Annotated in this window: 120 protein-coding genes, 5 tRNA genes and 5 pseudogenes; 80 read left to right on the plus strand and 50 right to left on the minus strand. The window is 62.2% G+C overall.

The features are described from left to right. Positions 1-83 precede the first annotated feature (83 nt). The 10 genes and pseudogenes from DIE17_RS03530 to DIE17_RS03575 all read right to left on the minus strand — a co-directional run bounded on the left by DIE17_RS03530 (position 84) and on the right by DIE17_RS03575 (position 8,082). Positions 84-1,331 (minus strand): ROK family transcriptional regulator, encoded by a 1,248-nt coding sequence (locus tag DIE17_RS03530; protein ID WP_124522267.1) that lies wholly within the window; start codon positions 1,329-1,331, stop codon positions 84-86. Between the two features lie 558 nt (positions 1,332-1,889). Next, a tRNA-Leu gene (locus tag DIE17_RS03535) sits at positions 1,890-1,976 on the minus strand. Between the two features lie 407 nt (positions 1,977-2,383). Then, a tRNA-Leu gene (locus DIE17_RS03540) sits at positions 2,384-2,470 on the minus strand. Positions 2,471-2,580: 110 nt separating this feature from the next. Continuing rightward, positions 2,581-3,288: pseudogene (locus tag DIE17_RS03545) on the minus strand (ABC transporter substrate-binding protein); the annotation flags it as partial. Between the two features lie 153 nt (positions 3,289-3,441). Beyond that, positions 3,442-3,891, minus strand: coding sequence for a hypothetical protein (locus tag DIE17_RS03550; protein WP_124572954.1), 450 nt, complete (start codon positions 3,889-3,891; stop codon positions 3,442-3,444). A gap of 163 nt (positions 3,892-4,054) precedes the next feature. Then, positions 4,055-4,204, minus strand: coding sequence for a PAAR domain-containing protein (locus DIE17_RS37710; RefSeq protein ID WP_260426219.1), 150 nt, complete (start codon positions 4,202-4,204; stop codon positions 4,055-4,057). A 202-nt stretch (positions 4,205-4,406) separates the two neighbouring features. After that, entirely contained in the window at positions 4,407-4,643 is a 237-nt protein-coding gene (locus DIE17_RS03560) for a hypothetical protein (RefSeq protein ID WP_124646022.1), read from the minus strand. 53 nt (positions 4,644-4,696) lie between these two features. Beyond that, positions 4,697-4,888 (minus strand): hypothetical protein, encoded by a 192-nt coding sequence (locus tag DIE17_RS03565; RefSeq protein ID WP_124572958.1) that lies wholly within the window; start codon positions 4,886-4,888, stop codon positions 4,697-4,699. Positions 4,889-4,914: 26 nt separating this feature from the next. Then, the gene (locus DIE17_RS03570) at positions 4,915-5,568 is read right to left on the minus strand and encodes a hypothetical protein (protein WP_124572959.1); all 654 of its coding nucleotides are present in this window, start codon (positions 5,566-5,568) and stop codon (positions 4,915-4,917) included. Positions 5,569-5,577: 9 nt separating this feature from the next. Continuing rightward, the gene (locus DIE17_RS03575) at positions 5,578-8,082 is read right to left on the minus strand and encodes an RHS repeat-associated core domain-containing protein (protein WP_124572961.1); all 2,505 of its coding nucleotides are present in this window, start codon (positions 8,080-8,082) and stop codon (positions 5,578-5,580) included. A gap of 117 nt (positions 8,083-8,199) precedes the next feature. On the opposite strand from DIE17_RS03575, the gene DIE17_RS03580 reads away from it, so the two are divergent. The 4 genes and pseudogenes from DIE17_RS03580 to qatA all read left to right on the plus strand — a co-directional run. Then, complete coding sequence (locus DIE17_RS03580) at positions 8,200-8,505, plus strand: hypothetical protein (protein ID WP_124572963.1); 306 nt, start codon at positions 8,200-8,202, stop codon at positions 8,503-8,505. Positions 8,506-8,664: 159 nt separating this feature from the next. After that, positions 8,665-9,240, plus strand: a complete 576-nt coding sequence (locus tag DIE17_RS03585; RefSeq protein WP_124572965.1) for a hypothetical protein — start codon at positions 8,665-8,667, stop codon at positions 9,238-9,240. A gap of 79 nt (positions 9,241-9,319) precedes the next feature. Further along, complete coding sequence (locus tag DIE17_RS03590) at positions 9,320-9,580, plus strand: PAAR domain-containing protein (RefSeq protein WP_124572967.1); 261 nt, start codon at positions 9,320-9,322, stop codon at positions 9,578-9,580. A 219-nt stretch (positions 9,581-9,799) separates the two neighbouring features. Further along, a pseudogene (gene qatA / locus DIE17_RS38380) lies at positions 9,800-11,221 on the plus strand (Qat anti-phage system ATPase QatA); the annotation flags it as partial. Positions 11,222-11,364: 143 nt separating this feature from the next. Here the strand turns inward: qatA and DIE17_RS03600 are convergent. Continuing rightward, a tRNA-Leu gene (locus tag DIE17_RS03600) sits at positions 11,365-11,451 on the minus strand. Positions 11,452-11,700: 249 nt separating this feature from the next. Between DIE17_RS03600 and rnr the strand changes: the two genes are divergently transcribed. From rnr to DIE17_RS03630, 6 genes are all read left to right on the plus strand, one after another. Next, positions 11,701-14,175 (plus strand): ribonuclease R, encoded by a 2,475-nt coding sequence (gene rnr, locus DIE17_RS03605; protein WP_124522243.1) that lies wholly within the window; start codon positions 11,701-11,703, stop codon positions 14,173-14,175. Positions 14,176-14,326: 151 nt separating this feature from the next. Next, positions 14,327-15,070, plus strand: coding sequence for a 23S rRNA (guanosine(2251)-2'-O)-methyltransferase RlmB (gene rlmB, locus DIE17_RS03610; RefSeq protein ID WP_044845081.1), 744 nt, complete (start codon positions 14,327-14,329; stop codon positions 15,068-15,070). A gap of 104 nt (positions 15,071-15,174) precedes the next feature. After that, positions 15,175-16,047, plus strand: coding sequence for an N-acetylmuramoyl-L-alanine amidase (locus tag DIE17_RS03615; RefSeq protein WP_124485695.1), 873 nt, complete (start codon positions 15,175-15,177; stop codon positions 16,045-16,047). A 115-nt stretch (positions 16,048-16,162) separates the two neighbouring features. After that, a complete protein-coding gene (rpiA, locus tag DIE17_RS03620) occupies positions 16,163-16,855 on the plus strand; it encodes a ribose-5-phosphate isomerase RpiA (RefSeq protein ID WP_044845079.1) in 693 nt (230 codons plus the stop codon). A 284-nt stretch (positions 16,856-17,139) separates the two neighbouring features. After that, the gene (locus DIE17_RS03625; RefSeq protein ID WP_044845078.1) at positions 17,140-17,856 is read left to right on the plus strand and encodes a FadR/GntR family transcriptional regulator; all 717 of its coding nucleotides are present in this window, start codon (positions 17,140-17,142) and stop codon (positions 17,854-17,856) included. 101 nt (positions 17,857-17,957) lie between these two features. Then, positions 17,958-18,944, plus strand: a complete 987-nt coding sequence (locus DIE17_RS03630) for a Gfo/Idh/MocA family protein (protein ID WP_124485693.1) — start codon at positions 17,958-17,960, stop codon at positions 18,942-18,944. Between the two features lie 55 nt (positions 18,945-18,999). On the opposite strand, the gene DIE17_RS03635 is transcribed toward DIE17_RS03630, so the two are convergent. The 7 genes from DIE17_RS03635 to DIE17_RS03665 all read right to left on the minus strand — a co-directional run bounded on the left by DIE17_RS03635 (position 19,000) and on the right by DIE17_RS03665 (position 24,359). Beyond that, positions 19,000-19,692, minus strand: coding sequence for an amino acid ABC transporter permease (locus DIE17_RS03635; RefSeq protein ID WP_044845076.1), 693 nt, complete (start codon positions 19,690-19,692; stop codon positions 19,000-19,002). 122 nt (positions 19,693-19,814) lie between these two features. Next, positions 19,815-20,606 carry a cystine ABC transporter substrate-binding protein gene (locus DIE17_RS03640; RefSeq protein WP_124485692.1) on the minus strand — a complete coding sequence of 264 codons (792 nt, stop codon included), beginning with the start codon at positions 20,604-20,606 and terminating at the stop codon, positions 19,815-19,817. 102 nt (positions 20,607-20,708) lie between these two features. Next, positions 20,709-21,746 (minus strand): quinone-dependent dihydroorotate dehydrogenase, encoded by a 1,038-nt coding sequence (locus tag DIE17_RS03645; RefSeq protein WP_124485691.1) that lies wholly within the window; start codon positions 21,744-21,746, stop codon positions 20,709-20,711. Between the two features lie 178 nt (positions 21,747-21,924). Continuing rightward, a complete protein-coding gene (locus tag DIE17_RS03650) occupies positions 21,925-22,755 on the minus strand; it encodes an arginyltransferase (protein WP_124522241.1) in 831 nt (276 codons plus the stop codon). Between the two features lie 33 nt (positions 22,756-22,788). Continuing rightward, positions 22,789-23,553 carry a leucyl/phenylalanyl-tRNA--protein transferase gene (gene aat / locus DIE17_RS03655; protein ID WP_124485690.1) on the minus strand — a complete coding sequence of 255 codons (765 nt, stop codon included), beginning with the start codon at positions 23,551-23,553 and terminating at the stop codon, positions 22,789-22,791. Positions 23,554-23,564: 11 nt separating this feature from the next. Then, positions 23,565-24,110 carry an NUDIX hydrolase gene (locus DIE17_RS03660; RefSeq protein WP_040144100.1) on the minus strand — a complete coding sequence of 182 codons (546 nt, stop codon included), beginning with the start codon at positions 24,108-24,110 and terminating at the stop codon, positions 23,565-23,567. A gap of 172 nt (positions 24,111-24,282) precedes the next feature. After that, positions 24,283-24,359, minus strand: a tRNA-Met gene (locus DIE17_RS03665). Between the two features lie 216 nt (positions 24,360-24,575). On the opposite strand from DIE17_RS03665, the gene DIE17_RS03670 reads away from it, so the two are divergent. The 3 genes from DIE17_RS03670 to DIE17_RS03680 are packed head-to-tail and all read left to right on the plus strand — an operon-like array spanning position 24,576 to position 26,595. Further along, positions 24,576-25,073 carry a heme-degrading domain-containing protein gene (locus tag DIE17_RS03670; RefSeq protein WP_124522239.1) on the plus strand — a complete coding sequence of 166 codons (498 nt, stop codon included), beginning with the start codon at positions 24,576-24,578 and terminating at the stop codon, positions 25,071-25,073. A 3-nt stretch (positions 25,074-25,076) separates the two neighbouring features. Further along, on the plus strand, positions 25,077-25,415 hold the full coding sequence (locus DIE17_RS03675) for a DMT family transporter (protein WP_044845070.1): 339 nt from the start codon (positions 25,077-25,079) through the stop codon (positions 25,413-25,415). Between the two features lie 31 nt (positions 25,416-25,446). Then, the gene (locus DIE17_RS03680; protein WP_124522237.1) at positions 25,447-26,595 is read left to right on the plus strand and encodes an enoyl-CoA hydratase/isomerase family protein; all 1,149 of its coding nucleotides are present in this window, start codon (positions 25,447-25,449) and stop codon (positions 26,593-26,595) included. Between the two features lie 117 nt (positions 26,596-26,712). On the opposite strand, the gene DIE17_RS03685 is transcribed toward DIE17_RS03680, so the two are convergent. Continuing rightward, positions 26,713-27,141, minus strand: coding sequence for a hypothetical protein (locus DIE17_RS03685; protein ID WP_044845068.1), 429 nt, complete (start codon positions 27,139-27,141; stop codon positions 26,713-26,715). 341 nt (positions 27,142-27,482) lie between these two features. Between DIE17_RS03685 and ssuD the strand changes: the two genes are divergently transcribed. The 8 genes from ssuD to DIE17_RS03725 all read left to right on the plus strand — a co-directional run bounded on the left by ssuD (position 27,483) and on the right by DIE17_RS03725 (position 32,595). After that, positions 27,483-28,640, plus strand: coding sequence for an FMNH2-dependent alkanesulfonate monooxygenase (ssuD, locus tag DIE17_RS03690; RefSeq protein WP_124522235.1), 1,158 nt, complete (start codon positions 27,483-27,485; stop codon positions 28,638-28,640). A 16-nt stretch (positions 28,641-28,656) separates the two neighbouring features. Next, complete coding sequence (gene ssuC / locus DIE17_RS03695; RefSeq protein ID WP_124522233.1) at positions 28,657-29,469, plus strand: aliphatic sulfonate ABC transporter permease SsuC; 813 nt, start codon at positions 28,657-28,659, stop codon at positions 29,467-29,469. Next, positions 29,466-30,425 carry an ATP-binding cassette domain-containing protein gene (locus DIE17_RS03700; RefSeq protein WP_124522225.1) on the plus strand — a complete coding sequence of 320 codons (960 nt, stop codon included), beginning with the start codon at positions 29,466-29,468 and terminating at the stop codon, positions 30,423-30,425. Before ssuC ends, DIE17_RS03700 begins: the two co-directional genes overlap by 4 nt. A gap of 57 nt (positions 30,426-30,482) precedes the next feature. Further along, a complete protein-coding gene (locus tag DIE17_RS03705; protein WP_006400187.1) occupies positions 30,483-30,698 on the plus strand; it encodes a molybdopterin-binding protein in 216 nt (71 codons plus the stop codon). A 141-nt stretch (positions 30,699-30,839) separates the two neighbouring features. Next, on the plus strand, positions 30,840-31,037 hold the full coding sequence (locus DIE17_RS03710; RefSeq protein ID WP_044845064.1) for a hypothetical protein: 198 nt from the start codon (positions 30,840-30,842) through the stop codon (positions 31,035-31,037). Between the two features lie 55 nt (positions 31,038-31,092). Next, entirely contained in the window at positions 31,093-31,347 is a 255-nt protein-coding gene (locus DIE17_RS03715; protein ID WP_124485687.1) for a hypothetical protein, read from the plus strand. Positions 31,348-31,473: 126 nt separating this feature from the next. Then, the gene (gene dusA, locus DIE17_RS03720) at positions 31,474-32,460 is read left to right on the plus strand and encodes a tRNA dihydrouridine(20/20a) synthase DusA (protein WP_044845062.1); all 987 of its coding nucleotides are present in this window, start codon (positions 31,474-31,476) and stop codon (positions 32,458-32,460) included. A 59-nt stretch (positions 32,461-32,519) separates the two neighbouring features. Beyond that, positions 32,520-32,595, plus strand: a tRNA-His gene (locus tag DIE17_RS03725). 25 nt (positions 32,596-32,620) lie between these two features. Here the strand turns inward: DIE17_RS03725 and DIE17_RS03730 are convergent. Both DIE17_RS03730 and DIE17_RS03735 read right to left on the minus strand, forming a co-directional pair. Continuing rightward, a complete protein-coding gene (locus tag DIE17_RS03730) occupies positions 32,621-33,799 on the minus strand; it encodes a site-specific integrase (protein ID WP_124920692.1) in 1,179 nt (392 codons plus the stop codon). Continuing rightward, the gene (locus DIE17_RS03735; RefSeq protein WP_124920693.1) at positions 33,775-33,984 is read right to left on the minus strand and encodes an excisionase; all 210 of its coding nucleotides are present in this window, start codon (positions 33,982-33,984) and stop codon (positions 33,775-33,777) included. Before DIE17_RS03735 ends, DIE17_RS03730 begins: the two co-directional genes overlap by 25 nt. A gap of 36 nt (positions 33,985-34,020) precedes the next feature. Here DIE17_RS03735 and DIE17_RS03740 point away from each other — a divergent pair, with 36 nt between their 5' ends. Next, positions 34,021-34,230: a hypothetical protein gene (locus DIE17_RS03740; RefSeq protein WP_124920694.1), complete on the plus strand. Its 210-nt coding sequence runs from the start codon at positions 34,021-34,023 to the stop codon at positions 34,228-34,230. On the opposite strand, the gene DIE17_RS03745 is transcribed toward DIE17_RS03740, so the two are convergent. Then, the gene (locus tag DIE17_RS03745; protein ID WP_124920695.1) at positions 34,214-34,855 is read right to left on the minus strand and encodes a hypothetical protein; all 642 of its coding nucleotides are present in this window, start codon (positions 34,853-34,855) and stop codon (positions 34,214-34,216) included. The genes DIE17_RS03740 and DIE17_RS03745 overlap by 17 nt on opposite strands. A gap of 35 nt (positions 34,856-34,890) precedes the next feature. Between DIE17_RS03745 and DIE17_RS03750 the strand changes: the two genes are divergently transcribed. Then, positions 34,891-35,133, plus strand: a complete 243-nt coding sequence (locus DIE17_RS03750; protein ID WP_124920696.1) for a hypothetical protein — start codon at positions 34,891-34,893, stop codon at positions 35,131-35,133. Positions 35,134-35,144: 11 nt separating this feature from the next. Here DIE17_RS03750 and DIE17_RS03755 read toward each other — a convergent pair whose 3' ends face one another. Then, positions 35,145-35,528, minus strand: a complete 384-nt coding sequence (locus tag DIE17_RS03755; protein WP_260439198.1) for a DUF4031 domain-containing protein — start codon at positions 35,526-35,528, stop codon at positions 35,145-35,147. A gap of 270 nt (positions 35,529-35,798) precedes the next feature. On the opposite strand from DIE17_RS03755, the gene DIE17_RS03760 reads away from it, so the two are divergent. Both DIE17_RS03760 and DIE17_RS03765 read left to right on the plus strand, forming a co-directional pair. Then, positions 35,799-36,449, plus strand: coding sequence for a hypothetical protein (locus tag DIE17_RS03760; protein WP_124920697.1), 651 nt, complete (start codon positions 35,799-35,801; stop codon positions 36,447-36,449). Positions 36,450-36,599: 150 nt separating this feature from the next. Beyond that, entirely contained in the window at positions 36,600-37,187 is a 588-nt protein-coding gene (locus tag DIE17_RS03765; protein WP_124920698.1) for a hypothetical protein, read from the plus strand. A gap of 550 nt (positions 37,188-37,737) precedes the next feature. On the opposite strand, the gene DIE17_RS37260 is transcribed toward DIE17_RS03765, so the two are convergent. From DIE17_RS37260 to DIE17_RS37270, 8 genes are all read right to left on the minus strand, one after another. Then, complete coding sequence (locus DIE17_RS37260; RefSeq protein WP_185735357.1) at positions 37,738-37,914, minus strand: hypothetical protein; 177 nt, start codon at positions 37,912-37,914, stop codon at positions 37,738-37,740. Positions 37,915-37,940: 26 nt separating this feature from the next. Beyond that, a complete protein-coding gene (locus DIE17_RS03775) occupies positions 37,941-38,234 on the minus strand; it encodes a hypothetical protein (RefSeq protein WP_124920700.1) in 294 nt (97 codons plus the stop codon). A 90-nt stretch (positions 38,235-38,324) separates the two neighbouring features. Then, positions 38,325-39,119, minus strand: coding sequence for a DNA adenine methylase (locus DIE17_RS03780; RefSeq protein ID WP_124920701.1), 795 nt, complete (start codon positions 39,117-39,119; stop codon positions 38,325-38,327). Between the two features lie 296 nt (positions 39,120-39,415). Next, entirely contained in the window at positions 39,416-39,571 is a 156-nt protein-coding gene (locus tag DIE17_RS37265) for a hypothetical protein (RefSeq protein WP_185735358.1), read from the minus strand. A gap of 28 nt (positions 39,572-39,599) precedes the next feature. Continuing rightward, a complete protein-coding gene (locus tag DIE17_RS03785) occupies positions 39,600-39,788 on the minus strand; it encodes a hypothetical protein (protein WP_124920702.1) in 189 nt (62 codons plus the stop codon). A 1,067-nt stretch (positions 39,789-40,855) separates the two neighbouring features. Continuing rightward, positions 40,856-41,497 carry a hypothetical protein gene (locus tag DIE17_RS37190; RefSeq protein ID WP_148095662.1) on the minus strand — a complete coding sequence of 214 codons (642 nt, stop codon included), beginning with the start codon at positions 41,495-41,497 and terminating at the stop codon, positions 40,856-40,858. A gap of 912 nt (positions 41,498-42,409) precedes the next feature. Continuing rightward, entirely contained in the window at positions 42,410-42,865 is a 456-nt protein-coding gene (locus DIE17_RS03800) for a hypothetical protein (RefSeq protein WP_124920705.1), read from the minus strand. A gap of 472 nt (positions 42,866-43,337) precedes the next feature. After that, positions 43,338-43,823: a hypothetical protein gene (locus tag DIE17_RS37270; protein ID WP_185735359.1), complete on the minus strand. Its 486-nt coding sequence runs from the start codon at positions 43,821-43,823 to the stop codon at positions 43,338-43,340. A 161-nt stretch (positions 43,824-43,984) separates the two neighbouring features. On the opposite strand from DIE17_RS37270, the gene DIE17_RS03815 reads away from it, so the two are divergent. The 11 genes from DIE17_RS03815 to DIE17_RS03865 all read left to right on the plus strand — a co-directional run bounded on the left by DIE17_RS03815 (position 43,985) and on the right by DIE17_RS03865 (position 49,354). Next, entirely contained in the window at positions 43,985-44,284 is a 300-nt protein-coding gene (locus DIE17_RS03815) for a DNA-binding protein (protein ID WP_080405456.1), read from the plus strand. Between the two features lie 82 nt (positions 44,285-44,366). Beyond that, complete coding sequence (locus DIE17_RS03820) at positions 44,367-44,624, plus strand: hypothetical protein (protein ID WP_124920708.1); 258 nt, start codon at positions 44,367-44,369, stop codon at positions 44,622-44,624. A 10-nt stretch (positions 44,625-44,634) separates the two neighbouring features. Beyond that, positions 44,635-45,480 carry a ParB N-terminal domain-containing protein gene (locus DIE17_RS03825; protein WP_124920709.1) on the plus strand — a complete coding sequence of 282 codons (846 nt, stop codon included), beginning with the start codon at positions 44,635-44,637 and terminating at the stop codon, positions 45,478-45,480. A 63-nt stretch (positions 45,481-45,543) separates the two neighbouring features. Then, positions 45,544-45,894 carry a hypothetical protein gene (locus DIE17_RS03830; protein ID WP_124920710.1) on the plus strand — a complete coding sequence of 117 codons (351 nt, stop codon included), beginning with the start codon at positions 45,544-45,546 and terminating at the stop codon, positions 45,892-45,894. A 37-nt stretch (positions 45,895-45,931) separates the two neighbouring features. Further along, positions 45,932-46,972: a helix-turn-helix domain-containing protein gene (locus tag DIE17_RS03835; protein WP_260439199.1), complete on the plus strand. Its 1,041-nt coding sequence runs from the start codon at positions 45,932-45,934 to the stop codon at positions 46,970-46,972. Further along, a complete protein-coding gene (locus DIE17_RS03840; protein ID WP_124920711.1) occupies positions 46,969-47,532 on the plus strand; it encodes a hypothetical protein in 564 nt (187 codons plus the stop codon). Before DIE17_RS03835 ends, DIE17_RS03840 begins: the two co-directional genes overlap by 4 nt. Continuing rightward, positions 47,532-47,864, plus strand: coding sequence for a hypothetical protein (locus DIE17_RS03845; protein ID WP_124920712.1), 333 nt, complete (start codon positions 47,532-47,534; stop codon positions 47,862-47,864). Before DIE17_RS03840 ends, DIE17_RS03845 begins: the two co-directional genes overlap by 1 nt. Beyond that, complete coding sequence (locus tag DIE17_RS03850; RefSeq protein WP_124920713.1) at positions 47,861-48,304, plus strand: nuclease domain-containing protein; 444 nt, start codon at positions 47,861-47,863, stop codon at positions 48,302-48,304. The genes DIE17_RS03845 and DIE17_RS03850 overlap by 4 nt, the downstream gene beginning before the upstream one ends. 62 nt (positions 48,305-48,366) lie before the next feature. Beyond that, positions 48,367-48,639, plus strand: a complete 273-nt coding sequence (locus tag DIE17_RS03855) for a hypothetical protein (RefSeq protein ID WP_260439200.1) — start codon at positions 48,367-48,369, stop codon at positions 48,637-48,639. Next, complete coding sequence (locus tag DIE17_RS03860) at positions 48,636-48,884, plus strand: phage portal protein (RefSeq protein ID WP_124920715.1); 249 nt, start codon at positions 48,636-48,638, stop codon at positions 48,882-48,884. Before DIE17_RS03855 ends, DIE17_RS03860 begins: the two co-directional genes overlap by 4 nt. Before the next feature lie 44 nt (positions 48,885-48,928). Continuing rightward, complete coding sequence (locus DIE17_RS03865) at positions 48,929-49,354, plus strand: hypothetical protein (RefSeq protein ID WP_124920716.1); 426 nt, start codon at positions 48,929-48,931, stop codon at positions 49,352-49,354. Between the two features lie 293 nt (positions 49,355-49,647). Here DIE17_RS03865 and DIE17_RS03870 read toward each other — a convergent pair whose 3' ends face one another. Then, positions 49,648-50,604 (minus strand): hypothetical protein, encoded by a 957-nt coding sequence (locus tag DIE17_RS03870; RefSeq protein WP_124920717.1) that lies wholly within the window; start codon positions 50,602-50,604, stop codon positions 49,648-49,650. Then, positions 50,597-52,093 (minus strand): AAA family ATPase, encoded by a 1,497-nt coding sequence (locus tag DIE17_RS03875; protein ID WP_185735360.1) that lies wholly within the window; start codon positions 52,091-52,093, stop codon positions 50,597-50,599. Before DIE17_RS03875 ends, DIE17_RS03870 begins: the two co-directional genes overlap by 8 nt. A 415-nt stretch (positions 52,094-52,508) precedes the next feature. Between DIE17_RS03875 and DIE17_RS03880 the strand changes: the two genes are divergently transcribed. The 28 genes and pseudogenes from DIE17_RS03880 (at position 52,509) to DIE17_RS04015 (ending at position 79,722) form a co-directional block, all read left to right on the plus strand. After that, the gene (locus DIE17_RS03880) at positions 52,509-52,850 is read left to right on the plus strand and encodes an HNH endonuclease (protein WP_260439201.1); all 342 of its coding nucleotides are present in this window, start codon (positions 52,509-52,511) and stop codon (positions 52,848-52,850) included. Between the two features lie 151 nt (positions 52,851-53,001). Beyond that, a complete protein-coding gene (locus DIE17_RS03885) occupies positions 53,002-53,487 on the plus strand; it encodes a phage terminase small subunit P27 family (protein ID WP_014899205.1) in 486 nt (161 codons plus the stop codon). A gap of 9 nt (positions 53,488-53,496) precedes the next feature. Next, complete coding sequence (locus tag DIE17_RS03890; RefSeq protein ID WP_124920720.1) at positions 53,497-55,209, plus strand: terminase large subunit; 1,713 nt, start codon at positions 53,497-53,499, stop codon at positions 55,207-55,209. Next, entirely contained in the window at positions 55,206-55,391 is a 186-nt protein-coding gene (locus DIE17_RS03895; RefSeq protein WP_014899207.1) for a hypothetical protein, read from the plus strand. The genes DIE17_RS03890 and DIE17_RS03895 overlap by 4 nt, the downstream gene beginning before the upstream one ends. Positions 55,392-55,395: 4 nt before the next feature. Then, positions 55,396-56,655, plus strand: coding sequence for a phage portal protein (locus DIE17_RS03900; RefSeq protein ID WP_124920721.1), 1,260 nt, complete (start codon positions 55,396-55,398; stop codon positions 56,653-56,655). Then, positions 56,652-57,620 carry a S49 family peptidase gene (locus tag DIE17_RS03905; RefSeq protein ID WP_124920722.1) on the plus strand — a complete coding sequence of 323 codons (969 nt, stop codon included), beginning with the start codon at positions 56,652-56,654 and terminating at the stop codon, positions 57,618-57,620. The genes DIE17_RS03900 and DIE17_RS03905 overlap by 4 nt, the downstream gene beginning before the upstream one ends. Before the next feature lie 103 nt (positions 57,621-57,723). Further along, positions 57,724-59,031, plus strand: a complete 1,308-nt coding sequence (locus tag DIE17_RS03910; protein ID WP_124920723.1) for a phage major capsid protein — start codon at positions 57,724-57,726, stop codon at positions 59,029-59,031. A gap of 59 nt (positions 59,032-59,090) precedes the next feature. Continuing rightward, the gene (locus DIE17_RS03915; protein ID WP_124905173.1) at positions 59,091-59,273 is read left to right on the plus strand and encodes a hypothetical protein; all 183 of its coding nucleotides are present in this window, start codon (positions 59,091-59,093) and stop codon (positions 59,271-59,273) included. Positions 59,274-59,279: 6 nt separating this feature from the next. After that, positions 59,280-59,846: a hypothetical protein gene (locus DIE17_RS03920; protein ID WP_124920724.1), complete on the plus strand. Its 567-nt coding sequence runs from the start codon at positions 59,280-59,282 to the stop codon at positions 59,844-59,846. Next, a complete protein-coding gene (locus DIE17_RS03925) occupies positions 59,846-60,172 on the plus strand; it encodes a phage head closure protein (RefSeq protein ID WP_124920725.1) in 327 nt (108 codons plus the stop codon). The genes DIE17_RS03920 and DIE17_RS03925 overlap by 1 nt, the downstream gene beginning before the upstream one ends. Next, positions 60,165-60,587 carry an HK97-gp10 family putative phage morphogenesis protein gene (locus DIE17_RS03930; RefSeq protein ID WP_124920726.1) on the plus strand — a complete coding sequence of 141 codons (423 nt, stop codon included), beginning with the start codon at positions 60,165-60,167 and terminating at the stop codon, positions 60,585-60,587. The genes DIE17_RS03925 and DIE17_RS03930 overlap by 8 nt, the downstream gene beginning before the upstream one ends. Then, complete coding sequence (locus DIE17_RS03935; RefSeq protein WP_124920727.1) at positions 60,584-60,928, plus strand: DUF3168 domain-containing protein; 345 nt, start codon at positions 60,584-60,586, stop codon at positions 60,926-60,928. Before DIE17_RS03930 ends, DIE17_RS03935 begins: the two co-directional genes overlap by 4 nt. A gap of 57 nt (positions 60,929-60,985) precedes the next feature. After that, on the plus strand, positions 60,986-61,441 hold the full coding sequence (locus tag DIE17_RS03940; RefSeq protein WP_124920728.1) for a phage tail tube protein: 456 nt from the start codon (positions 60,986-60,988) through the stop codon (positions 61,439-61,441). A 30-nt stretch (positions 61,442-61,471) separates the two neighbouring features. Continuing rightward, positions 61,472-61,936, plus strand: a complete 465-nt coding sequence (locus tag DIE17_RS03945; RefSeq protein WP_124920729.1) for a phage tail assembly chaperone — start codon at positions 61,472-61,474, stop codon at positions 61,934-61,936. Further along, positions 61,933-62,214 (plus strand): DUF4035 domain-containing protein, encoded by a 282-nt coding sequence (locus DIE17_RS03950; RefSeq protein WP_124920730.1) that lies wholly within the window; start codon positions 61,933-61,935, stop codon positions 62,212-62,214. Before DIE17_RS03945 ends, DIE17_RS03950 begins: the two co-directional genes overlap by 4 nt. A gap of 13 nt (positions 62,215-62,227) precedes the next feature. Beyond that, the gene (locus DIE17_RS03955) at positions 62,228-66,328 is read left to right on the plus strand and encodes a phage tail tape measure protein (RefSeq protein ID WP_124920731.1); all 4,101 of its coding nucleotides are present in this window, start codon (positions 62,228-62,230) and stop codon (positions 66,326-66,328) included. Then, a complete protein-coding gene (locus DIE17_RS03960; RefSeq protein WP_124920732.1) occupies positions 66,328-66,666 on the plus strand; it encodes a phage tail protein in 339 nt (112 codons plus the stop codon). The genes DIE17_RS03955 and DIE17_RS03960 overlap by 1 nt, the downstream gene beginning before the upstream one ends. Positions 66,667-66,674: 8 nt before the next feature. Further along, complete coding sequence (locus DIE17_RS03965; RefSeq protein ID WP_124920733.1) at positions 66,675-67,826, plus strand: hypothetical protein; 1,152 nt, start codon at positions 66,675-66,677, stop codon at positions 67,824-67,826. Beyond that, positions 67,823-68,506, plus strand: a complete 684-nt coding sequence (locus tag DIE17_RS03970; protein WP_124920734.1) for a phage minor tail protein L — start codon at positions 67,823-67,825, stop codon at positions 68,504-68,506. Before DIE17_RS03965 ends, DIE17_RS03970 begins: the two co-directional genes overlap by 4 nt. Before the next feature lie 49 nt (positions 68,507-68,555). Further along, positions 68,556-69,308 carry a C40 family peptidase gene (locus DIE17_RS03975; RefSeq protein WP_124920735.1) on the plus strand — a complete coding sequence of 251 codons (753 nt, stop codon included), beginning with the start codon at positions 68,556-68,558 and terminating at the stop codon, positions 69,306-69,308. Further along, positions 69,305-69,868 carry a tail assembly protein gene (locus tag DIE17_RS03980; protein ID WP_124920736.1) on the plus strand — a complete coding sequence of 188 codons (564 nt, stop codon included), beginning with the start codon at positions 69,305-69,307 and terminating at the stop codon, positions 69,866-69,868. Before DIE17_RS03975 ends, DIE17_RS03980 begins: the two co-directional genes overlap by 4 nt. Further along, a pseudogene (locus DIE17_RS38290) lies at positions 69,865-72,435 on the plus strand (host specificity protein J); the annotation flags it as partial. The gene DIE17_RS03980 and the pseudogene DIE17_RS38290, both read left to right, overlap by 4 nt. A 4,302-nt stretch (positions 72,436-76,737) precedes the next feature. Then, positions 76,738-77,475, plus strand: a pseudogene (locus DIE17_RS38295) (DUF1983 domain-containing protein); the annotation flags it as partial. Continuing rightward, positions 77,475-77,783 carry a hypothetical protein gene (locus tag DIE17_RS37845; protein WP_260439204.1) on the plus strand — a complete coding sequence of 103 codons (309 nt, stop codon included), beginning with the start codon at positions 77,475-77,477 and terminating at the stop codon, positions 77,781-77,783. The pseudogene DIE17_RS38295 and the gene DIE17_RS37845, both read left to right, overlap by 1 nt. Then, positions 77,783-78,499 (plus strand): hypothetical protein, encoded by a 717-nt coding sequence (locus DIE17_RS04000; RefSeq protein ID WP_124920738.1) that lies wholly within the window; start codon positions 77,783-77,785, stop codon positions 78,497-78,499. Before DIE17_RS37845 ends, DIE17_RS04000 begins: the two co-directional genes overlap by 1 nt. Before the next feature lie 41 nt (positions 78,500-78,540). Further along, a complete protein-coding gene (locus DIE17_RS04005; protein ID WP_124920750.1) occupies positions 78,541-78,753 on the plus strand; it encodes an HP1 family phage holin in 213 nt (70 codons plus the stop codon). Further along, complete coding sequence (locus tag DIE17_RS04010; RefSeq protein ID WP_124920739.1) at positions 78,746-79,243, plus strand: lysozyme; 498 nt, start codon at positions 78,746-78,748, stop codon at positions 79,241-79,243. The genes DIE17_RS04005 and DIE17_RS04010 overlap by 8 nt, the downstream gene beginning before the upstream one ends. Then, positions 79,240-79,722 carry a DUF2514 family protein gene (locus DIE17_RS04015; protein WP_124920740.1) on the plus strand — a complete coding sequence of 161 codons (483 nt, stop codon included), beginning with the start codon at positions 79,240-79,242 and terminating at the stop codon, positions 79,720-79,722. The genes DIE17_RS04010 and DIE17_RS04015 overlap by 4 nt, the downstream gene beginning before the upstream one ends. Before the next feature lie 196 nt (positions 79,723-79,918). Here the strand turns inward: DIE17_RS04015 and DIE17_RS04020 are convergent, their stop codons facing one another. From DIE17_RS04020 to DIE17_RS37850, 5 genes are all read right to left on the minus strand, one after another. After that, entirely contained in the window at positions 79,919-81,181 is a 1,263-nt protein-coding gene (locus tag DIE17_RS04020; RefSeq protein ID WP_185735361.1) for a radical SAM/SPASM domain-containing protein, read from the minus strand. Positions 81,182-81,276: 95 nt separating this feature from the next. After that, positions 81,277-82,218 carry a radical SAM protein gene (locus DIE17_RS04025; protein ID WP_260439206.1) on the minus strand — a complete coding sequence of 314 codons (942 nt, stop codon included), beginning with the start codon at positions 82,216-82,218 and terminating at the stop codon, positions 81,277-81,279. Then, positions 82,218-83,198, minus strand: coding sequence for a hypothetical protein (locus DIE17_RS04030; protein WP_124920743.1), 981 nt, complete (start codon positions 83,196-83,198; stop codon positions 82,218-82,220). The genes DIE17_RS04025 and DIE17_RS04030 overlap by 1 nt, the downstream gene beginning before the upstream one ends. Before the next feature lie 45 nt (positions 83,199-83,243). Beyond that, complete coding sequence (locus DIE17_RS04035; protein ID WP_124920744.1) at positions 83,244-83,693, minus strand: hypothetical protein; 450 nt, start codon at positions 83,691-83,693, stop codon at positions 83,244-83,246. A gap of 390 nt (positions 83,694-84,083) precedes the next feature. Continuing rightward, a complete protein-coding gene (locus tag DIE17_RS37850; RefSeq protein WP_260439205.1) occupies positions 84,084-84,539 on the minus strand; it encodes a hypothetical protein in 456 nt (151 codons plus the stop codon). A gap of 82 nt (positions 84,540-84,621) precedes the next feature. Between DIE17_RS37850 and DIE17_RS04045 the strand changes: the two are divergent. From DIE17_RS04045 to DIE17_RS04060, 4 genes and pseudogenes are all read left to right on the plus strand, one after another. Further along, positions 84,622-85,318 (plus strand): annotated as a pseudogene (locus tag DIE17_RS04045) (SOS response-associated peptidase family protein). A gap of 370 nt (positions 85,319-85,688) precedes the next feature. Further along, a complete protein-coding gene (locus DIE17_RS04050) occupies positions 85,689-86,633 on the plus strand; it encodes a hypothetical protein (RefSeq protein ID WP_124920745.1) in 945 nt (314 codons plus the stop codon). Positions 86,634-86,650: 17 nt separating this feature from the next. After that, on the plus strand, positions 86,651-87,526 hold the full coding sequence (locus DIE17_RS04055; RefSeq protein WP_124920746.1) for a hypothetical protein: 876 nt from the start codon (positions 86,651-86,653) through the stop codon (positions 87,524-87,526). Positions 87,527-88,387: 861 nt separating this feature from the next. Beyond that, entirely contained in the window at positions 88,388-88,948 is a 561-nt protein-coding gene (locus DIE17_RS04060; RefSeq protein ID WP_124485553.1) for a GNAT family N-acetyltransferase, read from the plus strand. 19 nt (positions 88,949-88,967) lie between these two features. On the opposite strand, the gene DIE17_RS04065 is transcribed toward DIE17_RS04060, so the two are convergent. Then, entirely contained in the window at positions 88,968-89,432 is a 465-nt protein-coding gene (locus DIE17_RS04065; protein WP_044845051.1) for a plasmid fertility inhibition factor family protein, read from the minus strand. A 338-nt stretch (positions 89,433-89,770) separates the two neighbouring features. Between DIE17_RS04065 and DIE17_RS04070 the strand changes: the two genes are divergently transcribed. Both DIE17_RS04070 and DIE17_RS04075 read left to right on the plus strand, forming a co-directional pair. Continuing rightward, on the plus strand, positions 89,771-90,187 hold the full coding sequence (locus DIE17_RS04070) for a hypothetical protein (RefSeq protein ID WP_124522223.1): 417 nt from the start codon (positions 89,771-89,773) through the stop codon (positions 90,185-90,187). 199 nt (positions 90,188-90,386) lie between these two features. Next, complete coding sequence (locus DIE17_RS04075) at positions 90,387-91,007, plus strand: hypothetical protein (protein WP_185500320.1); 621 nt, start codon at positions 90,387-90,389, stop codon at positions 91,005-91,007. 418 nt (positions 91,008-91,425) lie between these two features. On the opposite strand, the gene DIE17_RS04080 is transcribed toward DIE17_RS04075, so the two are convergent. Continuing rightward, on the minus strand, positions 91,426-92,169 hold the full coding sequence (locus DIE17_RS04080) for a DUF695 domain-containing protein (protein ID WP_044845048.1): 744 nt from the start codon (positions 92,167-92,169) through the stop codon (positions 91,426-91,428). 201 nt (positions 92,170-92,370) lie between these two features. Here DIE17_RS04080 and DIE17_RS04085 point away from each other — a divergent pair, with 201 nt between their 5' ends. The 3 genes from DIE17_RS04085 (at position 92,371) to DIE17_RS04095 (ending at position 94,067) form a co-directional block, all read left to right on the plus strand. Then, a complete protein-coding gene (locus DIE17_RS04085) occupies positions 92,371-92,679 on the plus strand; it encodes a phosphatidylserine/phosphatidylglycerophosphate/cardiolipin synthase (RefSeq protein WP_124522221.1) in 309 nt (102 codons plus the stop codon). Between the two features lie 261 nt (positions 92,680-92,940). Continuing rightward, the gene (locus tag DIE17_RS04090; RefSeq protein WP_124522219.1) at positions 92,941-93,414 is read left to right on the plus strand and encodes a VOC family protein; all 474 of its coding nucleotides are present in this window, start codon (positions 92,941-92,943) and stop codon (positions 93,412-93,414) included. A 434-nt stretch (positions 93,415-93,848) separates the two neighbouring features. Beyond that, complete coding sequence (locus DIE17_RS04095; protein WP_124485550.1) at positions 93,849-94,067, plus strand: hypothetical protein; 219 nt, start codon at positions 93,849-93,851, stop codon at positions 94,065-94,067. Positions 94,068-94,245: 178 nt separating this feature from the next. On the opposite strand, the gene DIE17_RS04100 is transcribed toward DIE17_RS04095, so the two are convergent. Continuing rightward, positions 94,246-94,869, minus strand: a complete 624-nt coding sequence (locus DIE17_RS04100) for a phospholipase D family protein (protein ID WP_124522217.1) — start codon at positions 94,867-94,869, stop codon at positions 94,246-94,248. A gap of 418 nt (positions 94,870-95,287) precedes the next feature. After that, positions 95,288-95,770, minus strand: a complete 483-nt coding sequence (locus tag DIE17_RS04105; protein ID WP_044845044.1) for a helix-turn-helix domain-containing protein — start codon at positions 95,768-95,770, stop codon at positions 95,288-95,290. Between the two features lie 169 nt (positions 95,771-95,939). Here DIE17_RS04105 and DIE17_RS04110 point away from each other — a divergent pair, with 169 nt between their 5' ends. Next, complete coding sequence (locus DIE17_RS04110) at positions 95,940-96,377, plus strand: PaaI family thioesterase (RefSeq protein ID WP_124485548.1); 438 nt, start codon at positions 95,940-95,942, stop codon at positions 96,375-96,377. A 198-nt stretch (positions 96,378-96,575) separates the two neighbouring features. Next, the gene (locus tag DIE17_RS04115) at positions 96,576-97,628 is read left to right on the plus strand and encodes an NADP(H)-dependent aldo-keto reductase (RefSeq protein ID WP_044845042.1); all 1,053 of its coding nucleotides are present in this window, start codon (positions 96,576-96,578) and stop codon (positions 97,626-97,628) included. 60 nt (positions 97,629-97,688) lie between these two features. Here DIE17_RS04115 and DIE17_RS04120 read toward each other — a convergent pair whose 3' ends face one another. Continuing rightward, positions 97,689-98,975: an MFS transporter gene (locus DIE17_RS04120; RefSeq protein WP_124572973.1), complete on the minus strand. Its 1,287-nt coding sequence runs from the start codon at positions 98,973-98,975 to the stop codon at positions 97,689-97,691. Between the two features lie 35 nt (positions 98,976-99,010). Further along, complete coding sequence (locus DIE17_RS04125; protein WP_124522213.1) at positions 99,011-100,432, minus strand: M20 family metallopeptidase; 1,422 nt, start codon at positions 100,430-100,432, stop codon at positions 99,011-99,013. 164 nt (positions 100,433-100,596) lie between these two features. On the opposite strand from DIE17_RS04125, the gene DIE17_RS04130 reads away from it, so the two are divergent. From DIE17_RS04130 to DIE17_RS04145, 4 genes are all read left to right on the plus strand, one after another. Next, positions 100,597-101,550 carry a LysR family transcriptional regulator gene (locus tag DIE17_RS04130; protein WP_124485544.1) on the plus strand — a complete coding sequence of 318 codons (954 nt, stop codon included), beginning with the start codon at positions 100,597-100,599 and terminating at the stop codon, positions 101,548-101,550. Between the two features lie 64 nt (positions 101,551-101,614). Beyond that, a complete protein-coding gene (gene mnmH, locus DIE17_RS04135; RefSeq protein WP_124522211.1) occupies positions 101,615-102,742 on the plus strand; it encodes a tRNA 2-selenouridine(34) synthase MnmH in 1,128 nt (375 codons plus the stop codon). Then, complete coding sequence (locus tag DIE17_RS04140) at positions 102,739-103,797, plus strand: permease (RefSeq protein ID WP_044843616.1); 1,059 nt, start codon at positions 102,739-102,741, stop codon at positions 103,795-103,797. The genes mnmH and DIE17_RS04140 overlap by 4 nt, the downstream gene beginning before the upstream one ends. 224 nt (positions 103,798-104,021) lie before the next feature. Further along, positions 104,022-104,444, plus strand: coding sequence for a hypothetical protein (locus DIE17_RS04145; RefSeq protein ID WP_044843615.1), 423 nt, complete (start codon positions 104,022-104,024; stop codon positions 104,442-104,444). 50 nt (positions 104,445-104,494) lie between these two features. On the opposite strand, the gene DIE17_RS04150 is transcribed toward DIE17_RS04145, so the two are convergent. The 3 genes from DIE17_RS04150 to DIE17_RS37275 form a co-directional block, all read right to left on the minus strand. Beyond that, positions 104,495-105,328, minus strand: a complete 834-nt coding sequence (locus DIE17_RS04150; RefSeq protein WP_044843614.1) for an ABC transporter permease — start codon at positions 105,326-105,328, stop codon at positions 104,495-104,497. Between the two features lie 6 nt (positions 105,329-105,334). Beyond that, positions 105,335-106,249: a nodulation factor ABC transporter ATP-binding protein NodI gene (gene nodI / locus DIE17_RS04155; protein WP_044843613.1), complete on the minus strand. Its 915-nt coding sequence runs from the start codon at positions 106,247-106,249 to the stop codon at positions 105,335-105,337. Positions 106,250-106,413: 164 nt separating this feature from the next. Next, positions 106,414-106,578, minus strand: coding sequence for a hypothetical protein (locus DIE17_RS37275; RefSeq protein WP_185500322.1), 165 nt, complete (start codon positions 106,576-106,578; stop codon positions 106,414-106,416). Between DIE17_RS37275 and DIE17_RS04160 the strand changes: the two genes are divergently transcribed. Next, positions 106,577-107,074 (plus strand): universal stress protein, encoded by a 498-nt coding sequence (locus DIE17_RS04160; RefSeq protein ID WP_044843612.1) that lies wholly within the window; start codon positions 106,577-106,579, stop codon positions 107,072-107,074. The two genes, DIE17_RS37275 and DIE17_RS04160, sit on opposite strands and share 2 nt — an antisense overlap. A 95-nt stretch (positions 107,075-107,169) precedes the next feature. Here the strand turns inward: DIE17_RS04160 and DIE17_RS04165 are convergent, their stop codons facing one another. The 3 genes from DIE17_RS04165 to lexA are packed head-to-tail and all read right to left on the minus strand — an operon-like array spanning position 107,170 to position 108,904. Continuing rightward, on the minus strand, positions 107,170-107,862 hold the full coding sequence (locus DIE17_RS04165; RefSeq protein WP_124485541.1) for a DUF2939 domain-containing protein: 693 nt from the start codon (positions 107,860-107,862) through the stop codon (positions 107,170-107,172). 29 nt (positions 107,863-107,891) lie between these two features. Further along, the gene (locus tag DIE17_RS04170) at positions 107,892-108,230 is read right to left on the minus strand and encodes a hypothetical protein (protein WP_044843610.1); all 339 of its coding nucleotides are present in this window, start codon (positions 108,228-108,230) and stop codon (positions 107,892-107,894) included. A 26-nt stretch (positions 108,231-108,256) separates the two neighbouring features. Next, entirely contained in the window at positions 108,257-108,904 is a 648-nt protein-coding gene (gene lexA / locus DIE17_RS04175) for a transcriptional repressor LexA (RefSeq protein ID WP_006754655.1), read from the minus strand. Between the last annotated feature and the right edge of the window lie 66 nt (positions 108,905-108,970).

The raw sequence follows: 108,970 nt of genomic DNA on the forward strand, positions 1-108,970 counted from the left end.
CGGTCAGGCTGACGTTGTCGAGCGCGCGCACGGCCGGGAAGGTCTTGCTGATGCCGCGCATCTCGAGCAGCGGCCGGGGGGACTCAGAACGCGACATGGTTGACCTCCTGCGATTCGGTGCGGGCGCCCTTGAGGATGCCGGCCCGTGGAGAGAAGTTGAAGAACATCGGCAGCGTCGCGGCACCGATCGCACCGGCGTCGGCGCCGAACGAGCCGCGCACGAGCGTCGGCGTGCCGCGCGCTTCCGGCGCGGTGGCGACGAGCGCCGCGCGCAGGCGGGTCGTCACCGCATCGAGCAGGCCGGCGTCGGTATCGGCGTCGAGTACGACCACCGGCGCATCGACGACGCACAGCACCGCACGCAATGCCGGCGCGAGCGCGTCGACACAGTCGTCGATCCATTCGTCGACCGCCGGCAGGCCACGCGCGATGCAGGCCTCGAGATCGGCGCGGTTCTCGACCGTCTCGCCGCAATGGCGCAGATGACGCACGAGCGCGTGCAGCGATGCGCGGGCGAGCAGGATGTCCCACGGGCCGCGGGGCGGCGGCGCGGACGCCAGCCGGCTCGGCGGAACCGGAATCACGGCGATGTCGCCGGCATTGCCGGTCACGCCGCGCAGGCAGTCGCCGTCGATCGCGATGCCGCCGCCGATCGCGGGACCGATGAACAGGTACACGAAATCGTCGCACTGCCGGCCGTACCCGTAGAACAGTTCGGCGATCGCGGCCGCGTTGCCGTCGTTTTCGCCGAACACGGGCAGCGACAGCGTGCGCCCGAGGTCGCTCGCGAAGTCGACGTCTTCCCACGCGCGGAACGTGTCGGGTGCGAGGCCGAGTTCGCGCATCCACGCGCCGAGGTTGTACGGCTGGGCGACGCCGACGCCCGTCAGGCGCGCGCGCTCATGCGTGGGGAGCAGGTCCTGCATCGCATCGATGTCGCGCCGCACGATGTCGAGCACGTCGGCGGGCGGGGGGAGCAGGCAGTCGTGGGAGCGGCGGCCGAGCACGTCGCCCGCGAAATTGACGAGCGCCGTCTCGATGCGCATCCGGTCGAGGTGGACGCCGATGCCGAACGCGCCGCGCGGATCGAGGCGGATCAGCGACGCCGGCTGGCCGCGCTGGCCCTCGGTGCGGCCGGCGGATTCGATCAGCTTCGCGTCGGCGAGCGACGCGATGATGCCGCCGACAGCCGCGCTCGTCATGTTCGCGAGACGCGCGAGGTCGGCCTTCGACGCGCTGCCCACGCGGCGCAGCGTCTTCAGCAGCAGGCGCTCGTTGTAACGGCGCACGTTGGCCGAATTGCTGCCCTGGCCGAAGTGCGGGCTTCGCATGGCGTCTCCTTCCATGTTGCGTCGAACGTCGACGCATTAAATAAATCATGTTGATTTATTTAACCGCGTGAGCGGTAGCATGTCAGCCTAGGGAAATCCCGGTTTTGTTCCGGGATGAAGGCGGGGCCCGGGTTGCCGGGGCGGGCGGCCGCCGCGTCGTGCAGCGGGGCCGGCGATGTCGAATTCGCGCGATGGATCGCGGCCGGCGCGCACGCTCGACGGACCGCCGGCCGGACTGACTCGCCGCGCAGGCCGGGGCGATTTGTCCTGATGCGCAGGTGGCGAAGGAAAGATGGCGCGTCATGCGCGTCACCGGGACGGTATGGGGCGCGGCGTGAACCTGGTATCGATTCGGCGCCGGAAATAAAAAAAGGCCGGCTGAAAGCCGACCTTTTTAGAAAACAGATGGTGCCCAGGAGAGGACTCGGTCACACGAGCGCGACCCCGGCTGCGCTTGCAAGCGCAGCCTTTCGAGTCCTCGCGCAAAGCGCGCAGGCGCTTTGCTTCCTGGGCCTGAAAAAGAAAAAGGCCGGCAGAAGCCGACCTTTTTTAAATAAGTGGTGCCCAGGAGAGGACTCGAACCTCCACGATGTTGCCACCGCTAGGACCTGAACCTAGTGCGTCTACCAATTCCGCCACCTGGGCACGTTTCGCTTGCTGCGATGCGAAGACCGCTATTCTAGCGCGTCTGAAGGATCTGTCAACAGAATTTGAGGTTACGAACGAAAATAATTTGCCGGCCTGCTTGCGATGCGAGAGGGGAGCGTGCGCGGAAACGATCGGAGTGTTCGTCGATGCGTCGTGATGGTCAGGTGCGACCATCGTGCCACGGCGAGCGTATCGATTCGGCGCCGGAAATAAAAAAAGGCCGGCTGAAAGCCGACCTTTTTAGAAAACAGATGGTGCCCAGGAGAGGACTCGGTCACACGAGCGCGACCCCGGCTGCGCTTGCAAGCGCAGCCTTTCGAGTCCTCGCGCAAAGCGCGCAGGCGCTTTGCTTCCTGGGCCTGAAAAAGAAAAAGGCCGGCAGAAGCCGACCTTTTTTAAATAAGTGGTGCCCAGGAGAGGACTCGAACCTCCACGATGTTGCCACCGCTAGGACCTGAACCTAGTGCGTCTACCAATTCCGCCACCTGGGCACGTTTCGCTTGCTGCGATGCGAAGACCGCTATTCTAGCGTGTCTGGAGCATCTGTCAACACAATTTTTCGATGGCGATCAAAATTATCGCGCGTTGCAGGTTCCGGGCATCAGGCGCCGATCGGCTCAGCACGCTTTGCCGCGAAATTCCAGCGCAGCGCTTCACCCGTGTCGACGCGGGCGGGCAGCAAACCGGCCGCGAGGAACGTATCGGCGATCTTCTGCTGCTCACCGAAGTTCTGCGTGGCCACGGTGCGCACGAGATAGCTGCGTCGTGCGTTCGCGCGCTCGATCGTCTTCGCGTCGAGTCCCCAGATCGGGGCGAGGGTATTGGCGGCCTCCTGCTGATGTTCGCGCAGCCAGGTGCCGGCTTGCGACAACTGGTCGAACACGATCTGGATGACGTCGGGGCGCGCGGCGGCAAAGCTGCTCGACGCCAGGTAATAGCGTTGGTACGACGCAAGCCCGTCGCCGTCGGCCAGAATCCGCACGTCGGGACTCGCGTCGACCGATGCGACATACGGATCCCACGTGATCCATGCATCGACGCTGCCGCGCTCGAACGCCGCGCGGCCGTCGGCCGGCGTCAGGTAGTGGATTGCGGCGTCGGCGGGGGTGAGCTTTGCGCGTGCGAGTGCGGCAAGCAGCAGGTAGTGGCTGCCGGCTGCTTTCGTGACGGCGATGCGCTTGCCCTTGAGATCGGCGAGCGTGCGCAGCGCGCTGTCGCGCTTGACGATGATGGCCTGCGCTTTCGGTGACGGCGCTTCCTGCGCGACGTATACGAAGCGCGCATGCGCGGCCTGTGCGAAGACGGGAAGCCGTGCATGACCGCGCCGCTGTGGTCAGTCATATCGCCTTCGTAGACGATGTCTTGCATATCCACTCCTACGTGATTTGGCCACTCTTCGCCAACACAGCACCGACTCACCGCTCTCCCTGCGGGCATCAATCCGACCTCATTCTCGTTCGATTCATTCCCGTAGTTCCGCTTCGAAAAACACTCTGAATCTCTGACAAAGTGTTGGCTCAATGTCTAAGAGCACCGAGAAAAACAACTCCAGCATGTCAGGCACTTCATACTCATCTCCCTCTTCAGGCTTTTCTTCATACAGGCAGCAAACAACCGCCCGCAGAAAGCTCTTCTTCTGACCCGCCACCTCAGCGTCGTGCAACTGCCAAGTCTCAACTCTCTTCCGAAGAAGCTCCGCACTAGAACACTTCTTGGCTTGAAAACGCAAAGGAAACTCAAGCGTCTCATTCGCCCATTTCAAGAAGTCGCCATCAAATACCTTTCTCTCATGGAGCTCACTCGCAACATTTTGGAGAAACCTAGAAAAATAATCGACAGACTTTCCAAACGAGACATCATCTAGATCCACCTGATCTTCAAGCAAGTCCAACTGAATCGCATCTTCTCTCATTTTTTGTGCTTTATCCCTAACGTATCAAGTACAGGGGCGCATGACGAGCATGCGGGCTTATATTCACCGGTCGGACCGAAAACAGCTGACTCAGCCCCCGAGGTTACCTTTTTAAGCGCATCAACACTTAACTCCAGTTTGATCAGGAATACGAAATACAAAATCAACCCACACTGCCCTGCGAGCCACTGGCGATCAGGCTGGCGCCGCAGGCGGTCTTCATGTTGTGCAGCGCCACCGGCACGCCGCCAATGTCGTAGTTGGGGCTGCCCTCGGCGATGGGGAAAACGCCCCTGCACTTCGGGCAGCTCACCAGGGCCCCAGGCCGGCGATCTTCCGGCCGTTGAGGTCGGTGTCGGTAAAGCCCTGCATGACCATGCCGCCGTGATAGGTCATGTCGCCTTCGCGAACGATGTCTTGCATATCCACTCCCACTTGATTTGGCCGTGCTGAGCCAATCAGCACGGCATCGGCTTACCGCTCTCCATGCGGAAGTGAACCCGACTCCGTTCTTGTCAAGGAATGGGATGATTTGAGAAAACTACCACTTCACCATCGGGATAGCTTCCTTCCCAACCACACGGAATACCACCATCAAGGTAAATCCGTTCAATCTGCCTCCACAACGGATGAACCTCTCCGTAGGCGTAGCAGTGAAGTAATCTTGAAACATCACCCTCCATATTATTAATCAATGGAGATTCATTTACTCCAGAGTAATTTTTCCCATGCCTTTGATCGAGCACCTCCATAATTTTATTTTCGATGCTGCGCGGCATATCTGGCCAAGCAGGAGTAATAGACTCTAAAATTGCCTGCCAATCCGGAAATTTATCTCCAGAATCAGCAGTAGAGTACTCGACCGCCGCAAAGCATCAAAAATAACTTTTTTACCAGTAGCGACACCTTTTTTATATGGCCCATCAAAGAAAATTGGCCTCTTCACATAATCAAGGATCGGCTTCGCATCTTTCTCGACGCCATTCCATGCCTTCATAACCAACTCCCTCTAACGCGTCATCGCTACCTGTTCTTTTCCCACATCACGCTCGGGCCTGATGTGATTTTATTTAATTCTCCAGCATCATCATAGTGAAACTCCCAACGAGCTTCAGAACCAGTCCGATTCGAAGCCCCACGTGCAGCTACTGGGCGATCAGACAAATATTCGTAGAGAAACGCAAAGCACGCGCCTCCCTCTCCAACGCCCATGTACAGCTTAGAATCTTTTCCTAAATTGATAAATCGACGCATACCGATCACTCTGGAACTGCGCCTTTCCAGCCGGTGCATGCTCTTGCACGAAATGCTCAGAATGGTGACTCCCCCTTCCTCGGTCATATTAAAGAAATCAGCGTCGAGCGCTTGAATGCTTGGCTCACCAGGCATTACAGTAACCAAGTGCTGCCCCCCCAGAAAGCCGGCGCAATATTTACCTAGCCATCGAGCTTCATCGACGTCTTTGTATTTCCTCTTAACAAGCTTTGGAGAAGGAAACCCTCCTCGCTCAGCTTCGTAAGGGGCAGGCGAGAAATAGTCACCGGTCGAAAATCTCCATTCATCAATGGTGGAGGCCACCCTCAAATACTCGTCATACCAATCCAGTTTTGGCTGCCCCTCAAATTCACAATGAAGAGCTCCAAGCTGATTTTTAATTAATGACTCTTGCAAAAGCATCTCTTTATCCTAATCACAACAGCAATCAAACGTCGCCTTCCAAGATCCTGACTCTAGGCGTCGACCTAAATCCTTCAGTGCGTTCTCTACGTTTCCTCCACGCTTTTCAACGCCTTTAAGCACTTGATAAATCAGTTTATCGTTAAGTGCACTGTGAACATGTCGACCAGCATGATAGTTGCCATTGCTTGCAGCGCCTGCCCGTCCGGGGTGGCCTGGTGCTGCCACTTGAGTGTTACTCGCCCCCCATAAAACTGCCCCGTTTGAAGCGGAGTCAATACCGATGTCACTGCGTTCAAGAATCTCACGAGATTTCTGAACATGGCTGTTGGGCATTCCTTTCCGACAGTTTTCCTGAACAATGTGGTGCGGAGTCTGGCCAGGGAGCACAGGTCGACCAGCGCGCTCAAGATTCGTCTTGAGCTTCGCAGCAGTCAATCCCAACGGGTCTAGATACTCATTCGGATTCGGACCAAACTCGTAAACGTTAATCCCACCCGCATACCCAATCGGATCCCTGCCAACAAACCGCCCCACCTCCGGATCGTAGTACCGATACCGGTTGTAGTGCAGCCCGGTTTCGTGGTCATGGTACTGTCCCTGAAAGCGGATGGGGTTGGCGACGGATGCCTTGCCCGATGCCTTGCGGATCGCCTCCTGCGCGACACCCCAGGCACGATACTCGGCAGCCCACGCAATCTCGCTGTGCTCGTCCGTCAACTCCTGCGGCGTGCCCAGGTGGTCGCACTGGTACCAGGCCAGGCTGTCGATGGCCGGCGCTGGCGGTGGCGGTAGCCACAGCGGGTCTTCATCCTGCCGGTAGTAATCGCCGTACTCCGGCTGGTCGAGCAGTTCGATAGCATCCTGCCGCACCGCCTGCGCCACCGGCACGAAACTGCCCGGCTCGTACACATAGTGCGTGGTGCGCGCGCCGAAGCCATCCTCGTCGGCGATATTGCTCTCCCACGCCAGCGTGTCGCCGTCCCACCCGTACAGCGTGAAGCCGCATTGCAGCTCGCGGTTGCGCTTGACGCGCTTGACGCGCTCGGCGCGGTTCCAGTGCGGGCCGGCTTCCCTTCGCTCCTCGTAGTGGGCCTTGCTGTGTTTCGTCAGGCGCCGGCCGAGGGCGTCGTAGCTGTAGTCGGCCTGCAGGCGCTCGTCTTCGTAGTGCGTGATGCGCTGGCCATCGACGGCGCGCGCCAGCTTGCCGGTGGTTTCCTCGTACACGTAGCGGGTAGTCGCGCCGTCAAAGCCAGTTTCCGCTAGCAGGCGGCCCATCGGATCGTAGTGGAACTCCGCGTCGCGGCCGTTCTCGTTGCGCAGCGCGGTGAGCTGGCCGAGCTTGTCCCACTGGTAGCGCAGGCGCTGGCCGGCCGCGTCCACCCGGCTGGCGAGCAGCCCGGCCTCGGTATAGTCCCATTCGGTGCGCCGGCCCAGCGCGTCGACGTGGGCCAGCAGGCGCCCTTCGGCGTCGCGCTCGAAGTGCTCTTCGCTGTTGTCCGGGTGGCGGATGGCGGCAAGCTGGCCGGCCTCGTAACGATAGCGCGTGACCTGTCCCGCCGCGTCGGTGAACTGCACGAGCTGGCCGCGCTCGTCGTAGGCCCAGGCACTGGCCTTGGCGGAACAATCCACGTAGCGCGTGAGCTGGCCGTTGGCGTTGTACTCGAGCTGCTTGGTCTTGCCGCTGGCATCGGTGATGCCGATGGGCAAGCCCATCGGGTTGTAGGCGTATTCGGTCTTGTTGCCCAGCGGGTCGATGGCCTCAATCAGCCGGCCGCGCGTGTCGTAGTCGCGCAGCCAGAGACCGCGCTCGGCGTCGCTGATCTTGATGAGCTGGTCTTTCGTGTCCCACGCGTAGTGCACCACCGTGCCATCGGCGCGGATGTGCTCCAGCAGGTTGCCGTTCTCGTCGTAGGCGTAGCGGTCGTCGCTGCCATCGGTGTGGATGTGGTGCACCACGTTCTTGGCGGCGTCGCGGAACAGCCATTCCTGCCGTTGGTCGGGGTGGATGACGCGGTAGGTGTAGCCGAGGCTGTCGTAGTAGTGCCAGGTCTCCTGGCCATGCGCATCGGTGACGTAAGTGAGGCGGATGTTCTCGTCCCACTCCAGGCGCACCTCGAAGCTGCCGTCGTCGGCCCACTCGTGCACGGCGCGCGCATCGGGGCCTTCGCCCTGCCACTCGAGATTCATGCCGCGGCCGGTGCGGTCGGTGTAGCGGGTGATCAGGTGGTGCTGGTAGGCGTAGGTCCAGACGGCGGCGTTCTCGTCCTGGGCCAGCGTGAGGTCGCCCGCCTCGTCGTAGCGGTACAGGCTCAGCCGGCGCTCGGGGGCATCCTCGCCCAGCAGCCACAGGCCGGTGATGCGGCCGGCCTCGTCCACCTGGGTACCCAGATGGGTGTGCGGCTGGCCCGGGTCGTCCTGGTAGGTGACGAGATGGGAGAGCACCACGCGCTCGCCCACGCGGTGGTCGTAGCCCAGCAGCAGGCCCGCGCCGCCGCGCAGTTCGACCTGCACGAGCAGGAAGCGATCGCCGTGGCGCTGGTAGGTTTTCCCAACCAGATCTCAACGGCCGAATCACCAAGAACGGGGCCAAACCTGCTCCCGTTCTTGGAGACCTGACAGAAGAACGCCATGGAGTTTTTGAAATCACTCGTCGCCAATCTCGTGTTTGTCGCGTTGGCCTTTCTGTTCCTTCGATGGCTCTACGGAAGGATACGCGACCACTTTACTGAGGACAGACGGGTCGCCGAACGCACCTTGACGCTGGCGCAGTACCTGCACAAGTACCCGAAGTGCAGGACACCGCGCGGCATTCAATGCACCGTCTGCCGGTCGATGAGCATCAGGAACTGGGGCCTCAAGGGAAGTGATGATCCGCGTCGCATCTTCATCTGCAACCACTGCAACACGAGGCTTTACCGTACCGATAATTGGTGAAAGAGGAGGGTGGTGCGGGCGTCAACGTACTCACTCACGATTCAAGAATAGATGCCCCACGAATGGGGCAGGCATTACTCCCGACGTGGGCGACGGTGGGCGGGGCGAATGCCGGCGAACCGTTTGCGTTGCATCGGGGCAGTGCCACGGGGGAAACCAGTGCGTACAAGAATTTTCTACCGCCTGCTTACGGCGGGGTTTGCGGCCGCAGTGTCGGTCGCTTCGGCCGGGGCGGGCCTATGGGCGGCTTGGGCAACCCACCAGAGCTATACCAGCAACAAGTTGCTGTATCGCCCGTATGCGATCACGACGCAATACTTCGACGACACGAGCCGGAAGTACGGCATTTACTTGTCGAACGCGGGGCTCGGCCCGGCGATCATCAAGAGCATGACGGTCACGGTGGGCGGCAGGAGATACACCGGCCTGGGCCCCAGCATTTGGCCGCAGTTCCGTGCTGATCTGGGGCTGAGCGCAACGGGATGCTTCAGGACGGGGTGGCCTGTTCAAGACAGCGTCGTGAAGGCGGGTGAGGAGATACCTCTTTTCACGGTGTCGGGGCTGGCAAATCTGGCGTGCCAGGCACAGATGATGAAACTGCTCGCCGACAACAGCATCGTTATCGAGATCGAGTATGCGTCGCTGTACGGCGACAAATTCTCGGCCTCGGGAGATATGCGCCTGAACGACGATACGGCGCGTCAATTGGCCGAGCAGTTCAAGCATTACCAGTGAGGCGCTGGGCATTTTGGTTTCCAGTGTCGCGGGTCCATGCCGTGCCGCCTTGGCACGGCCAAATCAAATGGGAGTTGCTATGCAAGACATCGTTCGCGAAGGCGACACGACAGACCACGGCGGCATGGTCATGCAGGGCTTTGACAATACCGATCTCAACGGCCGGAAGATTGCCGGCCTGGGGCACCCGGTGAGCTGCCCGAAGTGCAAGGGCGTTTTCCCCATCGCCGAGGGCAGCTCCAACTACGACATTGGCGGCGTGCCGGTGGCGCTGCACAACATGAAGACTGCCTGCGGCGCCAGCCTGATCGCCAGTGGCTCGCAGGGCAGCGTGGGGTGAGACGTATTTTGTTATTCGGTCTCGCTTTGTCCAGAACGGGATCAAGAAAACCTCGATGCGATGATCGATGAGATGCGGGGCAGCAGAAATAAGTGCAGGAATTGATCCCGCCCATTCTTATAGCAATCGGGTGGATGGCTTTGCCGGGCGTCGTTGTTGAGTCAGATATTCGACTGGCGAAGAATGGTAGCAGTGCATGCCGGCTTAGGAGGGAACCGCATGTTTTTGAATGATCAAGAAACGGCGACCGATCTGCTGTATTACGAAGCGATCGCCAAGACGGTTGTAAAGTTAATCGGGAGAACCTCGAAAGCGCCGATCACCATCGCGGTGCATGGAGATTGGGGGGCTGGAAAATCCAGTGTGCTGAAGATGTTGGAGGCCTCGTTCAAGGACGACCAACGCACGTTGTGCCTCTGGTTTAATGGCTGGACTTTCGAAGGATTCGAAGACGCCAAGACGGTCGTTATAGAGACGATCGTTGACGAGTTGCGCCGAGCAAGACCCACGAGTACGAAGGTAGCCGATGCGGCGAAGAAGGTTCTCAAGCGCGTTGACTGGCTCAAGCTTGCCCGAAAAACCGGCGGATTCGCTCTGACGGCTTTTACAGGGATCCCCACGCTGGATCAACTCAAGGGGGTCTATGACTTGGCTGCTGGCTTCCTGAGCAAGCCGCAGGAGCATGTTTCTTCCGAGGATATCAAGAGCTTCGCGAAAGGAGCGGGTGATTTTCTCAAGGATGCGGAGTCTGTCTCGGACCACCTGCCCGAACATATTCACGCATTCCGCAACGAGTTCAAGGAATTGCTCGATGCCGCCGACATCGACAAGCTGGTGGTCATTGTGGACGATCTTGACCGCTGCCTGCCGAAGACGGCGATAGCCACGTTGGAAGCCATCCGGCTGTTCCTCTTCGTCGAGCGGACAGCGTTCGTCGTCGGCGCAGACGAGATGATGATCGAGTACGCGGTGCGCGAGCACTTCCCCGATCTACCTCAAAGCGTGGGGCCGGTAACCTACGCCCGCAACTATCTGGAGAAGCTGATCCAGGTTCCGTTTCGCATTCCCGCGCTGGGTGTAGCCGAAACGCGCGTGTACGTGACGTTGCTACTGGCCGAGAATGCACTGGGAGCGGAGAGCGAGCCCTTCCAGGCGTTGTTGAAGGCGGCTCGCGAGGATATGCGGCGGCCGTGGAAGAGCCGTGGTCTGGATAGGAAGACGGTCGAGGATGCCATGCAGGGCTCGGTACCGCCTGAAGTTGACCAGGCGTTGGTGATCAGTGCGCATGTGACCAAGATCCTCAGCGAGGGTACGCGTGGCAATCCGCGGCAGATCAAGCGCTTTCTGAACTCCCTGATGCTCCGTCATGCCATCGCCGACGAGCGAGGGTTTGGCAGCGAGATTCAGCGGCCGATCTTGGCGAAGATCATGCTCGCCGAGCGCTTCTATCCCGACTTCTACGAGCAGATCGCTCGTCTGACTGCCGCGCATCCAGATGGAAAGCCCGAGGCACTTGTCCAATTCGAGGCGCGAGTGCGCGCGGCGGCAGAGGCGGAGAAAGCGGATAGCGATGAGGACTCTCGGCTTGGCCGCCTAGGATCTGTAGGGCTGTCAGTGCCATCTGAGTACATCTCCTTACATCGAACTTTCAATGTACTCAAAAATGTACTCGTTTGCAGGTGGCTTAGGGTGGAACTCAAAAGACGTCAGAAGACAAAAAAGCCCGCAGTGGCGGGCTTTTCCGAGGATCAGAAGACTTTGTTGGAAGTCTCTGGAAGTGTAAGTGGTGCCCAGGAGAGGACTCGAACCTCCACGATGTTGCCACCGCTAGGACCTGAACCTAGTGCGTCTACCAATTCCGCCACCTGGGCACGTTTTGCAGTAGCTGCTTGCTGCAAAGAAGCGAAATTATAGCGCCCCAATTAATCGTGTCAACACTTTTTTGCGATGCACCGCAAACCGGTCGCCGCGGCGCCTGCACGCGGCATTCGCGTCATTTGGCGACACAGGCGGGTGATAGAATGATCCGCCGCCGTCACTATAGAACTGTCTGACGGACACTTCTATGTTGATGCCGTGCACCATCAGTCAACGCAACGAGAACAATCATCGACAAACCCTTGAGCAAATATCCGTACCCCATTCCGAGCCGTGAAGAAATTCTCGGCGTGCTGCGTACGAGCGACGCGCCGCTGGCAGCCAACGACATCGCCGAAGCGCTGTCGATCAAGCGTCAGGAGCGCGAGGGGTTCTTCCGGCGTGTCGCCGCGATGGAACGCGACGGCCAGATCCGCCTCGACAAGCGCGGCCACTACCAGCTCACCCATCCGTCGAACTTCGTTGCCGGCCGCGTGCAGGGCCATCGCGACGGCTACGGGTTCGTGATCCGCGACGACGGCCAGGACGACCTGTTCCTGCCGAACGGCGAAATGCAGAAGGTCATGCACAACGACCGCGTGCTCGCGCGGATCGTCGGCTACGATCGCCGCGGCCGGCCGGAAGGGCACGTCGTCGAAGTCACCGAGCGCGCGAACAAGCGCGTGATCGGCCGCCTGCTCAACGAGAACGGCGCGCTGATCGTCGCCCCCGAAGACAAGCGCATCGGCCACGACATCCTGATCACGCAGAACGTGAAGAAGGCGAAGGTCGGGCAGGTCGTCGTCGTCGAACTGACCGACTTCCCGAGCCGTCATTCGCAACCGCTCGGCCGCGTCGTCGAAGTGCTCGGCGACATCGACGATCCGGGCATGGAAATCGAGATCGCCGTTCGCAAGTACGGCGTGCCGCACGAATTCAGCCAGCCGGCGCTCGACGAAGCCGCCGCGCTGCCGGACAAGGTCCGGCCGACCGACCTGCGCTTCCGCGTCGACCTGCGCGACGTGCCGCTCGTGACGATCGACGGCGAGGATGCCCGTGACTTCGACGATGCCGTCTACTGCGAGCCGACCAAGGTCGGCCGCGGCGACGGCTTCCGCCTGATCGTCGCGATCGCCGACGTGTCGCACTACGTGCAGCCGGGCAGCGGGCTCGATGCCGACGCGCTCGAGCGCAGTACGTCGGTCTACTTCCCGCGCCGCGTGATCCCGATGCTGCCGGAGAAGCTGTCGAACGGCCTCTGTTCGCTGAACCCGCAGGTCGATCGCTGCGTGCTCGCATGCGACATGGTGATTACCGCGCGCGGCGAGATCAAGGCGTACCAGTTCTATCCGGCCGTGATCCATTCGGCCGCGCGCCTCACGTACACCGAAGTCGCGGCCGTGCTGTCGAACACGAAGGGGCCGGAGGCCGCGCGCCGCGCGGACCTGCTGCCGCACCTGCAGGATCTGTACGGCGTCTACAAGGCGCTGTTCGCCGCACGCCAGAAGCGCGGCGCGATCGACTTCGACACGACCGAGACCTACATCGTCTGCAACTCGCAAGGCAAGATCGAGCAGATCGTCCCGCGTCAGCGCAACGATGCGCACAAGCTGATCGAGGAATGCATGCTGGCCGCGAACGTGTGCGCGGCCGATTTCCTGAAGCGCCACAAGCACCCGGGCCTGTACCGCGTGCACGCGGGGCCGACGCCGGAGAAGCTCGAGAACCTGCGCGCGTTCCTGCGCGGCATGGGCCTCTCGCTCGGCGGCGGCGACAAGCCGCATGCGAGCGACTACGCGGCGCTGATGGCGCAGATCCGCGACCGGCCCGACGCGCAGATGCTGCAGCCGATGCTGCTGCGCTCGATGCAGCAGGCCGTCTACAGCCCGGACAACATCGGTCACTTCGGTCTCGCATACGAGGCGTACGCGCACTTCACGAGCCCGATCCGCCGCTATCCCGACCTGCTCACGCACCGCGCGATCTACGCGATCCTGTCCGGCAAGAAGTACGTGCCGAAGGCGCCGGACGGCTTCGAGCTGAACACCGCGCTGTCGCCGCGCGCCCGCGCGATGCAGCAGGCCGACGACGAAGCACGCGGCCGTTCGCGCTCGAACACGGCGATCTGGGAAGAACTCGGCCTGCACTGCTCGGCGAACGAGCGCCGTGCCGACGAAGCGTCGCGCGACGTCGAGGCCTGGCTCAAGTGCTACTTCATGCGCGACAAGCTCGGCGAGGAGTACGGCGGGATGGTGAACGGCGTCACGTCGTTCGGCATCTTCGTGCAGCTCGATACGCTGTTCATCGAGGGGCTCGTGCACGTCACGGAACTCGGCTCGGACTACTTCCAGTACGACGAGATCAAGAACGAGCTGCGCGGCGAGCGCACGGGCATCCGTTATCGCCTGTCGGATCGCGTACGCGTGCAGGTGAGCCGCGTCGATCTCGACGCGCGCAAGATCGACTTCCGCCTCGTGCGCGACACGCCGGTGAAGGCGCCGCGTCCGGCACCGGCGCCGGCTGTCGCCGGCAACGGTAACGGTAACGGTAACGATCGCGGCGGCCCGCGCGTGCGCGCGTTGCCGCCGGTGGAGGACGCCGCGCCGCGCCGCAAGAAGGCGGCCAGCGCGCCGACCGTCGCGGTGAAGGAGGCGCGCGCCGCGCGTGCCGCGAAGAAGAAGGGCGGCGCGGCGGCGAAGACGGCCGCGAAGAAGGTGCACGCCCGCAAGAAGTATTGAGCGTTCGGGGCGGCGCACGCGCACGCCCTTGCAGTATCGAGAGACGCCGCGCTTGACCGGTCACCGGCCGGCAACGCGGCGCTTTCCTTTTCCATGGATCGCGGCTGCGCACGTCGCGCGGCCGCACGTTTGATCGAAGGTTGTTCCAGTCATGTCTCGTCTGAAGGTTCTTTACGGTTTTCATGCGGTGACCGCACGTTTGCGGCACGATGCGTCGACGGTTGCGGAGGTGCTGTACGACCAGACGCGCCGCGACCGCCGCATGCAGGACTTCCTGCACGCCGCGAAGGAAGCGGGCGTGCGGCTGATTGCGGCCGATGAAACCCGCCTGTGGGGCCTCGCGCATACCGAGCGCCACCAGGGCGTCGTGGCGCGCGTCGAGGATGTTCCGCTCGCACAGAACCTGTCCGAGCTGCTCGACGGCATCCAGGGCCCGGCGCTGCTGCTGGTACTCGACGGCGTCACCGATCCGCACAACCTCGGCGCATGCCTGCGTGTCGCCGATTCGGCCGGCGCGCATGCGGTGATCGCGCCGCGCGACCGCGCGGTCGGCCTGAACGCGACCGCGGCGAAGGTCGCGAGTGGCGCGGCCGACACGGTGCCGTACATCACGGTCACGAACCTCGCCCGCGCGCTGCGCGAGCTGAAGGACGCGGGCGTGTGGGTCATCGGTACGTCGGACGAGGCGTCGGGCACGCTGTACGACACGAAGCTCGACGGTCCCGTCGCCATCGTGATGGGTGCGGAAGGCGAAGGCATGCGCCGGCTCACGCGCGACACCTGCGACGAAGTGATGAGCATCCCGATGGCCGGCAGCGTGGAAAGCCTGAACGTGTCGGTCGCGAGCGGCGTGTGCCTGTATGAAGCGGTGCGGCAGCGGCGCGTGAAGGGCTGATACACGGGCTGACGCGCGCGGTCTCGCGCGCTGCGCGGGCCGTCACGACCCGCACGACGCGTGCCGCGACTGCGCGCGGCACGCGCCTCCCGGAACTCGCGAACATGACCCTGTTTCGCCTCGGCGCATCGTGCGCCATCCTCGGCCTGCTGGCCGCCTGCACGTCGCCGTCACTGGTCGGGCGCGGCACTTACTACGCCGACACGAGCTTGCACGCACGCGGCGCCGATTCGCGGATCCGCTTTCTCGTGATGCATTACACCGAAAGCGACGAAGCGAAATCGCTGCGCACGCTGACGGGCGATTCGGTCAGCGCGCACTACGTGGTGCCGCCGCAACCGCGCATCGAACGCAGGATGCCGGTGGTCTACCAGCTCGTGCCCGAATCGGAACGCGCATGGCAGGCGGGCATCAGCGAATGGCAGGGCACGACCGAGCTCAACGCAGCGTCGATCGGCATCGAGAACGTGAATCGCGGCCCGCTCGATCCGCAAAACCGCACGTGGCAGCCGTATCCGCCCGAACAGGTCGATGCGCTGATCCGTCTGTCGAAAGATGTCGTCGCGCGCTACCGGATTCCGCCGACGCGCGTGGTCGGGCACAGCGACATCGCGCCGCAACGCAAGATCGATCCGGGGCCGCTGTTCCCGTGGCATGCGCTCGCGCAAGCCGGTGTCGGCGCGTGGCCGGACGATGCGACCGTGGCCGCCCGGCTCGGCGGCCGCGATCCGCACGCGCTCGTCGACGTGCGCGAACTGCAGCTGAAGCTCGCGCGCTACGGCTACGACGTGCCGGCCGACGGCGTGCTCGACACCCGCACGCGACGCGTATTCGCGGCGTTCCAGATGCATTTCCGGCCGGTCGACTATGCGGGCAATCCGGACGCCGAAACCGATGCGATCGCACAGGCGCTGCTCGACAAGTATTTCTCCGCCACGCCGCCGGCGGGCGACGCATCCGCCACCGGCGCGCCGTGATCGCCGGCGTGCCCGGCGCTGATCGCAGCGCCGGCACCCCACCGAAAATGCCCGGGTCGTCTCCCGAGTCCGGTAAACTGGCGGTTTTCCGCAATCCCGCTGTATTCCCACCCCCATGACTCAAGACGAACTCAAACGCCTGGTCGGCCAGGCGGCCGCCGATTATGTGATCCAGAACGTGCCGGAAGGCGCCGTGATCGGCGTCGGCACCGGCTCGACCGCCAACTGCTTCATCGACGCGCTCGCGGCCGTCAAGTCGCGCTATCGCGGCGCCGTGTCGAGCTCCATCGCGACCACCGAACGCCTGAAATCGCACGGCATCAAGGTGTTCGACCTGAACGAGGTCGAATCGCTGCAGGTGTACGTCGACGGTGCCGACGAGATCGACGCAAGCGGTGCAATGATCAAGGGCGGCGGTGGCGCATTGACGCGCGAAAAGATCGTCGCGTCGGTGGCCGATACCTTCGTCTGCATCGCGGACGGCAGCAAGCGCGTGCCGGTGCTCGGCGCATTTCCGCTGCCGATCGAGGTCGTGCCGATGGCACGCACGGCGATCGGCCGGCGCGTGACCGCGCTGGGCGGCGTGCCGGTGCTGCGCGTGACGAAGGACGGCGCGCCGTACATCACCGACAACGGCAACGAGATCATCGACGTCAAGGGGCTGCAAATCACCGATCCGCGCGGTTTCGAGGCGCAGGTCAACGCATGGCCGGGCGTCGTGACGGTCGGCCTGTTCGCCGCGCGCGGCGCGAATCTGTGCCTGCTCGGCACGGCAAACGGCGTTGAAACGATCGTTTATCCCGATTAATCGAAACTGAATGAGAAGCAGTCCGTAATGGCATCCGGATGCCGTAATGGATTGCATGTTCAAAGTTCGTGGAAAGCCCGGCCCGGCAAGCGCAGCGCGCTTTCCGGGCTTTTTTTGAAGCCTTATAAATCAACCGCATCAAAAAGAGGGATAACCCTGTCAGGTGTTTACCAGATAGCGAAATATCCCCGAACTCATCAACTTATAGATCATAAGAACAGTCGTAACCAGGGCCGGCGGAACTGCGGAGCAGGTGTTCGCAAATCGACGCACGGGGAGGTGTCATGGAGCAGGGCAAAGACCGGTCACTGGTCGCCAAAGTGATGGATGGGCTTGTCGCAGGTATCGTCGAGGACAAGTACGGCGGCATTCTGCCGCCGCAGGATGTGCTGTCGAAAGAGTTCGACGTGAGTCGCACGGTGATGCGCGAAGCATTGTCGATGTTGCTCGCGCGCGACATGCTCGACGTGCGTCCGAAAGTCGGTACGCGCGTTCGGCCGATGCGCGACTGGCGCATGATCGATGAAGACGTGGTGAGCTGGCGGTTTCGTGCGAAGCCGGATCCGCAGTTCATGCGCGACGTCATCGAATTCCGGATGCTGATCGAACCGCGCGCGACCGCACAGGCGGCGGTCCGTGCGACGGCGGCCGACATCGCGGGCATCCGCGAGGCGTTCGAAGCGTTCAAGGTGTTGCAACCGGGCGACCCCGGTTATGACACGGCGGACGAGCTGCTGCACACGCGAATCGTCCAGGCGAGCGGCAACCAGTTTTTCCAGCAGATGGCGGCGATCGTGCGCGGCGCTGTGCGGCTCGTGAATCCGCGCGTCGCGCAGAAGGACGGTGCGCACGACATCGCGGTGAAGGCGCATGCGCGCGTCGTCGATGCGATCGAACGCCGCGATCCGCGCGAAGCCGAGGCGGCGTCGCTTGCCCTGATCGATTTCAGCGCCGACGAGATCTCGCGCGATTTCTCCGTCGACGTGCCCGTGCGCGCCTGAATCGGCGCGGGTCGCTTATCCCTGTGCCGGCGAGCCGTTTATCATGACGGCCGGCCGGCAGCGTGCCGGCCACCGTCATACGACCGACACGGAAGATCCGGATGAACGAATTCGACAACCGCCCGGTGCGCTTCGGCATCGTCGGCGCAGGCAGCATCGCACGCCGTTTCGCGCAAAGCCTCGCGCACGTGCCGGGTGCCACGCTCGCCGGCGTGTGGGCCCGCCGCGCCGATGCGGCAACCGCTTTCTGCGACAGCTGCGGCGGCAAGCCTGCCGCCAGCCTCGACGCGCTCCTCGCGAGCGACATCGACGCGATCTATATCGCGACCCTCCACGACAGTCACGCGCACTACGCGCAAGCGGCGCTCGCCGCCGGCAAGGCCGTGCTGTGCGAAAAACCCGCGACGCTGAACGCGACGCAGCTCGATGCCGTGCTGGATGCGGCACGCACGGCCGGCCGGCTCTTCATGGAAGCGATGAAGCCGCCGTTCTTTCCGTTGTATCGTCGGTTGCGCGCGCATCTGCATGACGATCCGATCGGCGAGATCAGGCTCGTGCGCGCGGGCTGCGCGTCGTCGTCGGTGCCGGACGATCATTCCGTCTATCGGCTCGACCGCGCCGGCGGCGCGCTGCTCGACATCGGGATCTACGAAGCGTTTCTCGCGGTCGACTGGCTCGGCGCGGCAGTCGACGTGCAGACGCTCGGCCGCATCGGCGCGACGGGTGTCGACGTGTTCGCGAGCCTGAACAGCCGTCACGCGAACGGCGGCATTGCGCAGCTCTTTTGCGGGCTCGACGTGATGGGACGCGGCGATGCGCTGATCGCTGCAGCAGGCGGGCACGTGACGATTCACGAAAAGTGGTGGAACCCCGCGCGGGCGACGATCCGCTATGCGGACGGGCGCACGGTCGAACTCGACGCGCCGGTCGACGGCGGCGGCCTGAACTACGAGACCGCGCATTTCTGCGACCTGCTGCGCGCGGGCGAACTCGAGAGCCCGATCATGACGCACGACCATTCGCGGCGCATGATCGCGATGACCGATGCCGCACGCGCGGCGCTCGGCGTGCGCTATTCGGGCGAGTAGGCGGGAAGGCGGGGGCCGGGCGCGCATCCGCGGCCCGGCGCGAGAGGCGACATGCTCAGTGCCGCGCGGGCAGCGACAGGCGCTTTTCGTACCAGCGCTGGACCCATTCGAGGATCTGGCACAGCACCCAGTAGATCGCGGCGGCGGCCAGGTACAGCGGCAACGGCTGGTAGGTCGCCGCGATCACTTCCTGCGCGCTGCGCAGCAGTTCGGTCACGGTGATGACGGACACGAGCGACGTGTCCTTGATCAGGCTGATCAGGCTGTTCGACAGGCTCGGCACCGCGATGCGCAGCGCCTGCGGGCCGATCACGTAGCGCAGCGTCTGCCCCCACGACAGCCCGAGGCTGTAGGCGGCCAGCCATTGGCCGCGCGCGATTCCGTTGATCGCACCGCGCATGCTTTCGGACATGTAAGCGGCGACATTCGCGGAGAGCGCGATCACGCCGGCCGGTGTCGGGTCGAGCGAGATGCCGAGGCTCGGCAGTCCGTAATAGATGACGAAGATCTGCACGAGCAGCGGCGTGCCGCGCATCAGGCTCACGTAGGCGCGTGCGAGCCCCGCGAGCGCGTTGACCCAGATGCGTTCGAAGCCGTCGAGCGGTTCGCTTTGCCGGATGCCCATCATCGCGAGCACGACGGCGCCGAGCAGGCCGAACACCATCGACAGCACGGCGAACTTGACGGTCAGTACGGCACCCTGGGCGAGCACCGGCAGCGATTGGACGAGCAGGGACGTTGTCGACATGGAATACGAATCGAATGCGTGCGCGAAAGCGCAATCATAAACCGGACCGATAAAACAAAGGGCGGCATCGCTTCGGATGCCGCCCTTTCCGGCCCGCCGTCAGGCGGGAAGCAGAGGCGTGCTTACTTGACCGGCTTCGTCACGTCGATGCCGAACCACTTGTCCGAGATCTTTGTGAACGTGCCGTCGGCCTCGAGTTGCGCCATCGCGTCGTCGATCGCCTTCTGGAACTTCGGGTTGCCCTTCTTGAACGGGATCCCCGACGGATTCGCCGAGCCGACGTTCGCGCCCGGGCGCAGCGGCAGTTGCGAGTTCTTCGTCAGGTACGCGAGCATCAGGCGGTCGTTGAGCGCTGCATCGAGACGGCCGGCCGCGAGGTCGCGCAGGTACTCGGGCGCGCCCGGGTAGGTCTTCACGTCGATGCCGGGCACCGACTTCGCCATGTCCATATAGTTCGTGCCGAGCGCGACGCCGAGCTTCTTGCCCTTCAGGTCGTCGAGCGACTTGAACTGGCGCGTGTCGTCCTTGCGCTGGATCAACTGGGCGGACGAATACGTGTACGCGGGCGAGAAGTCGAGCGTTTCCTTGCGCTTGTCGGTGATGCCGACCTGGTTGGCGATCACGTCGAACTTGCCGGCCTGCAGGCCCGCGATGATGCCGCTCCATTCGGTCGTGACGAACTCGGCCTTCACGCCGAGCTTCGCGGCGACGGCATTCGCGATGTCGACGTCGAAGCCGACGAGTTCGCCTTGCGGGTTCTTCGAGTTGAACGGCGGGAACGTGCCTTCGAGGCCGACGCGCAGCGTGCCGCGTTGTTTCACCTGGTCGAGGAGGTCGGCCGCCTGCGCGGCGGCGGCGAACGACGTGCCGATCAGGCCGGCGACCAGCAGCTTCTTCAGCAGCGAAATTTTCATCGTGTGAGCTTCCTTGCCCCAGCGGGGCGCTTGATTCTGACTGTGGGGTCGATCATAGCAAAAATACAATCGACCATTAAATATCGTTTGTTTATGGCTATATTACACGGCGCGGTCACGCGCGATCGCCTTCACGCACTCGGCGACGAGCGCGGGGCCGCGATAGATGAAGCCCGTGTACAGCTGGACGAGCGACGCGCCGGCCGCGAGCTTCGCGCGCGCGTCCTCGCCCGAGAAGATGCCGCCGACGCCGATGATCGGCACCGCGCTGCCGACTTCGGCATGCAGTTTGCGGATCACTTCGTTGGACGCATCGAACACCGGACGGCCCGACAGGCCGCCGGCTTCGTCGGCGTGCGGCAGGCCCTGCACGGCCGCACGCGACAGCGTCGTGTTGGTGGCGATGACCGCCTCGATCTTGTGGCGCAGCAGCGTGTCGGCGATTTCCTTGACCTGTTCGTCGTCGAGATCGGGCGCGATCTTCAGCGCGAGCGGCACGAGCTTGCCGTGCAGGTCGGCGAGGCGTTGCTGCTTGTCCTTCAGCGCCGCGAGCAGCGCGTCGAGTTCGCCCGCGCCCTGCAGCTGGCGCAGGTTCTTCGTGTTCGGCGACGAAATGTTGATCGTCACGTAGCTTGCGAACGGATACACGCGCTCGAGGCAGTAGAGATAGTCTTCCGCGGCGCGTTCGATCGGCGTGTCGGCGTTCTTGCCGATGTTCAGGCCGAGGATGCCGCGATAGCGGGCCGCCTGGACGTTCTTCACGAACTGATCGACGCCGTGGTTGTTGAAGCCCATCCGGTTGATCAGCGCTTCCGCCTGCGGCAGGCGGAACATCCGCGGGCGCGGATTGCCCGGCTGCGGGCGCGGCGTGACCGTGCCGACCTCGATGAAGCCGAAGCCGAGCGCCGCGAGGCCGTCGATGGCCGCGCCGTCCTTGTCGAGGCCGGCGGCGAGGCCGACCGGGTTGCGGAACGTGAGTCCCATCACGGTGCGCGGCGCATCGGGCACGCGGGCCGACAGCGCGCAGGCGAGGCCCGTGCGGCCGGCCGCGCCGAGCGCGCGCAGCGTGAGGTGGTGAGCGTCTTCCGCATCCATCTTGAACAGGGATGCGCGGGCCAGCGGATAGAGGGAACTGAACACGGGAATTGGGCGGACGGCCGGAATGAATGACAACCCGCTATTTTACCGGGAGTTGCGCGGCAAGGGCGGGCTTCGCTTCGCATGCGCGGCCGGTGGCACCGCTTGTGCCGCGCGGCAACGCGTGCAAGGGCCGCAGGGTGCCCGTTGCAGGCGCGCCGCCGCGCCGCGGGATGGCCCGTCAGCCCGACCCGGAATGTCCGCCCGGCAGCGGTGCGCGGGCAAGTGCCGCGTCGACCGGCGGCAGGTCGACACGATCCGGATCGAGTATTTTCCAGCGGCCGTCGAGCAACCCTTCGAGCGGATGGAAATTGGCTTTGTAGGCCATCTTCGGGCTCTCGCGGATCCAGTAGCCGAGATACACGTACGGCAGGCCGAGGCTCTTCGCCTGCTCGATCTGCCACAGGATGTTGTACGTGCCGTAGCTCGTATGCTGCTCGTCCGGCTCGAAGAACGTATAGACCGACGACAGTCCGTCGCCGAGGATGTCGATCATGCTGACCATGCGCAGCTTGCCGGGCTCGCCGCCCGGCGCGTCGAGGTCGCGGAATTCGACGAGGCGCGAATTGATCCGGCTCTGCAGCAGGAACTGCTCGTACTGGTCGCGGCTGTCGCGATCCATGCCGCCGCCCGCGTGGCGCGCCGACTGGTAGCGCATGTAGAGCGCGTAGTGCTCCTCGTCGTAGTGCAGCGGCGAGACCGTCGCGACGAGCGCGCGGTGCCGCTTCCACATCCGGCGCTGGGTGCGCGACGGCGTGAACGCGCCGACCGGCACGCGCACCGGCACGCAGGCACGGCAGCCGTCGCAGTACGGGCGATAGGTGAACACGCCCGAGCGCCGGAAGCCGGCCTTCACGAGCTCGGTATAGATGTCGGAATTGATCAGGTGGCTCGGCGTCGCGACTTGCGAGCGCGCGACGCGGCCGTCCAGATAGCTGCACGGATAGGGCGCCGTTGCATAGAATTGCAGCGCCGAAAGCGGTGAAAGCGGCAGCTCAGTCGGGTGAGTCATGGGCAGCTCTCGATGCAGGGAGGGAGTGCCGCGCTAGCGCTCGATCCCGGAGGGGGCGGCCGGTTCGGCAGGGCTCGTCAGCATGGCGAGCACACGCTTGTCGAACTGCCACGGAATCGGCGGTTCGGCTACCGCGCGGCGCACGTGAGCGACAAAGGCCTTGCGTGCGATCTCGCGGCCACCGAGCGACGCTAGATGCGACGTATTCTGCTGGCAGTCTATCATCTCCAGCCCCTGCTCGCGAAGGTGGGCGACGAGTGTCGCCAGCGCGATCTTCGACGCATCGGTGACATCCGCATACATCGATTCGCCGAAAAACATCCGCCCGAACGCGACGCCGTAGAGGCCGCCCACGCGTCGCCCGTCGTGCCACGCCTCGATGCTGTGCGCGTTGCCGGAACGGTAGAGCGACGAATACGCGTCGATGATCTCGGCCGTGATCCAGGTACCGCGCTGCCCGCGGCGCGGCGCTTGCGCGCACGCGCGCATCACGCCCGGAAAGTCATGGTCGACGCGCACTTCCCACGCGGAGTCGCGCAGCACGCGCTTGAGCGTCTTGCGCAGCGACGGGGACACCTTGAATTCGGCCGGCGCGAGGATCATCCGCGGGTCGGGGCTCCACCACAGCACGGGCTGGCCGTCCGAATACCACGGGAAGATGCCGCGCAGGTAGGCCTCGATCAGGCGGGACGGCAGCAGGTCGGCGCTCGCGGCGAGCAGCCCCGGCGCGCCGGTCGCGGAGCCGAGCGCGCGTTCGACGGGCGGGAATGGATCGTCCGGGCCGAGCCAGGGGACCATGGGGCGCGGGCTCAGCCGTTGCGCAGCGAGCGGAAGATATCGCCGGTATGGACGCCGTAGTCGCCGGCGGCGCGATCGGCGAAGAAGAAACGCAGCGTCTGGCTGACGGTCGGGAACGCGATCTCGTCCCACGGAATGTCGGCTTCGTCGAACAGCTTGACTTCGAGGCTTTCCTCGCCGGCCTCGTAAGCCGGATCGACGAGCCGCGCCAGATAGAACAGATGGACCTGGTGCACGTGCGGCACGTTGAGCAGCGTGAACAGGTTCTGAACCTCGACGCGTGCGCCGGCTTCCTCGAGCGTTTCGCGCGCGGCGGCCTCGGCCGTCGTCTCGCCCATTTCCATGAAGCCTGCCGGCAGCGTCCAGAAACCGTAGCGCGGTTCGATCGCACGGCGGCACAGCAGCACCTGATCGCCCCAGACCGGCACCGTGCCGACCACGTTGCGCGGATTCTGGTAATGGATCGTGCCGCAGTGATCGCAAATGAAGCGCTCGCGGTTGTCGCCCGGAGGAATGCGCGCGATGACTTCGTGACCGCAGACGGAGCAGAATTTCATGTCGAGTGGAAGGGACGAGGTGATGCGAGTGTATCACCGGGGCGGGGCATTCTCGAACGCGAGCGCATGTGCGCGGCGTGCGGCGCGAAGCGCAACGTGCGAGGCGCGCAATCGCGCGCCGGAAAACAAAAAGCCCGGCGTGGAGCCGGGCTTTTTGCATGAATCGGGACGTTGGTTGCGGGGGTAGGATTTGAACCTACGACCTTCGGGTTATGAGCCCGACGAGCTGCCAGACTGCTCCACCCCGCGTCCGTCGAAGAAATGAATTATATGGGCTAACCCGAATGCTTGCAAGCACTTTCTGACAATCGCGTTTCAGTCGCCGGCGGGACGCCGGCAGGGCCGGTACGGCAGGCGCGTGCGCTAGAATCGAGCGGTTTGCTTGTGTCGTTCACGCCTGCAGCGGAGAGTCGCGCGCGATCGCGTCGGTGCCGTTGCAACACTCACTACAGCATCGACGGATTCATGGACATCGCTCACGATCTGCAATCGATCGGCGCGCAGGAACAGGCGCTCGTGTTTCCCCATTTCGACCCGGCTCGTGCCTGGGCGCTCGGCAACCGGATGCATGCGCTCGCGACGTCGCGCGGCCATGCGATCGCGATCGACATAGTCACGTTCGGCCAGCCGCTGTTCTATGCGGCGCTCGCCGGCGCGACGCCCGACAACGCCGACTGGGTACGCCGCAAGCGCAACGTCGTCGCGCACTTCCGCCGCAGTTCGTATGCGGTCGGCCTGCGCATGCAGCAGGCCGGCGCCACGCTCGCCGACAAGCACGGGCTGCCGATCTCCGACTATTCGCCGCACGGCGGCGCGTTTCCGCTGACCGTCGCGGGGGCCGGCGTGATCGGCTCGATCACCGCATCGGGGCTGCCGCAGCGCGCGGATCACGAGTTCGTCGTCGAAGCCCTGTGCGCCGAGCTCGGGCAGGACTATGCCGTGCTGGCACTTGCAAGGAGCTGAGCGATGCAGATTCCGGGTTACGCATGGCTCGCGATCGCGATCGTCGCGGAAGTGGTCGGCACGTCCGCGCTGCGCGCGGCGGACGGCTTCACGCGCTTCTGGCCGTCGGCGCTCGTCGTGGCCGGTTACGGCATCGCGTTCTACTGTCTGTCGCTCACGCTGCGCACGATGCCCGTCGGCATCATCTATGCGGTGTGGTCGGGGGCCGGCATCGTGCTGATCACGCTCGTCGCGATGCTGCTCTATCGCCAGGTGCCGGACCTGCCGGCCGTGATCGGCCTCGGGCTGATCGTCTCGGGCGTCGTGGTGCTGAACCTGTTCTCGAAGATGCAGGCGCACTGAGCGTGCGCCCGCGATACGCCGGATGGCTCACATGACCGATTCCACTGCCGCTTCCGCCGAAGCCGCCCAGCCCGACGTGCGCGCGTATGTCGCGAACCGCATCGGCTATCTCGAACTGAACCGGCCGAAGGCGCTGAATGCGCTGTCGGTGGGGATGATCCGACTGATGCAGCAGGCGCTCGATGCATGGCGCGACGACGCGGAGGTGACGGCCGTCGTCGTGCACAGCCCGCATCCGCGCGCGTTCTGCGCGGGCGGCGACGTGCGCTTCTTCCACGCTGCGTGGCAGCGCGGCGATCGCGATGCGGTCGACACGTTCTTCATCGAGGAATACACGCTCAACCATACGATGTTCACCTATCCGAAACCGTACATCGCGTTGATGCACGGCGTCGTGATGGGCGGCGGCATGGGCATTTCGCAGGCGGCGCGACATACGGGCGGCCTGCGTGTGGTCACCGATTCGACGAAGATGGCGATGCCCGAAACGCGCATCGGGCTGTTCCCGGACGTCGGGATGAGCTGGTTCCTCGCGCGCACGCCGGGCGCGCTCGGCCGCTATCTCGCGGTGACCGGCGCGACGCTCGACGCGGCCGGCGCACTGTATGCGCAGCTCGCCGACGTATACCTGCCTGACGCCGCGCTGCCGGCGCTGCTCGATACGCTGCACGGCGCGCGGATCGACAGCGGCGCGCAGGCCGTCGCGTGCGTGGCCGACGCAGCTGCCGCGCACAAGGTCGTGCCGACGCCCGACACGTCGGCGCTGGCCGACGCGCGCGCCGGGATCGACCGGCATTTCGCGCAGCCCGATATCGGCGCGATCCTGGCGTCGCTCGACGCCGAGCAGGATTGCGCGGCCATCGACGGATGGGTCGAGAAGGCGACCCACGCGATGCGCAGCCAGTTGTCGCCGCTGTCGATGGCCGTGTCGCTCGAAGTCGTCGAGCGCGCGCGCGGCGCGACGATGGCCGATTGCCTGCGGCGCGATCTCGACCTCACGCGTTCGACGTTCGCGCACGGCGACGTGATCGAAGGCGTGCGCGCGCTGATCGTCGACAAGGATCAACAGCCGGTCTGGCGTTTCAAGTCGACGGCCGATATCGACCGGGCCGACGTGCTCGCGATGTTCGACAGCCCGTGGACGCCTGACACGCATCCGCTGCGCAACCTGAAGGACTGACGCGCGCGGTATCGAAGCGAAAAGCAAAAAGGCCGCTTGCATGTGCAGGCGGCCTTTCCGTTTGCGGATGCCGATCCGGCTCGGCGACAGGGCCGGGGCCTCGCCGCAAGCCGTGCGTTATTCGTCGCCGGCGTCGTCCGACATGAACGCGCGCATGAACACCAGCGCACCGAAACCCCACACCGCGTTTGCCGCGAAACCGGCGGCGAGCACCGGCATCATGTTGCCCGACGGCCAGATCCCGCGCAGCGGATCGATCGCGAACACGCGGGCGGCCGTCAGCACGATGCCGCCGAACACCAGCGCGCCGATCCACGGCGCTTCGCGCTCCGGCGACACGCGCAGCAGCCACGCCATCGGGATCGCGCAGCACGCGCTGATCAGCGCGTTCGCGACAAATTCAGGAATGCCGAGCGGCGCGAAAGGTTGCGTGGAGAATCCGGCTGCGGCGATCAGGTCGGCCGTATGCAGGAGCGCGAGCGTCGCTTCGCGAAAGAAGAGGGCGGCCAGGAAGCCGGACAGGAACGGCAGGATGACTTTCTGCATCGGTGAGCGTATTGCAGGCGCGGCCGGCCGGGGCCGTCCGCGCGAAGTTGTTCGGATAGGTGCGTCATTATAGGGCCCGGCCGATGCGATATTCGCTGGAGCGTCGCGCTAATCACGAAAGCGGAAAACCTAAGCTCAAAAAAATCGTTCCAAAGCCCTGCACCGATCCATAGACTGATTTCCCAGAAACAGCCGTGCAATCGCGTACTCGTCCGCGGCACGGCCTGACCGGCGAGCCATCCCGATTCGAATGCACACCATGCATGCGTCGCTGATTCGCGACGCGAGCAGGGCTTCGTTTTATCCAGATTCCGGCAAGGACAGTCAAGCAGGAGCAGCAGATGAATGTTTTCTGGTTTATTCCCACGCACGGCGACAGCCGTTATCTCGGCACCGCCGAAGGCGCGCGCGCCGCGGATTACGATTATTTCAAGCAGATCGCCGTCGCGGCCGACACGCTCGGCTACGAAGGCGTGCTGCTGCCGACCGGCCGTTCCTGCGAGGATGCGTGGGTCGTTGCGTCGAGCCTGATTCCGGCGACGCAGCGTCTGAAGTTCCTGGTCGCCGTGCGTCCCGGCATCGCATCGCCCGGTTTCGCGGCGCGGATGGCCGCGACGTTCGACCGCCTGTCGGGCGGCCGCCTGCTGATCAACGTCGTGACGGGCGGCGACGCCGCCGAACTCGAAGGCGACGGGCTGTTCGCGGATCACGATACGCGCTACGAGATCACCGACGACTTCCTGAACATCTGGCGCGGACTGCTGTCCGCCTCGCACGATAACGGCGGCTTCGACTACATCGGCAAGCACCTTCAGTCGAAGGGCGGCAAGGCGCTGTATCCGCCCGTGCAGCGCCCGCATCCGCCGCTGTGGTTCGGCGGATCGTCGCCGGCCGCGCACGCGATCGCCGCGGATCACATCGACACCTACCTGACCTGGGGCGAGCCGCCCGAGGCCGTCGCGAAGAAGATCGCAGACATCCGCGCCCGCGCCGAGGCGCGTGGCCGCAAGATCAAGTTCGGCATCCGCCTGCACGTGATCGTGCGCGAGACCGAGGACGAGGCGTGGCGCGATGCCGACCGCCTGATCAGCCGTCTCGACGACGAGACGATCGCCCGCGCGCAGCAGGCATTCGCGAACATGGATTCGGAAGGCCAGCGCCGGATGGCCGCGCTGCACGGTGGCAAGCGCGGCGGCCGCGAGGCGCTCGAGGTGTATCCGAACCTGTGGGCCGGTGTCGGTCTCGTGCGCGGCGGCGCGGGTACCGCGCTCGTCGGCAACCCCGAGCAGGTCGCGGAACGCATGCGCGAATACGCGGATCTCGGCATCGAGACGTTCATCCTGTCCGGCTATCCGCACCTCGAGGAGTCGTACCGCTTCGCCGAGCTCGTGTTCCCGCTGATCAAGGGCAAGGGCGCGGCGCGTCCGTCCGGCCCGCTGTCAGGGCCGTTCGGCGAGATCGTCGGCAACAACTATCTGCCGAAGGCGAGCCAGAGCTGAACGAAGGAGGCCTGCAATGACAACGAAAACGTCGACGACGGGCGCCGCCGTGGCCGCCCGCGCCTGGCGCGGCATCGCGCCGTGGCTCGTGCCGCTCGCGCTGCTGGCCGTATGGGAGGTCGGCGCGCGCGTCGGCTGGCTGTCGACCCGCGTGCTGCCTGAGCCGCTGGCGGTCGTGCGTGCCGCGTGGTCGCTCGTGACGTCGGGCGAGATGTGGGCGAACGTGAAGGTCAGTACCTGGCGCGCGCTGTTCGGCTTCGCGATCGGCGGCGGCGTGGGTCTCGCGCTCGGGCTCGCAACCGGCCTGTCGAAAGCGGCGGAGGTCGCGCTCGATTCGACGATCCAGATGATCCGCAACATCCCCGCGCTCGCGATGATTCCGCTCGTGATCCTGTGGTTCGGCATCGACGAGAAGGCGAAGCTGTTCCTTGTTTCGCTTGGCGTGTTCTTCCCGGTTTACATCAACACGTATCACGGGATCCGCTCGGTCGACGCGAACCTGATCGAGATGGCGAAGAGCTATGGCGTGCGCGGCTTCGCGCTGTATCGCGACGTGATCCTGCCCGGCGCATTGCCGTCGATTCTCGTCGGCGTGCGCTTCGCGCTCGGGCTGATGTGGGTGATGCTGATCGTCGCGGAAACGATCTCCGCGCAATCGGGCATCGGCTACATGACGATGAACGCGCGCGAATTCCTGCAAACCGATGTGGTGGTGGTCGGCATCCTGCTGTATGCGGTGCTCGGCAAGCTGGCCGATGTGCTGGCGAAATGGATCGAGCGCGTGACGCTGCGCTGGCACCCCGCTTATCAATCAGGAGCAAAGGCATGAATGCGACGACTTCGGCGGCCGCCTACGGCCCGCTCGCCGGCGCAGACCTCGAGGCCGAACTGGTACAGGCGCGCGTGACGGACGACGACGCACGCGATGCGGCGATCGTCGATCGGGACGGCGGTGCATCCGTCGTTCCGCTCGCGCGGCGGCGCGCGGGCAGCCCGGCAGCCGACGACGCGGTGACGCTGTCGGGCGTCAGCAAGCGCTTCGGCACGCGCACCGTGCTCGACAACGTCGAACTCGGCATCGCGCGCGGCAGCTTCGTCGCGATCGTCGGCCGCAGCGGCTGCGGAAAATCCACGCTGCTGCGTCTCGTCGCGGGGCTCGAGGCGCCGAGCAGCGGTGCGCTCGTGACGCGCGGCGAGGGTGGCGGCACGCTCGACACCCGGATCATGTACCAGGATGCGCGACTGCTGCCGTGGAAGACCGTGCTGCAGAACGTGATGCTGGGCCTGGGCCGCGGGGCACGCGATCAGGCGCGCGCGGTGCTCGACGAAGTCGGGCTGCTCGAGCGCGCGAATGACTGGCCCGCCCAGCTGTCGGGCGGCCAGCGGCAGCGCGTCGCGCTCGCCCGCGCGCTCGTGCACCGGCCACAATTGCTGCTGCTCGACGAGCCGCTCGGTGCGCTCGACGCGCTGACCCGCATCGAGATGCATGCGCTGATCGAGCGCTTGTGGCGCGAGCATCGGTTCACCGCGCTGCTCGTCACGCACGACGTGCAGGAAGCCGTCGCGCTCGGCGACCGGATCCTGTTGATCGAGCAAGGGCGTGTCGCCCTCGATCAGTCCGTTCCGCTCGACCGGCCGCGTGCGCGCGCGTCGGCCGCATTCGCGGCGCTGGAAGACCGTGTGCTGCAACGCGTACTCGCCGGCGGGCCGGGCGGGGGCGAGCAGGGTGCGGTGCCTGAGGTGGAGCACGTACGACCGGTCGGGCAGATTCGCTGGGCCGTTTAAATCCGGGCGGCACCGGCCGCCCGTTCTCAGACTTTTTTCTTCGGAGCGATCAACCCGATGAGCATCACTGCAATTAACGTGCGTAACCAGTTCAAAGGCAAGGTGAAGGAGATCATTCGCGGGCCCGTGGTGTCCGAGGTCGACGTCGAGACGCCGTTCGGCATCGTCACGTCGGTGATCACGACGCGCTCGGTCGACGAACTCGAACTGAAGGTCGGCGCGGAAGTCGTCGCGCTCGTGAAATCCACCGAGGTGTCGATCGCGCGCCTTTGAGCGCGTTTCCGGTGCAGGGCGCCGCGGGCGGGCCGTCTGGCCGTCCGCGGCGCCCCTGTTTCATGGTCGAGCGTTTGCCTCGGTATTCGGCGTCAGGACGAAGTGCTAGGATGGAACGACACCGACGCCGGAGGCCAACGCATGACCCCCATCCTTTCTCCCGAAGCCATCGTGGCGCTGAAGTGGATCGACCAGTTCGGCGACAGCCGGCCGGTCCCTGCCGCGTTCGACGACGTCGTCTATGCGTTGCTGAACGAAGGGCTGATCTACCAGGCGGCGGCCGACCGTGTCGACCTGACCGCCGATGGCAAATCCGTTTTGTCCAACGAATACGATTGAGCACACGGCGCCGGCCGCCGCGGCGGCCTGGCGCCGTGTCGCCACGGAGCGAGCGATGGAACCGAGAGGCAGCGATCTCGGCGATTTCAGCGAGCCGTACCGCGGCTACGAGATCGAGGTGAAGACCGAGCAGGTGTGGGACGGCGAGCATGCGCACTACCGCGTGCTGCAGGGTTCGGCCGTGCGGATCGACTGGCGGCTCGTGAAAGTCGACGGGATGCTGCTGACCGAACGGCGCGTGATCGAGCGCGTGCTCGACGAGGCGCGGCGGGCCGTCGACGTCGAACTGGGCGATGGCGGGCCGGTCTAGTCAGGCTGCCGGGCCGGCTTGGTCGCGTTGCGGTAAAATGTCGGGTTGTTTCCCGCGCCGCTTGCTGCCCCGAATTCCATGTCCGTACCGTCCTCGCTTCCTCCCCGCCGCGTTTCCGTGGCCCCGATGCTCGACTGGACCGACCGTCATTGCCGGTCGTTCCATCGCACGCTGACGCGCGACACGTGGCTGTATACGGAAATGATCACGACGGGCGCGCTGCTGTTCGGCGACGCCCAGCGGCATCTCGCGTTCACGCCGAACGAATCGCCGGTCGCGCTGCAACTGGGCGGCAGCGAACGGGACGATCTCGCGCGCGCCGCGAAACTCGGCGAGCAGTGGGGCTACGACGAGATCAACCTGAATTGCGGCTGCCCGTCCGAGCGCGTGCAGCGCGGTGCGTTCGGCGCGTGCCTGATGAACGAGCCGCAACTCGTTGCCGACTGCGTGAAGGCGATGCGCGATGCGGTGTCGGTGCCGGTCACGGTCAAGCACCGGATCGGTGTCGACGCGGTCGAGGATTATGCGTTCGTGCGGGACTTCGTCGGCACGGTGGCGGAGGCCGGCTGCGAAACGTTCGTGGTGCACGCGCGCAATGCGATCCTGAAGGGGCTCTCGCCGAAGGAGAACCGCGAGATCCCGCCGCTCAAGTACGACTATGCGTATCAGCTGAAGCGCGATTTCCCGTCGCTGGAGATCGTGATCAACGGCGGGATCAAGACGCTCGACGAAGTCGCGCAGCATCTCGAGCACGTGGACGGCGTGATGCTCGGCCGCGAGGCTTATCACAACCCGTATGTGCTCGCGGGTGTCGATGCGCGCTTCTACGGGTCGACTGCGGCGGTGCCGACGCGCGAAGAGGCCGAGGCGAAACTGATCGAATACTGCGCGGCGGAACTGAAGCGCGGCACGTATCTCGGCGCGATCGTGCGGCATGCTCTCGGGCTCTATCGTGGCGTCGCGGGTGCGCGCGGCTGGCGTCGTGTGCTGTCCGACAACAAGAAGCTCGCGCGCGGCGATCTGGCCGTGTTCGACGAGGCGCGCACGCATCTGAACGATGCCGAAGAAATTTTTGAAAAAAATGCTTTGCAAGACGGAAAAGTCTTCGTATAATCTTGTTCTTCGCTGCTGAACACGAAACGAAACAGCGAAGAAACAAAGCAGTATCAGTGGTGGCTGTAGCTCAGTTGGTAGAGTCCAGGATTGTGATTCCTGTTGTCGTGGGTTCGAGTCCCATCAGCCACCCCACCGAATGCATTAACAAAACAGGCGCTTAGGCGCCTGTTTTGTTTTGCGGGGGACAACTCGGGGACAATAACGTCGATTCGAGCCTCGCCATCTCTAGAGCGTTCTGCTCGCCATCCATCCATTTTGCGTACGTCGTCAGGAACATCTCGATGCTGTGCCCGAGCTGTTTCGCACAAAAGGCTGGGGTCATTCCTGCCATCAGCATCGCCGTCGCGTAGCTATGCCGCATGTTGTACGGCCGGCGGTATCGAATTCCGAGCCGCTTCAGAATCGGCGTCCAGAAGCTTCGCCGGAATGCGCGCTCGTCCTCCCATCGGGTGCTGTACCGCGGATCATGAAAGATCGCGGCGCCAGCGATCTGGGTGAATGAGCGCTGACGTGTCAATGCGGCTAGGGCACGGCTGTTCAGGCGAACCGTGCGGGCGACTGCTGTCTTGGTTCGATCCTTGTGCTCGCCGCGGACTAGCGCTTCGGCGACCAGGATGGTCCCGTTCTGCAAATCCACATTTAGCCACTGCAGGCCAAATATCTCCGACGTCCGAAGGCCGGTCCAGAACCAGAATTCGATGAGGTTGTGGACCTGTCCGGGATAGGCGCGCTCGGCCTCATCGATGATTTTTTCAGACTCGTCGCGGGGAAACGGATCGGGCGGGGGCTTTTGGTGTTTCGCACGAGGCACATTTGCCGCGGGATTGTCGGTCAACACATTGTCGGACACGGCCAAGTCAAGCGCCTTTCTCATCACCGACACGTAATTGTTGACCGTTTTGCCGCTCAGGTCAGGCCGGCCCGCAATCGCAGTCAATAGGTGGCTCAACTTCAATCTGCGGAGGGGAGTCGGTCCGAGCGGATTCTGATTTTTATCGCACGCAGCGGCTTTCCAGAAGCGGATGGCGCTCTCGTATCCGTCTTTCGTCGACGATTCGATTCGCTGGGCGGCGAGCCAGGTGTCGAGCCAGCCGCCGATAGTTAGCGTGCTGGGTGCTCCAGAGGTCGGAAAGTACTCGACCAAACTGAAGGTTCCGAGTCTGATTCGATCGACGATCTCGGCGATCAGGCGGTGGGCGTACTTGACGTTTGCTGGAGTGGGCGGCATCGGTTTGCCGTTCAGCATCAGTGTTTGCCGCTCCCGTTTGCCTTCGAGCGTGAAGTTTAGTCGGATGGAGGCCGCGCGGATTTCTACGCCGCCGCTTGTTCTACCCATTGTTGATACCCCTTGATGGAAATGAAGATTCCGCCGTCAGGCGAGCGCCGGTATTCGCGGCCTTCGAGCCACTTTCCGTCCTCGATCTTTCGGCGGATGGCTTTCTCGGTCAGGCCGGTGATCACCGCGGCGAGCGCCACGGTGACGTAGGGGGCCGGTGCAATCAGAGTAGGTGAGTCGATCATGCTACGATCCCTCTGTCTCAAATAGGCGTTGAACCAATGCAGACGAAATTTGTGATGCGCGGTTATGAGATGAACTGCGAACCGCGCGAGACGAAGGACGGCAAATACGCCGCCCAGGTAGAGGTAACGAAGTTGGGATTCAGCCGGGAGGTTGCGTTCCGGATGCTCGGCGAGTTCGACACAGAGGCCGAAGCAGTCGCGTATGCGAAGCAGTTTTCGGAAGAGCGGCTCAGCCGATATGCCTGAATTCCACAACCCACACCCAGGGGTTTGCATCCCAGCCGTGGCCGCGCGTGGCGTTCAGGCCGTCCCACAAGCAGCGGAATAGGCCGCGCGCGTTCAGCGTCTCGTCGGCGTTCGGCACGTGGCGCAGGAAATCGACGCCCTCGGCTTCGGCGTCAGCATCGCTGATGCTCTGCAGACGCTCCGCCCGCACGCCGGTGATCTCGAGCGTGATGCGCGAGGCAAAACGCGGCATGTGAATGGACGGGTGCCATTTGCCATCGATCGACGATCCATGCGTGGGGCTGGCCGCATAGGCGAATGGGCCGTCCTCGTCGCGCTTGGATCCGATGGCGTTCTTCTCCCAGTTCCACGTCTCGCGCACCCACAGCCGATCGCCCGGCTTTCCCTGCGGGCAGGGAAGCTGATGGCACTCTTCGTTGCCGCGCAGCGTCCACCAGAACCCCGTGTTCGGGTCTTCGAAACCCCAGCATGAAGGGTCGTTCCAGTCCGGATCGTCCTTCGGACCGCCACCGATGAAGTCGATGCAGCTGCGCTTCGGAATGGCGATGCGACGCGTCTGTGTCTTCCGGCCGTCTAGGATGGCGCGCACCATCGGGCCGCTGAAAAAAATAGGGCGTTCGGTCATGCTAGGATTCCTCGTGCTTGCAACGGGAGACAACCATGCGACAGATCGAAACCGGCCCGCGTCAGGTGATGGAATACGATCACAAAGGGCAGTTGATTCATGTGGTCACTGCATACGAGATCCGTACCGATAGCTGGCCGTTTCACGTTTATGTCGGGCCGCGTGTGGACCAGTTGCGAAAGGTTGGCGGCATTGGCGAGTCGGCATCGAGGAACGAAGCATTCGAGCTGGGCTTCGTGGTCGGTCGACTGTTCATCGACGACCCGACCCCGGACTAGCTGGCGGCGAGTCATACGGCACCTCGTGGGAATTCGTCGTGCGTGCGGCCGTCTGCGGCTGCCGGCGTGGTGGGGCGCGCCTCGCGCCGGGCCGCGATGAACTGCTCGAGCCATTCGACAGCGTCGCCTGGCGCGCCGAGCGCGCCCGTCACGCGGCGCCGTTTGTTCATCGCACCGCACTCGCGGTAGGTGATCGGTATCGCGCCGGCTGCGATCGCGGCGGCGCGCTTGCTGATTGCGATGTCGAAGTGCTCGTCGCACGTACCTGCGTGCTGGATCCACTTCGGGTTGACGCCGATCGCGCGCACCATTGCGAGCAGCTCGTCGGTCGTGTCGCCGATGAGATGCGACATCTTCATCCGGCCGAACTGGCCGACCGGGTATTCGCGACTCAACTTCTCGATCTCGGCAGGCGTCCAGAAGCGACGCCTGCCGCGTTGTCGATCCCGGTCTGCGCTTGGTCATCGCATCCTCAAATCAGAAAAGAAGCGGGCGCCACGAAGGACACCCGCAAAGTGCTACTGCCAGAAGAACAACGAAAAGAGCGGGCGCTATACAAGCCGCCCACAAGAAAAAGCCGCGCATCCGAGGCAACGGAATTTGCGCGGCTTGGGGGATTAGTTCGCGTGCTAGGATTTGCGCCGAGAATTCAAATTTAAGACGCTATGAAAAACTGGAAGACGGTCCTTTCGATATTGATTGGCATTGTTGCTGTCATACTGGTCTCGGTGTCCGGCGCTACGTCGGTCGGCACGAGGCCGTACGACCCATCGTTGATGGCAAGTTGGATGCAAGCAATTGGATCGGTCGCCGCGATCATCGGTGCATACTGGGTTGCTGAGCGTCAAGGCAGAGCGGGACGGCTACTCGCGATGGAAATGGACAAAATTGCTCAGCGGCGACAGTACGAGGCATATCGAGCCATCGTGGAAAATGGTTCCAAACGCGCTTGCGATCTAAAGGAGCTGGCTGTTGGGGCGAAGGCGGATGTCTTTGCCATCTATTGGCAGAATACGGAACGGGTTTACGGAGACGCCATAAGCGCACTCACGGAAATCCCTCTTCATAGTCTTGGCTCGTATAAGGCCGTCAATGCGGTCGTCGGAATGAAAGATGCATTGATTGCTTTGCGTGAGGTTGTTCGTGGATTCGTCGAACCCTTGATGTCCCCGAATCCTCAACTGGACGAGGCTGAATTCAGAAGTGCGGTCCAGTGGCTTGCGAATAATGTCGATTACTATCGTTCGTTGTTTGGTGTGGCAGTAGATCCAGATCAAAATTATGTTGGAGAGAGCGAGAGAGCTCATTTCAATTGAGTTTGTCTGATTTTTAAAAAAAATCGATAGAGGCGAGGGTGTAGTACACGTCGAACACCAGAGAAAGCATGCAATCGGGGTAGCCGAATTTGCATGCTTTAGCGGTGTGGCGGTCGTGCTACGATTCGAACCAAAACAATCGGGGGTGCGATGGAGAAATTGATTTACCGATACGTTGCCGTAGTTGCTGCCGCAATGATCGGTGTGGCAGGCTTCGACGTGGTTCCATGGACAAACCTTAAAACATCGGATTGGGCTGCATGGGTCCAGGCAGTTGGCTCGGTTGCTGGCATATTCATCGCAGTCTGGTTGCCTGCGAAGGCCCGTCGTGCAGAATCGGCCGACGCAGCTGACAGCGATCTTCAGCGGTTGCAACTCCTCGCGCAACAGGCGTTCCAGTTCGTACAGAATCTCCGTTCGCAAATGCGGAGAAATCAATACAGTCAGCCCACATTTGATGACGTTGCGTTCGAGCATATTCGGCGCGGGCTCGCGGATCTGGCAACGCATCGGCTCAGCCCGGAAAACATGGCCCGGGCTTTCAAGGTCGCGGATTTGCTCGGGGAACTTTATGAATTCATGACCATTATGAATAAGCCTGGCAGCGATCCAGTGAACTGGAAAGAGGACTCACATTTCTTCCAAAGCCTCTCCGTTTCGATCATGCGTCTTAAGAAAGATATCGAAGACGATATGACGGTGCGTGGTTTGAGTGTGCCGGACTGGCTTGCGCTTTAAGTCAGTGGTGTTCGCAAGTGTCCGTCGGGTGATGCGGAGAATCCGGAGCTAGTATGTAATCGATCGTAAATCGGAGCGAGATACTATTTTCTTGCGATGTAATCTCTGTAGCATGAGACTCGTAAGGCACGTTGTTACGTGCGTCGCTCGGCCGGTGCGCGCTCGACTCGCGGAGAATGCGGTTGCAATAGCGCTTGAATACTGAGGAAGACAAAGATCGCGAGAGCTGGGCCGATCCAGACTTTCACCAAGGCCACGTGAGAACCCCCGCACGATACGCAACACAGAGGAACCAGACGCAACCGATAGCGACGCCGCAAGCCATTGCGACCGCGCCTCCCTTGGCGACATACCCATGCAGCTCGTTGCAGGAAGCGAGCAGGGCGTTATCGCTCAGCGCTCGCGTCCCAAGCGAACGTTTGTTTTGCGGTAATACAGGCTGAAGGCTGTTCATTGGTCCCTCGAGATTCTTGGTTGCTCTCATCAGTGCGCGCCGTACGCGCAGAGAACCGGGCGACAGTGTTGCATGGTCGCCCATCCTTTCGACCTGTTACGCGAGCGCGCTTTCGGCCCACCAGCACTCCATCGCGCGACCATCCGCGGACCGGTAGCGAATCAGGTAGCTGTTTTCGCTGGAAGCGTATTCAGCGCGGCCGACGACTTCTCCGCTTTCGCCGCTGGCAGCGATCGTTGCGGAACTACCGATTGCATATTTGAAACTGGCCATGTTTTTCTCCAGGTGGTTGACTTCTGTTACAGAATGGCGGTCATCGTTTTGCTACCGTCGCCGTGATCGAGTCGAAGCATCAGCGGCGTCCCGACAAACAGTTCAGGCCGAAGTACGCGCAGCGCATTGCTGAAATTGACCGGTGATTCGAAGCCGTTACCAAGCAGTGCGGTCGTGACCGCGAGTTCGGGATCGTCTTCGCCGGGCGCGAAGAACGACGCGAGAACCGGAATCTTGTGTTCCTTGCAGATCGCGATGATCTGCGTCATGAGCGGCGAAATCTGCTCGTCGTAAATCTGTTCCTTGGTGACGGCTGTCATCGTGGGTTCCTCAAGGGATAGTCATTCGAGGTCGGTTTCTGCGGGTGCGTCGCGGGCCGGAAAGAAGCGTGTTCGAACGCTGCAGGTGGGCTAGAACAGGCCATCCATTACCCCAGGCGTCCAGTTCGTGATCACCAGCTCGCCGCTTGTATCCGGCCGGCCGTGGCGATTGGCGACGGAATAGCGAATGTCGAGCTCGAGCATGTGGAAACCATCAAAGGCGCGGCGAATGTCCGGATGTTCGTTGATCGAGACCATGACCTTGCCGCGCGCTTCGCGCATCAGCGCCGCCATTGCCTCGTATTCTTCGAAGCCGAAGGGAACGCCGTATCCCTCTGTTTGCCAGTACGGCGGATCGAGGTAGATGAACGTATGCGGTCGGTCATACCGCTCGACGCACTCCCGCCAAGGAAGGTTTTCGACGTGCGTACCCGCGAGGCGTAGGTGTGCCGCCGAAAGCTGCTCTTCGATCCGCAGCAGGTTGACCGATGGTGCGGTCGTGGCGGTGCCGAACGTCTGCCCTGAGACCTTCCCGCCAAACGCGTGATGCTGAAGGTAGAAAAAACGGGCAGCCCGTTGAATGTCGGTCAAGGTCTCGGGTCGCGTCATCTGCTGCCACTTGAAGACTTGCCGGCTGCTGATCGCCCACTTGAACTGACGAACGAACTCCTCCAGATGGTTTTGCACAACGCGGTAGAGGTTGACCAGTTCGCCGTTGACGTCGTTGATGACCTCGACGGGGGCCGGTACTGGTCGCAGGAAGTAGAGTGCAGCGCCACCGCAGAACGCTTCGACATAGCATTCGTGCGGAGGGAAAAGCGGAATCAGCTTGTCGGCAAGGCGGCGTTTGCCGCCGAGCCAAGGAATGATTGGTGTTGGTTGCATCTATTGGCCAATTGAGTCCATCCGTGATAGCCTTCGTCCGCCTCTGCAGGGGTGACGTGGCCTTGCCGGATTCGCAGTGTGCACTGCGGGTGCGGGGCGTGCCGGGTGCTCGAACACCATGCACGTCGCCGCGTCCTTTCCTACTGTTGCTGGTCGATCCCGACCTGCCTTACTGATGCGTCACTATTCGCGGCCAATTCTTCTCCTGCAACGGAAGCGATTGGTTAGGGCGCGATATCGGCGATTTCTTCAAGTCTCAGGCCGAGCAATTCCGCAGCGCGAGTCGGCGCGACGTCTTAATCACGCTGGGCGCCGATCATCACTTTGTCGCTCCCGTGATCTCGGTCCTGTCCGAGAATGACGCCCGGCATCAGTCCGGTGTCTTCCATCAGCGTGCCAGCGACGCGTAGCAGCGTTCCGAGCTCTTCGAAGGCGGGTTTTGCGATGAGCATGATCTTTCTCCTGTAGCGGGAGGGGTGGTCAGGCGCGCTGGCAGGCCATGTCGCGACCGATGCGGTTCAACTCGGCGATTGCGTCGTCGCGGGTGATCTCGAAGCACTCGATACGGCGCGCCATTTGTCGGCGCTCTGCGCGAGTCATCCACATTTGCGCGTCCTCGCTGATTGCGTCGAACAGCGTGTCGGACGTTTCTCTCTGTTGGCGATCCATCGTCGTCCCCCTTCGTATTGCGTTGGTCAGTGCTCTCGCTTCCGGCTGGCTCGCTGACCGAGATCAAACGCGGCAACGGCCAGTAGAGCAGAGGCGAAAACGCCAAGACCAACGCCGATAAGAAGTGTCGTAATAATTCGTTATCCGAAATATATTGAGGCCGTCCGGATTTCTGGCGGCCCGACCGCGCTCAAGGAATGGCACTGAAGGTCAATGCGATTCGATCAGGGTAGTCGCACAGCACTCAGGGAGGGCGCCTCGGTTCCACCACGAGGAGACCGTATGCAATTACGGGCTATTTAGAGCCGCCGCGCCGGCTTGAGGCGCCCTCACTGAAAGCTGCTGCATCACTCGCGCGCCCGGCTACTCCCGACTGTGCCGGCTCCGGGCCGCGCGAGGTTTGTGCCGATTACGACGCCATCGGACAAGTGTTGCTGGCTGTCTTGCATCAGGTTCGTTCGGCACGCAGCGGCATTCCGCTTTGTCCGTCCTGACTCACGACGCAGATCGCGCCGGCCTGTCGCTTGCGTGAGCACGCTCGGCTTACCTTCGATTGTTAGAGAGCGATCCGCCTGGGGCGGTGGCGCAGCGGTCTGTGCTGCGTTGGGATGAATCTTGAGATATATAAGACCCACTGTCAAGACTTTTATGTCCTATTGTGGGACTCAAGAGTCTTGCTCGTTACTGGAATCGCGGAAGGGGCGGGCGCGTGGACGCAAAAATGCCCGCAGAACGCGGGCCTCGCTGGTGGCATGCGAATCGTAGTACGCCGAGAATTCCTGGCCGCGGGAGCGCATACCTACTCTTCATACTGGCCCCCCGATTAGTGGCTCGATAGGATAAATTTGTAATAATTGAAATTGTATCCGGGGGGATGATCCAACTACGACGCGGCTGTGGTCGTCCGGCCAATGAATGTTCAGGGAAGGGTTCCGCCTGGGCTGATGCTGCGTGCGCCGGGTTTGCTGGCTGGCTCTCGGAGCACCGGATCGCCTCGATGACGACGAGATCGCGCTGCTGACGTCAAATGAAAAGCCCCGCAATGGGCGGGGCTCGTTCGACAGAGGTCACTTTTTCGGTGGGGCGGGCGGTGTGTTCTGGCCCTGCTGAAATGCCGAAATCGCGGTCTGTTCAATCATAATGTTTGACGACTGTGTCGCAAAGTAGGCGGCGATCACCGTTCCAACCACCGCGATGACAACAGTCAGCGCTGCAAGCCACATATTGGCTTTCAGGGTGGACGCGCTTTCCGCCGCCTGAGTCGACCTGCTTGCCAACATCTCGATGCGCTTGTCGCGCTCCTCCATACGTCTGTCGCGCTCCTCCATCGTGGCAGAGACGCGCTTGTCACGCTCTTCAGCTTGTGCGATGAACGCGTCAATGCGTCCTTCAATTTTCGCGACGCGCGCATCCATTCGAGCCTCAATAGCTTCGAGGCGCGCTTGAAATTCTTCCCGCGATGGTGTGTTCATCTCTGTATCGTAGCGCACATCGCTAGTTATCGGCTCGCCCTGCGCAACCCCGTTGGCGACTTTCTGGGGGGCCTCAAGATAGTTTGTAAACCTCTGTCGCATGTCTTCGACGGTGGTTGTGGGTCGACCTCCGCCGGTAATCGAACTCCCGTACGGACTCATGTCGTCGGATTTGCTGTGATCCATTGTTGTACCACCGTGTACGGGAACAGAAAAACCATGCTGCAATTTGCGCATCGAGCCGTGACCAACGGATAAGGAGCGCCGGAGAGCATGTTGTCCATGATTGGGCCATGTGGACCGACCTTCATCGGATACGCGATGATGCTCGCGACTAGGCCAGGTTGCGGTGGGAGATCTACGGTCCAGCCGTTATTGCCGCAACATGGGCAGCCCATCTTGCGGAAACTAGTGAGATATCGCACAACATCGTCGCCGGTCAAGAAGGGCGGCGGCGTTGATTCTTGAGGGTTCCCCGTCGAGTCCGTCATTTTTTCTCTCGTCACAAGTCTGCGAGTTCGAAATTCAATGCTGCAGAACACGCCATTATATAAGTAGTCTGCTGCCGGTATTTACAAATGATGCCCGGTTGAAAGCTTTCCGTTTCCTTGGCAAACTACTGTACATGCATACAGTGTTCTAAGTAGGTAAGCGGGGGCTAGGGTGGAGCAAGAATCAAAAGAGGCAGACCAAATTTGGGGGTGCGCCAAGGCGTTTTCGGCGCGAACGTGCAAAACGCCGCATGGTTGCGCGGGGTTATACGGGGTCATTTCTAACTGGGGGCAGACGGGCACACTTGGTCTGAAACGGGGCCGCGGCGTCAAGGTCGGGGCCGCGATCGTTCAACGCACCAAGGGGGTATCTTGAAAAGCAATTGTGCAGTTTCGACTGGGAGTGCGGCGCGAGGGCTGCGATGCAAGCCGGGGGATCTGGCTAGGATCAAGGAGGCTTGGAATCCGGCCCTAATTGGCAGAGTCGTGCTCGTTAAGGCCGCCCACTCGGAAACCGAGTGGGTAGTCACGCTGCTCGGAGAGCCGGGTGTGACGCTCACGAAAAGCAGAAAGAGGATCGTTGCCAGCAACTGCGCGTTGGCCTACGACGCGGCACTGGAGCCTATTCGAGCCATTGAACCGGATGGTATGAACCGGGCTATGGTTGCAGATGAGGGTGATCCCCGTCGCCCCTAGTGGGGGCCGAAAACGCGATGGTTGCAACTAGCGACTTAATTGATTTGAACACCGCGGGTGAAAGGCCGGCCGCGTCCGCATTCGCGATCACGTCGATGAGAGCCAGCGCTTCAGGGCTCAAGTTTTCTGATGATGAGGGCATGGCGGGTTGCTGGCGAGGCACCGAGCCTGCCGTGCCGCGCTCGAGAAGGGCAACCGCGCTTTTCCCGACAGTTTTGGCGATGATGTCGACCGTGGAAAGCTGAACATCTTTGTCGCCAGAGCGAACGCGATTCACTGTTCTGGCAAAACTCTCAGCGCTTTCAACCAAGCCGAGGGTGTGCGCCCGCTGCGCGAGATCTCGCCCACTGGCAAATTTTCTCCCGTCCCCGATAAGCTCATCGACGGCGATTCTTAAATTTTCGCGTAGGTCACTCATGTCCCAGAGAGTAGTGAGTTATTCGAGACTTATGTGTCTTGTTTGTTGGGACAAATAAGTCTATTATTTGGGCCATGAACGAACTCACCCCCATCCGATCATGGCTTTGTGAGCAGCGCGGGCATTGGACCCAAATCGCCGTAGGTACCGGACTTAGCTCGAAGACCCTGCAACGGATCGCACGAGGAGAAGTGGCCTCGGTGAGTTTGCGCACTTATGTCGCACTGCGTGACGCGATGCTTGCTCAACAAAAGGAGATCGCATGAAGCGCCTGTACGCACGTCTGGTCTGTCGGCAAGGCCGGAGCACGGTTGCGAGAAGGCAGGAGGCGCCGTGATGGATCTTCCTTTCGATGCCATCCTGTTCGCAAACGGACATGTGGTCATTGAGTCGTCAACGAAGGTATCCGAATTCTGGGTCGAGCTCGGTCCACAGGTTGGTTGGGGGAGATTCGAGCGCTTGGCCGGCTCCCTCACGAACCGAGGTGAAGCGCCGTTTGTACTGCGTGAAGTGCGCCCGGCGCGTGAGATAGCGCCAAGTCCAGTAGTTTCATCGTTAGGTGTTTTGTGGCGTCGGCAGGCAGCGATCGAAGCGCATCAACGAATCGAGGCTTATCGGCGGCAGGTATATCGGATTCCATGATCTTCGTCTCGATCAGCGATTTGATGGTGTCTTCGTGAAGCTTGATCGTCACTACACCAAGGATCGCTGACAGGCCGCCATCTTCAGCAAGGAAGTCCATTCCGTCTTTCGTGATGCGCGAGGGGCGGTACGAGACCGAGGTGTCGGCATTGAGTTGTGCGGACTCAGTGATAAGCCCGTGTTCTGCCAGGTAATAGAGATTTGCCGCGCGAACTTCCTCGGAAACGTCACCGACGAGTTCGGCATGGCCGAAGTGCGGGTATATCTCGGCGAGTGCGGTTAAGACTTGTCTTTGAAAGTCGCGGTCAAGGTCCATGGGGGTTCCCCGTATCGGAATGGTTGTGTGAGAACTGCCAATTCTACAGATAGGGCCGGAACCCTCACCTTATTGCTGTCTGCATCGAGATTCGATGCTTGAAGTTTAGAAAGTTCGACCTTCAAGGTCATTCAATCAGTTTTGAACGGAGTTGAGTTGCTATGAGCACGATTGAGGTCATCCGGAGACCAAGCATTGAGCGGGCGTTCCGGGAAGCGCTGAGCGATCCGCGCAGCCGTGGGCCGGTGGCGGATGCGCTCGGCTGGGACGATTCGCAGGTGAGCCGATTCCTGTCGGGGAACCTCGGCGTTCCGATCAACAAAATCGACGCTGGCCTGAATGCGCTCGAGTTGCGTGTTGTCTCGCGGGAGTACCTGGATGGGTTGTCGACGATGAGCAAGGTTGGTGTGAACTGCCACTGCGCGCGGGAAGGCTTCGGGGAGTGTGGCGGCCGGTGGTGATGTAAGCAACGGGCCCAGGCAAAAGCGTTTTCGAAGGAGAGTGTTTCTGTCTTGGTTTAGCACTCCTACATGGAGATAAGAATTGAGTACCGATATTCGAACGGCTCCTCAGAGCACTGAGGGATACCTGCGGCGCGTAGCAGCGGAAGATCGAATCAAGTTCTACGGCGTGTCGGAAGGTATGCGGGCGGCTTTGCTCCAGTCGCTCTCGCAGTCGAATCCCGCCGACGAGGTGAAGCGCATAGTGCGCGACGCCAGCCAACACCCGACGTATCCGCGCAAGTGTCTGTCGTGCGGCGCGTCCGAATCTCTCGACGGCTCCGTGCCGTGCGGTCACTGAGGATCCACAAATGGCAAAGAACTCCATTGACGCCTACGGCGCCGCCGGTAAGAGCAACGTGCTTTTCTTCGATCCGGACACGTTGACGCTCGTCACCGACCCGAATCATCCGCTGTTCGATCGGCGCGCACTGCTGCCGTATGACGAAGCGATGGTGCGCAATATCCGCCATCGAGGCGTGCTCGAAACGATCCTGGTCCACAAGGATCCGGAGACCGGCGAGGTGATCGTCGTCGACGGTCGACGTCGCGTGATTGCCGCGCGCGAGGCGAACCGCCGGCTCAGGGATGAAGGCCTGCCGCCGATCATGGTGCCGGCTCTGCCGAAGCGCGGGAAGCAGGCGGAGTTGGCTGGGATGATGGTGGCGACGAACGAGCATCGCGAACACGACAGCCCGATCAACCGCGCCGAGAAGATGCAGCGCCTGCGTGATCTCGGCTACGACGACGAGCAGATTGCCGCGGAGTTTCGCATCGAGCCTCCGACTGTCGTGGCGTCGCTGCGGCTGCTGGACTGCACGGCGGCCGTGCGCGATGCGCTCGAAGCCGACCAGATCACGGTGTCGCACGCCTTAAAGCTCGCGAAGCTGCCGCCGGAGAAACAGCGCGAGAAGGTGCGGGCCGTTGTCGCCGCCGCAGAGGGCAAGGAAGGGCATGAGAAGGCGCGCGCTCAGAAGGCAGCACTGACCGGCGACGCAGTCCCGCGCATGCGAACCCGCAAGCAAATCGCAGCTGAGTTGGACAAGGCAGAGGGCGCGCGTGCTGAAGCCCTGCGGTGGGTGCTCGGCATGGAGAGTGACGCTGCTGCTGCCGATGGTGCCGATCCCCGCCAAATGTCGATCGCTGAGACGGCATGAGCGTGACGATGACATTGGATCGATTGATGCAAAATTGTCTCTCCCAAACTCCGGAGGCGAGTAATGGTATCGAGAGAAGCCATCATCAAAGCTATCGAAGCGCACGAATCGGCCCGTTGTCGCTTCGTGCTCGAGTATCCCGGGCCCAATGGCTGCGCGAGCGCGCAGCTGACGCCCGAAGTCATTGCCGACGCAATCCTGAGTCTGATCAATCTCCCGGCTCGAGTTTCGGGACTCTCACCCGACGAGTATGCCGAGTGGGTAGAGCTGAACGGACGGGTCCGATGTGCGGGACATACTGCTCGAAAGACTCAGTGCCGAAACACGGTGTCGGGGCCGCTGTACGCGAATCCGATCGAGTGGAAGAAGGTGAAGGATTCTCAGCCGTACTGCTCGACGCACGGTGGCGCGTAGGTAGTGCCGTCGCCTCTTGGTATTCGGGAGGTGACGAGTGAGCGCGAAGCTGTCCGGAATGGTGTTCGACCGCTATCCAGTGGGTGGCGGCGAGATGCTGCTTGCGCTCAAGCTCGCCGATAACGCCCACGATGATGGGACACACATCTTCCCGAGCGTGGGGACGATGGCCGAAAAAACTCGGCAGTCGGTTCGAGCAGTCCAATATCAGTTGCGCCGGATGCAGGAATCGGGATGGCTGATGCTCGTACGGCCGGCCCGCGGTGGCCGCAATGGCACCGGCTACCCGGCAGAGTACCGCATCAATCCTGACTGGATAAACGGTGCAGAAATTGCACCCATTAAAAGTGCGCTGGCCGTCGACGGAAAGGGTGCAGAAATTGCACCGAATGAGACGGAAGAAAGGGTGCAAGACGGCGCAGAAATGGGTGCAATCTGCGACGGAATGGGTGCAAACGGCGACAGAAATGGGTGCAAAGCTTTTGCACCCGAACCATCAGTTAACCATCAAGAACCTCCAAAGAACCATCAACCCGCGCGGCGTGCGCCGCGAGTTGCGTTGCATGCGGAGCTGCGCTTGATCGAACTGCCCAACTGGCTGCCGGCAGACGCATGGGCCGATTGGTGCGAGCACCGTGAAGCGAAGGCACGAGACAAGGCAGCTCCGTGGACTCGTCCGGCAGCGAAGGTTTCGCTCCGCCGCCTGACCAAGCTTCGCGAGCTCGGCCACGATCCGGTTGCCTGCATCGAGGAGGCAGTGCTTCGTGGCTGGACGGGGCTGTTCCCAGCGAGGGATGAGCAACAACAGGGTGCCAGTGGTACGCCGGCGGCTCCCGCTGATTGGTGGAAATCGGAGAGTGGCTATCTGGCTCGCGGAGCGCAGCTTGGCGTCGACCGTTCGAAGTTCCAGTACTTCGAGCAATTCAAGGCAAAGGTTTGCAAGCTGGCAGGGCCGGGCGAATGGATGGAGGAGCTTCTGCGCACGGTCAGCCGGGAGAGCGAAGAACGCTACGAAGCCCTGTACGCCTACTTCAACGACATCCCGCGAGATCACGTCGCGCAACAGGTGGCGGCATGACGAAACGAACCACGTGGCCGATGCGCGTAGACGTGGGCACGACGACGGTCGGCACGGCACGACTGCGCGATGACTCGCGGCCGAAAGTGACGGCCGCACAGAAGGCCGTCTTCGATGCGACGGGCAATCGGCCGCACGTCGACGCGGCTTTCGACGACATCAGTGACGGAATCGGTGCGGCGTCAGTGGCAACGCCGGCTTACCGCCAGTCTGACGCCAAGACTCGCATGCAAGCGCTTGGACGCCTGAAGGCCGGCGAGATGAACAAGACCGAACAGCGCTACGCGAATCATCTCGAGGCGCGGAAGCAGGCCGGTGAGATCGTCTGGTACCGATTCGAGGGCATCAAGTTCCGACTCGCCGACAACACGTTCTACACGCCGGACTTCGCCGTAATGCTCGCGAGCGGCCAGCTCGAAGCGCACGAGGTGAAGGGCCACTGGCAAGACGACGCGCGCGTGAAGGTGAAGGTCGCCGCGGATCAGTACCCGGTGCGGTTTATCGCAGTGACGGCTGGTCGTGCAAAGAATGGCGACGATTGGAAAATGGAGGAATTCTGATGCACGACGAGAAGATGAGCTTCACGCAACGATGCATCTGTGAGCGCCTTGTAGAGCATCCCGGCATTACGTTGCGTGCGCTTTCATCGCAACTCCGATCGACGCCCGACAGCATGAAGCGGACAGTGAACCGTCTGATTTCGACCGGGTATATCCGGCTCGGGCGGCGCAGCAGTAAGGGTTACGAGCTGCATCTCACGGGCAAGGCGTTTCCGGCATCGAGCGAGGTGATGCCGGCCGACAAGCGCCGGTACGTCGCATTCGAGGTTGGAATTGCCACTGTCATTCCGGCAATTCGCGCGATGGTCGATGTTGGGCGAGCGTCGGCATGAAGCGCTCAGGATTCAAACCGCGCACGAAGCCGATGTCGCGAGGGTCATGGTCACGGAAAAGTTCGCCGTTGCCGGGACCGGCGCCGCAGCAGGTGAAGAAGAGGCGCCGCCCGAGACGACCTACCGTCGCAGAAGGCCTGAAGTATCTCGAGGCCTGCCGCGGCGAACCGTGTTACCTGCGCGTGCCAGGCCTTTGCAGGAGAAATCCGATCGATGAAACCGTGGTGCCGTGTCACTCGAACCAATCGCGTCACGGGAAAGCTGGAGCGAGGAAGGCGAAAAACGAGTTCACGGTTCCTGGTTGCGGTACCTGTCACGCGTGGATCGATCAGAACCGCGTTGGTACGCCCAAACAGGTCAAGTTCGATGTGTGGGATCGGGCATTTGAGGAATGGGCGCCAGTTCGGGCCAGAAAGATGGGAGATGCGAATTGCCAGTGAGGATGTGGGTTGAGATTCCCGCAGGGACGTACAGCGTACCGAGGCGTCGCGGCAGCGGCGGGATGGTGTTTTCCGAACACAAGCGCGAAATCGATGCGACGGTATTCCGTATCGCCCGGATTGCGACCGTCAAGCGCCAGTTGATCGCGGCCGTCGAGGTGGATGCGTTCATTCCCGAGATGCACCGAGCTCACATCGCGAAGTGTGATCCGCGATGGATTGAGCCAGGTGTGTTTCGAACAAAGGCATACGTGTACCGCAATCGGAGGTCGCGCGAGCTGGGACAGTTCCTCGCGAGCGGCGCACTCGAAATCGATCTGAGGGACGAGGCATGAGCGCCGCCGCATGCATTTTGTACAGCGACGTTCCCGAGCGGCTGTTGACGTCCGCGATCCGTCATCGTGACGGAGTAACCCAAGCGGATCTCATCGCATTCGACGAATGCCCGTTCTCCGGCGAGATCACCGAGACAGAGCATGGCGTGCAGATCGCGTTTCCGTGGCCGCGCAACCGGACGATGCGCCATGCGATCGGCGACTGGCTCACGCACTACGGCATCAACTTCACGGTCGTCATGTAACGACGAATGACCTGCCTATCAAGCAAATCGAAAACAGGAACAACATGACGATCGACGAAAGCAACCAGATCGAAGAACTGCTCGATGAATGGTACGACTGGCAGGCAGGGTATGTGCCGAGCCTTGGCTATGGGCGCGTCGATCCGTCGTGCCGTGGCTTCTCCGAAGACGAACGCATGTTGACGGCCGACGAGCGCTCGGAAGAAGCGGACCGGAAGGCGGCGAAGAAGCGGGCGGAACAGGTTGACGCGTGCGTTGACGCATTGACTTGGCAGGAGCGCGCAGCGATCCAGCGACACATGAAGGCGAAGCAAATCGGCGCGATGAACGAGGCATTCGGCGCAAAAGTCTGGAGCAATCCTCGTGCACTCGATATGTCGGAGCGGCATGCGACTTATCAGGCCGCAAAGCATGCGCTGTATCCGCGCGTGAAGGCACGTGGATTGTTGAAGAATTCGCAGCCAGCCTAAAAAGTCCTTGAGGCTAGCCTTCGCTTTCTAGCCGCACCCCTTCATCAAGGGCCGCGGTCGACTCAAAACGCGAGTTTGGCTTTGAGCCGTCACAGACCCTTTGCATCGGACGACAGCCTCTGTCGTGACGGACTTGTCATGCCAGACATGTTGAAGTCTTCAGATTTCACGCGGAATGTACCGAATGCGATGTACAAGAATCAATGAAAATAGGTCGGCACCAAGGTCGATGACCGCTTAACGAAAGCCTGGGAGCGGTACTGAGCTAGCGATTGGGCCGACCGACATCGGAATCAAGGAGCGATTTCCCTGTATATGTCACGGAGACATAGCCCGAGGGCGCGCGTCTCCGCACTCGCTTCAAGAAATCCCAACACAAAAAGCTCTCGTGAAACAACGCCTCGCAACTTGCGATTCAGGTTTCGGTGTTGCTCATCTCGGTCGATTAAGTCTTTGATCTCGTGACGATACCAGTCATACCGTTCCTGCAGCCGAAACTCCGTTACGTGGCTAGCAGATGGTATATCTAAACCAGTCAACGTGAGGACTACATCCTCGGTTCGGAGCTGCCCATTGAGGTTCTGTCGAAGCGTTCCCTTTGACGAAAACTTAACGGAGATCTTTGTGGTGTCTAGAGGGTGGGCAAAGCCTCTGCCGCGAGGGTCACCGGCAATCTTGACGCCTGAGTTGCACTGAGCACACGACGGGACCAGGTTGCTCAGGGATACCGCCAAATACGGATACACAGACTTGGGCAAGTAATGATCCAGCGGCGGCCGTAGTTGAAACGCCGCGGTGCCTCGTGCGCCCTTGGCCTTCGTAATGTGCAGGTTGACGTGATTGGCCTGGCAATATGGGCAGATCCGAAGTTTATAGGCTTGAACTAGAGCGTAAGCGCCCCAACCATTCGTCTGGCGGCAAAACCAATCATAGTCTAGGCACGCGTTGATGATCGTCAGCGTGTTTTCGTGCTTGCCGTGATTTGGGAAAGTGCTCTTTTTTCGACTAGCAGTATAGGAGGAAAAATCCGGGAACCTTCTGACGATGTCGTTAGCAAAATCCTCAATCTCTGTTGGCGAACCGAGAAGAATGTCACGCAAGGAACCCTCGAGATGATCGATCAACGTTTTGTCGTAAGAACCGTTGCCGACAGCGGTTACAGAATCAGACAATTTCGCATCGAATCGGGCCTTCAGTAAATTGAAGTGCCTCTGTTTCTCTGCGTGAGCTATAGGTTTCAGCTTAAGCATTTCGACCTTGCTCCGGCTGTTGAATTTCTCGGAGAAGGAAATTCCGAAGTTGATCCGAGGCTACCTGCTCAATAAGTCCTTGTACTTCGTCCTTATGGTATTTAGTCGGGTTTGGTGTGCGCAGGAACGTCACAATTTTTTCGTACAGCGATTCAGCGATATTTCCAGAGAAATCATCAACGCCATATACATCAGTCAAAACCTCCTTGGGGCCGTAGGCGAAGCCATTTCGCATCTCACACGATTTCACGTCAAAAAGCCGGTTTGGTGGCGCATCCCCTGCAACGATCAAAGAATGCGTTGCCAAGATAAGGTGGATCTCGTCAAAAAATTCTCGGTAATGCGCAATGAAATTCATCAGGTCACGGAGATACTTCCGCTGCCATGCGGGATGCATAAACATTTCGCCTTCGTCAACTACAAGCACCACCGATCGAATGCCTCTTTTTCGAAGCTTCTCCAGCGCGGCACTGAGCGATGCAAACAGCATCAGCAGTGCAACTTGTCCGCTGCTAAGCTCGAGGAAGTTCCAGTGCAGCAGCCCAAGATTTTCGGCTTCCTGCAGCCCGGCAATGACCATCGACGAAACGGAACGCAGAGCGCGAGCGTAGTCCGGTAATCCTTTAGGCTCCTGATCTATCACCACCTTCTTTAAGCGCTCAAGGGCTTTTAGAATATGTGGCGTTGTTATGCGTCCCCTTGATCTGGCTTCCTGGCTAGCGAGAAAACGGTTGACGGCGTCGCTTCCAACTGGATGCCCGTCGCGGTCGATAAGATCTAGAAGAAGCATCTCCATGGCCTTTAGGCCATTCAGCCGTGCGCGATGCAATTCGATAGCCAATAAGAAACTTGTCCGAGCATTTAGCCTCAGCGAGAGTTTCTTCAGGTTGTCAATAAGCGTTGTTAAGTGTGACTTGCGTTTCGATCTCGCCGCAGACAGTTCCTCCGGGAGGAAGGCCGAAGAGAATTTTTGGATTTCCTCACTGATGTCCAGACTCTCGGAAATTTCGAGTTGGATCCGCACATGACGAATGAAAGGGATATCTTTAGGCAACGAACTCGCAGCTTGGCAGAGCGACGTCCCGCTAAATGAGTTCGTGCCAAACGATGGCGTTACGTCCATCGTGCCGCCGGCGTTAAGCTCTCGTCTCCGGGCCGACTCGAACGGCGACGTGGTGTAGAAAACTGTGCCGAACCGCCCCTCAGGCCTCACGGACTCGGTCGTTGTCATGGGTCCAGATAATCGAAGCGCCGCCTGGAGAGAGCCCGGATCTAGCCGAATGAGCCCTGCCTTGTCACGCCAAACTACACCAAGAGGGCGCTCGCTACCATTGATACCGACACGGGCTTCGCGACCAAATAAATTCAGCGTCCGGCACACGTCCAGCAACAAGGTGGTCTTTCCCTCGCCGTTCTCACCATAGATCACCGTTAGCGACTCGACAGGAAGCTGCACTGCTGAATTGACGGATTTTTCGTTGAAGAGCACGTGAATCGTTGGCCCAACGCGTTGGCCACGCGACCTAGGCACAACAGAAAACGTGTACTCTGATGTCAGTGACAGCACCGAGATCGCTTTAGTCTTTGGATGTTGTACGACAAGTGCTAGGACGACAGGCTCTATCACCGCTTTCCCCTTGTGTTGGTTTTTGATCTGAGGCGATAGTATCAACTCGCATCCAATAAGCAAACAAAGCCACATTTTTTATCTCAGTCGATCCAAAGTTGTCTGCTGCTCGGGTGCGGACTCGTACACAAAGTGCTTGTAAACCCCTTCGGTTTTCGCTATATTGACGACGTCGGGCGCGAGGTGCGCCCAATCGAAGCTCGCTCGGTTTGCCGCGCGGGCTTTTTTCGTTTACGCGCGCGATTCGCACGGAGGTAGGCATATGCCGGTTCGCCCCATGAAGCCATGCAAGCACCGTGGGTGTGGTGTACTCGTCGCGGGAGGCAAGACGCACTGCGACCAGCATGTGAACGAGGCCATCAAGTGGAAGCCTGATGCCGTCCGCGGCAATCGCCATGCGCGGGGATATGGAAGCGCTTGGGAACGGATCAGGCTACGCATCCTGCGCCGCGACAGTGGCCTTTGTCAGCCGTGCCTGCAAGCCGGACGTGTGACATCGGGGACATCCGTCGACCACGTTGTTCCGAAGTCAAGAGGCGGCACTGACCGCGACGAGAATTTGCAGGCGATCTGCAAAGACTGCCACGCCGCGAAGACCTCGCGTGAGCGACTGCGGTGACACGCGCTTGGCCGACCCGAGGCGGGGGCGCCCCGGGCCGGGCGGGGCCGACGGGGAGGGGGAGGTCAAAAGTCTGGGAGGCATCGCAACCGGGACCGCCCGCTTCGTCGAATTTTTACGCCCGCGAAATTAAAAATTCAGGAGTTGGCCAGTGGGAGGTATCGCGTCAGTGCCGGGGCGGGGCAGAAAACCCAAGCCGACCGCACGGAAAGTCGCTGCGGGAAATCCCGGCAAACGCGCGCTGAATAAGGACGAGCCTGATTTCGGCTTGGTCACGAACATCGAGCCACCGGAGTGGATTGCCGGTGAGGCGCGTGACATGTGGGAGCGCGTTGTTCCGCTGCTTTGCGGGCAAAAAATCTTGCAAGTGACCGACCTGCACATTGTCGAAATCTTCTGTGCAGCCTACGGCAACTGGCGCACTGCTCAGGACGAGTTGACTCGCAACGGCCCTGTCGTTGACAGCTCGCAAGGCAGTCCGATGAAGAATCCGGCTGCGACCGTTGTGAAGGAGGCCGCGGCGCAAATGGCGAGCTTCGGCGCAATGCTGGGGCTCGACCCGGCGAGCAGGCAGCGCCTGGTCGGCGCGAAGCCGAAAACACCCGACAACCCTTTCGCGAAGCTGCTCGGCAAATGATTGGAAGACATGGCGACGAATTTCCCGCGCGTAGAGCAGGGGCTCAAGTTCGCGCGAGAAGTCGTTCGTGGCAAGCGCGTCGCTTGCCGGTATGTGCAACTCGCTTGCAAGCGCCACCTTGACGACCTTGCGGCGAGCCGAAAGAAGGATTTCCGGTGGAAGTTCGATCCGGAAGCCGCTGAGCGAAAGCTCGCGCTCGTTGAACTGCTGCCGCACACGAAGGGCGAGTGGGCGTTCAAGGGGCAACTGGTAACGCTTGAGCCTTGGCAGAAGTTCGGCCTGATGGCGACTTTCGGATGGGTCAACAAGCGCACCGGCAAGCGCCGGTTTCGCGAGAGCTACTGGGAGGTGCCGAGAAAGAACGGCAAATCGGTGATCGCGGCCGGCGTCGGTATCGGGATGTTCGTGCTCGATGACGAGTTTGGCGCGGAGGTTTATTCGGGCGCGACGTCGGAAAAGCAGGCGTGGGAAGTTTTTCGCCCAGCTCAATTGATGGTCAAGCGCTCGCCGATGCTGGTCGATTCGGCTGGAATCGAGGTCAACGCCTCGAACATGAACAAGCCGGCCGACGGGAGTCGATTCGAGCCGATCATCGGCAACCCCGGCGATGGCGCTTCGCCTTCGTGCGCAATCGTGGACGAGTATCACGAGCACGATAGCGCTGCACTGTACGAAACGATGCTGACCGGTATGGGCGCGCGTCGTCAGCCGCTCATGTTCATCATCACGACGGCAGGCGCGAACATCGAAGGCCCGTGTTTCGACAAGCGCAGGCAGGTGATCGAAATGCTCGAGGGGACGGTTCCCGACGACGAGCTTTTCGGCTGGATCTGGACGATCGACGAAGGGGATGATTGGACCGATCCTCACGTGCTGGCGAAGGCCAATCCGAATATCGGAATCTCGGTCTATCAGGAGTATCTGGAGAGCCAGCAGCAGCGCGCGATCAAGTCGGCACGCTTCACAAACACGTTCAAGACGAAGCACTTGAACGTGTGGACCTCGGCCAAGGCGGGCTATTTCAACCTCGAAGACTGGAAGGCGTGCGAGGACCGCTCGCTGACGCTTGAACAGTTCGAGGGGCAAGACAGCGTGCTCGCGCTCGATATGGCGCGCAAGCTCGACTTGAACAGCATGGCTCGCCTTTTTTGGCGCGACATTGACGGGAGGCGGCATTACTTCTGCGTTGCGCCGAGATTCTGGGTTCCCGAAGACACGGTGCGCAATACTGAGAACCGCCGTATGGCGGAGCGGTATCAGGCGTGGGTCAATCAGGGCTTTCTGCTCGAAACGGATGGCGCGGAGATTGACTATCGCGACATTCTCGAAGAGGCAAAGGACGCGAACCGGATATGCCCGGTGCAATGCACGCCACTGGACCCGCACGGCGCGACGAACCTCTCGCATCAGCTCGAAGACGAAGGGCTGACGCCAGTCACGATCGTGCAGAACTACACGAACATGTCGGACCCGATGAAGGAGCTCGAGGCGGCGATTACGTCGGGCCGGTTTCATCACGACGGCAACCCGATCATGACCTGGTGCGTTAGCAACGTGATCGGCAAGAATCTGCCGGGCAACGATGACGTGGTGCGCCCGATCAAGCAGGGCAACGACAACAAAATCGACGGCGCGGTGGCGCTGATCATGGCGATAGGTCGAGCCATGCTGGCCGATCGAGTCAATTCTGAGTCGATCTACGATCAAGGAGTGGGTGTTTGAAATCAATTGCTATTGCGGCCTGGGTGGCCGGCCTGCTCGGGTTTGCGCTGCTGGTCACGGGGGTGGTGCTGATCAGCCTGCCGATCGGCCTGATTGTCGCGGGTGTCCTGCTTCTGTTGTGGGCGCTCTTGGCGGATATGGCAGCGGCTCGTGCGCAGCGAGTCGGGCAGCCGAAGGAGTAGACCGATGTTCTTCAGTAGGCAATTGCTGTCCAATTCCGGTCAAACCCAAACGAGTTCTGGCGGTTGGTTGTCGGCGCTGTTGGGAAGCGCGCGATCAGAAGCTGGTCAGGTCGTTACGCCCGCGAGCGCGCTCTCGCTGACGGTCCTGCAAAACTGCGTCACGCTGCTGTCGGAGAGCATCGCTCAACTGCCGATCGAGCTGTATGAGCGTTCGGGCGACGACAGGAAGCCGGCGACTGACCATCCGCTGTATTCGATCCTGAAATACCAGCCGAATCCGTGGCAGACGCCGTTCGAGTATCAGGAGCAGTCGCAGGTTGCTGTCGGCCTTCGCGGCAACAGCTACAGCTTCATCGATCGCGATCAGGACGGCGTGATTCTCGGGCTGTATCCACTGGATAACGAGGCAATGACGGTGATGAAGGGTTCCGACCTCATGCCGGTCTATCGTGTCTACGGGGGCGATCCGATGCCGCAGCGGTTGGTGCATCACGTTCGCTGGATGTCGATCAACGGCTATACCGGGCTGTCGCCGGTCATGCTTCACGCGAACGCAATCGGACATGCGCTGGCGATCCAGCAGTACGCCGGGAAGTCATTCATGAATGGCACGGCCCTGTCGGGCGTGATCGAGCGGCCGAAGGATGCTCCGGCGCTGAAGGATCAGGCCAGCGTGGATCGAGTCACGGACGGTTGGAATGCGAAATTCGGTGGATCGGGGAACGCGAAGAAGGTCGCGTTGCTGCAGGAGGGTATGACGTTCAGGCCGTTGTCGATGACGAACGTCGACGCAGCGCTGATTGATGCGCTTCGTCTTTCTTCACTCGATATCGCGCGAATCTACAAGATCCCGGCTCACATGGTGAACGAGCTGGAACGCGCCACATTCAGCAACATCGAGCATCAGTCGCTTCAGTTCGTCATCTACACCCTGTTGCCATGGGTCAAGCGGCACGAGCAGGCGAAGACGCGCGATCTGCTGCTGCCGTCCGAACGGAAGCAGTACTTCATCGAATACAACCTTTCGGGGCTGCTGCGAGGCGATCAGTCGTCGCGCTATGCCGCTTATGCGGTCGGGCGCCAGTGGGGCTGGCTTTCGATCAACGATATTCGCCGGCTCGAAAACATGCCGCCGGTCAAGGGTGGCGACATCTACCTGAGTCCGATGAACATGGTCGACGCGTCGAAGCCGCAGCAAGTAGCCGCCGGGAAGACCGAGCCAACGAAAGCCCAAATCTGCGAAATTGAGAGGATCCTATCTTGAAACCGCACCTCAGACTTGCAAGTCTGATTTTCAACCAGTCGCAGCTCGTCACGGACCCGATGATGGCGCTCGCGGTGCAGTGGGCGAATCAGGCGCTCAACCTGAACATCGTCAACCTGACCATGAACGGCGTGCAGCCGAAGATCATGGAGGACGATGAGTTCGACAGTGGTGCTCAAATGGCTGCGGCGTCGGAACGTCGCCGTGCCTTGGTGGCTGATACCGGTATGGACATCATTCCGGTGTCGGGAATCCTGGTGTCCCGTTCGGCGCACATGAATGCGTGCGAGCCGATGACCAGCTACGAGGGTTTGCGTACTTCCGTGAATCAGGCGGCTGCGGATCCGGCAGTCGAACATATCGTCCTTGACGTCGACAGCAACGGAGGCAGCGCAACCGGTGCGTTTGAGCTGGCAGACGACATTCGCGCTGCATCGCTGGTCAAGCCGATCACGGCGATCGTAAATTTCTCGGCATTTTCGGGGGGCTATTTGATTGCCGCGGCGGCGTCGAACGTGATCGTCAGTCGCACGTCGGGCGTGGGTTCGATCGGCGTGATCGCGAACCACCTCGATGTCTCTAAGCGCGATGAGCAGCAGGGGGTGAAGGTGACGTCGGTATTCGCCGGCAATCACAAGAACGACCTCACGCCGCATGAGCCGCTGAGCGACCAGTCGATGCAGTTTCTTAAAGACATGGTGCAAAACAGCTACAAGCAGTTTGTCGACGCGATCGCGAACTTCCGTGGCATGAGCACGCAGGCGGTGAAGGACACGCAGGCGGGTATCTTCTTCGGGCAGCAAGGTGTCGACGCCGGGCTGGCGGACAGCATCGAGACGCCGCAGGCCGCAATCAACCGGATTGCTGCCGAAGTGCGTGCATCGCGAGCCGAGCGTCAGAGCGGCATCGCCCGACGCAGCGTGTCGGCACGTGCGGCGGCAATGAACATGCAATCCATGATGTAACCAGTCACAAAAAATCGGATTTTCACGATCAACATCAGAGCGCGTTCGCGTCTCAGTTGAGCACTGCCACCTTCGGGTGGCATTTTTTTTAGGAGAAGGGTAAGTGAACATCAATGAACTCCGCCGCGAACGCGCTGCCATCAACCAGCGTGTTCAGGCGCTGGCCCAGATCGAGTTGGGCGGCACCGCACTGTCGGTCGAGCAGCAAGCCGAGTTCGACCAGCTCAGCTCGAAATTCAACGATCTGACCGCGCAAATCGAGCGCGCGGAAGCCGCGGAGCGCATGGCCGCCGCAGCAGCAGTACCCGTCGATCCGGCGCCTGCTGCAGTTACTGCGCCGGCCGCGGCGTCCGTGCCCGCACAGCCGAAGGCTCCGGAAGTGAAGGGCGCGAAGATGGCGCGCATGGTTCGCGCGCTCGCGGCAGCGCGCGGTGACGCGCAGCTCGCGTCGAAGATCGCGATCGAGCGTGGTTTCGGTGAAGACGTCGCCATGTCGCTCAATACGCTCTCGTCGAGCGCGGGTGGTGTACTGGTGCCCGAGAACCTGTCGAGCGAGGTCATCGAACTGCTGCGTCCGAAGTCCGTTGTTCGCAAGCTCGGCGCCCGTACGCTGCCGCTGTCGAACGGAAACATCACCATCCCGCGCCTGAAGGGCGGCGCCATCGTCGGCTACATCGGCGCAGACACCGACATCCCGACGACGCAACAACAGTTCGACGATCTGAAGCTCACGGCGAAGAAGATGGCCGCCCTGGTGCCGATCGCAAACGACCTCATCAAGTATTCCGGCGTGAATCCGAACGTCGATCAGATCGTGGTCGGCGATCTGACCGCCGCGATCGGCGCGCGCGAAGACAAGGCGTTCATTCGCGACGATGGCACGGCGAACACCCCGAAGGGCCTGCGCTTCTGGGCGATTCCTGCCAACGTCATCACCGCGAGCGATGGCTCGACGCTGCAAAAGATCGAAACGGATCTCGGCAAGGTCATTCTCGCGCTCGAAAACGCCGACGCGAATCTGACGCAGCCCGGCTGGATCATGGCACCGCGTACGTTTCGCTTCCTCGAAGGTCTGCGCGACGGGAACGGCAACAAGGTCTATCCGGAACTCGCAAACGGCATGCTCAAGGGCTATCCGGTCGGCAAGACGACGCAGGTTCCGATCAATCTCGGTGACGCCGGCAAGGAGTCGGAACTCTACTTCACCGACTTCGGCGACGTGTTCATCGGCGAGGAAGAAACGCTGGAAATCGACTACAGCAAGGAGGCGACCTACAAGGACGCCGACGGCAACATGATCAGCGCATTCCAGCGTGATCAGACGCTGATCCGCGTGATCGCAAAGAACGACTTCGGTCCGCGTCACGTCGAGTCGATTTCGGTGCTGGCCGGCGTGACCTGGGGCGCGTAAGCGAAGTCGTAACTGTGCGGCTCGATCCGTTGTGATCGGGCCGCCGTTCGGAGAAAAACATGAAGGTGGTCAAGTTCAAGCGGCATTACGCGCAATACACGCCAGGCGATATCGCGGGTTTCGAGGACGCGCACGCAGACCGGCTCGTCGATGCGGAAATCGCGGAGGCATCCGTGCCGGAATCGAAGGAGGCGAAAGCCTCGCAGAAGGCCGACACGGGTAAGCCCGCGGCAAAGGGGTAATCCCAGATGACTGCTGTTCTCGTCGAATACCTGGACGACGTGGAGCCGCTTACCTTCAAGGACGTTGCGATTCAGTGTCGAATCGATGACGACGAAGAACGGGAGTTCATCGAGCACACGGTGATTCCCGGTGCGCGTCAGGCTGCCGAACGGAAGTCGGGGTCCGCGATTAGAAAGGCGCGCTATTTCGAGCGGCTGGCGGGCTTCCCGATGGGGGACTTCCCGTTGTCGATCGGGCAAGTCCTGAGCGTCGACAGCATCGAGATTCGCGATGCAACAGGTGCGGCGTCGACACTCGACCCGAAAGGATATGAGCTCGTCCAATTGGGGCGGGAAACATTGTGCGCGGTTCTGGGCTCCGCTCGCTGGCCGCACGTTCGAGCAGTGACGATCACGTATCAGGCTGGTGTCGACATCGACAAGCATCCGTCGGTGCGGTCGTGGATGTTGCTTGCGGCTGCATGGGCCTACGACCATCGCGAGCTTTTCTCTGAGGGGCAAGGAATCGCGCAGATGCCGGACGGTTATGCGGACCTCCTGCTCGATTCGATCACCGTTCCGCCGAGGTTTTGATGAAGGCCGGAGGACTGAAAGAGCGAATCGTCATCGAGCGGCCCAGCGGGGAAGAAAACGAGAACGGCGAACCGCTGCCGGGGGCGTGGGTGGTGCATGCGCGGCCGTGGGCTGACGTCTTGTTCGTGAACGGAAAGGAACACGTTGTCTCCGGAGCGATTCGCGGCGCCACTGTTGCCAGCATGCGCATTCGCTATCGGGCAGGAATCGATGAGCAGATGAGAGTGCGTTACGACGGCAGGCTGTACGACATCACGGCCGTGCTGCCCGCGCGGACGCGTGGGTATCTCGACCTGTCGGTAAAGGTAGGAGAGAAGTATGTCTAGCATCCAGATTGTCGGGTTGACCGATCTGCAGGCCAATTTCGCCAAGCTTGCGAAGGCGCAGTCGATGAAGGCGCTTCGACGCGCGACGCTGGCGGGCGCGAAGGTGATTCGAGACGAAGCTCGCGCGCGAGCGCCGAAGAAGACCGGGAAGCTCAAGCGGAATATCGTTTCGGCGTCGCTGCGACAGAAGGATTCGCCCGGTATAGCGACGGCCGGTGTTCGTGTTCGAACCAAGGGTAAGGAAGATTCACCGACCAACGCGTTCTACTGGCGCTTTGTGGAACTGGGCGCGCAGCACATGAAGGCCGAGCCATTCATGCGGCCGGCGTTCGATGCTTCGATTGCGCAGGCCGAGGGTGCGATTCGAACGGAGATCGCGCGTGCAATCGATACGGTGATCGGGGGTGGATTTTGAGCACGTTGGTTGTCCGCGATGCGATCGGGACTGTCGGTGCCGCGAAAGGGTATGTCGGCGTCGCTGGGTCGAAGGCGGTATCGCCTTATTACGTCGTGTCGCGCGTGAGCGGCGAGCGCGATATGGCGCTAGGCGGTGCGACCGGGGGTAAGTCGGGCATGTTCCAAATTGACGTGTATGCGCGCACTTATACGGAGGCCGATGCGATCGCCGATCAGGTGATCGACCGGGCATCGTCGAGCGGGAAGTTCGCCGTCGGTGGTGTCAGCGAATTACCCGACGACTTTTCGAACGACAGCGGTGATTTCAGGGTGAGCCTCGAAATATCCGTGCAGTTCTGATCGGTTCAATTTTTGTTTGGCCCGCCGAGTGCGGGCCTTTTTCATTCTGAGGGGCTTATGGCTGAGAAAAGCAAGCGCATTAAGGCGCAAGGCACGAAGGTCGAGGTGTCGAAGACTGTTTCGACGGATCTCGATAACAAGACGCTCGTTTTCGTCGATCTGAACACGACGGGCAAGACGGTCCAATGGCAGGGCGGTCAGTCGGCGGAAATCGACGTGACAACGCTCGCAAGCGAAGAGAAGGAGTTCGAGCTGGGTCTGCCGGACCCCGGTGAATTCTCGGTCGAAGGCAACTATTCGTCCGACGACGAAGGACAGTTGATTCTCCGGGCTGCGCGTGGGAGTGGCGAAAAACGGGTCTTCCGCGTCACGTTCCGGAATGGCGCGCAGTTTCTGTTCATCGGCATGGTGCGTCAGTACAACTGGTCGGCCGGTGTCGATGGCGTCGTGACGTCGACGTACAGCGTGCGCGTCAGCGGTTCGCCGAAGGAAGTTCCGCCGTCAGCAGGCTGATCGATCTGACGAACCCGAAAGGAATAGAACATGACGATCAAAGTAAAAGCCGGCGCACTGCGCGCCGCAATCCTTAACCCGCTCGCCGGCTGGCGACATGAACTGCTCGTGATGCCGGAGTGGAACGGCGAAACCGTTGCGGTGCGCGAACCGCTGCTCGGGGATCGCGCGTTCTGGCTCGAACCACTTCGGCTGGCCGCAGGCGTCGAAGTGGATGACGACGAGGAAGCAGCGCGCGCGAAGTACGGAAATCTGAGTCCTGAAGCGCACCAGATGGCCTATGCCCGTCTGTTCGTTCGAGTGCTGTTCACTGAGACGCCGGATGGTTGGAAACGCGAGTTCGACGACGGTGATGCGGAGGCGGTGGCCGCGGTGTATGGCGTAGCGCACGATCGCATCGTCAACAAGGCGATCGAACTTGGCAAGCTCAACATCGATCCGGAGGCTGAAGGAAAAAAGCCTTCCGCCGAAATCCCGATCTCCGACTCGAACTGACGCTGGCACTGCGGCTCGGCAAGACACTCGCCGAACTGCGCGCTCAGATGTCGTCGGCCGAGTTCGCGTTGTGGCAGGCCTTGGACGGAGAGTCGCCGATCAGCGATGACCGCTTTGACCTGCACGCCGCGATGGTCGCATCGGCGGTGTTCCAGGCACAGGGTGCGAAGGTGACGGTATCCGACATGTTGCCGAACTGGGGCGGCGGAGAAGAGGAGGTTGCTCAAGAGGTTGCGGACGATCCGTTCTTCATGGGCCTCATGAGCATGGCAAAGTAGGCGAGAAACAAATATGGCAACGAGTCTGCGCGAGCTGATTGTCAGCGTTACCGCGAACACGACCCAGTACGACCGACGCATGCAGCAGCTCGGGGCGACGGCCGGCGGCTACTTCAATGCGGTCCGGGATGGAGGTCGGGCCGCTGACGCTGCGTTTGCGTCCAACGCGTCGAGCGTGCAGGTGACGGTTCGGGCGATCGAAGCCGCGCGCGGTTCGATTCGTGGGTATGCCGAGGCTGCCGCGGCAGCTTTCGGCGTGCACCAACTTGTCGAGTATGCCGACGAATGGACGAACCTGAGCAACCGGCTCAGGATCGTTACGCGTGATCAGATTGATTTCGCAATCGCACAGGACGACGTGCTGCGCATTGCTCAGGCGACGCGCCAGCCGCTTGACGCGACGGCCGAGCTGTATCAGCGGATCGCTAACAACACGTCGCATTTGGGTCTGTCGATTAAGCAGGTCGGCCCGCTGGTCGAGACGATCAGTAAGGCGGTCGCGCTTTCGGGTGTATCCGCTGACACGGCTCGCCTCGGCATCGTGCAGCTTGGTCAGGCGTTTGCGTCCGGTCAGCTGCGCGGGCAGGATCTGAAGAGCGTGCTCGAGGAACTGCCGGGCGTTGCCGACGCGATTGCGCGCGGGATGGGCAAGGGCACGTCCGAGCTGAAGGCGCTAGCCGAGGACGGCAAGCTGACCGTCGAGAACCTGATCGACGCGCTCAAGAATGCCGGCTCGAGCACCGACGCGCTGTTCGGCAAGGTCGACATGACCGTTGGGCAGGCGATGACGCGCCTGCAAACGGAAATCATCGCGTACGTCGGGCATGCGAACGAGGCGACCGGCGCGAGCGCGAAGCTGGCGCAGAGCGTGGTCTACGTTGCCGATCACCTCGACGAGATCGTCACGATCAGCGCGTCGCTCGCGGCTGGTCGGCTCGGCGTCTATTTTGCGCAGACCACTGTGGCGGTCAGCAAATCGGCGATCGCGTGGAACGCTGAGCGGCAGGCGCTGATCGCGAAGGCACAGGCGGAAAACGCTGCTGCGCTCGTCACGATCGCGAAGGCGCAAAGCGATCGCGACGCGGCGGCGGCGAAGCTGCAGAACGCGCAGGCGGCCGAGGTTGCTGCCGCGGCCGAGTTGGCGGGCATGCGCGCAATGCGGGAAAGCCTCGCGATGCAGTCGGCATTGACGGCTGGCTCGATCCAGTACACGCAGGCGAAGCTCGCCGAGGCGCGCGCGATCGAGGCGAGCGCGGTGGCGCAGGTTGCGACCGCGCGATCGAATCTGGCGAACAGCCAGGAGATCGGCACGCGGATCGCAGGCACGCCATATGCCGCGGTGATCGCCCGCGAGACGGCAGCGGCGCAGGGCGAGCTCGAGCGGGCCGAGGCATCTCTCGCGCTGGCACAGCAGCGTCGAGTGGCGTTGGAGGCTGCCGCAGCAAAGGGAACGGTCGACCAGACGCGTTACGCGGCAGCGCTGGCTGAAACTGAGAAAGGGCTCGCGGTCGCCGAACGTGAGGTGGCGGCAGCGACGCAGGCCCGCGAACGCGCCGAGCGTGGGGCAACTGCAGCGACTGCGGGGTTGGCCGCCGCAACCGAGCGCGCGGCTGTGGCGCAGACTGCTGCCGCGCGTGCGGGTTCGCTGATGCGCACGGTTGGATCTGGATTGCTGTCGGTGATGGGCGGCCTGCCGGGCATCATCGCGACGGTCGGTACAGTGGCGCTCGGCGCTGCGGTGAACTGGCTGGTATTCCGCGATCACGCGAGCGGCGCGACATCGAGCCTGGTCGACATGCAGGCACCGCTCGACCAAATTATCGAGAAATATCGGCAACTGTCGCCATTGCTGCAGGAGGTCGAGCGCAATCGTGCGAAGCAGGCGCAGGCTTCAGCGCGAAGTGATGTCGCGGACGCATACAACAGCCTCGCGACGCGGGCATCGCAGAGCGTCATCGTGCCCGGGTTCGGCGATGGCGCGCCGATCATCACCGATGAGGATCAGGTCGCGCTTGACCGGTTCCTCGAGGGGCTGAACCGAATCAAGTCGGAGAATCTTGGCGTTGACGAGAAGTCTCGCGAGCTTTCCCGGCTTGTCGGCGTGTTCGTCGACGCGACGAAGGGCGGTGACGATTTGCGATCCGAGCTGGTGCAGGCGGCATCGGCGATCGACACGGCCGGCACTGCGGCTGACAAGGGCGCGCGCACGCTCGCTGCGATGGATGCAGCTGCGCGCGGCGCAGCGGACGGCGTGCGCCTGCTCACGGAGCAAAACAATTTCTTCGCGGGCGGCATGGCGGCCGAGGCGTGGAACAAGTACGTCGAGAAGTTGAAAGAAGCGTCCGACGTGATCGGCATGACGGCGCGGCAGCGGGCCGAGTATGAGGCGAAGTCGAAAGGCGCGAACACGGCAGAGGCGCAGCAGGCAGGTGTGATCGCGGGTCGGGCCGACGCGTACAAATCGCTCGAAAAGGCGATCCAGGACAAGGACGCGAAGGCCGAGGCGGGTGCACGCCGGAACATCGACAACCTGACGCGCGAGCTCGCGCTGATGAATCAGCAGATGGTCGTCGCGGCGGCACTGGCTGAATTCCAGGCGGATCTCGTTAGCAAGAAATTCGAGAAATTCGGGTTCAACGCTGATGCGGCACGTGCAGCTGCCACAGCACGGGGTAAGCAGGCTTTCGACGATACGGTATCGGAGTCGGCCGCGCAGGTCGCGCGCATCTCGGTCAACGCGCCGGCAATGGGGCACAAGGCTCGGTCGGGCGGCGCCCGATCCGATCCGGAAAGTCAGCGTCTGTTCGATAACATCGCGCAGCGCATCGCGCAGCTGCGCGTCGAGGCCGTCGCGACCGACAAGCTAACGCAGTCCGAGAAGGATCGCATCGGCTTCGACCAGAAACTGACTGACCTGGCTGGCAAGCGCGCAAAGCTGTCGGATGGGGACAAGAGCCTGATTCGCGATCAGGCGTCGATTCGTGCGGCATACGACCGTGCCGTGCAGCTTGAAAAGGAGGTCCGATATCACGACGCGATCAACAAGCTGAAGGAGCGGAGCGCCCAAATCGACGCAGAACTGGCCGACTACGCGTCGGAGCGTCGGCGCGAAGTAGAGCGCGAGCTCGCGTCGATGTCGATGGGCGATAACGCGCGCGAGCTGAACCAGGCGATGAGCCGCGTGGGTGACGAGTTTCGACGTCGGCGCGACGATTTCACGAAGGGCGCGCGGAAAGACGGCACGCTGGGTTCGCCGGAATATCTGGCGGAAATCGAGCGCATCAACCGGGCCGAGGCCGAGCAGATCGAGCGCGAACGCGGTTATCTCGATCAGCGACTCACGATGCAGCGTGATTGGCGCGTCGGCGCGAGCCGTGCAGTCGCGTTATATCAGGAGTCCGCGGAAAACGCTGCCGGCCGGGCGGAGGAAGCCTTTACCAGTTCGTTCCGCAACCTCGAGGATGCGGTGGCGTCGTTCGCGGCAACCGGAAAGCTGGATTTCCGCGGGCTGGTCGACAGCATGATTGCCGATCTCGCACGGTTCGCTGCGCGGGCCGCGATGGCACCGGTATTCAGTGCGCTTGGCTCGGCATTGGGGCTGGGCGCGTCAGCGGCGGGCGGGTTCAGTTCGTCGTCGCTGCTTGGTGGGATCGGTGGCGGCCTGACGGATGCATTTGCGGGTGGTGGAGGCAATGCATACGGGTTCCACCTCGCCACCGGTGGGCGTGTGACCGGGCCGGGTACGTCGACGAGTGACAGCATCCCTGCGTGGCTTTCGAACGAGGAATTCGTGGTGAGGGCTGCGGCGGTGCGCAAGCCGGGCGTGCTTCGTCTGCTCGAGGCGATCAACAGCGGGCAGGATCTCGGCTTCGCGAAGTTTGCGAACGGTGGGCTGGTTGGCGGTGGCTCGGCTGGCGGTGGTGTGCTCGGTACTCAGGGCGGCGGAATCGAGCTGAATATCCCAGTGACGATCGAAGGCGGCACAGGCAGCGCGTCGCAGATGATGGCGAGCGCGGAGTTCGTGAAGAAACTCACGCAGATGGTGCAGGGGCTCATCGCCACCGAGAGCCGTCAAGGTGGAGCACTCTGGAAACTGAAAAACGGGATGGGGTAATGACCGACACGTTTATCTGGTCGCCGACCGTCGATGGCTTCGGCGGCGATACGACGCTGAAGGTGCGAAAGGCCGGATTCGGCGAAGGGTACACGCAGCGAGCGGCCGACGGCCTCAATAACCGGCGTACGCCGTACAACCTTCGATTTGTGGGGAAGGCCGAGAAGATCTCGGCGATCCTCAAGTTCCTCGACGAGCACGCCGGCGCGGTGTCGTTTTTCTGGACGCCGCCGTTACGCCCGCAAGGACGATTCGTGTGTGAGAAGTACACCGAGCCGGTAAAAAACGGGAACGTGTACACGATCACTGCACAGTTTGAGCAGACATTTGCACCGTAGGACATGGCATGGCAAATCTTCAAAAAGCAAATCTCGGTGAGGCGCCGACCGGATCGGGCGGCGATGATCAGCGTACGGCAAATACGAAATTTAATGCCAACGTCGACGTGTTGGGCGCGCAAGCGGCGCTTACTTCCGCGACGCCGATCACTGCCGTGCGGACGCTCACGGCGGGACATGTGGGTAAGAGGGTGAGCATCAACATCGCAGCTGGCGGGACGATCACTTTACCGGTCGCCGCGCAGTGTCCGGCAGACGGAGTTATCCATCTTCGGAACGTAGGGAAGACAGTTTCTCTGGCGCCCGCAACGGGTTCGGGAGATTCGTTCCCGGCGATCGATCTGAATCTCGGCGAGGCAGTCCTTATCGATACTGATGGCGTGAAGGCGTGGCGTGTGCTCCTGCGCGGCCGTTCGTATGCAATCGATGAGATCGTCAAGGGAAGTCTCTCCGTCGGCCAGGATGTGACCGCAGCGCGAAACGTCAGGGCGGGTGCGGAGCTGCAATCAACGTCGTCGAATTTTCTGCGTGTCGTCAACGGTGATCATGGGGTGTTCTGGCGCAAGGATAGTAGCGCTCTCTACCTGATGCGCACCGCGCCCGGGGATCAGTATGGAAATTGGGACGGTCCGCGTCCATTCATTTACAGTGTGACGACTGATAAGGTAACTATCGACGGAACGGGGGCAGGATGTTCGATCGGCTCGCGTCCGACATTCGCGGGAAATGTCGCATGGGATAGCGGAAACATGACGCGGCCCGCCGTGTTCAATGTCGCTGGGGGATCGGAGGCAGATCTTGCCGTGAATTCGTACGAGGTCCGCGCGTCTGCCAACTTCGTGTGCGGGGCCGGCGGCACGGTCCTCGCGACTGCGACCGCCACGCTAAATTTAGCCAGTGGGATTTCTGCGGCAACCGATGTTGTTGGCCGTCTCCGTGTGGCGGACGGGGCTACCGCTGTATACGATGGGCTGGACGATATTGCGACGATTATTCCGGCTGACGCGGGATTCGGGGGGAGGGGGAAAGTCGTTGCGACCATCGCAAAAAGCGGACTTGTGCCCGGCAAGACGTACACGCTGCAATTCCTGATAACGAAGAATCAGCCAGTTGGGCCGCTTTATCCGAGGTTTATGCGGATTGCGGGGGTTACGTCGTGACAATCACAGCAGATATTCAGGGCCTCGAGCCCGGCCATCGTATCGAACTGTTCGAGGTCGACTGTACGGCGATTGGCGGCGACGTGGAGCGTTTTCACGGTCACCTGCAGTCGACTTCGATTGTGTGGCAAGGCAAGGTATACAAGCCGTGGCCGATCCAGGCGGCCGGGTTCGAGCGGACGTCGGATGCGCGGCAACCGTCTCCGACGCTGACCGTTGGGGACATCAACGGCACGATCACGGCGCTGTGTGTTGCGCTTGATGATCTCGTCGGCGCGAAGGTGTTCCGCCGGCGCACGCTGGCGAAATACCTCGACGCTGTGAATTTTCCTGACGGCAACCCGACTGCGGACTCGAATGAGCAATGGCCGCCTGAGCAGTGGCGAATCGAACAGAAAAGCGACGAGCAGCCCGGGGTTCAAGTCGAGTTCACGTTGTCGTCGCCGCTCGATTTCGGCGGACAGCAGGTTCCTGCGCGACAGATCGTCGGCATGTGCCAATGGCGCTACCGCGGGCCGGAATGCGGATATACAGCGATGGTGTTTTTCGACAAGAACGACAAACCCGTGAGCGATCCGGCGCTCGATCGGTGCAGCCTGAAAATCAGTGGGTGCGAATGCCGGTACGGCGTGAATAATCCGCTGCCCCACGGCGGCTTTTTGTGCGACACGCTCGCCTAGCCCGTCGATCAACCTCACTTCACGGACCCGCCATTCGGCGGGTTTTTTTATGGACGAACGAATTAAACAGGCGATCGCGGAACATGCACTCGCCGAGTATCCGCGTGAATGCTGCGGGCTCGTCGTGGCGACCGCAGCCGGTGAGGCGTATTTGCCGGGCCGAAACACTGCGGCGGCGCCGACTGAGCAATTCTCACTCGCGGCCGAGGATTACGCGGACGCCGAGGACATGGGTGAAATCCTCGCGCTCGTGCATTCGCACCCGAACGGCGTGGCGCAGCCGAGCATGGGTGACCGAGCGATGTGCGAGCGTGCAGGCATCCCGCTGTGGGTGATCGTCTCCCTGGGCGTGCAGGTGGACGGCTCGATCGGTATCGACAACTGGTGCGAGTTCGGGCCGAGCGGGTACGCTGCGCCACTGTACGGCCGGGAGTATGTGCACGGCGTGCTCGATTGTTATTCGCTGGTGCGCGACTGGTATCTCGCGGAGCGCGGGATCGCGCTGCCGGATTTCGAGCGCGAGGATGGCTGGTGGAACGATGGGTATTCGAATCTGTACGTCGCGCATTGCCAGGACGCGGGATTTCTCGACTTGGGGCGCGATGCGCAGATCGAACCGGGCGACGTGTTGCTGATGCAAATTCGCAGCAAAAACGGTGTGCCAAATCACTCGGGCGTGTATCTCGGTGACGGTATGTTCGCGCACCACATGTACGGCCGGCTGTCGTGTCGTGCTGTTTGGGGTTCGATGTGGCGGGACTGCTTAACGACGGTCTTGCGTTACGTCGGAGGTGCCGATTGAACGAGAGATTGCGCGAGGTGAGGCTTTACGGGATCGCGGGATCTCGGTTTGGCCGGGTTCATCGTTTGGCCGTGTCGTCGACTGCAGAGGCGGTGCGTGCCCTCTCGGTGTTGATTCCCGGCTTTCAACGCTTCCTGCTCGAGGCGCGCGCAGAAGGGCTGACGTTCGCGGTATTCAACGGTCGACGAAACCTGAGCGAAGACGATCTAGACGCTCCGGTGGGCGATGACGCGATCCGTATCGCGCCAGTGATTATCGGGAGCAAGAGCGGCGGGCTGTTCCAGACGATTCTCGGCGCTGCCTTGGCGGTGGCCGGTTTCGTCTTCAATCAGCCAACGCTGATCGGGCTGGGCGTTTCGATGGCGCTCGGCGGCATCACGCAGATGCTGAGCCCGCAACAGGCCGGGCTGGCTGGCGTTGCGGACAACGGCACGTCGTACTACTTCAACGGAGCCGTGAACAGTGCCGCCCAGGGTGAGCCGGTGCCGCTCGTGTACGGAGAGATGGTGGTCGGTTCGAAGGTAGCTAGTTCGGGCATCTATACAGAGGATCAGGTGTGAAAAGGATCTATGCGGAATCCGGGGTGAAGCTGATCAGCGGTGCGAAAGGGGGCGGTGGTGGCGGCAGTGGGGGCGGAGAATCGCCGGACAACCTGCACTCCGTCGCGCGCGCGAAGGTGCTCGACATCATTACGGAAGGTCCGAGCATTGGGCTGGTAAAGGGCATGCAATCGGTGATGCTCGATGGCACGCCGATCCAGAATGCTGACGGATCAGTCAATTTCCAGAATTACAGCGTCGACGTTCGCACGGGCACGCTGGATCAGGAGTTCATGCCTGGTTTTCCTGCGGTCGAGCGCGAATCGGCTATCGGCGTGCCGTTGACGTCTGACGCGCCGTGGGTGCGTCAGGTGCAGAACACGCAGCTCACGGCGGTTCGTATTCGATTCGGCGTGCCAGCGCTGCAGAAAAGCGATCCTTCGGCTGGCGTGTTCGGCTATCGCGTGGAATACGCGATCGATCTGTCGGTCGATGGCGGGTCGTATGCCGAGGTGCTGAAGGGGGCATTCGATGGCAAGACGACGACGCTCTACGAGCGTTCGCACCGGATCGAACTGCCGCGCGCGAAAACTGGCTGGCTGGTGCGCGTGCGACGCATCACGCCGAACGCGCACAGCTCGTTGATCGCCGATGCCGTGAACATCGAAGCGATCACGGAGGTGATAGACCGAAAGATGCGTTATCCGATGACGGCACTCGTCGGCATGACGTTCGACGCTCGATCGTTCTCACAGGTGCCGGTGCGGTCGTATCACGTGCGGGGCCTGATCATTCGAGTGCCGTCGAACTACGATCCAGACACGCGGACGTATTCCGGTGCATGGGATGGGACGTTCAAGCTGGCGTGGACGAACAATCCGGCGTGGATCTTCTTCGACCTGCTGTTGAATGATCGCTACGGGCTGGGTAAAACGGTCGACGCGTCGATGATTGACAAGTGGGGGCTGTACGAAATCGCCCGCTACTGCGACGTGATGGTGTCGGATGGTAAGGGCGGCGTCGAACCGCGATTCACGTGCAATTGCGTGATCCAATCGGCGGCCGACGCGTTCAAGGTGCTGCAGGACATCGCGAGCGTATTCCGTGGGATTGCGTACTGGGGTCCGGGCGCAGTCGTTGCGTCAGCCGACATGCCGTCCGATCCGGTGTACGTGTACACCGCGGCTAACGTGATCGATGGCGCGTTCCGGTATGTGGGCAGCGAGCGTAAGACGCGGTACACGGTCGCGCTCGTGAGCTACAACGACCCGACGAATCAATACAAGCAGGCCGTCGAGGCAGTCCAAGACGACGAAGGCATCGCGCGTTACGGCGTCGTGAAGACGCAGGTGACTGCGTTCGGTTGCACGTCGCAGGCGCAGGCGCATCGCTTAGGGCAGTGGATCCTGCTGACGTCGCGATACGAGTCCGGCTCGGTGGCGTTCCAGGTCGGTATGGACGGCGTGCTGGTCGGGCCGGGGCAAGTGATCGCGATTGCCGACCCGAAGAAGGCTGGCGCGCGTATTGGTGGCCGGATTCGGTCGGCGGCCGGAAAGGTGATCGCACTGGACAAGGCGCCCACAGTTGCTGCGGGCGATCGCTTCACGGCAATTCTTCCGTCGGGGCTCGCACAGACTCGCGCGGTCAAGTCTGTCGATGGCGATGTGCTGACCTTGGTCGATCGGTTCGACGCAGATCCGATTGCTGGTGCGGTGTGGATGCTGGAAAGCGACAAGCTCACCGCGCAGCTCTATCGCGTCGTCAGCGTGCAGGAGAGTGACGACGAAGGGAAGATCGCATACGCGATCACCGCGACGAAACACGAACCGGGAAAGTATGCGGCTATCGATGACGGTGCGCAGATTCAGCAACGTCCGATTACGGTCGTTCCGCCGTCGGTGCAGATGCCGCCGGCCAATGTCAAGATCTCGACGTATTCGGTGATCGACCAAGGCATCGCGAAAACCAACATGGTGATCGCGTGGGACGCCGCGGACAAGGCGGTGACGTATTTGCCGGAATGGCGGAAGGACAACGGCGATTGGGTTAGCGTCGCACAGACGGGCGGCCTGCAAGTCGAGATCCCGGGGATCTATCAGGGGCGGTACGTGGCGCGCGTGCGCGCGCAAAACGTGATGAACGTGACGTCGCTGCCGGCCGTCAGTGCGGAAACGACGCTGAATGGAAAAACGACGCCACCGCCGGCAGTCGCTTCGTTGAAGGCGGCCGGCGTGGTCTACGGGATCAATCTGAGCTGGGCATTCCCGGCCGATGGTACTGCGGGCGACACACAGCGCACGGAAATCTGGCAGAGCCGCACGACGAATCGTGACGATGCAATCAAGCTGTCGGATTTCGCATATCCGCAGGCATCGACCTCGATTCAGGGATTGGCGGTCGGCCAGGTGTTTTATTTCTGGGCGCGGCTCGTCGACCGTTCGGGAAACGTTGGATCATGGTTCCCGGCGAGCGGGCCGGGTGTGCAGGGCCAGCCAACGACGGACGAAGAGGCGTACGACAAGTATTTCGAGGGAAAGATTTCTCACTCGTCGCTGAACGAGGATCTGCAAAAGCCGATTGATGCGATTCCCGGCATCCAGAAGGACGTATCGAGCAACGCAACTGCAATTGCTAAGGAGGTATCGGATCGCACCAGCGCGATCGCAGCAGAGGCATCCGCGCGGGCGAATGCGGACAACGCGGAGGCTGCAGCTCGCGCGAAAGCGCTGGCGGACGAAGTACAGGCACGGAACGCGGCCATCGCTGCAGAGGCGACGACTCGCACTGCGCAGATTGAGCAGGAGGTCGCTGACCGAATTGCGGCCATCAAGAAGGAGGTGGAGGACCGACAGGCGGCGCTGGCTGCCGAGACGTCGGCTCGAACGACGGCGATCGCAGGCGAGGCGTCCGCCCGCGACGCGGCCATTAAAGCAGCGTCGGATGTGCAGGCGCGCGAGCTGGCCGATCAGGCCGCGAAGCTCGGCGCGTCGATCGCGTCGGAGCAATCCGCGCGGCAATCGGCCGACTCGTCGCTGTCGAGTCGGATCGATACGAACACCGCGTCGATCGGCAAGAACACGTCCGCGATTCAGGCTGAGCAGGTTGCGCGAGCGTCCGCGATTGATGCTGAGGCGAACCAGCGCGAGTTGCTTGCTACCCAGCTTCGAGGCGGATACGACGGGGCCGATCTCAGCAAGGTAACGAGCGGCCTGATCGGGCAGGAACGTGACGCACGGGTGACGCAATACGAGTCGGTCGTGCAGCAAATCACGCAACTGCAGGCGGGCGTCGGTGAGCAGTTCGACTATGCCCAGATTTGGTACTTCACGAACGGGGTCGATGGTTGGACCGCGCAATCCGGTACGCCGACTGTAACGGCTTCATGGATGAAGCCGCCGGCGGTCGCGAAGGGCTACGTGCAATCGCCGGCATCGCTCGACATCAACGGCGACGAGTACCGACAGGTCCGTCTGCGTATTCGCAAGACGGGCAATCCCGGTTGGTATGGATTCGTCGGCCGCAACATCGCGGGTACGTGGTCGAACCTGGCAATTCCGGAACCAGACTACGACGAGAGCGGCATTGCGGTTGTGATGCTCAACGAAGCGTGGAGCGGGAGTGTCAGTCAGCTTCGGGTGTACCTGGCGCTGGCGCCAACGGCGAAGGATTTTTTCGAAATCGATTGGATCTCGGTCGGGCGTCCTGCACCGGGCGCAAGCAGTGCCGCGCTCACTAGTGAAGCGATGGCGCGGGCGACTGCCGACACGGCAGAGACGACCGCGCGACAGCAACTGTCGGTGAAGCTCACAGGGCTGCAGGATCCGGCCAACAGCAAGCTGGAATCGCTGCCGAGCGGTTTACTCGTCGACGAGCGGAACGCGCGCGTCGCAGCAGATTCGGCGAATGCGTCGGCGATCACGTCGCTCCAGGTGTCCGTCGGGCAGAACGCGGGGGCGATTCAGTCTGAATCGAATACGCGCGCAACGGCGGACGATGCTTTGTCGGCTCGGATCGATACCGTGTCCGCGGCGACGAACGCAAACAAGGCCGACATCAGCAGTGAAGTGACGGCCCGAACGAACGCTGATACAGCGCTTGGTAAGCGTATCGACACCGTGACGGTAGACGTCGGCTCGAACAAGTCGACGATCACGGCGGAGCAGGTGGCGCGGGCGGATGCAGATACCGCGCTCGGCAAGCGCGTCGACGCGGTTACGGCGTCGGCGAGTGCAAACGCTGCGGCCATCACGCAGGAGCAATCCGCGCGTGCGGACGGCGACACGGCGAACGCAAACAGCATCGCGGCGGTGCAGGCTCAAACCGACGCGAAGAATACGACGTTCCGGCAGTCGGTAACGCCGGTCGCCAAGGCGGTCAATGACGTTTGGATCGACCTTGGCAGCACGAACCTGTTGCGCAACTCGCAGGATTTCGCGACTGGTTCATGGTCGAAGCAGCGGGCGTCCGTGGTGGCCGCAGCGATCACCGCGCCGGATGGTACGCAGACGGTACAGCGATTGGTTGAAGCCACCAATACGGATTCCAGCGCGCACTATTTCGACCAGACGCCGGCGGGGCTCGACACGACCGGCACGTACACACGTTCGATTTTCATGAAGGCAGCCGAGCGGTCATGCGTGTTTCTCGCGGTGTATTGCGCTCATAACACGGGCTCTTACGCGCGAGTCATTTTCAGTGCGGAAACCGGGAAGTTCTCCGGTGCCGTGGTTACCAACGGAGTTCAGTCATACGCCGCGTTCCCGCTGGCAGGAGGCTGGTGGAGGATTTCTCAGACACTCAAATTCACTACAGCCGACACAGCCTTTATCGTTCGCACGGGCATTGCTCTCAACGCCACCGATTTCAATTACAACGGGGATGGCGTGAGCGGTGTCTACGTGTGGGGCGCGCAGCTCGAGGCGCTTGCCGGGGCTGGACGTTATATCCCGACGGCTGCCAGTGCCGTCAGCACCGTCGGCAACAACAGTCTGTCGGTCTGGGATGGAGCTGATTGGGTGCTGTCGCAGGACGCCGGGCTGGCCAATAACGCTGCAGCGATCGCGACGGAGGCCGATGCGCGTGTGTCCGCGGATAGTGCGCTTTCGACTCGAATCGATAGCGTGACGGCGTCTGCGGCCGCAAATTCCGCCGCGATTACGGCGGAGCAAAAAGCCAGGGCAGACGCGGATGGCGCGCTGTCCACCCGAATCGATGCAGTGACGGCCACGGCGAACGGTAATAAGGCAGCGATCAGCAGCGAGGTGTCGGCGCGTGCATCGGCCGATACGGCGTTGTCGACGCGTATCGATTCGCTCGGCTCGACGGTGGCGGGTAATACCGCAGCGATTTCGGCCGAGCAATCGGCGCGGGCCGACGCCGACTCGGCGCTTGGCAAGCGTGTTGACTCGGTGACGGCGGACACCGGTGCGAACAAGGCGGCAATCGCGACGGAGCAGCAGGTCCGAGCGGACGCCGATACCGCACTGGGTAAACGTGTCGACACGGTCACGGCGACGGCCGCTGCGAACGGAGCCGCGATCACGCAGGAAAAGACTGCGCGTGCCGACGGAGACGCGGCAAACGCGGAGAGCATCGCATTTGTGCAGGCACAGACCAACGCGAAGAATACGACGTTCCGACAGTCGATCACTCCGGTTGCCAAGGCCGTGAACGACGTATGGATTGATCTCGGTAGCACGAACCTGATTCGGTACTCGGAGGACTATACGAACGGGGCGTGGTCGAAGGTCCGGTGCTCGATTGTGAAGGATGCGATTGCTGCGCCGGCAGGTTCCGGGAAGGCGCAAAAGCTGGTGGAATCGACGGCCGACGGCGAGCACTACGTCGATCAATATCCGAGTATCGATCCGACGCAGCCGTTCACGCGTTCGCTGTACGTGAGGGCTGGCGAGCGTGCCAAGCTGCAAATTAAGGTGTTCTGCCGCAACAACACTGGCACGTCTGGCGGCGTCGTATTTGATGCGACCAACGGGGTTTTTTCTGCGCCGAGCTTGTCCAAGGGCACGCATTCGTACGGAGCAACACCGCTGTCGGATGGCTGGTGGCGTGTGACCTACACGGCACAGTTCACTACGTCGGACACGTCGATCATTCTGCGCACGCAGGTGTACAACGGGTCCACGACGTATCCGGGAGACGGTGCCAGCGGGATCTACGTTTGGGGGCAGCAGCTTGAGGCGCTTGCTGGTGCGGGGCGCTACATCCCGACTGCGAACGATGCCGTTAGCACGGTTGGGAATAACAGCCTGTTGGTGTGGGATGGGGCAGCCTGGGCGTTGTCGCAGGATATCGGGCTCGCCAATAACGCGGCAGCAATTTCGGCGGAATCGAGTGCTCGGGCTACGGCCGATGATGCACTGTCGAGCCGTATCGATACCGTCAGTGCATCTGCGGCTGCAAATTCGGCTGCACTTGTCACGGAACAAAAGGCGAGGGCCGACGCCGACAGTGCTCTATCGTCTCGCGTTAACGCAGTGACGTCGACGGCGAACAGCAACAAGTCGGCGATCGCATCGGAGCAAACGGCACGCGCTGATGCCGACTCGGCACTTGGCAAGCGTATCGATTCGGTGACGGCGACAGCTAGCGACAATATGGCCGCGATCGCCGCCGAGCAGAAAGCGCGCGCCGATGGAGACTCAGCAAACGCGAGCGCGATCTCGTCGCTGACGAGCAAGGTCGCTGACGCCAACGCGGCGATTTCCAGCGAGGCAAGTACGCGTGCGAGCGCCGATGGCGCCTTGTCCGGTCGCATCGACACAATCAATGCGGCCGTGGGCCAGAACACCGCCAACATCGCGGCGGAGCAGAAGGCTCGGGCAGATGCCGACAGCGCGTTGTCGAGCCGTATCGAAAGCGTGTCGGCGCAGATCAACGTACCGATGGCCGGTGACGCAGGCCAGGCGGCAGGTTCGACGAGTGTAATGGCCGGCGTGTGGTCGGAGCAATCGGCTCGGGCTGAAGCCGATATGGCGCTGGGGCAGCGGCTTGATGCTGTTACCGCTCGAATGGAGTCGGATCAAGCGTCGCTGTTCGCGGATATTCGAACGGAAACGGAGGCCCGTGTCGATGCCGACAGCGCGCAGGCGCAGCAGATCACGACGATCCGCGCGCAGGCAGACGCGAACGCCGCGGCAGTTCAAACAGTCGCGCAGTCATATGCAGATCTGAATGGCCGTGTTGCTGCCTCGTACCAGATCAAAACGCAGGTCACGTCGGACGGAAAGACATACATCGCCGGCATCGGTGTCGGGATTGACAACAGTAGTGGTGTTGTCGAGTCGCAGGTGCTGGTTTCGGCGAGTCGCTTCGCGGTGGTCGATCCGAACAATGGTGGGGCTTCGATCGTGCCGTTCGTGGTGCAGGGCGGCCAAGTTTTTCTCCGTCAGGCGCTTATCGGTGCGGGGTGGATCACGAACGCGATGATCGGCAGCTATATCCAGTCCGACAACTACATCGCCGGGCGGCAAGGGTGGCGGCTCGACAAGAGCGGTTGGTTCGAGATCAACGCTTCTGACGGTAGTGGGAATCGACTGGTGGTCGACGGCAGTAGTGTCCGCGTCTATGACGGTAATGGCGTGCTGCGAGTGCGCATGGGGATGTGGTGATGGCGGCCGGGCTTCAGATTTTTGACGGCGCCGGCCGTCTTGTCCTTGACGCGAAGTCGCGCGCGGGGCGGGTCGTCGGAATCGTACACACGGGTGGAATCGATGGGAGTGCTGCCGCGAATATGTCTGGTGGGGAACCGTTCTGGGCGTTTATGCCTGATCAGATTTTTTACCGCGTGTCAGGGGCCGAGCCATCGCCGGTGGTTTCGATCAATGCGGGCGGTGTCAGTTGGGCTTATAGCGGAAACGCCAGCGGCTCGAATGCGTATATTCGAGTTCCGGGTTGGATTGTGTTTGGAGTGTATTGATGCCAGCAGGGTTTCAAGCGTTCACTGATACCGGTGTGTACCAGATTGACGGCTCAACGCCGAACTATCAGATGGTGCAGGCGATGTCGGCAAACTCGGTGGACGGGGTGCTACAGCTGGCCCTTAACGATGCGGGAAAGACGTTCTACGCCACGTTGCCGAACGTGTCGTTTTCGTTCAATTCCACGGCAGGGCCCATGTACGGAGTGTATGCGTCGGATGGAGTCGGCATTACGGTATGGCGCACTTCGCGAAGCGGCAACACCTATACGTTGACGTTTATCACTGAACGTCCGTGCACGGTCTACTTTTTCCTTTTCGATCGTGTCCCGCCGGCGGCTGGCAATTTTGGGCTGCAGGTATTCAACGAACGTGGCGAATTGATTGTGGATTCGTCGAAGCCGTTCCTTCGCGTGCTCGATGTGATTTACGACGAGTATCTGCCCGGAACTGGGTGGGCGACGCTAGGCGCGCCCGGTGCTACGTGGCAGTCAAGGACGTACGGAGTGCCGATTGTCGTATCGGGAGTTTACCCGGTCCGCCAGGCATGGAGCTACGACCCGGCGGGCGTCGAACTGAGTTCGATTCGCGTGAGCGGAAATACGGTTTCGTGGGGCACAACAATGTACGGAGGTGGGCGCAAGCCGAACTGGTCAGGATTCCGAGAGCAATGGCATTCGCGCTTCATGGTGCTAGATGCGACGGGGATTGTGTGATGGGCCGCCAAATTGGCGGCCTTTTTCGTTACGGGGAACAGATGCGAGCGAGTCCAACTGAGGTGGCGAGCTACGTGGGGAGCGTTACGGCCGTGGCGTCGTCGCTGACGCTGACTGACATTGGAGTGATCGTCGGCATTTTGACGGCATTCGCGACATTCGGACTCAATTTCTTTTTTATGTGGCGGAAGGATCGCCGCGAACAGCGCGAGTCCGATATGCGCATCATGGAGATGGAGAAGGACGATGGCTGAGATGCCGAAAAAGACGCTTGTCGGTGTTGTGGGGGCTGCTGCGGCAGCCCTTCTTTTTTTGATGGTCCCGAAGTTCGAGGGCGAGGTGTTGGTTGCTGGGCCGGATCCGATTGGGATGATCACCGGATGCTTCGGCGATACGAAGGATGTGAAGCGTGGCCAGCGCTTCACGCACGACGAATGCATTGCTCGGCTTGAGCAACGTCTCATCGAGCATGCGGAGCCGGTGCTGAAATGCACGCCTGGTCTGAAAGACCATCCGTATCAGCTCGCGGCGAGCGTGAGCTTTGCCTACAACGTCGGGACAGGCGCGTATTGCGGCAGCACTACGGCCAAGCGTTTCAACGCGGGCAACTGGAAGGGGGCATGTCGAGCGATGAACGAATCCGACACCGGCAAGCCGCAGTGGGTGTACGGCGGTGGCCGCATATTGCCAGGCTTGGTGAAACGTCGTGAGTTCGAACGCGCCTTGTGCGAAAGGGGGCTGTGATGTTGATCGATCCTCGCTTCTGGTTGGCCGTCGTCGCGGCGATTGTCCTCGGCTCGGCGGGCGGCTATTTCAAGGGTCATCGCGATGCTGACCAATCGCACACAGTCGAAACGCAGGCGCAGCGTATTCGCGAACTCGCCTTCGAGCGCGACGAGAGCGATCGAATCGCTCGCCAACAACAGGGGAACGCTGAAAATGCTGCAAAACAACGTGACGCGGCGCGTGATGCTGCAGTTGCCGCTGGCGCTGCTGCTGTCGGCCTGCGCAATCAAGTTGCCGAACTCGTCGAACGGGCCCGCCATTCCACCGCTGAGACCGGAAGCCAGGCAACCGGCGGCGCCCTCGATCTGCTTGCCGACGTGCTCGGTCGGTCTGATGAAACGTCGGGAGAACTGGCAAAAATCGCTGACGATCGAGGCATCGCCGGCAAGCAGTGTGAGCGTGACTACGACGCGCTGACCTCGACAACAAGGAAATGAGGTGAGAACGATTGCGGAAGATCCATTCAAGGGTTCTTTGCCGAGGCTAATGAGTTCTGCTGTATCGTGGCCTGAAATCGTACCGAGCGACACTGAGCAACTGACGATGCGGCTGCGTGCTATCCGTGTAGTAGTGGGTGGCGACGTATGCTCTGTGGGTGGCGATGGTGGCCGTTGTTCCTCTGCCTGAACCGAATCAATGCTCGAGCTTCAGCCAACGCAGCATTCGCTGAGGTGTTCCTAATACTTGAACATCGCTACCTACAAAAATATCGTGCATTCGCGACGCGATGTGCTCCCAAACAGCAGCATAGCCGCCGCCACTAACTCCATCACAGTCGCAATATAGATTTGGAAGGTCGACGCGCTGCTTAGACGTTGCGTCACCCCGGTGTTGAGGGCAACCCGCATGACACAAATGATGCCATTTGCAAGCCTCACTGCGGGCTTGGCCTTCTCTATCCAATCGAGCGAAGTGTTGCGTCGACTTGGCCGTTTTAACCGCGTCCAAACCGTCGAGAGTAAGGTTGCCAAAAGTGAACTGACTTCGATCAAAAGGTCGTGTGCAAGGAACAACTTCGCCGGAGGACTCGACCGCGACGACTTTTGAGCAACTCCCAGAGAAGTAGCAAGTTTGAGGGTTTAGACCGAAATAACCTCGGAGGAAGTCATCGAAAAGATTAATTCTAAGGCTGGTATGCCCGGCTTTGAGCCAGCTTTCAAAGAGTTCGATGCAGAAGGAGGCGAACGACGCCGGTGAAATGCCCACTATCGTTCCATCCGAAAGACGAACGTCAGGGTGTATGTCTAAGTGAGAGACCCCAAGCTCTAGGAAGTATCGGAGATAGTCATCACCGTGACCGAGGTGTTGCGGCCCGATCACGCTTATTATCCCAAAAGGAACGCTTTCCTCTTGCAGCTTTCGAACTGCAGCTTCAATCTTACTTGCGGTTCCTCGTCCATTTGCATCGTATCGCGCGATATCATTCAACTCCGGTGGGCCGTCTAGACTGATCCCCACACTGAAGTTTTCTCGCTTAAAAAAACGCAGCCATTCATTGTCAAGTAAAGTTCCATTGGTTTGTACGGCATTCGTTATTCGTAAATTTTCCCGAGAATGAAGTTTCTGTACTCTCACCCCGTGCTCAAAAAGCGATACTCCCGCAAGTAACGGTTCACCGCCGTGCCATAGGAACGCTATGTCATTATCTGCTTGATCGCATGCGTCGATAATGGCTCGCTCCAACGTCTGAAGCGACATTTTTCGACTCCTGAAACGTTGTCCTTCCTCCCCTTCATAGCAATACGAACATCTGAGGTTGCAAAGGTCGCTGACAGGTTTGATCAATACTGCTGAAATGGCTGCTTGAGTGGAACGTCCGGTCAAGCCAGGTTGAGTCATCGCTCTTGAGGCACGCAGCAATTTTTCATCGAAGATTAACTCCAGCGCACGTAGCAAGACGGCTCTCGGTCCGGTCTCCTCACGATCATCGGCAGAAAGTGAGATTGCTATCGATCGCCGCAATTGGCCACTTGGTTCCGGAGATATTGTGTTCATTTTTGTGGGGCAGAATACTCGGCTCGGATGGCCCGTAAACTGCGATCAGGACCACGGAGCAAACGAATCGTTTTTGCGATCACTGCAGCCGAAACTCGGTCACGGTTGATGATGGTGCTTAGCGGCTCAGAGTGTATGTTTCCCAAATGGCTGAAATGTTGATCGTCATTGTCTTGATACGTGAATGGATATACCGAGCCGTCAGAATAGATATTTAGAACATTGAAGCGAGTGTCTTGAATATCGTGAAAGGACCAACCTAGACGTTTGGGGGGCGACGAACCAGCCATGGATGCCACCTTTCTACGATAGATCGAAGTGTCTGCATCTGGTGTGAAATTGATGTTGCGTGGCCACGTCTCGGCAGCTCTTCCGGTCTTCGCAACCGGTTCTAGTTTAACCCGTGTGATTCCACATGCCAGCGCAAGGGTAAGAATGTCGTCTATTTGCTCGGCGTTACTATTCGGTACTGTAGCAAAAGCCTCAAGTCGTTGTGGCGAAAAACCGGCATCAAGCAGCGTCTTGATTCCACGCATTAATCGATGAAAGCTTCCAGCGCCTCGCATCAGATCGTGGGTTATCGCATTAGGCCCATCCAAGCTTACGCGTATGGTCAAATCTTCTATTGCTCCAAGACGCCGCGCAAGATCGCTCGTGATCAGCGTGCCATTCGTGAGCAAGAGCAACGGTAGGCGGCCGGAGGCGTAGCTCAATGTTGCTAGTGCGTCGTCGCGCCTAGCCAACGGCTCTCCGCCGCTTAAGGTGAGCCGGGTGCCTGCGAGGCTGTCCACAATCTCATCAACAATGCGCAGAAGGTCCGCGCGCTCCAGCCCGAAATCGCCTAATGGGCTGCTTGAGACATAGCAATGCTTGCAGGTCAAATTGCAGCGATTGGTCATCAGCAGGAGAACCATGTCAAAGTGAGGCTCGAGCGTCATCACGTCAGACTCTCTAATATTTTGGCAACCAGTGTCGCGGATGCCGCGGGTGCGCCTTGAAGGGGGGTAAGTTGCCAGCAGTGTGAATTAACGATTAAGGTTCTAATCGAATCGAAACAAGGTTCCGAGCTGTGCGGAGGGACGATCAACGAACTTGAAGCGGTGCGCTGCAATGCGGCAATTGGGTCAAGTGGTAGAAGTTCGTTTTCGCGATGACTCTTCGGGCCGATATAGATCAAGTGCCATGCTCGTTGCTGCTCTAGCACACTGGCATGAGGTTGCTCAACGCGCGGTCTCCGGTAGCCAGCCGACCAGCGAGGAAGACGGACGATGCGATTGAGTTTCGATGAATACGCAACCAAGTCATCAGCAAAAACGTACGTGCCGCCCTTGGTCAGCAACTGAGACAGGGTTGATTTTCCCGATCCCGATGGACCGAGTAACATAATTGAATGGTTATCCGATACAACTACTGCCATGTGGAGGCAGATATAATCGTGAAGCACGCGCAGGAATGCAAAGGTAAGCGCCTGATCTGCAGCCAGATACGCCAATCCCGTCGCTGAAACAACCGTTTTTCCATGGAGCGCCGTCGCTTCAACACCTCCCCAACTTCCAGCAAATTGCAAAACACCCTCTTTTGAAGACGCAAAGTGAATTGTGTCCGGCTGAGACGCATCAAATGAGTCGATGTATCCGGATCGATCCGCGACAATCAGCTTCGCATGTCTGTCTGGCGACCAATCAATCAATACGTCAATCGATCGATTTGGTGAATCACAAGATTCAAATTCATATCGTTGGGCAAGCGCTTCGAGAATACCGGAATCCGTAAAAGCGATCACTAGCCGCTTCTCTCCAACGACAACAGATCGGCGAATCACGCCCTTTGCTGCTGCGCTCCACAACATCGCGCGGACGTTTTCACCTCGTAAGGCATCGACAAGGGCATCAGTCCGACTCGACAATTTTTCTACCATGGCATGCTGTCGAAGGAATTATGGATATAAGCGCTCGTCGACAGCCTATTTGTCGCAGGCAGGACTCCAAGTATCCGAAAACCGAACCGAGAGGAAAGCAGATGGGTGATTCTTCTTCATCCAGGCAGCTGGATACGTTTTTACAGCTGGAGGTTCGTACGTAAGAGGATGTCCATGAGGCTCCAAGTGGACGTCGCCCGGTGCGGGGGCGGGGGACTTATTGCTGGCTGGAACGAGTATGTCATTATCGATAAACATCTTTAATGCTGCTTCAACGTCGGCTTGGTAGTCTGAAGCCTTCCCGCCAAAAAATGACGCGATTGTTTTGGCATACGCTTGTACGGGAGATCGACGTTTGGCCTCAAGCCAAATCAACTTGCCAGCCAAGTTGATTGCGTGAAAATTGTCAGCAACTGGATCAAACAAAAGTATTTGATCGCCAACTTCGATTTCGCGCAAAATTCCGTTAGGTACGTGCGGTGATTTAGTTGCCATAATTTGCTCTCCCTTCATTGGTGGTTATATGCGTAGGATAGCGACAACTTTATTGCTTTATGCACCTTATACTAAGGATGGTGACTATGCCAGAACAATTTTCGATGAATTGGTATGAAAAATGACGATTTCGTAGATGTATAGGAAATTTCTTAAGCCGACGGCGACGGGGGCGGGGCCGTCTAAGCTGACACTATCCGGATGCCCGCTCGTAGCCGACAGCGCTACGCCGAGTAAATGGCTGCTTCGGTGACGACAGCCGCGCAGTCACGAAGAATTCATGATCGCCTCAAGACTGACGTACCTTGTCTGCTTCTCACGTTTCAATCTCGTCCTTGGTGCATATCTGCCTGCGCAATGACAGGTATTCGGGAAGCCACGTATGCGTCGCTACATCAGCCCCGCACGACGCATCTCATCGCGCAGTAGGAAGTAAAGCTTGCGGAATGGACCAAATGGACCGCCGAGCTGGCCTTGATCTGCTGCCTCGCGATTTGCTCCTCCCCACCAATCCATGACCTTCTGAAGTGACTTCCGGAGCGTCACAATTTCGAGGATGAGGCGTCGGATTTCTGGGTCGTGGTTGGCCCGCCAGAGTTCACGCAATTCAGTCTCGGTCGGCGCTACGAACTCCGGCATCGCCGGTACGTGGTTTCGGTGCGGGTCCGTAAGCGGCGCGACGTTACGATCGACTTTCGTTTCCTCGATCGGACGTGCGTCTGACTCGTCGAGAAACTGCCCGGTCAGGCACTGGAACTCGCTAGCGGTGACTGGGACATACGTGTGACGACGCTGCCCGGACTCGAGGTGTGTGTACTCCCACGTATATGCCCAGCGTGGTTTCATGACGTGATGCAATGCTGTATGAATATACAGTATATCTCGCGGTAGGATGGTCACGTCAAGTCTCATAAATGGGGATCGGGCGATGTGTACGAACTACCGGACACCGCATGAGGACTTCGAGATCCGCGAACTCCGTATCGAGCCATTCAGCGACCTGTATCGTCGCTTCCCGTGGAGGCCGGATATCTACCAGGACTATGACGCTCCGATCGTCGCGAATGTCGACGGGCAGCTCAAACCGTTGATCGCTGGCTTCGGTTTCTGGCCGCGGGCGCTTCAGAAGGCCAATGTAGAGAAGGCGAAGGAGCAGGGCCGCAAGCCGCCGATCGTGCGCAGCACGGTGAACGTGCGCGACGACAACCTCGGGAAGTCGCCCGCTGTGCGGGCCGACGTGGCGAGGCGGCCAGCGCTGCCTGATTCCGGCCGAGTGGATCTATGAGCCGAACTGGAAAACCGGGAAGCACATCCGATACCGGATCGGCCTCGCCGGCTGGCGCCAGCTGTGCGTCGCCGGCATCTGGCGCACGCTGAAGGGTCCGGACGGCGCCGTACAGCACGCCATGGCGATGATCACGGTCAACGGTGAGGGGCACCCGATCTTCTCCAGGATGCACAAACCGAATGATGAGAAGCGGGCCGTCGTGATCCTGCAACCGAACGACTGGGAAGAGTGGCTGACGACGCCGAACATTGAAGCAGCGCGCGTGATGCTGCAACTCTATCAGGCCGACGCCATGCGGGCTGAGCCCGCATCCTTGCCGACTGAGCCGAAGAAGTAAGCCTATGATTACTCTGGATAGCCGATCGGTACACGTCGCAGTTATTGTGACAGAAGAGAGCAACACAACGTAATGGTGGGCGGTGTGACAACGTGTAAGGCGTTGCTTGACATGGATATTCGCTACGGTGCACAATCGCATCACTCCCCACCGGGGACATTCCGAGATTAGCCAGATCAAGTGAATCTAGGGTCCATCTCGGGAGCTTGAGCAGCGCCTATGGGCTAGGTGGACGGTGAGTTCTTCTATCTAGACGACGTGGCTCCAAGTCAGGGAACTCAGAAGCAATTGATGATTTCGTCCGAAATACCCGCGCACACTCTGTGGCGGGTTATTTCATTTTGCATCTGACCCTGAAAAAAATAGCTCTATGCAAGAATCTCATGATGCTGTCTCGGCACAGCTCATTCAGCAGCTTCTTTCTGCAAACTCTCCCGAACCAGAGCTCGGCGCTAGACTGAAGCAGCGTCTCATTGCTGCATTCGTCGCGAACGGCCTTGGAGTCTTCGACGAAAAAGCCCTTGGATTTCGGCAATTTAGCGAGTACCTGCAGCGAGTGCACGGTGGCCTTGTTGTCGTGCATCGACAAGAGGGCATTGGTGACATCCTTGTATCGTTGAAGGGGAGTGCCATTGCAGGTCGGCCGCTGGCCTCGTCGGTACTTCCTACTCCAAAGGCTGCGGGCCCTGTAATTCGAAGCGCCGTCTGGCAGGCATTTGCGAATCCCGACCCGGAGCGCAAGCGATTTTTCAACAAGCAAAACGGTGGGGTGGTTCACTACCTCAACGGGAAGCAAGGGCCGGAGAGAGCAGCCGTCGAAGCCGCGCCCGCCGATTTTATCGAAATTCCGCCGATTTCCGCAGACGTGCAGTCCACATGGATGCGCGAGTTTCTTGCAAGCGCTCCATTGCAAGCGGAGGAGCGCGCGGCACTTGAGCCGCTCGTCGCTGAGCCCTATTCGAGTACAGTCAATGCGCTGTTCTCGCGGGCTCTAGGAGTGCATGGCTTGGCATGGCGGGCGAATCGTACAGCGCGCGTGACTGCAATCATTGAGCAGTGGGTGGGCTCCAATGATATTGACGCCTCCCTTCTCTACGTGAGGCCAGAGTCCTCGAAAACTATCGAGTTGACTGGTGTATCCGCCGCAGGCGTGACAGGGTCGATTGCTTCCCCGATTGCCTCTCCTGATCCTGGATCGGTGTCTCCCGCGCGAGAGCAAGTCCTCAAGCTGCTTGAGCTTCTTACGGACGACGATCTCTCTCGCCTAGTGCTTCCGACGCTGCTGAGCACAATCATGATTAAGTCCCGCCTGTGATTTGACGGGACAGCATCATGAGCGGCGTGCTGGTGATTGGTCTTCCTAAGTCGTTGGAAAAACGGTTCGCAGTCGAGTGCGGCCGGAAAGGCTTCGCTCGGCAAGTAGTATTGGCTGACGTGGGTAAGAAGGGCCGATTGGTTCTCATTCCGTATCCCGGACAGGCACTCGCGACCGTTCGTGAGTACGCAGATGCTCTTCCCAATTATGCGGACGCGCATGTAATAGTTTTGCCATACACAGAACTTCCCGATGGCCTCGCGGATGAGCTCGATACTCTTCAAGATTGCGGCGCAACAATCGTTCGTGGAGCGAACGGGCGAGACGGTTGGCCACAATTGACGGAAAAGCAAAGGCCGGACACCGCCGCGTTAAATTCTATCTATGCTCAACTCTGGAGCGTGATGCCGGTTTGGGGCGGGGAGGAGGAGAGCGAGGATGATACGCTCCCATCTGACTATTTCAGGCAGGTGGAAGACGGAAACGCGCGAGTTCTGATCATCGACAGAGTGTACGAGTCCTGCGATCTTGTTTTGCCAATTCGCCGAAAATTTCTGAAGCGCGCTATTGATGCGCTCGCCGAATTTGCCGTAGATGGTGCGTCCGGTCGTCTCGATGCTTTCTTTGGTGAGAGGCGGTTGCATCACGCACAAACGGGCGGGATCAGCTCGTCACTTACTGTCTATTTGGGAGAGGCGGTGGTGTATGACGAGACGTCCAATGCACATCTTAAGCAGGGCGATGCAACGACACCGCAAGGCGCAGCGAGGCTCTACTACCATCACTTCGTAGTAGGTGAGGTTACATATGTGGTCGTGACATACGCAGGCCCCCATCCAGACACTAACGTAAAGTGTACTTGTTCTATTCAACAGCTCACCGAGGATTCCTGAAGCCGGGGAGGCCGACTCTCGGACCTGGCCGGGCACGGAAGAACCGGGCGACGAAGTTCCCGCCAACGCATACCCCTCTTTAGTCGGGCATGGAAGGGGGCAGATCAGCGAGCGACTGTTAAGGCTTGCGCTCGCCTCTGGGACAATTTCGGGGACAACTGCGGGGATTGAAGGGGGATTGATCGCCTTAGGAATTCGAGAATCATCGAAAAAACAAAGACATATGTCCCCAGCATCCCCCTTCGCGCCCCACCAAATTGGGTTCGAGTCCCATCAGCCACCCCAAAATTCTCAAACAAAACAGGCGCTTCGGCGCCTGTTTTGTTTTGTGCGGAAAATTCGATGCGATTGCATCGATTCGAGCCGCGCCATTTCCAGAGCGTTCTGCTCGCCATTCATCCATTTCGCGTCAGCCGACGAAAGCCGTTTCGATATTGAGACTGCGCGCCGAGTCACGTCACTCGCGCGTGGCTCGATTCATCGAGCGGCCGCTGCTCATGAGCCCCGCGAAGCGAAGCGGCGACCGGCTTCGCTCATCGTCTCGCAGATTGGCGGATTAAACCAATGACTTGGCACGAGCCGCCAATGCTTAATAGTCTTACATTCATGTAATGTATCGATTCCTCGTGCCCTTAGCTTTGCAGGGCCGTTCGGTCCCGACGCCCCGGAAGGCGTCGGGACATTTTTTTGGGCGGCGCTGCTGTCGAGGAATTGGAGAAAGCGGCAGGCGTCACGGTGCATTAAGCGATGACCACGGCATGACGCGCACTGCCGCACGCGACTCCCTGTGCAACCCGCCGTTGAAACATCGCGATTGCTACACTTTCCCTGCCTCCATCGCACAACGAGAGCGACCCTCGCATGCCGGAAAACCGCACCATCACGCTGCGCAACGCGACACCACACGACGCGGAACACATCGCTCGCTTGCACACGCTGAGCTGGCAGAACGCCTATAGCCATATCCTGCCGGCGGCCTATCTCGCCGATGAGGTGCCGACGGAGCACGCGACGCGGTGGCGAAACTATTTCGACCGCGCCGAAGCGGAGTGGGGCCTCGTGCTGATCGCCGAGTCCGACGGGGCGCCGGTCGGTTTCGTCAGCGCCGAAAGGCCGGTCGATCCGGCGCGCGGCGTCCTGCTCGATTGCCTTCATGTGCATCCCGCGCATCACGGAAGCGGTACCGGCAAGCGCATGATCGAAGCCGTTCGCGCATGGGCCCGCCATATCGGCGAGGACAAGGTTCATCTTTCGGTACTCGACGGCAACGTCCGCGCGATCGGCTTCTACGAGCACAACGGCTGGCGGTTGGCGGGCGTCGAAACCAGCTTCATCGGCCGCACGGAGGTCGCCGACCGGATCTACGTGATCGATGCCGGCACCGAACGCCAAGGCGGCACGCTGCACGACCGATGCCGCTGAAGATGAGGCGGCGCGTCCGTTACTCGCCGCAATACCGCACGAGCAAATCCGCCTCGGTTTCATGCACTTCGACAGGCAGGCTCGTTGCCCCTGCAAACGCCAGATAGCGCGCGCGATGCTGACCGTTCCGGAACGACGCGATGCCGACTTTCGACAGGCCCGGAAGGCCAAGCAGCGTCCGCGTTCTCGTCTCGCGAAACGTGATGAAGGGCATGTCGGGAATCCGGGCTTCGGCCGGATCGAGGAAATCGCGGATGCCGGCGGCCTTGCCGGGCGCCCAGTATTGAACCGACGGCAGCACATAGTCGGTCGTGTCGCGATCGGCGCACGCGAGCAGCTTCGCCAGGTCGACCGTCACGACGCGATGCCGCGAGTCGTCGGACGCGAATACCCGTTTGAGATGTGTATAGGCATAGGCGGGGTGTCCCGGAAGCTGGATGATCCAGACATCGACGCCGTCATGTTGTGCCCGAGCGACTGTCATTGTTTCCTTGGGTGGGGCAAGCGTTTTTTGTGGCGGGAGTGTAACAGCGCGGCTGCGGCTGCGGCCGCGGCCGCGGAGCACGCGGATACCCGGAATCGAGCCGGCGCAATCATGCGCGAAAGAATGCGGCACGGAATCGATCACGCAACGGGTATCGGTTACTGGACGGGTGCGGCCATGCATTTTCAGTCGCGGTCGACAGCTTGCGAGAATATCGCGATACTGCCTGTCTGCATGACGCGCGGTCCGGAATTCACACAAGATTCACGCGGCGCGTGAAACCGGACTGGCGCGGCACATCGATAAGAACCGAGAGAGCGGAGTGGCCGCAGAAAATCATGTCGCCTGAACTTGAGATCGAATATCTCGATTACCGCTTCACAGCGACGCTCGAAACCCGGGAAACGGGGCGGGTCGCCGTGACCGAATGGCAACTGGATTCCGTTTCCCGAAGCAAGACGCTCGCGTGGGTCGTGTTCGACCGTTTTCTGAAGCGCAACGACTTCGCCGACGAGGACGACGCGCGCGCCAGTATCGTCGACTGGCTGGAGCAACTGGTCAGCCCGCGAGGCGCGCCGCTCGTCAAAATCCCAGCCGCGAAGGCGGTCGCAGCAGGTGCTGCCGCTGGTACCGCCAGTGCGGTCGCCAGCGATTCTTCAGTCGAAGAAACCATCAGCGACGTCGTCGTCGAAATCGCCAGCGATCTCGACTGGATCGACATGATTGCGGAATGGTTCACGGACGGCCCGGCGTAGCGTCGGGTTCGCGCCGCTCCATCCAGAAATCCAGAAAAAGTGGGTTAGGTCGTGAAACGTCGTTTCACGAAAATCCGGAAAGAAAAGCGCGGATTCACGGAAAGCGGCATCACGCTGCTTTGACGATGCATGCGCGATACCGGAGACTGGCGCGATTTAAAAATCGCCGATATAAATCAAAAAAATCCGGACTCGAAACATGAAAAGAAGAACGCTGCTGATCGCCGGCACGATCGTCGCTGCCACCGGTCTGGCAGGATGTACCGCGATGCTGTTCGAAAACGGCCGATACGAAGAGACGGTCGATCGATTCCTCGTCAGCGAGGACGGCAAGAAATTCGTCGTGCTGGGCAACCAGTATCACTACATCTTCGACATGCCCGCGCATCTCGGCGCCGTGCTGGCCTCGTCCTACCGGAAGTCGATCGAGGCGGCGCTCCATGGATTCGTCGCACAGGGCAGCAAGATCTCGGGCGAATACCGGCTCGTGCTTTCACGCGCCGGCATGATGGACGACGATTGGGCGCGTGCGCAGGCGGACGGCTTTACGACGTCCCGTCAAGGCGAGCTGAGCATGGAAGGCGCGCTGAACGGTTCGCGCTATCGGGCCGACGGGTTTGAGCAGGGCAAGACGTGGTCGTCGTTTTCCCATACCTACACGATCGAGGTCGACGATCGCCTGACGAAGGGCGACAAGGCCGTTCGCGTGCTCGCGACGCCGGTCACGCTGGCGGCCGACGGCGTGATGATGATCGGGGCCGTCGTGTTGTTCCCGGTGATCGTCGCGGTCGCCGCGCCACTCGCCGGCGTCGCGCGCTGACCGCGACGTGCCGCATGCGGTGCCGGCGCGTGCGGGCTTTCCGGTTGAAAGGGTGAGTTGCCGCACAGACGGTCGCACGGGCCACGATGACAATCTGGCCGGTTGACCGTTCTACCCCGGCCCGGTCAACCGTTACCCCGCTCGCTCGCGCAGGAGCGGGGGCTTTTTGGCCGCACGACGCATGCAAGCCGCGTCGGCGGAACCGGACAGGCGTTCGGCAGACGACGTTTCGCGTCCCGGCATCCGTTCGCCTGATCCGCATGAATCGCATTCCTCGTGCGTGAGCGATCGCTTGGGGCCGATCGCCGGTTGCGGCCGGCAATGCCTGGATCCCGGCGGTACGCGGTCGCGCCGCCGGGATGCTTTTGATCCCGAACCCTCCACGGTCCGATCGCGCGTCACGCGCGTGTCAGCGCAATCAGCCTGCCTGCTCGACGCTGGTTTCCCAGCCGTCGTATTCGCCGCCGAGCGAGTGCACCTCGCGATTGATCTCGAGTGTATGGTGCGTGATGTCGGCCAGCACCGTCGTACCTTCGTGCGCGAACCGCACGGCCGATTTGCCGTCCTCGGTGGGCGCGACCGATTCGACCAGATAGCCTTTCGACTCGGCCCAGTCGGCGAACTGGTGCGCGTCGCTGGGGTCCGGGAAGTAGGCCCAGTGCATCACGCGCCGGCTCACGTCGCTCACGTCGCCTTTCTGCCGCAGCGCCTCGAGCACGCGCATGTCGCGCATCAGTTGCCAGTCGTCGTCGGTCGGGTAGAGCGTGCGCCAGTACGTTTCCTTGTCCGGATCGTCCTGATAGGCGTACTGAAGTGCGTAGGTCGTCTGTTCGGCCAGCGAGTCGACGATCTCGCCCGCGGCGGCTTCGTCGAACGGCACGTAGAACAGGAAATCCTGGTTGCCGTCGACCGTGATGCGGCCGACCTGCACGCCGTTTTTCGCGGTCACCGCGGCGTCCAGCAGATCCTCGATCTTCGTGAGATCGGCGAATTCGTCACCGCTCGGCAGGCCGTCGGGCGTCGGATGCGCAAGGGTGACGCGCACGCTGAGCAGCGACGTGCGCGGGTCGCTTTCGGCGATTTCCGCGAAGCCGTGATTGAAGCTGATGAAGGCCTGATGGTCGCCCATTCTGGCAGGGAAGGTTCCCCAGGCGTCGGTCATGTGTTTCTCCCGTGCACGATTGTCTGTTGACGGTTGCAAAGCGTCCCAATGTATCATCGAAAATCGCGTTGGCCGAAGCTGCGTGCCTGGGTGATCGCGCGTCCGGCGGGTCCGGTGGCGATCGAACGCGTGCTGTCGCGCCATCGCCGGTTTCCATCGTCGGGCGTTCGCCCGGCCGCAACCGTTTCGAAGGAGATTCCGATGTCGATGTTCGCGGTGAATGGTGTCCGAATCGATGTGCTCAGTGCGCGCGTGACGCACGTGCGCTGGGCGGCCGTCAATCCGGCGGACCGGTCGTGGGCGGCGACGCCGAGCGAGGCGTCGGTGGCGGAAGTGGCACGTGCGCTTGCGGCCGGCAACGACGTTCGTGCCGTATTTGACGAAGCGGACGGCACAGCGGTGGGGCCGAGGCTGAAGCGCGTGCTGTATCGCGACGCGTCGGAGGGGATCGAACTCGACATCGATGCGACGAGCGAGTCGCGCACGTTGCGCGACCTTCCGCAGATCTGAGCGGCGATCGGCGCGTGTTCCGCGAGCCGTGCCATCGCGCACGAGGCCATGCCCGGATGCGCGATCGCCCCATTGGAGGTCGCACGCGGCCTGATGCTCGCGCGTTGTCGGGCCGAACCTGTTCCGGCGCCTGTCGCGAACAAAAAAATGTCGTCCGGCGTGTCGATTTCCGTCGAGTCCGTCCGTCGTAGCATCGGAGGCGTGCGCATCGTGCGTCCGTCCCGATTTTCGACACGACAACCGACTGAAGGAGCGACACCCATGGCCACATCCGTCAAACCGATCCCGGAGGGGATGCGCACGCTGACGCCGCATCTGATCTGCGCCGGCGCCGCCGCAGCCATCGACTTCTACAAGCGCGCGTTCAACGCGACCGAACGGTTCCGCCTGCCGACCCCGGACGGCCGGCTCGCGCACGCATGCCTCGCCATCGGCGATTCGACGCTGATGCTCGTGGATGAAATGCCGGAGCACGGCGCACTCGGGCCGAAGACGCTGAAAGGCACGCCGGTCTGCCTGCACCTGTTCGTGCCGGACACCGATGCGGCGATCGCGCAGGCCGTCGCGGCCGGCGCGACAGTCACGATGCCGGCCGCCGACATGTTCTGGGGCGATCGCTATGGGCAAGTGGAGGATCCGTTCGGCCATCGCTGGTCGATCGCGACCCACCAGCGCGACCTGACGCCCGAGCAGATCGCGGAAGCGATGGCGAGCGCGCCGCCGTGCGGAGCCTGACCGGGCCGGGCGAATCCGGTTGAACGCGACTGAACGTGGCTCTTGGCCGCGCGTATCGGCGCGCGGCTCGTCCGCGCTCAGATGCCGGCGGCGTTGCTTCGCCGCTTGTCCGCGGATTCGTACCTGTGCCGATCGGCCGATCCGAGCCGGTCGGCGACCGCGCGATGCCGCGCGGGATCGTGTGTCGCTCGGCGCTCGCGCAAGCCGGGCGGCGTGCTTCGCTTCTGTCGATACCGCAACGCTCGACGAGCGCCCGTCGAGCAGCATCACGCATTCTCCATCGTGCTGCCACCACGCGTTGTAGCCGTGTCGATGCGATACGGACGCTTCACGCGTCGTGCGTTGCTGCCGGCCATGCAATTCGACGCCCGATGCTCAAGCTGTCCGACGTGATGCCGTAAACAGGGCAAGATCAATCGTTCATCTAACGCACCATGGTTCGAATTCTGTACGCGGGGTATCTCGCGTTGGCGCTGTATCTGCTCTATCCGATGGTCCAGAACACGTTGACCTTCAGTGCCGACTGCGTACTCGACGCGTTGCCTGGCGGTACGCGGGATCGGCCGAAGCCTTCGGCAAGCGATGCGCGTGCGCATGCCGGCCGGTGCGTCGCGGCCACGCAGATCGCCGAGCGCTCGCCCGACATCCACTGATTTCAACTGATTCCAGCGATCGCGGCGCCGTCATGCACGGTGTGCAGGCCATTCGGCCAGGTTGATCGCCATGCAATGCGCGCCGATCATCGACGCCATCACGGCGCGGATGTGCGACGACGGCGCGCGTCGGCTGCGTCGCACGCGAACGACGCCAGCAATCGCGCGCGGCGAAGCGTCAGTACGACGAGCGGTACGGCGTGCCCTGGTCGAAGCGGCTTTGCCAATGCGCGAGGTAGCGCGACGCGAGTTGCGGATTGTTCCAGACCACGACGACGTTTTCGGAATTGCGGCTGGCTGCCGAAGCGCTGTAGTTGAACGAGCCCGTCTCGACATGTTCGGCATCGATCACGAGGTACTTGTCGTGGTGGATCGCATAGGCGTCGATCGTGCGCGTCGGAATGCCCGCGTTGACGAGCAGGTTCAGCGCCTGCTTGCTGCTCTTCGCGCGATTGCCCTTGTCGTCCACGACGACCGCGACGTTCACGCCGCGTCGCTTCGCGGCGAGCAGCGCGCGCGTGACGGGCGGCGACGTGAACGAGTAGGCGGCCACGCGAATCGAGGTGCGCGCGGCGCCGATTGCCTTCAGCACGAGCACCTCCGCACCGCCATCGGGCGAGAACGCCGATTCGACGGACTGCGTGGCGGGCGCTTCATGGGTCGGGGTCGGCAGCAGTTGCGCGATGAAGTCGAACGCCTGCTGCAGCAGCGATTCATTGTGCGTCTTGCCGAAGGCGGCGAAGGGTGTGGCGATGAGGGAAGCAGCGAGGCAGGCGGCGGCGAGGCGTTTGCGCGACAACATCTTGGACAGCGAATCTTTTTTGAGACAGCGGGCCGTGAGTGTAACGCAGACACGGCGGCGCGGTCACGCCCGGATGCGAATGGACGACAGCTGGATGGCTGTCTGCAACGCCCGACGTGGCGATGTTCATCATGCCGCGCGGCGCCTGAATCGGCTCGGCAGTCGTGCCGGGTGACCGAAGTCGATGCGGTGTGCGCATGTGCGCAGACGGCACGGTCCCTGCGTGACGAACGGCACGCACGTGCGGGCGCAGGGGCAATGCGGCGTGCGATCGACGAGACGGGAACGGCAGACAGGGCGCGGCAACACGAACGATACGCGTCGAACGAAGACGCATGCAACACGCGCACGCATGATGGCCGCGCCGCGCTGTCATGGGCGTACCCATGTTCGTACGACCGGCGCTCAGCGCGACGCGTCAGGCATCGTGCGTTCCGGCCACCTCGTGCGCGACCCAGCCGGGCCCGGGTTCCGGCTGCACGTGGCGCGGGTCGAGCGGCTCACCGCACGCCGAGCACACCGCGACCGCATGCATCAGCTGGCCACAGGTGCGATGGCGCAATTGCACCGGCGGCCCCTGGCCGTCGTCCTTCCAGCGATCGCCCCAGGTCATCAGCGCGAGCAGGGCCGGGTACAGGTCGAGGCCTTTTTCGGTCAACCGGTATTCGAAGCGCGGCGGGCGTTCCTGATACGCGCGCTTGACCAGTACGCCTTCGTCGACGAGGCGCGCGAGCCGCTCGGCCAGTACGTGACGCGTGAGGCCCAGCTGCGTCTGGAATGCATCGAAGCGGCGGCAGCCGAGAAAGGCGTTGCGCAGGATCAGCATGGTCCAGCGATCGCCGAGCACGGCAAGCGTGCGCGCGACCGAGCAGTTCAGCGTACCGATGTCATCCCATTTCATGATCGAGTCTCGTGCGGCAGTTCAGCGAAGGAGCGGGTTCGATTATAGAACTGAGCTTCGGTTGCACCGGGCGCCGGCTGCATTGACAAGCCTGGCGCGCTTGTCAATAATCAGTTCCAATTTGGAACTTACTCGCGCGGCGACGCGCGTTCAATCAGGAGACAACCCGATGAATCCGCTTTCCCTGTCCGGTCTCGAACTGCTGCGCGCGGCGGCGGCAGGCGACGTGCCGCTCGCGTCGATCTCGGAGACGATGCCGATGCGGCCGCTGGGCGTCGAGCTCGGTTACGTGAAGTTTTCCGCGCGGGCGGACGGCCGGCACCTGAATCCGCTCGGCGGCGTGCACGGCGGATTCGCCGCGACGGTGCTCGACTCGGTCACGGGCTGCGCGGTGCATTCGATGCTCGACGCGGGCGTCGGCTACGGCACGGTCGACCTGCACGTGAAAATGCTGCGTCCCGTGCCGCGCGACGTCGACCTGATCGCGGAAGGGCGCGTGATTCACCTGTCGCGTTCGCTGGGTGTCGCCGAAGGCACGCTGAAAACGCCGGACGACAAGATCGTCGCGCATGCATCGGCGACCTGCTTCATTCAGCGGCCGCAGTAACGGGAGGCGTGGCGTCGTTACGCCCGGCGCGGTCGTCCGGCGCCATCCACCGGACGACGCGCGCGAAGGCGGCCGTATCCGTATCGGCGAGGGCTGAACGCACATCGAAGGCCGCCTGTAAGTGAACGCATCGGCCATCTGAAGCATTCGCTTCAGTGTGATGGCGTTTCTGCTTTCCACTGACGCGACAGGAACAGCATGGAATACCGCACACTCGGCGATTCGGGCATCGAGGTCAGCCTGATCGGTCTCGGCACGATGACGTGGGGCGAGCAGAATTCGGAGCGCGACGCGCACGAGCAGATCGATTACGCGCTCGGGCAGGGCGTCACGCTGATCGATGCCGCGGAAATGTATCCGGTTCCCCCGAAGCCCGATACCCAGGGCCGCACCGAGCAGTACATCGGCACCTGGCTCGCGCAGCATCGTGCGCAGCGCGACCGGATCGTGCTCGCGACGAAGATCGCGGGCCCGGCGCGGCAGCCGCACAATCCGCGCCATATTCGCGGCGAAGGCAACCAGTTCGACCGCAAGAACCTGACGGAGGCGCTCGACGGCAGCCTCAAGCGCCTGCAGACCGATTATGTCGACCTGTACCAGCTGCATTGGCCCGATCGCAGCACGACGACGTTCGGCCGCCCCGCGTATCCGTGGGTCGACGACGCGTATACGGTGCCGATCGAGGAAACGCTCGGCGTGCTCGCGGAATTCGTGAAGGCCGGCAAGATCCGCGCGATCGGCGTGTCGAACGAAACGCCGTGGGGCGTCGCGCAGTTCCTGCGCGCGGCCGAGAAGCTCGGGCTGCCGCGCATCGCGAGCATCCAGAATCCGTACAGCCTGCTGAACCGCACGTTCGAGAACGGCCTGTCCGAATTCACGCATCGCGACGGCATCGGCCTGCTCGCGTATTCGCCGCTCGCGTTCGGCTGGCTGTCCGGCAAGTACGAGAACGGCGCGCGTCCGGCCGGCGCGCGCATCACGCTGTTCGAGCGCTTCCAGCGTTACAGCAAGCCGCAGGCGGTCGAAGCGACGTCACGCTACGTCGCGCTTGCGCAGCGCCACGGGCTGTCGCCCGCGCAGCTCGCGCTCGCGTTCGTCAACAGCCGGCCGTTCGTGCGCAGCAACCTGGTCGGGGCGACATCGCTCGCGCAACTGAAGGAGAACATCGGCAGCATCGGCGTGAAGCTGTCCGACGAGATCCTCGCCGAGATCGACGCGCTGCACGAGCTGCAGCCGAATCCGGCGCCGTAAACGTCACGGTAAATGGCGCGCGGCACGGATGCCGCGCCGTCGTTTTGTTCGCGAGCGCGGTCAGCGCATCCCGAGCCGCGTGCGCGCGACCAGCAGTGCGATGAGACTCAACACGGCGCAACCGATCAGGTACAGCGCCGGCGACAGCCGGTTGCCGGTCGCGCTGATCAGCCACGTGATCACGAACGGCGCGAAGCCGCCGAACAGCGTGACGCCCGTGTTGTAGCTGACGGCGAGACCGGTCGCACGGGTCTGCGACGGAAACAGCTCGGCCATCAGCGCCGGCAGCGCGCCGCAGTACGTCGCCTTCAGCAGGCCGATCCAGATCAGCGCGGCGAGCATCGTCGCGAACGACGCGTGATGCGTGAGCCACGCGAACGTCGGCCAGACGGTGACGAGCATCAGCACGGCGGCTGCCGCCATCACGCGGATCCGTCCGGTGCGATCGGACAGGTGGCCGACGAGCGGCGTGACGAGCGTCAGCACGAAACCGGTCGCGAGCGTCGCCGCGAAGCCCGTCGATGCCGGCAGCCCGAGCTGCTTGATCGCGTACGTCGGCATGTACAGCACCATGTAGTTGATCGCGGTCGAGATCACGAGCACGCCGATCGACAGCAGCACGCGCATCTTCTGGTCCGCGAACAGTTCGCGCACGGGCGCTTCCGAGCGCGCCTGCGTCTTGAACTCGATGCCTTCGTCGACGTAGCGGCGGATGTAGAGCCCGACCGGGCCGATCGCGAGGCCGAACAGGAACGGCACGCGCCAGCCCCAGCTTTCGAGTTGCGTGGTGCTCAGCGTCGACGTCAGCAGTGCACCGAAGCCCGATGCGAGCAGCGTCGCGAGACCCTGGCTCGCGAACTGCCAGCTCGACATGAAGCCGCGCCGCTGCGGCGCGTGTTCGACGAGGAACGCGGTCGAGCTCGCGAATTCGCCGCCGGCGGAAAAACCCTGCATCAGCCGCGACAGCATGATCCCGAGCGGCGCGAGGATGCCGATCGACGCATAGGTCGGCATCAGCGCGATCAGCAGCGTGCCGGCCATCATCATCGCGATCGACAGCAGCAGCGACGCCTTGCGGCCCGCGCGGTCCGCGTAGGCGCCGAGCACGAAGCCGCCGATCGGCCGGATCAGGTAGGACAGCCCGAACGTGCCGAGCGTGAGCAGCAGCGAGGTCGCCTCGCTCGTCGCGGGGAAGAACAGCTTGGCGATCGTCACCGCGAAAAAGCCGTAGACGATCAGGTCGAACCATTCGAGCGCGTTGCCGATCGACGCGGCGAAGATGATGCGGCGGATCTTCGCGGTGCTGGGGCGCGCGGCGTCCTGCGAGGTCAGGGTGGTCGTATTCATCGTGTGAGCAGTCCCGAGAAAGGGGGCGAAGCGCGTTACAGGGCGGCGCCGGCCGCGGCGGGTGCCGCGCGGCGAACGGGCGGCGCGGCGTCGCCGAGATCCCAGAAGAGGCCGGCCATCATCTGCAGTCCTTCCCGCACGACGCTCGCGAGCAGGTGCTCGTCGGGCGCGTGCTGCGAGCACGCCGGATACGAGTGCGGCACCCACAGGGTCGGCAGCCCGAGCGTGTCGGCGAACACTTCGTTCGGCAGCGTGCCGCCGAGGTTCGGCAGGATCGCGGGCTTCTTGCCGGTCGTGCGCGCGAGCGACGCGACGGCCCAGCGGACCCACGGATCGTCCGGCGGCAGACGCGTCGCCGGTGCGCCGCGTTCGACGTCGATCTCGATGTCGGCGAAGCCGTGCGCATCCAGATGCGCGCGCAGGTGCGCATGCAGCGCCTCCCAGTCGGTGCCGACCACGAAACGCAGCTGGCAATGGGCATACGCGACGGGTGGAATAGCATTGACCGGATGGTCGGGATTACCGGCCTTGAACGCGAGGATCTCGAACGTATTCCAGCCGAACACGCGCTCGGCGGCAGAGAGGCCCGGCTCACCCCAGTCGGCGTCGAGCGCTGGGTCGCCGGGGCCGCCACCGACGGACAGGTCGGCGAGCGCGGCGCGCACGGCGGCCGGGATCGGCGGCGGGCGCAGCCCCGCGACGCGGATCGCGCCGCGCGCGTCGACGAGGCTTGCGAGCGCATTCGCGAGCACGGTCGCCGGGTTGCGCAGCAGGCCGCCCCAGTTGCCCGAGTGATGGCCGCCGTCGCGGGCGCGCAGGCTGAGCTTGAAGTTGACGGAGCCGCGCGAGCCGAGGAACACGGTGGGGCGTTCGGCGGTGAGGCGCGGCCCGTCGGACGCGATCAGCACGTCGGCCGCGAGCGTGTCGCGCTCCTGGCGGCACAGTGCGTCGAGGCCCGGCGACCCCGTTTCCTCGCCCATCTCGATCAGCAGTTTCGCGTTGAAGCCGAGCCGGCCGCCGCGCGCGGCGAGCACGCTCGCCAGCGCGGCCAGGTTGATCGTGTGCTGCCCCTTGTTGTCGGCACTGCCGCGGCCGTACCAGCGATCGCCGTCGACGGTCAGCGTCCACGGCGACAGCGGCGCGCGCCATTGCGCGTCGTAGCCGCGCACGACGTCGCCGTGGCCGTAGATCAGCACGGTCGGCAGTGCGTCGTCCTCGTGGCGCGAGGCCAGCAGGAACGGGCCGCCGCCGTCGGCCGGATTCTCGACGATCCGCGACGTGAAGCCGAGGCGCGCGGCCTCCGGTACGATCTCGTCGGTCAGGTAGGCGCGCAGCGCGGCGCCCGAGCCGCTGTCCTGGCTTTCGGTGCGCAGGCTGACGCGGCGGCTCAGGGTCGTGAAGAGCGCGCCCGATTCGAACTGGTTCAGCGCGTGCTGGATGGCGGCGGTACGGCTCAAGACGGGTCTCCTGTATCGGTTTTCCGGCGGGCGCGGCGCGCACGACCGGGAGTGCGATCGATTCTAGGAAGCGGTTTTTTTTGTCACAATGATCGAATTTCGAACATTTCTTTGCCGAAAAGGCAAAGCGGAGCGGCCTGGGCGACGGGCCCGGGGACAGAACGATGGCGGCTTTCCTGCATGGTCTTGCGCTGCGGTATTTCGTCGAAGTCGCGCGCACCGGCTCGATCAGCGACGCATCGGCGCGGCTGCACGTGGCCGTCTCGGCGATCAGCCGGCAGATCGCGAAGCTCGAGAGCGAACTCGGCGCGCCGCTGTTCGAGCGCCGGCCGCGCGGGATGGCGCTGTCGGAGGCCGGCGAACGGTTGCTGGGCTTCGCGCAGCGCAGCCTGCTGGAGGCCGAGCACGTGATGAAGGAAATCGGCGGGCTGGAGGCGCTGCACGGCAGCCTGCTGAAGGTCGCCTGCTCGGAAGGGTTCGCGATCGATTTCCTGCCGGGTGCGCTCGCGGGCTTCAAGGCGCGCCACCCGGGCGTCGATTTCTCGGTGTGGGTCGTGTCGCCGGCGGAGGCGACGCGGCGCGTGCGCGACGGCGATGCCGACATCGGGCTGACGTTCAGCCTGGCGCCGGAGCAGGGCGTACGCGTCGAACACACGGAGCGTGCGCCGGTCTTCGCGCTCGTGCGGCGCGACCATCCGCTCGCGGCACGCGATTCGGTGTCGCTCGCCGATGTCGCCCGGCACCCGCATGTGCTGCCCGAGGCCGGCACGACGGTGCGCCAGCTGATCGACATCGCGTGCGTGCTCGACGGGCTCATGCTCGAGCCGGAACTGACCAGCAACAACACCGCGGTGATGTACCGCTACGCGCAGCGTACCGGTGCGGTCATGTTCACCGGGCTGCTATCGGTGCGGGACCGCTTCGACGCGGACGGCTTCGTCGTCGTGCCCGTCACGAACCCCCAGCTGCGCGAGCGCAGCATCCAGGTGCAGACCATGGCGGGGCGCGATCTGCCCGCGTCGGTGCGCGCGTTTCGCGACCATCTGATCGACGTGATGAGCGCCGCGTCGCCGCCGCCGGTTGCCGCGCGCGGCCCGGGACGCCCGGGCGTGAGATAATCGCGAATCCGCCTTCCGTGCCCGTGCGGCTCGCCGAGCCGCATCGCCCCTGTTCGACGCCAAATTGAAGAACCTGATTGTCACCCTCGATCGCGCCGGCGAGTTCGACGAGATCATCGACGTGCGCACGCCGCTCGAGTTCGCCGAGGATCACATCCCCGGCGCGCTGAACGCGCCCGTGCTCAGCAACGAGGAGCGCGTGATCGTCGGCACGATGTACCGTCAGGTGTCGCCGTATGAGGCGACGCGCGTCGGCGCGGCGATGGTCGCACGCAACATCGCGCGCCATCTCGACACCACGTTTGCAGACCGTCCGCGCAACTGGCGGCCGCTGATCTACTGCTGGCGCGGCGGCAAGCGCTCGGGTTCGATGACGACCTGGTTCAACCTGATCGGCTGGCAGGCGCGCCAGCTCGACGGCGGCTACAAGGCGTACCGCCACTCGGTGTGCGCGACGCTCGACACGCTGCCGACGCGGTTTCGCTACATCGCGCTCGTCGGTCATACCGGCTGCGGCAAGACGCGGCTGCTGAACGCGCTACGCGACGAAGGGGCGCAGACGCTCGATCTCGAAGCGCTCGCGCGCCATCGCGGCTCGCTGCTCGGCGCGCTGCCGGGCAAGCCGCAGCCGTCGCAGAAGGGCTTCGATTCGGGGCTCGTCGAGACACTCGGGCGTTTCGACCCCGAATGGCCGGTGTTCGTCGAATCGGAAAGCCGAAGGATCGGGCTCGTGCACCTGCCGATCGCGTTGATCGACGCGTTTCACGCCGGGCCGTGGGTGCAGGTCGAGGCGGCGCACGACGAACGCATCGCGTTTCTCCTTGACGACTATGCCCACCTGTTCGACGAGCCGGCCGCGTTCAAGGCGCAGCTCAATCGGCTGATCGGCCTGCACAGCCGTGACGAGGTGGCGCACTGGCATGCGCTGATCGATGCCGACGCGCGGGCCGAGCTGTTCACCGAACTGATCGACAAGCATTACGATCCCGCCTATGCGCGCACCTACCGCGCCACGTACAACAAGCCGAACCGCGCACTGGCGTTTACTTTCCGGCCGAATGCGGCCGACGGGCGCGAGCAGGCGCGCGCGCTGCTCGACGCGCTCGCGCAGGCCGGGCTGCCGGCCTCGCCCGCCGCCGGCGGGGCGGCCCGAGCCGCCACCGACAACAACCCTACGACCACCGCACGATGACGACCACACGCACCCAACCCAGTCCGGCGCTCGGCTGGCTGACCTTCCTGCTGATCGCGGTCGCGGGACTGTTCTACGTGAAATGGTTCCCGTACTACAACAAGGCGTTCGTCGCCGCCGAGCATCATTCGATCGGCCAGTCGATCCTGATGGGCACGTCGGCGAGCGCGCCCGAGCCGTCGCTGAAGGCGGCGCTCGACTACGCATGGGCGTACGGCAAGGCGATCTGGCAGGCCATGGTGCTCGGCCTGCTGCTCGGTTCGGCCGTGCAGGCGCTGCTGCCCGCGCACTGGGTCGCGCGCGTGCTCGGCCGCACGGGCTTCGGCAGTGTCGCCGCGGGCGGCCTGCTGTCGCTGCCGGGCATGATGTGCACGTGCTGCGCGGCGCCGGTCGTCGCGGGCCTGCGTGCGCGGCACGCGTCGCCGGGCGGCGCGGTCGCGTTCTGGCTTGGCAACACGGTGCTGAATCCGGCCGCGCTGGTGTTCATGGGCTTCGTGCTCGGCTGGCACTGGAGCGCGTTGCGGCTCGTGCTCGGCATCGCGATGGTGTTCGGGATCGGCTATCTGCTGAACCGCATCGCGCGTCCGGAGGACCGCAGTATCGACGACGCGCAACTCGCCGCGCTGGTGGCCGAACAGGCTGCCGCCGGCAATCCGTTCGTCCGCTGGATGAAGCTGCTCGCACGCATGGCCGTGCGGCTCGTGCCCGAATACATCGTGCTCGTGCTGCTGCTCGGCGCGGCGCGCGCGTGGCTGTTCCCGCATATCGGCCCGGACATCGGCAACCATCTCGGCTGGATCATCGCGTTCGCGGTCGCGGGGACGTTGTTCGTGATCCCGACGGCCGGTGAAGTGCCGATCATCCAGGCGATGCTGTCGCTCGGCATGGGCGTCGGCCCGGCCGCCGCGCTGCTGATGACGCTGCCGCCGATCAGCGTGCCGTCGCTCGCGATGCTCGCGCGGTCGTTCAAGCCTTACATGCTGGCGATCGTCACGGGCCTCGTCGTCGTGTTCGGGATCGTGAGCGGGCTGCTCGCGATCGCATTCGGGTTCTGACGGACTCGCGGACGGGACGGCGAGCGGGCGCGACGGCCGGACAAGTCCGGCTCGCGTGGCCGATCGAGGCGCGGGGCACGACATGCCCGGCTGCCGGCGACCGGACCCTGCGCGATGGCCGCCGCGGCGTGCGCCGACCGGTCCCGTCGCATGACCGTCGTATTCATCCGGCGCCGCCGCCTCACGCGCGCGGTGCCCTTTACAAGAAGCAAACAGGAAAACGCATGACCCAACCGAAGATTCATCCTCGACTCGAAAAGGCGCTGACGCGTGGCGATCTCGCGATCCGCCAGGCCAATTCCGCGCGGGCCACTGCCGTGCTGAACGCGCTCGGCACGATGATCATCGAAGCCTCCGCCACGATCGGCGTCGAGGCCAGCATCGAGATTCCGCAGGGCGACCGCATCTACGATCCGGTGAACGGCCTATGGCCGCAGAAGATGCTGGTGTCGTTCGACGGTCCGGTCGACGAAGCCGACGCGGAAGAACTGCGCGCGGTCTATCTGGTTGCCGACGATCCGGGTACGCAGTTCCGCGTCGAATGGCATCGCGCGGACGGCAAGCTCGGCCGCCACGAAGGCGGCCCGCTGGCGACCGTCGCATTCCTGACCGACGTCGAGATTCCGTGGAGCGACGACGACGAGTAACGCCGCCGCCGCTTCGTCGCAGCGAGCCGGCGCGCCGTGCGCGTCGGCCGTCAGCGCATCATGCGCCGCCGGAACAGCCACGCGGAGACGATGAATCCGCCGACCGCATAACCGGCGAGCACCGCGAGATGCAGGCCGGCGTCCGTCGCCGGCCGGCCGAGCATCGCGGGCCGGATCAGTTCGACCGCGTTGGCGAGCGGCAGCACGTGCGCGGCATGCTGCGCGATCGGCGGCAACTGCGTGATCGGGAAGAACACGCCCGACAGCAGCAGCATCGGCGTCAGCACGAGCGTCTGATAGAACATGAAGAAGTCGTAGGACGGCGCGAGCGCGGTGACGATCATCGCGGTGCTCGCGAACGCGAGGCCGGCGAGCACGATCACGGGTAGCGCCGCGAGCATCGACGGAAAGCGCGCATAGCCGAGCAGGCCCGCGACGAGCATGATCGCGACGCCCGACAACAGCGCCTTGCTCGCCGCCCAGACGATCTCCCCGAGCACGATGTCGCCCAGCGCGAGCGGCGTGTGCATGATCGCTTCCCAGGTGCGCTGCACGTGCATCCGCGAGAAGCCCGAATACATCGACTCGAAGCTCGCGGACATCATCACGCTCGAACCGACCGTGCCGGCCGCGAGGAACGCGATATACGACACGCCGTCGACGTGGCCGAGCATCAGGCCGAGCCCGAATCCCAGCCCGAACAGGTAGATCATCGGATCGGCGAGATTGCCGAACAGCGACGCGAGCGCGAGCTTGCGCCACACGAGGTAGTTGCGCCGCCACACGGCGATCCAGTTGGTGGCATTCGCGGGCAGCGCGACTGCGAAGCGTGATTCGCGTGGCGGTGCGGACGGCGCGGCGGCGGAATAGTTGCGTGCGTCCATGATCGATCAGTCCTGCATTTCGCGGCCCGTGAGCCGCAGGAACACGTCTTCCAGATTGGCCGGACGATGCAGATAGCGCAATCCCGTGCGACCCTTGAGCCGGGCGCTGAGCGGCTCGGGATCGCTCACGTAGCAGAACAGCGTCTCGCCGCTGATCTCGGTGCGTTTCGCGAACGGCGTCAGCTCGTCGCGCAGCGCGACCGGGTCCGGCCCGTAGATCTCGATCACGTCGCAGCCGATCTCCGATTCGATCAGCGCGTGCGGCGCGCCTTCGGCGATCTTGCGGCCTTCCTCGATCACGCACAGCCGGTCGCACAGGCGCTCGGCTTCCTCCATGAAATGCGTGGTGATCAGGATCGTCTTGCCGCGCGCGAGCAGCGAACGCAAGCGCTCCCACATCAGGTGCCGCGCCTGTGGATCGAGCCCCGTCGTCGGCTCGTCGAGCACCAGCACGTCCGGATCGTTGACGAGCGCGCGCGCAAGCGTCAGGCGGCGCTTCATCCCGCCCGACAGCTCGCCGACCTTCGCATCGGCCTTGTTCTCCAGTTTCGCGAATTCCAGCAGCGGCTGCACCAGCGCGCGTGAAGCCTGCGCCGACATCCCGAAATAGCGGCTGAACACGAGCAGGTTTTCGCGGACCGTGAAGTCGGGGTCGAGGTTGTCGAACTGCGGGACGACGCCGACGCGCTGGCGCGCATGCCGCGCGCGCGACGGAACCGGTTCGCCGCACAGTGAAATGGTGCCGGCGTCGGGATACACGAGGCCGAGCAGCATTTTCAGCGTCGTGGTCTTGCCGGCGCCGTTCGGCCCGAGCAGGCCGTAGCATTCGCCGGCCTGCACGTGGAAGGACAGGCCGTTGACGACGAGCTTGTCGCCATAGCGCTTTTCGACGTTCCGGAAATCGATCGGTGCAACGGACATGGGCAGGTTGTCGTTGTAGGCAGGCGCGGACGCGTTTCGCGGCCGGCCGGATGGGCATGCCGCTCGGCGAACGGATCGGGCGAATGCGTGTCACATGGGCATGACCGGGGCGAACGCACGTCGAGGACACGGACGGGCCATTCTAGTGCATCGGCTGCGTCTCTTCAGGGCGCGCACGCGCGCGACGGTGCATGCGCGCACGGATCGTGCACCGCATCATCGCCGACGCGCCCCGCGTGGCGAATCAGCGTTTTCCATCCCTTGCGTCCGGAATTGCGGCGCACCATGATGAGTGCATAGGGCACGTTGTCGCGATAGGGAGGTCTCATGGCTAGCTACAACAAGATTCTGCTGTGCTACGACGGCACGCTCGAAGGACGCAAGGCCTTGCGGTGCGGTGCGAATCTCGCGCTGGACCTGAAGGCGGAAACGCATTTGCTGTCGGTCGTCGACATGCGCTCGAGCATCGCGCAAAGCGCGGGGCTGCTGACCGACGTCGCCTGCGGCCGCTTCGAGGAAACCGCGCGCGAGATCCTGCAGGAAGGCGTGAACTGGCTGCGCGAGCGCGGCGTCCAGGCGGAAGGCCATTTTGCGTTCGGTTATCCGATCGACGAAATCGCGAATCTCGCGACCGAGTTGAAGGCCGACCTCGTCGTGGTCGGCCATCGGTGCCGCAGCGGATTGTCGAGATGGTGGATGGGGTCGGGCAATACGCAACTGCTCGATCGCGTGAACTGCAGCATTCTGGTCGCGTGTTCGTCGGCTGAAGAGCAAAAGGCCGAGATCGCGCGCGAACGCGAAGCGGCCACCGCGAGCGGCAAGTGACACAGTGAGATCGTGTGACCGGCCGGGTTGTCCTGCGATCCGCGCCGGTCGCTCGCCATTGCCGCCGCAGCGGCATCGATCCCGATCGCGACCGCTCACGCGTGCAGGTCGATCGCGGACAGCTTCCACGAAAACAGGCCAAAGCGGTGGAAGATCGCCGCATAGCGCGTGCCGTCGGCACTGCGCTGGTAGGTCACGACAAATTCATCGATATTCCGGTAGCCGGCGCTCGTTTGCTGCGGATGGCGCGTGTCGCCCGGGCCGGCTGGCGCGGATGCGGGGGCCGGCGCGGACGCGACCGAGGCATTGCTGCCCGGTACGGGGGTGCTCGCCGGATTGGCCGGCGGTGCGGCCGATGCGCTGCCAGGCGCACCGCCTGACGGCGGGCCCGACCATTCGGGTGGCCGCTCGCCCGGATTACCGCGCGGGGGAATGCCGCTCATCAGCGCCGCGACGCCTTCCGGCGTCGCATACGCATCGACGAGCGGGCCGATCAATGCAGAGCCGATCAGCGCGCCGATCACCGCGAACGGGTTGTCCTTCTTCACCGCGTCGATCCGGTGCATCAACTCTTCCGTGACCTGCTGCTTCAGGCTGATGCGCAGCGACGGAAAATCGACATATTCGCTGACCGATTGCGCATCGCGCGCATCGATCGCCGATTTCAGGCGACCGAGCGCGACATACGGCGATGCGTACGCATAGCCGATCGCCACCAAAACGGCGACGGCCAGCACGACGATCAGCAGGGGCTTGAGCCGCCACGCGCGGCCCGAAGATCCAGTCACGATGCCTCCGGTGCGGACAGGTTCCGCAATCAGAGACCGCCGTGCGTGGCCGATCGTTCCTCGTCGATGCAGCGATCGATCATCCGGCACACGGCATCGATCGTCCCGACCATGATCAGGCGCGACCGGCCGTGATAAACGCGCACGGGCGCACGGCGCGCCGGTTCCGCGTGGTGCAGGCCGGCGTTCAGCGAGACCCGTGCGAAGGCGGGAAGCGCTGAGGGCAGCAGCGACGCCTGCCGTTCAACTGCGACTTCTTGGCTCACCACGGGCGCCGCGGCGGACAGCGGCGCGCAGGGCGTGCGGCCGCGCAGGTGACGCAGGCGGCCGAATTGACGGAAAGGCAGCAAACGGGAAAGGCGTTCCATGATGTTCTCCTCAGCGAGACCGATTGTCAGAGTTCGCCCGAGCGGATCAGCCCGACGGCGATGCCTTCCAGCGCGAATTCCGCGCTGCCGGCCTTGACGAAGATGTTTTCGTAATCCGGGTTCTCCGCGATCAGCTCGAGGCCGCCTGGCCGGCGCATCAGGCGCTTGACCGTGACGTCGTCGCCAAGCCGCGCGACGATGATCTGGCCGTCCTTCGCTTCCGTGCGCTTCTGCACGGCGAGGAGGTCGCCGTCGAGAATGCCGGCGTCGCGCATCGACAGGCCGCGCACCTTCAGCAGGTAGTCGGGCTTGCTGGTGAACAGCGCGGGATCGCACGCGTAATGCTGCGAGATGTGCTCCTGCGCGAGGATCGGGCTACCGGCCGCCACCCGGCCGACGAGCGGCAGCGACAGTTGCATCAGGCCGGCATGCGGCAGCGTGAACTGATGGGGGGCGTCGTCGATGCCGAGCAGGCGGATGCCGCGCGACGCGCCGGCGGCCAGCTCGATCACCCCTTTGCGCGCCAGCGCACGGAGGTGTTCCTCGGCCGCATTCGGCGAGCTGAAGCCCAGCTCTGCCGCGATCTCGGCGCGTGTGGGCGGGAAACCGGAGCGCTCGATCGCGCGGCGGATCAAGTCGAACACTTGCTGCTGACGGGCGGTGAGTTTGGTCATGGCTGAACTGTATGGATAGACAGTGAGCTGTATTTTTATACAGTACTTCGCGAATTTCAAGTGTTA

Source organism: Burkholderia sp. Bp9099 (genome assembly GCF_003857805.1).
Lineage (GTDB): Bacteria > Pseudomonadota > Gammaproteobacteria > Burkholderiales > Burkholderiaceae > Burkholderia.

What these genes read in the sequence shown, in the direction of transcription:
- DIE17_RS03530 (WP_124522267.1), bottom strand. Translation starts at nt 1,331, where the DNA reads ATGCGAAGCCCGCACTTCGGCCAGGGCAGCAATTCGGCCAACGTGCGC.
- DIE17_RS03550 (WP_124572954.1), bottom strand. Translation starts at nt 3,891, where the DNA reads ATGAGAGAAGATGCGATTCAGTTGGACTTGCTTGAAGATCAGGTGGAT.
- DIE17_RS03560 (WP_124646022.1), bottom strand. Translation starts at nt 4,643, where the DNA reads ATGGAGGTGCTCGATCAAAGGCATGGGAAAAATTACTCTGGAGTAAAT.
- DIE17_RS03565 (WP_124572958.1), bottom strand. Translation starts at nt 4,888, where the DNA reads ATGAAGGCATGGAATGGCGTCGAGAAAGATGCGAAGCCGATCCTTGAT.
- DIE17_RS03570 (WP_124572959.1), bottom strand. Translation starts at nt 5,568, where the DNA reads ATGCTTTTGCAAGAGTCATTAATTAAAAATCAGCTTGGAGCTCTTCAT.
- DIE17_RS03580 (WP_124572963.1), top strand. Translation starts at nt 8,200, where the DNA reads ATGGAGTTTTTGAAATCACTCGTCGCCAATCTCGTGTTTGTCGCGTTG.
- DIE17_RS03590 (WP_124572967.1), top strand. Translation starts at nt 9,320, where the DNA reads ATGCAAGACATCGTTCGCGAAGGCGACACGACAGACCACGGCGGCATG.
- rlmB (WP_044845081.1), top strand. Translation starts at nt 14,327, where the DNA reads ATGTCTCGTCTGAAGGTTCTTTACGGTTTTCATGCGGTGACCGCACGT.
- DIE17_RS03615 (WP_124485695.1), top strand. Translation starts at nt 15,175, where the DNA reads ATGACCCTGTTTCGCCTCGGCGCATCGTGCGCCATCCTCGGCCTGCTG.
- rpiA (WP_044845079.1), top strand. Translation starts at nt 16,163, where the DNA reads ATGACTCAAGACGAACTCAAACGCCTGGTCGGCCAGGCGGCCGCCGAT.
- DIE17_RS03625 (WP_044845078.1), top strand. Translation starts at nt 17,140, where the DNA reads ATGGAGCAGGGCAAAGACCGGTCACTGGTCGCCAAAGTGATGGATGGG.
- DIE17_RS03630 (WP_124485693.1), top strand. Translation starts at nt 17,958, where the DNA reads ATGAACGAATTCGACAACCGCCCGGTGCGCTTCGGCATCGTCGGCGCA.
- DIE17_RS03635 (WP_044845076.1), bottom strand. Translation starts at nt 19,692, where the DNA reads ATGTCGACAACGTCCCTGCTCGTCCAATCGCTGCCGGTGCTCGCCCAG.
- DIE17_RS03640 (WP_124485692.1), bottom strand. Translation starts at nt 20,606, where the DNA reads ATGAAAATTTCGCTGCTGAAGAAGCTGCTGGTCGCCGGCCTGATCGGC.
- DIE17_RS03650 (WP_124522241.1), bottom strand. Translation starts at nt 22,755, where the DNA reads ATGACTCACCCGACTGAGCTGCCGCTTTCACCGCTTTCGGCGCTGCAA.
- aat (WP_124485690.1), bottom strand. Translation starts at nt 23,553, where the DNA reads ATGGTCCCCTGGCTCGGCCCGGACGATCCATTCCCGCCCGTCGAACGC.
- DIE17_RS03660 (WP_040144100.1), bottom strand. Translation starts at nt 24,110, where the DNA reads ATGAAATTCTGCTCCGTCTGCGGTCACGAAGTCATCGCGCGCATTCCT.
- DIE17_RS03670 (WP_124522239.1), top strand. Translation starts at nt 24,576, where the DNA reads ATGGACATCGCTCACGATCTGCAATCGATCGGCGCGCAGGAACAGGCG.
- DIE17_RS03675 (WP_044845070.1), top strand. Translation starts at nt 25,077, where the DNA reads ATGCAGATTCCGGGTTACGCATGGCTCGCGATCGCGATCGTCGCGGAA.
- DIE17_RS03680 (WP_124522237.1), top strand. Translation starts at nt 25,447, where the DNA reads ATGACCGATTCCACTGCCGCTTCCGCCGAAGCCGCCCAGCCCGACGTG.
- DIE17_RS03685 (WP_044845068.1), bottom strand. Translation starts at nt 27,141, where the DNA reads ATGCAGAAAGTCATCCTGCCGTTCCTGTCCGGCTTCCTGGCCGCCCTC.
- ssuD (WP_124522235.1), top strand. Translation starts at nt 27,483, where the DNA reads ATGAATGTTTTCTGGTTTATTCCCACGCACGGCGACAGCCGTTATCTC.
- ssuC (WP_124522233.1), top strand. Translation starts at nt 28,657, where the DNA reads ATGACAACGAAAACGTCGACGACGGGCGCCGCCGTGGCCGCCCGCGCC.
- DIE17_RS03700 (WP_124522225.1), top strand. Translation starts at nt 29,466, where the DNA reads ATGAATGCGACGACTTCGGCGGCCGCCTACGGCCCGCTCGCCGGCGCA.
- DIE17_RS03705 (WP_006400187.1), top strand. Translation starts at nt 30,483, where the DNA reads ATGAGCATCACTGCAATTAACGTGCGTAACCAGTTCAAAGGCAAGGTG.
- DIE17_RS03710 (WP_044845064.1), top strand. Translation starts at nt 30,840, where the DNA reads ATGACCCCCATCCTTTCTCCCGAAGCCATCGTGGCGCTGAAGTGGATC.
- DIE17_RS03715 (WP_124485687.1), top strand. Translation starts at nt 31,093, where the DNA reads ATGGAACCGAGAGGCAGCGATCTCGGCGATTTCAGCGAGCCGTACCGC.
- dusA (WP_044845062.1), top strand. Translation starts at nt 31,474, where the DNA reads ATGCTCGACTGGACCGACCGTCATTGCCGGTCGTTCCATCGCACGCTG.
- DIE17_RS03730 (WP_124920692.1), bottom strand. Translation starts at nt 33,799, where the DNA reads ATGGGTAGAACAAGCGGCGGCGTAGAAATCCGCGCGGCCTCCATCCGA.
- DIE17_RS03735 (WP_124920693.1), bottom strand. Translation starts at nt 33,984, where the DNA reads ATGATCGACTCACCTACTCTGATTGCACCGGCCCCCTACGTCACCGTG.
- DIE17_RS03740 (WP_124920694.1), top strand. Translation starts at nt 34,021, where the DNA reads ATGCAGACGAAATTTGTGATGCGCGGTTATGAGATGAACTGCGAACCG.
- DIE17_RS03745 (WP_124920695.1), bottom strand. Translation starts at nt 34,855, where the DNA reads ATGACCGAACGCCCTATTTTTTTCAGCGGCCCGATGGTGCGCGCCATC.
- DIE17_RS03750 (WP_124920696.1), top strand. Translation starts at nt 34,891, where the DNA reads ATGCGACAGATCGAAACCGGCCCGCGTCAGGTGATGGAATACGATCAC.
- DIE17_RS03760 (WP_124920697.1), top strand. Translation starts at nt 35,799, where the DNA reads ATGAAAAACTGGAAGACGGTCCTTTCGATATTGATTGGCATTGTTGCT.
- DIE17_RS03765 (WP_124920698.1), top strand. Translation starts at nt 36,600, where the DNA reads ATGGAGAAATTGATTTACCGATACGTTGCCGTAGTTGCTGCCGCAATG.
- DIE17_RS37260 (WP_185735357.1), bottom strand. Translation starts at nt 37,914, where the DNA reads ATGGCCAGTTTCAAATATGCAATCGGTAGTTCCGCAACGATCGCTGCC.
- DIE17_RS03775 (WP_124920700.1), bottom strand. Translation starts at nt 38,234, where the DNA reads ATGACAGCCGTCACCAAGGAACAGATTTACGACGAGCAGATTTCGCCG.
- DIE17_RS03780 (WP_124920701.1), bottom strand. Translation starts at nt 39,119, where the DNA reads ATGCAACCAACACCAATCATTCCTTGGCTCGGCGGCAAACGCCGCCTT.
- DIE17_RS37265 (WP_185735358.1), bottom strand. Translation starts at nt 39,571, where the DNA reads ATGCTCATCGCAAAACCCGCCTTCGAAGAGCTCGGAACGCTGCTACGC.
- DIE17_RS03785 (WP_124920702.1), bottom strand. Translation starts at nt 39,788, where the DNA reads ATGGATCGCCAACAGAGAGAAACGTCCGACACGCTGTTCGACGCAATC.
- DIE17_RS37190 (WP_148095662.1), bottom strand. Translation starts at nt 41,497, where the DNA reads ATGCGCAAATTGCAGCATGGTTTTTCTGTTCCCGTACACGGTGGTACA.
- DIE17_RS03800 (WP_124920705.1), bottom strand. Translation starts at nt 42,865, where the DNA reads ATGAGTGACCTACGCGAAAATTTAAGAATCGCCGTCGATGAGCTTATC.
- DIE17_RS37270 (WP_185735359.1), bottom strand. Translation starts at nt 43,823, where the DNA reads ATGGACCTTGACCGCGACTTTCAAAGACAAGTCTTAACCGCACTCGCC.
- DIE17_RS03815 (WP_080405456.1), top strand. Translation starts at nt 43,985, where the DNA reads ATGAGCACGATTGAGGTCATCCGGAGACCAAGCATTGAGCGGGCGTTC.
- DIE17_RS03825 (WP_124920709.1), top strand. Translation starts at nt 44,635, where the DNA reads ATGGCAAAGAACTCCATTGACGCCTACGGCGCCGCCGGTAAGAGCAAC.
- DIE17_RS03830 (WP_124920710.1), top strand. Translation starts at nt 45,544, where the DNA reads ATGGTATCGAGAGAAGCCATCATCAAAGCTATCGAAGCGCACGAATCG.
- DIE17_RS03840 (WP_124920711.1), top strand. Translation starts at nt 46,969, where the DNA reads ATGACGAAACGAACCACGTGGCCGATGCGCGTAGACGTGGGCACGACG.
- DIE17_RS03845 (WP_124920712.1), top strand. Translation starts at nt 47,532, where the DNA reads ATGCACGACGAGAAGATGAGCTTCACGCAACGATGCATCTGTGAGCGC.
- DIE17_RS03850 (WP_124920713.1), top strand. Translation starts at nt 47,861, where the DNA reads ATGAAGCGCTCAGGATTCAAACCGCGCACGAAGCCGATGTCGCGAGGG.
- DIE17_RS03855 (WP_260439200.1), top strand. Translation starts at nt 48,367, where the DNA reads ATGGTGTTTTCCGAACACAAGCGCGAAATCGATGCGACGGTATTCCGT.
- DIE17_RS03860 (WP_124920715.1), top strand. Translation starts at nt 48,636, where the DNA reads ATGAGCGCCGCCGCATGCATTTTGTACAGCGACGTTCCCGAGCGGCTG.
- DIE17_RS03865 (WP_124920716.1), top strand. Translation starts at nt 48,929, where the DNA reads ATGACGATCGACGAAAGCAACCAGATCGAAGAACTGCTCGATGAATGG.
- DIE17_RS03870 (WP_124920717.1), bottom strand. Translation starts at nt 50,604, where the DNA reads ATGCTTAAGCTGAAACCTATAGCTCACGCAGAGAAACAGAGGCACTTC.
- DIE17_RS03880 (WP_260439201.1), top strand. Translation starts at nt 52,509, where the DNA reads ATGAAGCCATGCAAGCACCGTGGGTGTGGTGTACTCGTCGCGGGAGGC.
- DIE17_RS03890 (WP_124920720.1), top strand. Translation starts at nt 53,497, where the DNA reads ATGGCGACGAATTTCCCGCGCGTAGAGCAGGGGCTCAAGTTCGCGCGA.
- DIE17_RS03900 (WP_124920721.1), top strand. Translation starts at nt 55,396, where the DNA reads ATGTTCTTCAGTAGGCAATTGCTGTCCAATTCCGGTCAAACCCAAACG.
- DIE17_RS03915 (WP_124905173.1), top strand. Translation starts at nt 59,091, where the DNA reads ATGAAGGTGGTCAAGTTCAAGCGGCATTACGCGCAATACACGCCAGGC.
- DIE17_RS03920 (WP_124920724.1), top strand. Translation starts at nt 59,280, where the DNA reads ATGACTGCTGTTCTCGTCGAATACCTGGACGACGTGGAGCCGCTTACC.
- DIE17_RS03925 (WP_124920725.1), top strand. Translation starts at nt 59,846, where the DNA reads ATGAAGGCCGGAGGACTGAAAGAGCGAATCGTCATCGAGCGGCCCAGC.
- DIE17_RS03930 (WP_124920726.1), top strand. Translation starts at nt 60,165, where the DNA reads ATGTCTAGCATCCAGATTGTCGGGTTGACCGATCTGCAGGCCAATTTC.
- DIE17_RS03940 (WP_124920728.1), top strand. Translation starts at nt 60,986, where the DNA reads ATGGCTGAGAAAAGCAAGCGCATTAAGGCGCAAGGCACGAAGGTCGAG.
- DIE17_RS03945 (WP_124920729.1), top strand. Translation starts at nt 61,472, where the DNA reads ATGACGATCAAAGTAAAAGCCGGCGCACTGCGCGCCGCAATCCTTAAC.
- DIE17_RS03955 (WP_124920731.1), top strand. Translation starts at nt 62,228, where the DNA reads ATGGCAACGAGTCTGCGCGAGCTGATTGTCAGCGTTACCGCGAACACG.
- DIE17_RS03960 (WP_124920732.1), top strand. Translation starts at nt 66,328, where the DNA reads ATGACCGACACGTTTATCTGGTCGCCGACCGTCGATGGCTTCGGCGGC.
- DIE17_RS03965 (WP_124920733.1), top strand. Translation starts at nt 66,675, where the DNA reads ATGGCAAATCTTCAAAAAGCAAATCTCGGTGAGGCGCCGACCGGATCG.
- DIE17_RS03975 (WP_124920735.1), top strand. Translation starts at nt 68,556, where the DNA reads ATGGACGAACGAATTAAACAGGCGATCGCGGAACATGCACTCGCCGAG.
- DIE17_RS37845 (WP_260439204.1), top strand. Translation starts at nt 77,475, where the DNA reads ATGGCGGCCGGGCTTCAGATTTTTGACGGCGCCGGCCGTCTTGTCCTT.
- DIE17_RS04000 (WP_124920738.1), top strand. Translation starts at nt 77,783, where the DNA reads ATGCCAGCAGGGTTTCAAGCGTTCACTGATACCGGTGTGTACCAGATT.
- DIE17_RS04005 (WP_124920750.1), top strand. Translation starts at nt 78,541, where the DNA reads ATGCGAGCGAGTCCAACTGAGGTGGCGAGCTACGTGGGGAGCGTTACG.
- DIE17_RS04010 (WP_124920739.1), top strand. Translation starts at nt 78,746, where the DNA reads ATGGCTGAGATGCCGAAAAAGACGCTTGTCGGTGTTGTGGGGGCTGCT.
- DIE17_RS04025 (WP_260439206.1), bottom strand. Translation starts at nt 82,218, where the DNA reads ATGACGCTCGAGCCTCACTTTGACATGGTTCTCCTGCTGATGACCAAT.
- DIE17_RS04030 (WP_124920743.1), bottom strand. Translation starts at nt 83,198, where the DNA reads ATGGTAGAAAAATTGTCGAGTCGGACTGATGCCCTTGTCGATGCCTTA.
- DIE17_RS04035 (WP_124920744.1), bottom strand. Translation starts at nt 83,693, where the DNA reads ATGGCAACTAAATCACCGCACGTACCTAACGGAATTTTGCGCGAAATC.
- DIE17_RS37850 (WP_260439205.1), bottom strand. Translation starts at nt 84,539, where the DNA reads ATGAAACCACGCTGGGCATATACGTGGGAGTACACACACCTCGAGTCC.
- DIE17_RS04050 (WP_124920745.1), top strand. Translation starts at nt 85,689, where the DNA reads ATGCAAGAATCTCATGATGCTGTCTCGGCACAGCTCATTCAGCAGCTT.
- DIE17_RS04055 (WP_124920746.1), top strand. Translation starts at nt 86,651, where the DNA reads ATGAGCGGCGTGCTGGTGATTGGTCTTCCTAAGTCGTTGGAAAAACGG.
- DIE17_RS04060 (WP_124485553.1), top strand. Translation starts at nt 88,388, where the DNA reads ATGCCGGAAAACCGCACCATCACGCTGCGCAACGCGACACCACACGAC.
- DIE17_RS04065 (WP_044845051.1), bottom strand. Translation starts at nt 89,432, where the DNA reads ATGACAGTCGCTCGGGCACAACATGACGGCGTCGATGTCTGGATCATC.
- DIE17_RS04070 (WP_124522223.1), top strand. Translation starts at nt 89,771, where the DNA reads ATGTCGCCTGAACTTGAGATCGAATATCTCGATTACCGCTTCACAGCG.
- DIE17_RS04075 (WP_185500320.1), top strand. Translation starts at nt 90,387, where the DNA reads ATGAAAAGAAGAACGCTGCTGATCGCCGGCACGATCGTCGCTGCCACC.
- DIE17_RS04080 (WP_044845048.1), bottom strand. Translation starts at nt 92,169, where the DNA reads ATGACCGACGCCTGGGGAACCTTCCCTGCCAGAATGGGCGACCATCAG.
- DIE17_RS04085 (WP_124522221.1), top strand. Translation starts at nt 92,371, where the DNA reads ATGTCGATGTTCGCGGTGAATGGTGTCCGAATCGATGTGCTCAGTGCG.
- DIE17_RS04090 (WP_124522219.1), top strand. Translation starts at nt 92,941, where the DNA reads ATGGCCACATCCGTCAAACCGATCCCGGAGGGGATGCGCACGCTGACG.
- DIE17_RS04095 (WP_124485550.1), top strand. Translation starts at nt 93,849, where the DNA reads ATGGTTCGAATTCTGTACGCGGGGTATCTCGCGTTGGCGCTGTATCTG.
- DIE17_RS04100 (WP_124522217.1), bottom strand. Translation starts at nt 94,869, where the DNA reads ATGTTGTCGCGCAAACGCCTCGCCGCCGCCTGCCTCGCTGCTTCCCTC.
- DIE17_RS04105 (WP_044845044.1), bottom strand. Translation starts at nt 95,770, where the DNA reads ATGAAATGGGATGACATCGGTACGCTGAACTGCTCGGTCGCGCGCACG.
- DIE17_RS04110 (WP_124485548.1), top strand. Translation starts at nt 95,940, where the DNA reads ATGAATCCGCTTTCCCTGTCCGGTCTCGAACTGCTGCGCGCGGCGGCG.
- DIE17_RS04115 (WP_044845042.1), top strand. Translation starts at nt 96,576, where the DNA reads ATGGAATACCGCACACTCGGCGATTCGGGCATCGAGGTCAGCCTGATC.
- DIE17_RS04120 (WP_124572973.1), bottom strand. Translation starts at nt 98,975, where the DNA reads ATGAATACGACCACCCTGACCTCGCAGGACGCCGCGCGCCCCAGCACC.
- DIE17_RS04130 (WP_124485544.1), top strand. Translation starts at nt 100,597, where the DNA reads ATGGCGGCTTTCCTGCATGGTCTTGCGCTGCGGTATTTCGTCGAAGTC.
- DIE17_RS04140 (WP_044843616.1), top strand. Translation starts at nt 102,739, where the DNA reads ATGACGACCACACGCACCCAACCCAGTCCGGCGCTCGGCTGGCTGACC.
- DIE17_RS04145 (WP_044843615.1), top strand. Translation starts at nt 104,022, where the DNA reads ATGACCCAACCGAAGATTCATCCTCGACTCGAAAAGGCGCTGACGCGT.
- DIE17_RS04150 (WP_044843614.1), bottom strand. Translation starts at nt 105,328, where the DNA reads ATGGACGCACGCAACTATTCCGCCGCCGCGCCGTCCGCACCGCCACGC.
- nodI (WP_044843613.1), bottom strand. Translation starts at nt 106,249, where the DNA reads ATGTCCGTTGCACCGATCGATTTCCGGAACGTCGAAAAGCGCTATGGC.
- DIE17_RS04160 (WP_044843612.1), top strand. Translation starts at nt 106,577, where the DNA reads ATGGCTAGCTACAACAAGATTCTGCTGTGCTACGACGGCACGCTCGAA.
- DIE17_RS37275 (WP_185500322.1), bottom strand. Translation starts at nt 106,578, where the DNA reads ATGAGACCTCCCTATCGCGACAACGTGCCCTATGCACTCATCATGGTG.
- DIE17_RS04170 (WP_044843610.1), bottom strand. Translation starts at nt 108,230, where the DNA reads ATGGAACGCCTTTCCCGTTTGCTGCCTTTCCGTCAATTCGGCCGCCTG.
- lexA (WP_006754655.1), bottom strand. Translation starts at nt 108,904, where the DNA reads ATGACCAAACTCACCGCCCGTCAGCAGCAAGTGTTCGACTTGATCCGC.